The sequence below is a fragment of the Pseudarthrobacter sp. S6 genome (genome assembly GCF_050156575.1).
Taxonomy (GTDB): Bacteria; Actinomycetota; Actinomycetes; order Actinomycetales; family Micrococcaceae; genus Arthrobacter.
Map to the genome: position 1 here is coordinate 3188481 of NZ_CP189581.1, position 113576 is coordinate 3302056.

Genomic DNA, 113576 nt, shown 5'->3' on the forward strand with positions numbered 1-113576 from the left:
CCTGCTCTCGGACCCGGCCGCCCTCAGTACGTTCGAGGAAGGCAGGCTGTTCCCGCAACCGTTCCTCAAGGAACTCGGCATCCTGCCCAACGAATACCTCCACTACTACTATCAGCGGGACAGCGCCACCGCGGCCATGCGCGCCATGGCCCAGACCCGCGGCGAGTCCATCCACCATCAGCAGGCCGAGCTGTACCCGCGGCTGGCCTCAGCCGGCCCGGACGCCTACACCCTGTGGGACGCCGCCCGCCGCTCGCGGGAGGAAGGCTACCTCGCCGAGGCACGGACCCACGGCGAGCAGCGCGACGAGGACGACCTCGCCGGCGGCGGCTACGAACGCGTGGCCCTCGCCGTGATGCGCGCATTGGCGGGGGCCGGGGAGGCCCAGCTCATCCTCAACACCCCCAATACGCTTCCGTCCGATCCGGGCGGGGGTGCCGCCCCCGGAAGCACCACCACGGAACCGGCCATTCCGGGGCTGCCGGCGGACGCCGTCGTCGAGGTCCCCTGCACCGTAACGCCCGACGGCGCATTGCCGCTTCCACAGTCAGCCCCGGGAGCGGAGCAACTCACCCTGCTCCGGCGCGTCAAGGAGGTGGAACGGCTCACTGTCCGGGCAGCGACGCACGGAGACCGGACGGCCGCCGTCGACGCCTTAAGCCGGCATCCCCTGGTGGACTCCCCCGTGTTCGGGGCCAAGCTGCTGGCCGGCTACGAGCGCGCCTTCCCTGCGCTGCTGGAGCTTTGGCGCCGCTAGGGGTTGCTGTACATCACGTGCCGGAATGCCGTCCGGGGGCGGCTGGAGTAGTGTTTTACCGAGCGGGCAACAGCCTGAGGCCCGCCGCGCCAGCGCTGGGAAGGAGAAGCCATGACATTGATCCGCAGGGTCGCTTTACTCTCCCTCCACACCTCCCCGATGGAACAGCCCGGCTCCGGCGACGCCGGCGGGATGAACGTCTACATCCGGGAGCTGGCCTCCGCGCTCGCCGAGACCGGCGTGCAAGTGGAGATCTTCACGCGCTCCACCTCAGCCAAGCAGGCCGCCGTCGAACATCCCTTCCCCGGCGTGTGCGTCCACAACGTGCTGGCCGGCCCACCGCGGAAGATCCCCAAGGAAGAACTGCCGGCGCTGCTCCACAGCATGGTGGCCGAGATCGACCAGATCCGGCAGCGCCAGCCGCACGGCCGCTACGACGTCATCCATTCGCACTATTGGGTGTCCGGGATCGCCGGACTGGAGCTCTCGGAACTTTGGGGCGTGCCGCTCGTCCACACCATGCACACCATGGCCAAGGTCAAGAACCTCCTGCTGGAGTCCGGCGAACAGCCCGAGCCGCGGCGGCGTGAGGAGGGCGAGCACCGGATCGTCGACGGCGCCGCCCGCCTGATTGCCAACACCACGGCCGAAGCCGAAGAGCTGGTGTCCCACTACGGTGCAGATTACGACCGTATCGATGTGGCGCCGCCGGGCGTGGACCTCAGCACCTTCACACCCGCGTTCCGCCCGCGGTCCCGGGCCGAACACGGTGTTTCGCCGGAGACGTTCCACCTGGTCTTCGCCGGCCGGATCCAGCGGCTGAAGGGCCCGCAGATCCTGCTCAAGGCGGCTGCCCTGCTTCGCGCCCGGCGGCCCGGGATCGATCTGCGGCTCACCATCCTGGGTGCCCTCAGCGGCAACAAGGACTTCAACCTCCGGCACCTGATCTCGGAGTCCGGAATGGACGACGTCGTCACGCACCTTCCCCCTGTCAGCGCGTCTGACCTGGCGTCCTGGTTCCGGGCGGCTGACGTTGTGGTGATGCCTTCCTACAGCGAATCGTTCGGGCTGGTGGCCATCGAGGCGCAGGCCTGCGGGACCCCCGTGGTGGGCACCCGGGTGGGCGGACTGTCCCGCGCCATCTGCCATGGCCGGACCGGGCTGCTGGTGGACGGGCACCACGCCTCGGACTGGGCGGACGCGCTTGAAGCCATGTACGACGATCCGGACACCCGCGCCGACATGGGGCGGGCCGCGGCAATCCGCGCGGAGAACCTGGGGTGGAACCGCACTGCCGCGATCACGCTCGAGACTTACCACGCCGCCGTCGAACAGCAGCTGGCCAGCGGGCTGATCCCGGCGGTTCCGGCACCCTAAGCGGTGGTCAGCCGCCGTCTGCCTTTAGTACCCGGCCCCCAACAAAAGGACAAGGATGTCTGAACAAAATTCCCTCAGCGACCTCAAGATCGCACGGCAGGCACCGATGAGGCCCATCGAGGAGATTGCAGCTGCCGCGGGCATCAACGCCGCCGCTCTGGAACTTTACGGGCGGTACAAGGCGAAGGTTGATCCGGCGTTGTTGACTGCGCCGGCGCCCGCCGGAAAGGTGGTACTCGTCTCTGCGATGTCGCCGACGCCCGCCGGCGAGGGGAAATCCACCACCACGGTGGGGCTCGCCGATTCGCTGGCCCGGGCCGGGCACAAGGTGATGATCGCGCTGCGGGAACCCTCGCTGGGCCCGATCCTGGGAATGAAGGGCGGCGCCACTGGCGGCGGCTACTCCCAGGTGCTGCCGATGGACGAGATTAACCTGCACTTCACCGGTGATTTCCATGCCGTGACGTCTGCGAACAATGCCCTGATGGCGCTCGTGGACAACCACATCTACCAGGGCAACGAGCTGAACATCGACCCTCGGCGGATGACGTTCAAGCGGGTCCTGGACATGAATGACAGGTCGCTCCGCGAGGTCATCATTGGCCTGGGCGGTCCCACCCAAGGTGTGCCCCGGCAGGACGGCTTCGACATCACCGTGGCTTCGGAGATCATGGCGGTTTTCTGCCTGGCCACCAGCCTGGCCGACCTCCGCGAGCGCTTGGGCCGGATCACGTTCGGCTACACGTACTCCCGCGTTCCGGTCACCGTGGCGGACCTCGGCGTCCAGGGCGCCCTGACCCTGCTCCTGAAGGAAGCCATCAAGCCCAACCTGGTGCAGACCATTGCCGACACTCCCGCACTGGTGCACGGCGGGCCGTTCGCCAACATCGCGCACGGGTGCAACTCGCTGATTGCCACCCAGACGGCCCGGCGGCTCGCGGACATCGTGGTCACCGAGGCCGGCTTCGGCGCAGACCTGGGCGCGGAGAAGTACATGGACATCAAGGCGCGGATCGCTGACGTGGCGCCGTCCGCCGTCGTGGTTGTAGCCACTGTCCGAGCGCTCAAGATGCACGGCGGCGTGCCCAAAGACCGGCTGACGGAACCCGACCTTGAGGCGCTGCAGGCCGGCGTCGCGAATCTTCGGCGGCACGTGCACAACGTGGAGAAGTTCGGGGTGGCACCGGTGGTGGCCATCAACAGGTTCTCGTCCGACACGGAAGAGGAGCTGGACTGGCTCTTGGAGTGGTGCGCGGCGGAGGGGGTCCAGGCTGCGGTGGCGGATGTGTGGGGCCGGGGCGGCGGTGGCGACGGCGGCGACGAGCTGGCCGCGAAGGTCGCCGCCGCGGTTGCTGGGCCGAACAGCTTCCGGCATCTGTATCCCTTGGACCTGCCCGTGGAGGAGAAGATCCGGACCATTGCGCAGGAGATCTACGGCGCGGACGGGGTGGACTTCTCCCTCCCCGCCCTGAAGCGCCTGACGGACATAGAAAAGAACGGCTGGTCCGGGCTTCCCGTCTGCATGGCCAAGACCCAGTATTCCTTCACCGACGACGCCTCCCGGCTGGGGGCTCCCAAGGGCTTCACCGTGCACGTCCGGGACCTGATCCCCAAGACCGGCGCGGGTTTCATCGTGGCACTGACCGGTGCGGTCATGACGATGCCCGGCCTCCCCGCCGCACCCGCCGCCATGCGTATGGACGTGGACGACGCCGGCAACCCGGTAGGCCTCTCCTGACCCACGTTGCTCTATCACTTTGAGCTCTTATTCCGGGGCCAGAGTGACCAAAAGTGATAGAGCAACGGGAGCTGTGGATAACTTCTGCGGGAGAGATTGGCTTCGGGCGACAATGGTGCGCATGCGACCCTCCGCACCTCTGCCGTTCAGCCTTTCGTCCGCTCCGTTCACAATCCATGAGGCGCGGGCTGCCAGCCTGAGCAGCGGAAGACTTCGTTCCTCCGACCTCGCGTCCGCCGGACGGTTGCTGTATCTGCCCACGGGCTGGGACTTTGAAATCCGGGGCCTTGCCAGGGCACTCTCCGCTGCCACTCCGGGCGCCTGGATCTCGCACCCGACGGCCGCCGTCGTGCTTGGGCTCTGGCTTCCTACCTGGTTCCGCGACTGCCGGGAACTCCATCTGAGCAAGCCCAGGAACCTGCCACCGGTGCGGCGCGAAGGCGTGGTCGGCCATACCGTCCTTGCCTTTGATGGGGAGATCATGATGCTGGACGGGATGCGGATCTCCACGCCAGCCCGCACCTGGCTTGACCTTGCCAACCTCGTGCCGCTGGAGGACCTCGTGGCTGTGGGTGACCAACTGATCCGTCTGCCTCGGCCCGGCTTCGAAGATCGCGCGGAGCCTTGGTCAACCCTTCCGGAGCTGGAAGAAATGCTGAAGAGGCACCCGAAGCTCAAGGGCATCGTGAAAGCAAGGGCAGCTGTCGAGCTCATCCGTCCCGGTGCAGATTCCGCGCCTGAGACGTTCCTGCGCCTCGCATTAACTGCCGCGGGCCTGCCGGAGCCAGAACTGCAACTACGGATTGTGAAGGCCGACCCGTATTCGCCGGCGGCAGACCTGGGCTACCGCGCCCATCGGATCGCCATCCAGTACGACGGCGGCCATCACCTGACCCGCGAGCAGCAGTCGCGCGACAATCGCCGCGACGAAACGTTCAATGCCGCTGGCTGGAGGTACTTCAAATTCAACGCGGACGATCTGGCCCACGGCTTCCACCGCGCGGTCAATCAGGTCCGGCTTGCACTCAAGTCCCCTTAAACGCCTGTTGCCCTATCAGTTGCAGTCGCCAAACCATAGATTTGGGGACCACAACTGATAGAGCAACGAGAGGGTGGAGAGCGTTTAGCGCTCCAGGTCTCCGCGGATGAAGGCCTCGACCTTTTCACGGGCGAGGTCGTCGTTGAACTGCTCGGGCGGGGACTTCATGAAGTAGCTCGAGGCGGAGAGCAGCGGGCCGCCGATGCCGCGGTCCAGGCCGATCTTGGCGGCGCGGATGGCATCGATGATCACGCCGGCGGAGTTGGGTGAGTCCCAGACTTCCAGCTTGTATTCCAGCGACACGGGGGCATCACCGAAGTTGCGGCCTTCGAGGCGGACGAAGGCCCACTTGCGGTCATCGAGCCACTGGACGTAGTCAGACGGACCGATGTGGACGTTGCGCGGTGCAATTTCAGCTTCAACGTTGGACGTCACCGCCTGGGTCTTGGAGATCTTCTTGGACTCAAGGCGGTCGCGCTCCAGCATGTTCTTGAAGTCCATGTTGCCGCCGACGTTCAGCTGGTACGTGCGGTCCAGGGTGACGCCGCGGTCTTCGAAGAGCTTGGCCATCACGCGGTGCGTGATGGTTGCACCGATCTGGCTCTTGATGTCATCGCCAACGATCGGGACGCCGGCGGCGGTGAACTTGTCGGCCCATTCCTTGGTGCCGGCGATGAACACGGGGAGGGCGTTGACGAACGCCACGCCGGCGTCGATGGCAGCCTGCGCGTAGAAGTGTGCAGCATCCTCGGAACCAACCGGGAGGTAGCACACCATAACGTCTGCCTTGGATTCGCGGAGCGCGGCGACGATGTCAACGGGCTCTTCGGCGGACTGTTCGATGGTCTCGAGGTAGTACTTGCCGAGGCCGTCGAGGGTGTGGCCGCGCTGGACGGTCACACCTGTGGGGGGCACGTCGGCGATTTTGATGGTGTTGTTCTCGCTGGCCAGGATGGCGTCGGCGAGGTCCACGCCCACTTTCTTGCCGTCAACATCAAAAGCGGCAACAAACTGGACATCGTTGACGTGGTACTTGCCGAACTCTACGTGCATCAGACCCGGGATCGTGGCCTGGGGATCGGCGTCACGGTAATACTGCACGCCCTGGACGAGCGAGGCGGCGCAGTTACCTACACCAACGATGGCAACACGAATCGGATTTGCAGACACGGAACTCCTTTGAAGAAAACTTCAGCCGCCAGGACGGTCAGTACCGGAAAGGTACGACGGCGGCACGCTGGCAGTGCGCCATTCGGCGCCATTTCATCTTACCCAACCAAAAGGGGGCCGGGATTGTTCCCGGCCCCCTTCGGTCGAAGCGTTACGTGGTTACTTTTGCTTCCACAGGTTGATGTCCGACTCAACGGCGAACTCATCGATGGCATCAACCTCGTCGGCGGTGAAGTCCAGGTTGTTGATGGCGGACAGGGTGTCTTCCAACTGCCGGACGCTGGATGCGCCAACGAGCGCTGAGGTCACGGACGAGCCCTTGCCCTGCTCGCGCAGAATCCAGCCGATCGCCATCTGAGCCAGGGTTTGGCCCCGGCCCTCGGCGATCCGGTTGAGCCCGCGCACGCGGTCCAGGTTTTCTGGAGTGATCATGGCTTGGTCCAGGGACTTGTGCTGCGCTGCCCGGGAATCTGCGGGCACGCCGTTGAGGTAGCGGCCTGTGAGCATCCCCTGGGCCAGCGGCGAGAAGGCGATACAGCCGGCGCCCACCTGCTCCAGCGCGTCGTAGAGGTTGGGGCTGCCGTTCTCGGTCCAGCGGTTCAGCATGGAGTAGCTGGGCTGGTGGATCAGCAACGGCGTACCGAGTTCCTTCAGGATCCGGGCCGCTTCGAGGGTCTGGGCCGGAGTGTAGGAGGAGATGCCGGCGTACAGGGCCTTGCCCGAGCGGACTGCGTGGTCCAGGGCGCCCATGGTTTCTTCCATCGGCGTTTCCGGGTCCGGACGGTGGCTGTAGAAGATGTCCACGTAGTCCAGGCCCATGCGCTCCAGGGACTGGTCCAAGCTGGCCAGCAGGTACTTGCGGGAGCCAAAGTTGCCGTAGGGTCCCGGCCACATGTCGTAGCCGGCCTTGCTGGAGATGATGAGTTCGTCGCGGTACGGCTTGAAGTCGTCCTTGAAGTGGCGGCCGAAGTTGGTTTCGGCGGCGCCGTAGGGCGGACCGTAGTTGTTCGCGAGGTCGAAGTGGGTGACGCCCAGATCGAAGGCTCGGCGCAGGATAGCGCGCTGCGCTTCGAAGGGCTTGTCGTCGCCGAAGTTGTGCCAGAGGCCCAGGGAAATGGCTGGCAGTTTCAGTCCGCTGCGTCCGACGCGGCGGTAGGGCATGGTGTCGTAGCGGTTCTCCGCAGCGATGTAAGTCATAGTGACTATCCTGCCAGCCCCGTCTCACATAACAGCACAAAAGCGAACTATTAAGCCCGGGGCCACCATCAGCCGCCGCATCATCGCCCGGATGCCGTGAATCCGGAGTTCGAGCGTGGCAGGAAGCGTACTCTTCCGTGGGTCACCCATGACGGCCTCCATCGCCCGTACACCACCGAGCCGCCCATCACGGCTGGTCCGTACGCGCAAAGTACGCCCGGGTCACTCCAGTGCCTAGGTTAACTCGAGGCTACTTCTGCCCCAGCAGTAAGAACCGCCCCGCTGTGCGCCGCCAGCACGAACGAATCGCCGTGGAACAGGGTGTCCTCGTCCGTCGACAGCAGCACCGAGCCGCCCAAACCGTCCAGCCGCACCGGCGATGCCGAGAAGTTCAGCAGCACTTCCATCGACCCGCGCCGGAAGCGCAACCAGCCGGCGTCGTCGTCGAACGTCACGTCCGTTTCCTCGAACCCCAGCCCGGCTAGTTCGGGGTGAGCCCGCCGCAGCGCCGTCAGCGAACGGTAGAGGGACAGGAGCCGCGCGTGGTCACCCTCAGCGGCCTCCGCCCAGTTGAGTTTGGAGCGCCGGAACGTTTCGGGATCCTGTGGATCGGGGACGACGGCGGGATCCCACCCCATGCGTTCGAACTCGCGGATTCTGCCCTCCGCCGTCGCCTTGCCCAGCTCCGGTTCGGGGTGCGAGGTGAAGAACTGCCAAGGGGTAGAGGCCCCGAACTCCTCGCCCATAAACAGCATGGGCGTAAACGGCGCGGTCAGCGTCAGCACTGCGGCTACGGCCAGCGGGCCGTACGGGAGGGACTGGGACAGCCTGTCGCCGATGGCACGGTTGCCGATCTGGTCGTGGTTCTGGCTGCAGACCACCAGGGCCGCGGGGTGGACCAGTGAGGTGTCGATGGGCCGGCCGTGGTGGCGTCCGCGGAAGCTGGAGTAGCTGCCGTCGTGCAGGAAGCCATCCTTGAGGACCTTGGCCAGCACGCCGACGGAAGCGAAGTCGCCGTAATACCCTGCGGTCTCGCCGCTGACATTGACGTGCACCGCATGGTGGAAGTCGTCGCTCCATTGCCCGGCAAGACCGAAGCCGTTGGAATCGCGGGGATAGATCAGCCGCGGATTGTTCAGGTCCGATTCGGCGATGAGGGTCTTGGGAAGCCCTGTCTCCGTGGAGATGGCATCGCCCAGCGCGCCGAACTCCTCCAGGAGGTGCACGGCCCGCTCATCGCGGAGTGCGTGAACGGCATCCAGTCGCAGCCCGTCCACGTGATAGTCGCGCAGCCACAGGGCCGCGTTGTCCAGGATGTATTCACGGACGACGTCGGAGCCCGGGCCGTCGAGGTTGACCGAATCGCCCCACGTGTTGGCGTCCCCCTGTTTGAGGTAGGGGCCGAATTTGGGCAAGTAGTTGCCGCTGGGGCCCAGGTGGTTGTAGACCACGTCCTGGATGACGCCCAGTCCGGCGGCGTGGGCGGCGTCCACAAAGCGCTGGTAGGCCGCAGGCCCGCCGTAGCCTTCGTGGACCGCGAACCACTGGACACCGTCGTAACCCCAGTTGTGGGTGCCGTTGAATCCGTTGACCGGCAGCAGCTCCACAAAGTCGATGCCGAGGTCCGCGAGGTATCCGAGCTTATCCGCGGCGGCGTCCAATGTTCCTTCGGGGGTGAAGGTTCCCACGTGAAGTTCGTAGATGACCGAACCGCGCAGTTCCTTGCCCTGCCAGCCGGCGTCCTGCCAGGCGTAGGAGGCTGGATCGTAGGTGCGGGACAGGGCATGGACGCCGTCCGGGAGGCGGCGGGACCGGGGGTCCGGCAGTGGATGCGTCTCGCCGTCGAGCAGGTAGCCGTAGTCCACGTCTGAGTCCGCCGGCGCGTCCGGCGCGGACCACCAGCCATCTGCACCAGGGGCTCCCGCCACCTGCTTCATGGGGTACTGCTGCCCGTTGGCGAGCAGCGAAACGGCCGAGGCATCCGGGGCCCAGACATCGAACCGGCCGGAACCGTTGTGCGTCAGGCTCATGCGTTGCCTCCGTTCACGGGCGCCAGCAGCGCCACAGGGTAAGGCCGGAGAATGTCGGCCACCGGCACCGGGCCTGGGCCGTGCGTCCGTCCTGTAAGTGCGTCGCACATGGCCGTGGAAAGTTCGACGACGGTATCCCGCCAACCGCCGGCGCGTTCCAGTCCGCAGGGAAGCCGAGTTGCCAGAGTCAGGGCGCCAGGTGTGGCGCCTCTGCCGGTGCTGTCCTCCCCGCGGTCGAACGCCACCACGTGGTCAGCGGCCGGGCCGGAAGCAAGAACGGGCCGGTAGCCCTGGAACAGTTCGGGCCGGTCCCGGCGGAGCCGGAGCGCCCGGGAGGTCACCAGCAGTTTGGTTACTTCGTCCCGGAAGTCGGCCGGAAGCGTACCCGCGTCCAACGCAGCCAAGGCGGTTTCGCGCCGTTCGAAGTCGACGGCCCGACGGTTGTCCGGGTCGGCCAGGGAGCGGTCGTGGAATTCGGTGCCCTGGTAAACGTCCGGTACCCCGGGCATGGTCAGCTGGAGCAGCTTCAGGGACAACGAATTGGTTGCGGCAAAGGCAGCCGTCCGGGCGACGAAGTCCTCGATCACGGTGGTGACCCGGTCGTCGTCGAACGCAGCATTCACAGCTGCCGTGACCCGTGATTCGAAGTTCTCGTCTGGATCTGTCCACGTGGTGGAGTTGGCTGCCTCCCGGGCAGCTTTCTCGGCGTAGGCCTGCAGCCGTTCCCGCGACGCCGGCCACGCACCGATGACCGCCTGCCACAGCAGGGTCTCGAACGGACCGTCGGGCACCGGGGCGAGCCCGCGAAGAGCGTCCAGGGTTCCTGCCCACTCCTCCGGCAGCTCAGCGATCACGGAGATCCGTGCCCGCGTGTCCTCGCTGCGCTTGGTGTCGTGCGTGGTCAGCGTGGTCATGGACAGCGGCAGGGACTCTTGGCGCTCGGCCATCCGCCGGTGGAACTCTTCCGGGGCGAGCGAGAAGTGGGACGGGTCCGCTCCCACTTCCGTCAGCGTCCCCAGCCGGTTGTAGCGGTAGAAGGCCGTGTCCTCAACACCCTTGGCCATCACCATGCCGGACGTCTGCTGGAACCGCAGGCCCAGTTCAGTCTCGGGCTTCAGCAGGAGGGGAAGCAGAGCGTCCAGCGTGTCGGAAAGGTCAGGACGCTGGCGAGCAGCAGCCGCGCAGGCTTCGCGCAGCACATCCTCACCCGTGGGCAGGTAGGTGCGGTACACGGGGAAAGCCGCGATGACCTGGGCCAGGGCATCCGCCGAGGCCTCCGCGGACAGGTCAGCGGACAGGTCAGCAGACAGCCCGGCGTCAGCATGGACCAGGCGGGCCAGCCGCAGGATCTCGGACCGCAGCATGCCATCAGCCACGGCACGCTTGGTCCCCAGGATCATGCCCGCATAGTCGGCAGGCTCCCCGGAACGGAGCTGTGCATCCAACGCGTTCAGAGCAGCCTCGCCGGCCGGCGCCACCAGCAGCCGGTCCAGGTCGGCCAGGGCGTCATAGCCGGTGGTGCCCTCGCAGGCGAATTCCGTCGGGAGCTCCTCCCCCGGCTCCAGGATCTTCTCCACCAGGACGTACGCTCCGCCGCTGAGGTCCTTGAGCCACCGAAGATACCCGGCGGGATCCGCCAGGCCGTCCGGGTGGTCCACGCGCAGCCCGTCAACCAGGCCGGCATCGAACCACCGCTTCACCTCTGTGTGGGCCTGGTCGAAGACCCAGGGGTTCTCAACCCGGATACCCGCCAAGGTGTTGACCGCGAAGAACCGCCGGTAATTCAGCTCATTGTCCGCCCGGCGCCAGGAGACGAGTTCGTAATGCTGCCGCTCATGCACAGCCCGCGGAGAGTCGCCGTCGGAGAATGAACCTGCGGCCAACGGAAAGCGGTGGCCGTAATAGTGGAGCTCGCCATCGGCAACCTCCAGCACATCAAGGTCGTCATCGCTGCCCAGGACGGGGATCCGGATCCGGCCAGCACCAAAGTCCCAGTCGACGTCGAACGCTTCCGCGTACGGCGAGCCGCGCCCTTCCTGCAACAGCGACCACCACCACGGGTTCTGCGCCGGCGAGGCCACACCCACATGGTTGGGGACAATGTCCACAAGCACGCCCATGCCATGTTCCCGCGCGGCAGCAGAAAGCGCCAGCAGTCCTTCCGGGCCGCCCCGCTCCGGATCCACCGACGACGGATCCGTCACGTCATAGCCGTGATCGGATCCTTGTTCCGCCGTCAGGATCGGAGACAGGTAGACCCAATCCACACCCAGTGATTTCAGGTACGGAACCGTTTCGGCAGCATCGAAAAGCGTGAAGCTGCTCCGGATCTGGAGCCGGTAGGTGGACGCCGGAACCTTCACTTTGCGGTGTCCTTCCGGTCCCCGACTTTCGTGGTTCTACCCGGGTCGGCCACCACGGGCGCGCTCAGCGACTCGGTCTCGCTGGTGGACGTCTGGGTCAGCGCGGCCAACGATGCAGCTACGGAGTGGTCCGGCTCGACGTCAGGAACACTGTGGGCGCGGAGGACCACCAGGGACTTTGCGTCCACAGGCAGGGCTTCCCCGGCCTTGACCGGCTCGGTGTCCGCATTGTGGCCGGCGGTATCGATGATAATGTCCCAGGCCGGCGCATACTCATCGGCCGGAAGGGTGAAATTCACCATGTCATCGTGGGCGTTGAAGTACAGCAGGAAGTTCACGTCCGTTATTCGGCGGCCGCGGACATCCTTGCCCTGGATGCCGTCGCCGTTGAGGAACACTCCTACCGAGCGGCCGAAGCCGCTGTCCCAGTCCTCCGGCTTCATGGTGTTACCTTCCACGTCAAGCCATACGATGTCCGGCAAGCGCTCACCTTCGCCTCTGCGGACGGGGCGGCCGTCGAAGAACCTGCTTCGGCGGAACGTGGGGTGCTTGGCACGGAGCGCGTTGACTGCTGCCGTGAATTCGACCAGCGGCTGGTCGATGTTCTCCCAGTTGATCCAGGTCAGTTCGGAGTCCTGGCAATAGCCATTGTTGTTGCCCTGCTGGGTTCGGCCCATCTCGTCGCCGTGCAGCAGCATGGGAACGCCCTGGGACAGCAGCAGCGAAGCGATGAAGTTCCGCTGCTGGCGGGCGCGCAGACCGAGGACGGCGGGATCGTCGGTGGGACCCTCGGCCCCGCAGTTCCACGACCGGTTGTGGGACTCGCCGTCGTTGTTGTCCTCGCCGTTGGCGTCGTTGCGCTTTTCGTTGTAGGACACCAGGTCTGCCAGCGTGAAGCCGTCATGGGCGGTGACAAAGTTGATTGACGCTACGGGACGGCGGCCCGAATGCTCGTAGAGGTCGGCCGAACCGGTGATGCGCGAAGCGAACTCGCCCAGCGTGGCGGGTTCACCGCGCCAGAAGTCCCGGACCGTGTCTCGGTATTTGCCGTTCCATTCTGTCCACTGCGGCGGGAAGTTACCCACCTGGTAGCCGCCTGGACCCACATCCCAGGGCTCGGCGATGAGCTTGACCTGGGACACCACCGGGTCCTGCTGGATGAGTTCGAAGAACGTGGAGAGCTTGTCCACATCGTAGAACTCGCGCGCCAGGGTGGAGGCGAGGTCGAAACGGAAGCCATCCACGTGCATTTCGGTGACCCAGTACCGCAGCGAATCCATGAGCAGTTGCAGCGAGTGCGGCTGGCGTACGTTGAGCGAGTTGCCGGTGCCTGTGTAGTCCATGTAGTGCTTCTCGTCGCCCTCCATCAACCGGTAGTAGGAAGGGTTGTCGATGCCCTTGAAGGAGAGCGTGGGCCCCAGGTGGTTGCCTTCGGCGGTGTGGTTGTAGACCACATCCAGGATGACTTCGATGCCTGCCTTGTGGAGCGCGCGGACCATGGCCTTGAAGTCCTGGACCTGCTGGCCGGTGTCACCGGTGGAGCTGTAAGTGTTCTGGGGTGCGAAGAAGCCGATGGTGTTGTAGCCCCAGTAGTTGTTCAGGCCCTGGTCCTGCAGCGTCCCGTCGTTGACGAACTGGTGCACGGGCATGAGTTCGATGGCAGTGATGCCGAGCTTCTGCAGGTGTGAGATCACTGACGGGTGCGCGACGCCGGCGTAGGTGCCGCGTTGTTCCTCGGGAATCTCGGGGTGGAGCTGGGTGAGGCCCTTGACGTGGGCCTCGTAGATAACCGACTTGTGGTACGGGACCCGCAGGTTCTGGTCGCCATCCCAGTCGAAGAACGGGTTGATGACCACGCCCATCATCATGTGCGAAGCGGAGTCCTCGTTGTTGACCGAGTCAGGCTCGCCCAGGTTGTAGGAGAAGAGTGACGGATCCCAGTCCACCTGGCCGTGCACAGCCTTGGCGTAGGGGTCCAACAGCAGTTTGTTCGGGTTGAAGCGGCTGCCGGAATCCGGGTCGTAGGGACCGTACACGCGGTAACCGTACTTCTGGCCTGGCTGGACCTGAGGGACGTAGCAGTGCCATACATAGCCGTCCACTTCGTCGACCCTGTACCGCGATTCCACGCCGTCCTCATCAAAGAGGCACAGCTCCACCTTCTCGGCGTGTTCGCTGAACAGCGCGAAGTTCGTGCCGGTCCCGTCAAAAGTGGCGCCAAGCGGATAAGCCGATCCGGGCCAGATTTCCATGCGTGCTCCTCATCGTTGTTCGACAGCCGGTGTGTGGACACAAAACCGCCCCTGCCGGTACAAAACCTATGCCTACGGTAGCTGGTGGCTGTGACTATTACGTTTCCGGCCCACCGGTTTACTAAGCAGGCTGACTTTATGCCAAACGTCTGGTATTGCGTCCGCAATCCGGCCGGCCGTCAGCGGGCCGCCGCCGGAGGTGGCCGCGCCCGCGAGGCCGTGGAGGCTGGCACCGAGGGCGGCAATAGCCGCCCAGCGCTCGTCCGGATCGATGCCTGCGTCACGGAAGCGCCCGACGTCGGACCCCATCTGGGCGAGCAGCGCACCGATGATCCCGGCCAGGACGTCGCCGCTTCCGGCGGTGGCAAGCCACGGTGTGCCGTCCGCCTGGCTGTAGAAATCCTGGAAGGGCGACGCGACCAGCGTGGTGGCGCCCTTCAGCAGGACGGTGGCCTCGGTCAGCACGGCAGCATGCCGGGCAGCACCGAGGGTGGAGGACTCGACGGCGCTACGGTCGGGGGCAGGATCAAAGTCGGGGCTGTCCGGGGACGAGGCAAGCCGTTGCAGGAGGGACGCCAGTTCTCCGGCGTGCGGCGTGAGCACCACCTGCGGCGCCAGGACCGCGGGCAGGGCAGGCAGCGCCCCGGCGTCGGCGATCACGGGCAGGCCGGACTCTACGGCGTCGTGGGCGCGCTGGAGCTGGTCGGTGTCACCGGGGCCCATGCCTGAACCCACCAGCCACGCCTGGACGTGGGTGTCCGCAACGGAGCCCGCGCTGCAGACTACTTCCGGGCAGGACTGCCGGACCAGGTTGGCTACCTCGGGCGGACCCAGGTAGCGGACCATCGCCGCGCCGGCAGCCAGCGCGCCGCGGCAGGCGAGCACGGCGGCGCCCGGATAGTCGGCGGATCCGGCCACAACGCCCAGGACGCCGCGGGAGTACTTGTGCGAGCGCCTCCCGGGCTGCGGCAGGAGCCGGGCCAGGTCCGGCAGCTCAAACCTGCGCAGCGCCGGCCACGGCAGGTCTTCTTCGATGCCTATGGGCACCACACGGACGCGGCCGGCGTGATCGGCGCCAGGGTCCGCCAGCAGTCCCACCTTGGCTGCGCCGAATGTTACGGTCACATCCGCGGTGAGCACCGGCGCATGCGCTTCCCCGGTATCGGCATCCACGCCGCTGGGAACATCGCAGGCCACCACGATCCCCGGCTCCCCGGACGATAGCCGCAGTTCCGCAAGACCCCTGACCAGGTCAGCGGCCGCCCCGCGTAGACCCCCGTTGGCACCCGTTCCCAGAATTGCGTCAATCACGACGTCGGCACTCGCCACGTGTGCCGCAAGCTGGCCGGCATTGACCTCAGTGAGAAGGTGCACCCGCCCGCCGGCGCGCTCAAAAGCAGCCAGCGCCTCGGCGTGGGCGGTTCCGGCGGTGAGCACCGCCGTCGTACGCATTCCCCTGGCAGCCAGGAACGAGGCGGCGAAGAGGCCGTCTCCGCCATTGTTGCCCTTACCCGCCAGCACGGTCACGCTCGCGCCGTAAAGCCGCCGGCCACGTGACTTCAGCTCGTGGACCGCCGCGTTGTCGAGCCCGTGGGAGGCCCGTTGCATCAGAACAGCACCCATCCCTGCAGACAGGAACGGCTGTTCGGCCGCCCTGATTTGGGTTCCGGTATAGGCGCTGATCATGGCATCAGGTGCATTGTCGGGTTGAGCAGGAGGTGGCTCAGCCTTCGGCCAGTACCGTGGCGGTGGCGATCCCGCCGTCGTGGCTCATGGAGACGTGCCACCGCTTGACGCCCTTTGACTCGGCCACCGCAAGGACGGTGCCTTTAACCTGGATGGTGGGTCCATGCTGGTCCAGGCCGATCCAGCAGTCCTGCCAGTTCATGCCTGCAGGCGCGCCGAGCACCTTGGCCACGGCTTCCTTGGCAGCGAACCGCGCGGCCAGCGAGCGGGTGTTCAGTTCACGTTCAGCGGGCACGAACAGCCGGTCCCGGAGCCCGGGGGTGCGCTCAAGCTGGCGGCCGAACCGCTCGATGTCTACAACGTCTACGCCAATGCCAACAATCATGGCGCTATTCTACGGGGACGCTCCGCACCTGCAGTGAATCACTCGGCTATTACGACTAACTCATCAAGGAGGCTGCGTGCACGGCGTCATGATGTCAGTAGCGGACCTTGGCCGGTCGGTCTACGGCATCCGCCAACGCAGCGGCCTCTCCCAGCGCGAGCTTGCCAGCCGGCTCGGCGTCAGCCAGCGCTACCTCTCCGAACTGGAGACGGGCAAGCCCAAGGTGCTCAACGACCAGTTCTTCGCCGTCATGGTCCATCCCAAATGGCGTGAGTTTCATTGGGGCGGCATTGCTTACGGTTCGTTTGGTTCGTAAGGTTGATATATGACAACGACTACTTCGAATGAAGCCCGGATTCATTGGGCTGAGCTCATTGATGGTGTACGTTCCGAGCCAGTTCATATCACCCGCCGCGGGCGGGCTGTCGCGGTGGTGGTGGCCCCGGATTTTTATGAACGCGCCGTCGAGGCGTTGGAGGACGCCGAGGATGTTGCCGCCGCGCGGGCAGCCCGTGCGGATGGTGGGCCGACGATCACTCACGAGGAACTGCTGCGTGACCTTGGCATCGAGGTATGACGGGCCGGTTTGGCGTTCGATATACAGCGGTCGCGGCTAAGCAAATCCGGAAGCTTGACCGGAAGGCACAGATGCGGGTGCTCAAAGCGATTGAAATCCTCAGTGACACGCCGCGGCCACCCAAGGGAAAGCAGCTGGTTGGCGGGGATGGGGAATGGCGCATCCGCACCGGCGATTACCGGATTATCTATGAGATCCGGGATCAGGAACTTTTGATTCTGGTACTGCGTGTGGGACACCGCCGGGAAGTTTACCGGTCCACTTCCGGGCTCTAGCTGAGCCGGCGGTATTCATCGATCAGGGATGAAGGCACCGGCGAGACGCCGGGAAGTTCCTTGCCCCCGCCAAAATTCGGCTTGTGCCGGCGGAGCAGGGCCACGCCATCAAGTTCCCATCGGAATCCGGGGCTGGACAAGGCAGCATGGTACGCGGCGTCGACCGTGTCCGGGTATTTCGCTGCGAGGTCCTCCAGGACGTAACCGGGAACCGTCTTGTCCTCAACATAGCCACGCAGGAGTTCCGCAGCCGGGTCCTCCGCATCGACCGGCGGCGTCCGGTATGCGGCCTCGACCTGCCCGTAGCAGACGAGGAAGGACACACCCATCAGCGGATGATGGTAGAGCGCTACGTCGTCGGACTCTGCCAGCTCCGGCGGGAAGGAATCATCCGGTGCGATCTGTTCGGCGGCGGTCACCAGCGCGGAAGCCTTGGGATTTGCAGCGACGGACGCCTCGCTGCAGGCATTCAGGAAACTGCGGTACGCAGCGATGATGTCACCCCCGGTACCGCTCACGATATTCGCGCCAAAGAGGTCCAGGAATGTGGCGTGGTGCTCTCCGACGATCCTGCGTCCCTGCTCGACGTTCGCCGGATTATTGAATACCAAGGTGGGAAAGCGCTTGAGCAGCGACGCCGCCAGGGTCTGGACGCCGGGGAGGTCCCGCGGGCCAAACAGGCGCATGGTCCCGCTGATCGTCCAGAGATCCCCGATGGGCACCAGGCGCGTCATGACGTAGCCGCCTCGCTGGACGAAGCTGATTGCCTCCGCCCCGGCGGTGGCGTAGGAATCGTAATCCATCTGATCGATGAGGTTATGCAGGCTAAGCCGGGCACCTTTGCGGGCATCGACGCGGAAGACGCCGATAACATTACGCTCCCGCCAACCCTCGTAGACGAGTCGCTCGTCAGGCTCAATATTCTTATTGGTGCGCAGATAGCGGTCGAGTAGCGGCTCGCGTCCGCCCTGGTCCGGGTCATAGAGCAGCGACTCGACGGCCTCCGCCCACTGATTCTGTTCCCCACCCCCAAGACCGGAGAAGTCTGACATGGCCTGCGAAAGACGCCGGGCGAACCCCGGTGAGGATGCGTAGGCGACCAGGGCTTCCTTGAGGTTCCCCGCCCGGTCCAACAGTTCGTCGGTGTTCATCAGCCTGCGGTTACTCTACGGTGACGCTCTTGGCGAGGTTGCGGGGCTGGTCCACGTCGTAGCCCTTGGCCGAGGCGAGGGCCAGGGCGAAGATCTGCAGCGGGACCGTGCTGAGCAGCGGGGCCAGCAGAGTGTCTGTCTCCGGGATGAAGAAGACGTGCTCGGCGTAGGCCTTCACGGCCTCGTCGCCCTCTTCGGCGATCACAATGGTCTTGGCGCCGCGGGCGCGGACTTCCTGGATGTTCGAGACGACCTTGGCGTGCAGCGAGTCGCGGCCGCGCGGGGACGGGACCACCACAAACACAGGCTGGCCTTCCTCGATCAGCGCGATCGGGCCGTGCTTCAGCTCGCCGGCGGCGAACCCTTCGGCATGGATGTAGGCGAGCTCCTTGAGCTTCAGCGCGCCTTCCATGGCCACCGGGAAGCCGACGTGGCGGCCCAGGAACAGCACAGACTTCGCATCCTTCATGGACGCGCCGAGGTCCTTGATCTGCGCCTCGTTATCCAGGATCCGCTGGATCTTGGCCGGGATCTTGTTCAGGTCCGCCAGGATGTCCTTGATCTCGCCCTGGAACTTGTTCCCGCGCAGCTGCGCCAGGTACAGGCCCAGCAGGTACGCGGCGGTGATCTGCGCCAGGAACGCCTTGGTGGAGGCAACGGCGATTTCCGGGCCGGCGTGCGTGTAGAGCACGGCGTCGGATTCCCGCGGAATGGTGGAACCGTTGGTGTTACAAATCGACACCGTCTTGGCGCCCTGTTCCTTGGCGTAGCGGACGGCCATCAGGGTGTCCATGGTCTCACCGGACTGGGAGATCGAAACAATCAGGGTGTTCGCGTCCACAATAGGGTCCCGGTAACGGAACTCGTGGGAGAGCTCCACCTCGGTGGCGATCCGGCACCAGCGCTCAATCGCGTACTTAGCCACCTGCCCGGCGTACGCGGACGTCCCGCAAGCCAGCACAATGATCTTGTCCACGTTCTTGAGCAGTTCCGGGTCGATCCGCAGCTCATCAAGGGTCAGTCTGCCGCCAATGTCCGAACGGCCCAGCAGGGTTTTGGCCACGGCGTCGGGCTGGTCATGGATTTCCTTCTCCATAAAGGACGGGAACCCGCCCTTCTCCGCCGATTCCGGATCCCAGTCCACCCGGTATTCCTTGCCCTCGGCGGGGGCGCCGAAGAAGTCTGTGATCTCCACCGTGTCGGCGGTGATGGTGACAATCTGGTCCTGGCCCAGCTCCACGGCGCGGCGGGTGTAGTCAATGAACCCGGAAACATCCGAGCCCAGGAAGTTCTCGCCCTCGCCCAGGCCAACCACCAGCGGCGAGTTGCGCCGGGCAGCCACCACAACATCCGGCTGGTCAGCGTGCACAGCCAGGAGTGTGAATGCACCCTCGAGGCGCTGGCAGGCGAGCTGCATCGCAGTGGTCAGGCCGCCGTCGGACGCTCCACGACCGAGCTGGGTGCGGAAAATGTCGCCCAACAGCACGGCCGCGACTTCGGTGTCGGTCTCGGACTCGAACTTGTAGCCCTTGGTCACGAGCTCCAGCTTGAGCTCGGCGAAGTTTTCGATGATGCCATTGTGGATCAGTGCCAGCTTGCCGCCGTCGGACAGATGCGGGTGCGCGTTCTGGTCCGTGGGGCCGCCGTGCGTGGCCCAACGGGTGTGCCCGATGCCGGTGAACGTCTCCGGCAGCGGGTGTTCCTCCAGCTCGGCCAGAAGGTTGCTCAGCTTGCCGGACTTCTTCCGGGACTCGATGGCACCTTGCGAGACCACCGCCACCCCCGCAGAGTCATAACCCCGGTACTCCAGGCGGCGCAATCCCTCAAGGACTACATCCAACGCACTGTGACCGGCATTCACACGGCCAGCAGAATGGCCCACATATCCAACGATTCCACACATGGGCTCCAGCTTATCGGCAGCAGGGTTGAGGTTTAAACCGCGTGACAAGACTCACGCCCAAACCTGCTGATGTAATCCGCCATCCAAGGAACGGTGAAGGCGAGATAGCCACGGCGTGGGGCGTAGATGAGACCCGTGTGGATTAGTGTCTGCCTCGCTGCGGACACCGCAGTTTGAACCCTGCCCAGCCGTGTAGCGATGTCGCTGACCAGTGAAGGGGCGTCGTTGTCCTGGGCCATGGCAGCCATAAACTCCTGCTGGGCAGTGGTCGCCCTTTCCCAGCGTGAGTTGTAGAGTCCGGCGTCCACTTCGTCGCGGGCCCTGCCGATCCCTATGCGTGCATCATCTGCGTCGATTGTCCGGGAAGCGGCAACATCCCAGATCTGCTTGCCGCAGGCCTGGACGAAATATGGGTACCCGCCGGATGCTTTCAGGACAACAACCAAGGCATTTTCGCTCCAGGTCACGCGCTCCCGCTGCGATGGTGTTACGAGGGCGTCTTTGGGGTCCTCGTCGCTTAGGAGCCCCACAGTTCGGTAAAGATACATGCGCTCTTCGTAAGTGGAAGCTTTGGCAAGGACGGAAGGCAGTGACGGGAGGCGCGTGCCGAGGAACATGAGCGGCGCGGGACGGGGATCTTGGCCGAGCTGGTGCAAGGCGACGTTGAGCGCCTCCAGGTCCTTCTTTGGTGCTTCTTGCAGCTCATCGACAGCCAGCAGAACTCCCGTTCCGGCGGCACGAGCGGCGAGGCCCAGCGGCAATTATTTAGAAATTAAGATAATTATGGATTATTTGGTGTAAAGCAGCACCATCCGCGCGAGCAAAAATACCTGAGGCCAGCGCAACACGGTTGCGATCATCCTGACGGTAAGTCGTGACAACAGGGTGCTCCATTTCGCTCTGGGCCGCCCGCGGGGCAGAATCTCTAAAGTGACTTTGCAACGCAATGAAGCGAACGGTGAGGGTGTCTCCCCGTTCGTTGAGCTGGACCGCCAGACCTGGTCCCGGCTCGCCGCCCAGATGGAGCAGCCGCTTAACGAAGAGGACATTGTCCGTCTGCGTGGCCTCGGCGATCCTCTGGACATGAAGGAGATCCGCGAGGTCTACCTGCCCCTGTCGCGGCTCCTGCACCTTTATGTGGAGGCCGCGGGCCAGCTTCATTCGGCCACCACCACCTTCCTGGGTGAGCAGACCCAGCGCACTCCCTTCGTCATCGGCGTGGCCGGCTCGGTGGCCGTGGGCAAATCCACCATCGCCCGCGTGCTCCGGGAAATGCTGCGGCGCTGGCCCGGCACCCCCAACGTGGAGCTGATCACCACGGACGGCTTCCTGTATCCCCTGGCCGAGCTCAAACGGCGCCAGCTGCTGGAACGCAAGGGCTTCCCGGAGTCTTACGACCGCCGCGCGCTGCTGCGTTTTGTGAGCGAGATCAAAGGCGGCGCGGAGGAGGTCCGGGCACCCTGGTACTCCCACGTTACGTACGACATCGTGCCGGAGAAGGAAGTGGTGGTCCGCCGCCCGGACGTGCTGATTGTGGAGGGCCTGAACGTGTTGACCCCCGCCCGCCCGCGCCACGACGGCAAGCAGGGGCTGGCGCTGAGCGATTTCTTCGATTTCTCCATCTATGTGGATGCCAAGACCTCCTTCATCGAGGAGTGGTACGTGGAGCGGTTCCGGAAGCTCCAGAGCACCGCGTTCGCGCAGCCGGAGTCCTACTTCCACCGCTACGCAACGCTCTCCCCCACCGAGGCCGAGAGCACGGCCCGGGACATCTGGAAGCGCATCAACGAGCCCAACCTGGAGGAAAACGTCCTCCCCACCCGTGGACGCGCCCAGCTGGTGCTGACCAAGGACGCGGACCACTCCATCCGCCGCATGCTCCTGCGGAAGGTTTAACCCACATGTGCCACGACTGCATGGCAGGCGGCCTTTCGGGGGCCAGCCGCCGCTCCTTCGCCCGCTTCCTCGCCGCCGGAGCGGGGCTGACTGTCCTGGCAGCGTGCATGCCGGAGGCACCGGCCCGGGTGGCGCCGTCGTCCTCCGCTGCCCCGGCGGTGACCTCCCTGTCCCCCTCCCCGGTCGCGGGCCCTTCAGTGGAAAGCACGACGGCGGCAGCTGAGCCGCCGCCGCAGGCTCCCGTGCCGCCGTCGGCAGCGCTGCCCCGTCAGTTCTCGCTGACGGATCCGGCCAGCCCATGGCTGGTGGTGAACAAGCAGCGTCCTTTGGCACCAGCGGACTACGTTCCGGCAGATCTGGTCCAACCCAACATCCCGCTGGCCGTTTCGGGCGAGGCGGCCCTGCTGAACAGCACAACGGCAGCCGCCGCAGAAGCGATGTTCGCCGCGGCTGCGCAGGACGGCGTGAGCATGACGCTGGCGAGCGGTTACCGCTCATACGGAACGCAGGTGGCCACGTACAACGGCTATGTGGCGGCCCGCGGCCAGGCCGATGCCGACACCGCCAGCGCCCGTCCCGGCTACTCGGAGCACCAGACCGGCTGGTCGTTCGACATCGGCGACGGCGGCGGGGCGTGCAGCTTCCAGCCCTGCTTCGCGGACCAGCCCGCGGCCGTGTGGGCAAAGGCGAACGGCCACCGCTTCGGTTTTGTAGTGCGGTACCCGTGGACGTTCCACCCGGTCACCGGCTACTACTACGAGCCGTGGCACCTGCGGTATATCGGCGTGGAAGCGGCCACCGGCATGGCGACCCGGGGCATCAGCACCGTGGAGGAGTACTTCGGGGTGGATGCGGCGCCGGGGTATGCCTGAACACCGGGCTGATGTGTTGCAGGGGCGTCATCCTCTGTTAACGGCGATGCGCTAGCTTGGTACTCATGCTGACAGGATTCAAAAATTTCATTATGAAGGGCAACGTCGTTGACCTTGCCGTCGCAGTTGTGATGGGTGCTGCTTTCAGCTCCGTCGTGACCTCTATCGTCCAGGGCCTGCTGACGCCGCTGATCGGACGTCTGTTCAGTGCCAAGGGCGTTGAAGAGATGCAGTGGGAGGGATTCATGTATGGGTCCGTCATCTCCTCCACCATTTCTTTCGTGCTGGTGGCCGCCTCCATCTACTTCGTGGTGGTACTTCCCATGAACCACATGATCGAGCTCCGTAACCGCAAGCTGGGAATCAACAAGGACGTCAAGGAAGAGGCTGCGGAAGACCCGCAGATCGCCCTGCTTACCGAAATCCGGGATGCGCTGAAGTCCCGAACCCCCTAACTTCACGGCAACCAACTGTAGCCCGATTCCTGAAGGAGGCGGGCCCATTTGTTTGGTTTGATGCCCTCTTCATTGACACGCTGGCGTGCGGCACCGAATGATTGCACAATGGGGGAATCCAAAAGTTTACAGCAGACCAAAACCGGAATGCCATCGCAGCACCTTCCGGCATGGATTATCTGGACCGTTGCGGGCCTTGCCCTGGCAGCCCGCTTGGCGCTGTTCCCGTACGTCAGCGAAGACTCCACGATCTACTTGTTACCGTGGATGCAGGAGTTCAGGGACCACGGGGTCTCCGCCCTTGGTGCGGAATTCTCGAACTACAACTTTCCCTATTTGTTCTTAATGTTTCTCGGGAGCCTGCTGCCCATAGAACCGCTTTACGCAATCAAGATTGTTTCACTCGCCGGAGACTGCTTGCTTGCGCTCTCGGTCGGCGCAGTCGTTGCGCAACTCCGGCCGGCCCGGCTTCTACCGGAAGTGGCAACCGTGATCGCACTCTTCCTGCCTACTGTGCTGCTCAACGCCAGCATGTGGGGCCAATGCGATTCGATCTACACTTCATTCCTCCTGCTTTCGCTCAGAAGCCTTCTGCGGAATGATGGCCGTGCCGCGTGGCTGTGGTGGGCAGTAGGGTTGTCGTTCAAGTTGCAGGCAGTTTTCTTTTTTCCGGCATTGGTGCTCATTGCCTTGAGGAACCGCTTCAGCCTCGCGCTGCCTGCCATGGCTGCCGGGGTGTGGGCGCTGCTCAGCAGCCCGCCAATTCTGTTCGGGCGATCACTGGATAGCACGTTCAGTGTGTATTTGCATCAGACCCAGGAGGATCGTCTCGTTGCAGGCGCCGCGAACGTATATACGTGGTTCCCGACGGCTTCGGCGGCCGAGGGGAAGGTCCCGGCGCTCGTGGTCTGTGGCGCTGTGCTTCTGTTGACGGCCTACTCGTATTGGCAGGGCCCGGATACTTCTGAAACACGGGTACTTTTTGCCATCACCGTGTTGGCAGTCTGCCCGCTATTGCTTCCACAGATGCACGACCGCTACTTCTTCGCTGCTGAAGTAACGTCCTTGCTGCTGCTGGACCGCAAGAAGTTGTTCATCGTTCCGTGGCTTCTAGCGGCAACCGGTCTCTTTGTTTACTATCTCTATTTCTCTAGTAACCGCTACCTGTGGCCTCTGTTACTAGCTTCGATTGTCCAAATTTTCGCCGTTGGAACGCTTCTCCGCGCACTGTTGCGGCAAGGCAATGCAACATCGAAGAGGTTGTCAATCGTTTAATCTGTAACAAGCTCCAGCGCAAGCTCGGTGCGGACAACCTGGGCCAGGCGCGCGGCGATCTCTTGAGCCGTGGCTTCATCGCCTGCTTCCACCATGACCCGCACTACAGGCTCGGTGCCTGATGGGCGGAGCAGGACACGTCCGGTGTCACCCAGTTCGGTTTCAGCCAAGACCACGGCCTGCGCCAGGACGTCCGAGCTGCCCACGCCGTCACGGTCTACACCCTTGACGTTGACGAGTACCTGCGGGAGTTTGGTCATCACGGTGGCCAGCTCCTTGAGCGGCCGGCCCGTCAGTGCGATCTGTGCCGCCAACTGCAGACCGGTGAGGACGCCGTCGCCGGTGGTGGCGTAGTCGGCGAAGATCACGTGGCCGGACTGTTCGCCGCCGAGGTTGAAGCCGCCGTCGCGCATGCCTTCTAGGACGTAGCGGTCCCCCACGGCCGTTTCGCGGATGCTGATGCCGGCATCGCGGAGGGCAATCTTAAGTCCGAGGTTGCTCATGACGGTGGCCACCAGGACGTCGTCGGTCAGCTTGCCGGACGCCTTGAGGGCGACAGCCAAGATCGCCATGATCTGGTCGCCGTCCACTTCGGTGCCTTCATGGTCCACGGCGAGGCAGCGGTCAGCGTCGCCGTCATGGGCGATGCCCAGATCTGCGCCGTGCTTGACCACGGCGGCCTTTAAGGGGCCGAGGTGGGTGGAGCCCACGCCGTCGTTGATGTTGTGGCCGTCCGGCTCGGCACCGATCACGATGACGTCAGCGCCGGCGTCCTTGAAGACCTGGGGTGAGCAGCCACTGGCGGCGCCGTGGGCGCAGTCCAGTACTACCTTCAGGCCGTCGAGGCGGTGCGGGAGCGTCTGCAGGAGGTGGACGATGTAGCGGTCCTCGGCGTCGGAGAACCGCTGGATCCGGCCCACATCGCTGCCGACGGGCCGCACGGGCTCCTTGCTCATCTGTTCTTCGATGGCGTTCTCGACGTCGTCGGGGAGCTTCTGGCCGCCGCGGGCGAAGAACTTGATGCCGTTATCCGGCGCGGGATTGTGGGAGGCCGAGATCATGACGCCGAAATCGGCGTCAAGGTCTGCCACGAGGTAGGCCGCGGCCGGCGTCGGAAGCACACCGGCGTCGTAGACGTCAATACCGGAACTGGACAGCCCAGCCTCAACGGCGGCGGCGATGAACTCCCCGCTCGCGCGAGGGTCACGCGCCACCACGGCGCGGGGCCGTGAGCCGTTGGTATTGCGGTCATGACCCAGCACGACGGCGGCCGCCTGGGCAAGGCTCATAGCCAGCTCGGCAGTCAACAGGCCGTTAGCAAGGCCCCGGACACCATCTGTTCCAAATAATCTAGACATCGGGTCAAGTCTAGAGGATTGCGGCGCGGGCCCCCTGACCGTGACTGATCAGTACCGATTGCTCAAGGTGGGGTTATGCTCACTCCAGCAATCTGGACCCACGGCAGGGGGGACGTAGGGCATGGCGGCACTTCGCATTCAACTCAACAGCCTGACTGGACTTCGCTTCTTCGCAGCCATGGCTGTGGTGCTCTAACATCTCAGGATCTATTTCACGCCAATTGGCGATAGCCTGACCGTTTTCGGCTACGGTTTCACGGGGGTAAGCTTCTTCTTCGTCCTCTCCGGATTCGTCCTAACGTGGTCACACCGTCCTGATGTTCACCCCGGGCAGTTCTATCGGAATCGCGTGGCCCGCATCTGGCCCCTTCATGTGCTGACGATGGTCGTCTCGATCTGGGTTCCTGCCTTCAGCCTCATGGCATCCCCAAGCTGGACGGCAGCGCCATTCGTCCTGACCCTTACGCAAGCCTGGATTCCGGCAAGCCCTTTTCTATACTCCTTCAACGGAGTCTCGTGGTCTTTGTCCTGCGAGGCATTTTTCTATTTGCTCTTCCCGTTGCTTTTCAGGCGCATAGCGATTCACATTAGGGTCGCCAGGATCGCCGGAATAATCATAGTAGCCCTGGTGATTTCAGTTATCTGGCTGTCCGTGTACGCGTCAATTCCGACCGCGGATTATGTTCTGGGAAACATGCCGCTCTATCGACTTGGAGAGTTCGTCCTAGGCATGTGCCTCGCCACAGCGATGAAACGGGGCTGGCGCCCCCGGTTTCAGCTCCTGCACGCCGTTGGACTAACGGCTTTGGCTACAATGGGCTTGTTTGCCGCGTCACTGATTTTGAACGGCATGTCCGGACCCGTCCCGGTTGTCTTCGCCAACTTGGTCATGATTCCGGGATTCCTTGCGCTCATCGCGTCCTCTGCAAGCCGGGATTTGTCAGGCAGTGGCGGCATCATGGCTTCAAGGACATTAGTCCGGCTTGGCCAGTGGTCCTTTGGGCTCTACATCGTGCACGAATTGGTCATCAAGCTGGCCAAGCCTTTCCTGAATGATTTGCCGCCTGGCGACGCCTTCGCCGTTGCCGTCCTTGTCGTCGCGGTGTCGATCACCCTTTCCGGTCTATTGCATGAGTTCATTGAGAAACCAGCGGAATGGTGGCTGCGCTCTCGTGGCGGTTCTAAGAAGACACTCCCGGCGAGTCCCCTAGAAGTACACCACTCGAAGGACTAAGTAGCCGCGACATTCGCTGGTGGGGTCGACCCTCGCACTACTTGGTTTTTGCCGTTCAGTACTCGACTTTTGGCGGAACCCTCGCCACCCACATCTCTGGACCTCTACGATCCATTCATGACACCTAGCTATGGGGGCTTGGCGCTCGAAATTGTAGTACCGGTTTTCAATGAGGAAGCGGTACTCGAAAACAGCATCACGACGCTCTCCGAATATCTGACGCTCGAAATTCCTTCGACGTGGAAAATCACCATTGCGGACAATGCAAGCACTGACAGAACGCCCGTGATTGCCGCTCGGCTCAGCGAGCAGTTGCCCAACGTCGAATACCGCCGTCTGGAAGTAAAGGGACGCGGGTACGCTCTCCGGGATGCCTGGGGAGCTTCAGAGGCGAAAGTCCTCGCCTACCTGGATGTCGACCTTTCCACTGACCTGGCGGCATTGCCGCCGCTGGTGGCGCCGCTGCTGTCAGGTCATTCTGATATTTCCATCGGCACCCGGCTTGGACAGAGTTCGCGCGTCAGCCGCGGTCCCAAAAGGGAATTCATTTCCCGTTCCTACAATTTCCTGCTTCGCCGGACCATGCAGGTCCGTTTTTCAGATGCGCAATGCGGCTTCAAAGCAATACGGGCTGACGTGGCAAAACGCCTCCTTCCACATGTTGAGGACAACGGTTGGTTCTTTGATACCGAGCTGCTGATCATCGCCGAACGATCGGGGCTACGTATCCACGAAATTCCTGTGGACTGGGTTGATGACCCGGACAGCCGCGTTGACGTCAAGCAGACCGCTTACGACGATCTCCGCGGGATGGTCCGCGTAGCCGGTTCCTTGCTCAAGGGAACCATTCCGGTCCAGGCCATCTATGCCGAGCTTGGCCGGCGGCCAATCGTCCCACCGGGCCGGCCCAGTTTCTTCGGGCAAGTGGTCCGGTTTGGCTTGGTGGGAGCTGTCTCGACGCTCGCCTTCGCGCTGCTTTACCTGGTGCTCCAAGGTCCATTCAGCTCCCAAGAAGCAAACTTCCTGGCCCTGCTACTGACGGCTGTCGGCAACACGGCGGCCAACCGCCGGTTCACCTTCGGCATCAGCGGCCCTGGACGGCTGTTAACGCAGCAATTGCAAGGCCTCATCGTCTTCCTGCTGGCTTGGGGAATTACGTCCTCTTCGCTTCTGGTACTTCATTCGATCAATGTGGACTCGGCACCCTCGACAGAGTTACTTACGCTGACGGCCGCCAATGTTTTCGCTACACTGATACGGTTTGTGCTGCTCCGGATCTGGGTGTTCCGGGTGCGGCGCAGTGACGAGCGTTCCGCAATTTCTGTCGCCTCGGCGCTAGCACCGAGCGGCCGCATCCTATGAGCTCACTGGTCGACGTGCCCGGCGCTTCAGCGAAAGCACCCAGCGATCTCGACGGCGCCCTGCCTGCTGTGCCACCGCGCCAAGACCGCGGAAGTCATCTGATTTTGTTCTGGCGCAAGTTCTGGAGTGGCCCGTCACGGGACGAACGCTGGGAGCGGCCTTCCCTTCTAGCTCTCCTCGCAGCAACGGCGGTGCTGTACCTGTGGGCATTGGATGCAAACGGCTGGGCGAATCCCTACTATTCCGCAGCAGCCCAGGCCGGCGCCCAAGACTGGAAGGCCTTCTTCTTCGGCTCTTTAGAGTGGGGCAATCTCATTACTGTGGACAAGACTCCATTGAGCATCTGGGTCATGTCCATTTCTGTTCGGCTCTTTGGCCTGAGCAGCTGGAGCATATTGGTTCCACAGGCGTTGATGGGTGTAGTTACCAACTACCTGACATACCGCATCCTTCGGCGCGGTTTTGGTCCGCGCACTGCCCTTTTTGGGGCGGCCGCCTACGGCACCACTCCGGTGGTAGTACTGATGTCCCGCTTCAACAATCCAGAACCGCTCATGGGGCTGCTTATGGTGGCTTCAGTGCTGGTGACGCTGAAAGCAATGGAATCGGGCCGCCTCAGAACTTTTGCCTTCGCCGGCTTGCTCCTAGGACTGGGATTTATGGCCAAACAGGTGCAGGCGTTGCTGGTAGTCCCGGCCCTGTGCGTGGCCGTGCTGGCGTTCAGCCGAGGCCGCTTCACGCTACGGATCCGCCAGCTGATTGTGTCCGCGGGGGTGCTTGTGGCCACGGCCGGGGCATGGCTGGTGGCAGTGGATCTCACCCCCGTTTCGCAGCGACCGTACATAGGAGGCTCGGTAAACAACAGCGCCGTCGAGCTCACCATGGACTACAACGGGTTAGCTCGCTTCGCCGAAATTCCGATCAACGCTGAAGGTGAGCGAGCTTCAAGCACGCAAGACGATGCGGTCCAGCTCGTGGGCGGGCTTTCACGGCTCCTAAACGCAAACTTTGCGCAGGAAATCGCTTGGCTGTTGTTCACCGGAATCGCCTGCTGCTTAGTCGTCATGGCGTTGAATCGTGCGCTCAATTTGTCACCGCAGCAGCGCAATGTAGCGGCCGTCGCCACGCTTTGGTTTAGCACTGCCCTGCTTGTACTTTTCTTCATGGGTACTATGATCCACACCTACTACACCTTCTCCTTGGGTGCTCCCACTGCGCTAGTCGTAGCAGTCGGGTTGTCGAGTCTGTGGAGACTTCGACACCGAATAGTCCTCCGGGTCCTCGGTGCTGTCCTCGTGGGATCATCCGCGTACATGGCACTCAGAGTCATGGCCTACAGCGATCAATGGCCCGTTTGGGTGCGAATTGCAGTGGGCGCCGCAGGTATTATTTGCGCCATTTTGTGGCTCTTGCCTGCCAGCGGACGGCGCATCCGAATGGTTACGGTTGGAGTCCTTGCCTGCTCGTTGCTGACTGCCCCAATCGCCGCAGATCTCTTCACCTTGGGCACGCCGCAGACAGGAACTAACCCTATGTCTGGGCCGATTGGAAACGATCCAAACTCACTCTCCAGGCTAATGGCAGCTCTGAGGGCTGGAGAGGTCTCCTCGACTCAGCAAATAGCCATGGGTGCCCTGCCCCAACCCGCCGTAACAGAGCTTCTTAGGACGGATACCTCGGACCAACAGTGGGCGGCCGCCACCTATACGGCCCAAAATGCCGCGCTGTACCAACTGCAATCCGGGCGTCCAATCATCCCGCTTGGAGGTTGGCTAGGCACAGATCCAGCACCGACGCTTGCGCGGTTTAAGAACCTTGTGTCCGAGCACCGCATCGGTTACCTCATTTGGCAACAGGACCTGCTGGACGGTGGCGAGCTAAGCCCTGATACCCAAGGGATTACCGAGTGGGTCCGCAACAATTTCAGGGAGCAGGTGGTTGGCGGTGTCCACCTCTACGATCTCCGGCGCTAAACTCCTACCTCCAAGGACTGGGCACGGTTACCGCGCCAAGGGCAGGGCAACGCTGGGCCGGCTCTTGCGCGGCCACCCCAAGCACCCGCAGTGGGAGCGTCCGGCCCTACTGACGGTATTGGCCACCAATGCACTGCTCTACGGCTGGAACCTCGGCATCAACGGCTGGGCGAACTACTTCTACAGTGCTGCGGTTCAAGCCGGGACGATGGACGCCAAGGCGTTCTTCTACGGGTCTTCGGATTGGGGCAACTCGATCACGGTGGACAAGCCGCCCCTGAGTCTCTGGGTGATGGGCCTTTCAGTTCGAATCTTCGGCTTCAACCCGATCGCAATGTTGCTGCCGCAGGTGCTCATCGGCGTGGGGACCACACTGCTGATCTATCTGATCCTGAGACGGTGCGTCTCAGGCCTTGCCGCGCTCTTCGGTGCCACCGTATTCTTCACGACGCCAATCGTCACTCTAATGTCCCGCTACAACAATCCGGATCCTCTCATGCTGCTGCTGATGGTGGCGGCGGTCTGGTACACGCTGCGCAGCATTGAAACCGGCCGCGGGCGCTTCTTTGTTATCGCGGGGGCACTGCTCGGGTGGGCGTTCATGACTAAGCAATTGCAAGGACTGCTAAGCGTTCCTGCAATTGGCCTTGGGTACCTCCTGTTCAGCCCACAGCGTTGGGCCAGACGGCTTGGAAGTGCGGCCGCCGCTATGGGTGCATTGATCGCAACTGGCGGCCTGTGGATGACAATTGTGGACCTGATCCCCGAGGATCAGCGCCCGTATGTAGGCGGATCTTCTTCCAATAGCGTCTTGCAGCTTACTCTTGGCTACAACGGCATCGATCGAATAGCCGGCGGCGGGGAGGTCTCCGAGGCAATGCTGGCGCCAGCTCAGTTTCGCCTTGTAGACAACGATGCGGGAATCTTTAGGCTGCTGAATGCCAACTACAATCAAGAAGCGTCATGGCTCTTGTTCGCGGCGATTCTTGCCGTGCTTTTTCTCATCATCAGCTGGAAGATACATCGAGGAACTGCTGCGGCGCGCGCGTTGGTCGCGGTATCAGGTTTGTGGTTGCTGACCGCTTTTCTGCTGTTGAGCTTCATGGGCAATCAAATTCACACGTACTACACGGCCGCCCTGGGACCGCCGGTAGCACTCGTATTGGGCATCACCCTCGACTCCTTCGTATTCAATCGAAATTCGCTGCGCGCCCGTATCTGCGGCGCTGCCATCGGGTTAACCGGTTTGCTCACATCATGGCTAATTCTTGCAGGCGCCACAGGGTGGCCCGAGTGGCTGTCCACAGCCATCCTGGCTGCTGGCATCGTTGCGATCTCCGCATTGATCATCAAACCGCCGAGTGTCAAGGTTGAAGCAGTAGCAGCAGGGTTACTTGGCGTGTCCCTCTTATTCGGGCCAGCTGCCACCTCGATTCATAACGTCACCCTGAGCTTCAGCGGCTCCAATCCACTTTCTGGGATGATCTCAAGGAATCCAGCGGGTATAAGTCATCTATTGGACTCACTAAGGAACAACAATCCAATATGGGCCCACGATATAGCCTTCGGACGGGATCCCGATTCGGAGGTTGTTGACGTCTTGGCAGCTTCCAAGGGCTGTACTTGGGCCGCGGCCAGCTACGCCAGCCAGACGGCGGCGCGGCTGCAGCTGGAGTCGGGCCGCCCTGTTATGCCTCTGGGCGGCTTTGCCGGCACCGACCCCTCCCCCACTCTTGATGAATTCAAAGACAGAGTGGCCGCTGGGGAAATTTGTTATCTCGTTCAGCAGGAGGCATTCGTGGAAGTCCAAGAGCCGAATTCATCGTCCATGGCGATTTCCACTTGGGTTCAGAACAACTTTCAATCCGAAAAACTCCGAAATACCACGGTGTACCGCCTCACCAAAAGTAATCAGCACCAATAGAAAGAAGCCCGCCCCGCCAATGGCGGGACGGGCTTCTTTGTAAGCGGACTTAGCGCTTGGAGTACTGCTGAGCCTTACGGGCCTTCTTGAGACCTGCCTTCTTACGCTCAATGACGCGTGCGTCACGGCGCAGGTAACCGGCTTTCTTCAGCGTGGCGCGGTTGTTCTCGGTGTCGATCTCGTTCAGTGAACGGGCGATGCCGAGGCGCAGGGCACCGGCCTGGCCGGAGATGCCGCCACCGTGGATACGGGCCATGACGTCGTACGCGCCGTCAAGATCGAGGATCTTGAAGGGCTCGTTGACGTCCTGCTGGTGCAGCTTGTTCGGGAAGTAGTTGTCCAGCGTGCGGCCGTTGATGGTCCACTTGCCGGTGCCGGGGACGATGCGCACCCGGGCAACAGCTTCCTTACGACGGCCAACTGCAGCGCCGGCTACGGTCAGTGCCGGGCGTTCCTTCTTTGGCGCCTCTGCTTCCGCAGGCCCGCTTTCCGAGGTGTAGCTGGTCAGGTTTTCCTCAGCCACAACGGCCTCGGTGGTCTCTTCGTTCTGAGCCACGATTCTCCTTGTATAGATAAGTTGTTTGGTGGCCAGGACTACTGGGCGACCTGGGAAATTTCGAACGTCTTGGGCTGCTGGGCGGCGTGCGGGTGCTCTGCACCGCGGTACACCTTCAGTTTGCCCAACTGCTGTGCAGCGAGGGAGTTCTTGGGGAGCATACCCTTGATGGCCTTCTCAACGGCGCGGACCGGGTTGGATTCCAGGAGTTCCGCGTAGTTGACGGAGGTCAGGCCGCCCGGGTAGCCGGAGTGGCGGTATGCGCGCTTCTGTTCCAGCTTGGCGCCGGTCAGGGCTACCTTTTCAGCGTTGATGATGATGACGAAGTCGCCCATGTCCATGTGGGACGCAAAGGTGGCCTTGTGCTTGCCGCGCAGCAGGATTGCGGCCTGGCTCGCGAGACGACCAAGGACAACGTCTGTGGCGTCAATGACGTGCCACTGGCGGTTGATATCGCCGGGCTTCGGGGTGTACGTACGCACGGTTTTTGCCTCGTTCTTGTTCTGGCGTTCTTGTTTAGGTGTCACTCAAGCGTGTGCACCTACTATCTATGCGCTACCGGAACAGAGGTGAGGGCTCTATGTAACCAGTGATCCTGGGGTCCCGAATGTGCACGTTGAGTAGTTATCCTGCAACCGGATTCTCAAGCGGGCACGCATCATCGAGAAAGGACACGCACAACGACTACCAATATTAGCTTGAACCGGGCCCCAGGGTCAAAGTGAGGCAAAATGGGGTAGCCGGCCACTCATTTTTAGTCCGCCGGCCCGACGTAAGCAGGGGATGCAGTGACTTCTTGGGGCGACGCTGGCTCAGCCGGACCGCTGTTCGTGGCCGTCATCGGTCTCTTAGGACTCATTCTCTCACCGTTGTCCGAGCTGCTCATTGCCAGACTCCTCCCACGCGTCGGTTCGCTGCCTGGCCTGCGCGCAAGGATCACGACGGCGATGATCACTGGCGCCCTCTGCGCCGGGTTCGCATTCCGTTTCGGCGCTGACGCGGGATTGCCGGCATTCCTACTCCTCGCCGTTCTTGGCGTACAGCTGGCGAGAATTGACGTCTCGCTCCATTTGCTGCCGAACCCCTTAGTAATGGCCCTTTTAGTAGGGGGTCTTTTGTGCGTCACAGTAGGCACGTTTGGTGGGCAATCCTGGCCTAACCTCGTGCGCGCCCTCGCCGGCGCTGCAATTCTCTTCGTCACTTACCTGATTCTGGCGTTAATTTCGCCAGCGAGCCTCGGAATGGGCGACGTAAAGCTTGCCGCTCCCGTTGGCCTCTACTTGGGGTACTTAGGGTGGGGCCAACTCCTATACGGCGGGCTGCTGGGCTTCATCCTCAACGGAGTCATCACAGTTCTGGTGGTGCGCAGAAACCGGGCAGAACGCACCTCGGAAGGTCCTCATGGCCCTTCAATGCTGGCGTCAGCAGTAGGAATAGCTCTCTTCTTCGGATAGCCCGCGTCGGTTGGCCTGGGCCCAATTTGGGTGAGTTTCAACTTCCCGTCTAGGTAGCGATCCGCCCAAGTTCGGTTCCGAGGTGAGTACTCAGGATCTGCTTCCGAGTATGCCCGAAAAACAGCCCCCAAAAAGTCGAGTACCACTACGCATTGTTGCCATGAAAGGCCAGTGCCAATCTTTTCTTAGCGAAGTCCAGCCGCTAAGGAATTATGGGGGCAGCTGGAAATTCGTTGAAAGTATCCAAATCAATTTCATCGAATTAAGGAAACCTAAAATGACTTCTCTTATGGTCTCAATGCTCGCATTCGTTGCCGGCGTCAAGGATCGTCTCACTTCCGAAAAGGGCGCAACAGCCACTGAGTACTCGCTCCTGGTGGGCCTCATCGCGCTGGTCCTCGTGGTTGGTGTCGGCGCCTTCGGTGGAGCACTCAACACGTGGTTCAGCAAACTGGGCCTCACCGTCGCCGGCTGGTAGGTCAGACAAGAACTTAGGAGATTTCCACCATGAAATATCTGGTTCTTACCATCCTCAACCTCCAAACCTGGCTCCATGCAGATTTCAAGTCGCAGAAAGGCGCCACGGCCACGGAGTACTCGCTGCTCGTCGGGCTGATCGCGCTGGTCCTTGTGGTTGGTGTCGGCGCCTTCGGCGGCGCACTCAACACCTGGTTCAGCACCCTGGGTACTACCGTCGCTGGTTGGTAGCCCCATCGCAACCGGTGTGCCGCGCTGCACAGCGCGGCACACCGCACCTTTTCCAGCTGCAACTGTCCAGGGGGACCCTTTGAAACGCAGCCGCAGAACTTCAAAGAACGGCGAACGCGGGGCAGTCGCCGTCGAACTGGCACTTGTTGCACCGCTTCTTTTGGCACTCATCGCCGGAATCGTTGAGTTCTCTTACACCTACAACACTCAGATCTCGATGTCGCAGGCCGCCCGTGAGGCAGCCAGAGGTTATGCAGTGACCAAGGACTGGTCGAAGGCGACGGCCGCAGGGATCGCCGGTGCTCCCGGAAGTGGACTAGCGGCCTCCGATTTCACTCTAACGCCGACCACCTGCTCTGGAACCGACCTAACAGTGAAGGTCACGGTGAAGCACACGTTCCAGTCACCCACAGGGTTCGCCCTCAACGTCAAGGGAACCAACATTTCCTTCTCAAAGACCTTCGTCACCACCGGAGTAGGAGCCATGCGATGCGGCGGCTAATGAGCAGAATTCGGCGCAGTGGCGAAGAGGGTGTCACCGCCGTAATCGTGGTCCTCATGATGGTGGTATTGATTGGCGCCGGAGCGATCGCCGTGGATGTTGGCCAGATTTATGCCGAACGAGGTCAGCTGCAGAACGCTGCCGATGCCGGAGCTCTGGCAGTTGCCGATAGCTGCGCGAAGGCCCCCTCTTGCGATCCGTCGCTGGCGACGCCGCTGGCAAACGGCAACTCGTTGGATGGCGAAAGCACTGTTAGTTCTGTGGACACCACATCGGTGGCTGGTCAAGTGACCGTCACAACCACTACAAAGAACGCTGCTGATCACGGGCCTTGGCTCTCTAAGCTCTTTGCGAGCGCTCTCGGCAACGCCCCCGCAGTCAACGTCGGTGCCACTGCAACTGTCAAATTGAAATACCCCACCAAGGGCGTAACCGTCCTGCCGCTGACCTTCGCACCGTGCGAATTTCAGGATGACGGACTGCCTCACTTAATCCAGGTTCAGAGCGGAACCTTGAAGTGCACGGGATTGAATCCGTCTAACCAAGTCATCCCAGGCGGCTTTGGATGGCTGAACCCGGACAGCTCCACGGGGTGCGTTGTAACAGCAGAGGTGGGCCAGTGGAGCCTCACCAGCGCAGGCGGGGCAGTTCCGAACGGCTGTATCGACCTATTTGACCCCACGAAGAATCCTCCTCTCGCGGGTTCCACTATTGCGCTGCCCGTCTACAAGTACACATGTGCAGGTATGGCGGGATTTAGCTGCACAGGCAGCGGCGTCGAATATTTCATCGAAAAGTGGGCCGGCTTCAAAATCGAGGCCTGGAACCTGACCGGGCAAGCCAAATATGACCCGCTCAACAAAATAACCAGCGGCAAGGGCATCTACGGAACATTCGTGGGCTACGCAGCCGACCCTGCGCTCTTTACCAATGAATCATCCACACCCAACGGGACCGTAGTCGTCCTCGGCCTCATCAAGTAATGAATTTTCTAAGGGGAAAGTAATGAAAGCACGCCTACTGGGAGGCATCGCCGCACTGGTTGTAGCAATCATTGGCACCGTCCTTCTATTCACTTACGTCCAAGGCGCAGATCGTCGCGCACTGGCAAACACTGAAACCCAGGACGTACTCGTTCTCAAACAGGACGTCCCGGCAGGAACGCCGGCCAGTCAGCTCTCCCAATATGTCGTGTCGAAGGCCGTTCCCCGAACCGCCGTTGCAGCCGACGTGGTGGAGGATCTGGGATCGCTCGGTACTAAGGTCACCTCGGTTGCCCTTGTCACTGGCGAGCAGTTGCTCAGCAGCCGTCTGGTGGACTCAAATGCCTATCTGGGCCCGGCAAGAGTGGCAGTTCCAGCCGGCCTGCAGGAGGTCACCGTCAGGCTCGGCATCGACCGGGTGGTCGGCGGACACGTTCAGGCCGGAGACACTGTGGGCATCTTCATTTCCATGGCCGGCGCTGGAGCTACGGGCACTGACGGCACCGCGGGAAATGCAACTCAACTCGTCTTCCACAAGGTCTTGGTCACGGGCGTCCAATTCAGCTCAGGTGCAGCTGCCCAGACTCAAGCGGCCGCAACTCAGCCATCGGGCCAGGGAGCCCTTAATTCGAGCAGTTCCGACAAACCGGCAGCAAGTGACACCTACCTGATCACCTTCGCCAGGAACGCGGTCGACACAGAAAAAGTGGTGTTTGCCGCGGAATTCGGAAAGATCTATCTCTCCAAAGAACCAGCAGATGCTCCTGAAAACACAAGCGGAGCTGTCAACCAGACAAGAGTATTCCGATGAGCCGGTTTATACTCATCTCCCCCTCCGCGGACTACGAGCGGAAAGTCCGGGCGTCCATCGCTCCGCTACACGGCTCGCTGCAGTTCTACCAGGCGGCATACCTCCCGGACGCGCCAGAGGACATCCTTCGGCAGCAAACCGGCGAACCGCCGGAAGTACTGATTCTGGGACCTGGCCTGCCGCTCGATGAGGCACTGAAATTCGCTGCAATATTGGATCTTCAATATCCCGAAATCAGCATTGTCTTGACTGCCGAAGACGACGGCGAGACAGCCCTGGATGCCATGCGGTCGGGGATCAGGGACATCATCTCCCCCTCTGCTGACAGTGAGACTGTCCGGGCGCTGGTTGAGAGAGCCAGCCTTTCGGCAGCAGGGCGCAGGCGTGGACTGTCTCCAACCGCCGGCGAAGGTCCCAATTCCGACGGCGGCCGAATCATCGCGGTCATGTCCCCTAAGGGGGGTGTCGGTAAGACGACGATTGCGAGCAATCTGGCTATCGGATTGGGGCAGATCGCCCCGATGAGCGTCGTCATCGTGGACCTCGACCTGCAATTCGGTGACGTGGCAAGCGGTCTGATGATCGAACCGGAATTTACCATCAGCGACGCCGTCGTAGGCGCGGCCAGCCAGGACGCAATGGTATTGAAGACCTACCTGTCGCTGCACCCGGGCAGCATCTACGCGCTTTGCGCACCACGCAACCCCATTGACATGGACCGGATCGCCGGCGAACACATCAGCCATTTGCTACGCCAGCTGAGATCGGAATTTCAGTACGTAGTAGTCGATACGGCTCCTGGCCTCGGAGAGCACGTCCTGGCCACTCTTGAGCAAGCCACAGATGCCGTTTGGGTTTGCGGTATGGACATACCCAGCATTCGTGGCCTGCGCACAGGATTCCAGATCCTCTCTGAACTGGATTTACTCCCCGAAAACAGGCACATCGTCCTGAACATGGCCGATCGCAAGACAGGCCTCACCCTGCAGGACGTCGAAGCGACAATCGGCGCCCCGGTGGACGTAGTTCTTCCCAGGTCCCGCGCAGTTCCGTTCTCTACCAACAAAGGAGTACCGCTCCTACAGGACGGCAGCAGGGACGGGGCAGCAAAAGGCCTCCGGCAACTCGTCGAAAGATTCAAACCCAATTGGGACGCACGACCCCATAAGAAGCTGCACCGAAGGGCGGTAGTCCAGTGAGTCTCTCCAAACGATTTGCGAAGTTGCGGGACGAAGGCGATGATGCGCTGGCCGACAGCGCATTTGCTGGCAGCGCGCCCTCCGTGCCCGCGGTCGTCCCGTCAACATTGAGCTCGATCCAGCAGGCCCAGGCCGCAGAACAAGCGTCAATTCCGGTGAGCTTTCAGGTAACTGCCGGGAGCGCAAGCGAGGCCCTCTCAGGACTCAAGGAGCGCGCAAGCCAGGCGTTGTACGAGCGTTTGGGGTCCCGGATCACCGACTCGTCGATGGAAGAAACCGAGCTGCATCAGTTCGTGAAGGATGAACTGAAGGCTGTCGTTGACGAGGAGCAAGTGCCATTGTCGACGATTGAGCGCCAACGCCTCACCCGCGAAATCATCGACGACGTACTGGGGCACGGTCCCATCCAGAGATACCTCGATGACGCGTCAGTCACAGAAATCATGGTCAATCGCGCTGACCAAGTGTATGTGGAACGTCAAGGCCAACTGTTTCTCACTGACACGAAATTCGCCAGCGAAGACGCCCTCCGTCGGGTTATCGAACGCATCGTGACTCGGATCGGCCGGCGAATTGACGAGTCTTCGCCCTTGGTGGACGCCCGTTTGGCCGATGGTTCCCGTGTGAACGCCATCATCCCGCCACTCGCCGTCAACGGAGCCTCCCTGACAATCCGGAAATTCGGACGGGAAGCCCTTACTGTTCAGAAGCTCATCAGCTTTGGAAGCCTGTCGCCTGAAATGGCAGAACTTCTCCAGGCTTGTGTGCTCGCCAAAATGAACATCATCGTCTCTGGCGGTACCGGTACGGGCAAGACCACCATGTTGAACGTCCTGTCATCGTTCATTCCCGCTTCGGACCGCATCGTGACTATCGAGGACGCGGTGGAACTGCAACTTCAGCAGGATCATGTGGTCCGGTTGGAAAGCCGCCCGGCCAATATAGAAGGCAAGGGCGAGGTTTCCATCCGCGACCTTGTCCGAAACTCGCTTCGCATGCGGCCGGACCGGATCGTGGTCGGTGAGGTCCGCGGCGGTGAGTCCCTGGACATGCTCCAGGCGATGAACACCGGCCACGACGGCTCGATTTCGACCGTCCACGCCAACTCGCCTCGCGATGCCGTGGCCCGCTTGGAGACGCTGGTACTGATGGCCGGTATGGACCTGCCTCTCCGCGCCATCCGCGAGCAGATCGCATCCGCGGTAAACCTGATTGTGCACATCTCTAGGCTGCGTGACGGTTCCCGCCGCGTAACCCATATCACCGAGGTCCAAGGTATGGAAGGCGACATCGTAACCCTCCAGGATGCCTTCGTCTTCGACTACTCGGCTGGAATCGACGCCAACGGCCGCTTCTTAGGGAAGCCGATCCCAACGGGTGTCCGGCCGCGTTTCACCGACAGGTTCGCGGAGCTGGGAATCAAAATCTCGCCTGCCGTCTTCGGCGCCCAAGCAACCAGGGGCCGGTGATGGACGCATCAGACGTGCCGGCCAGCTTCTTTATCGCCGGAATTCTCTTGGTCTTCGCAGCGATCGCGCTGCTATTTGCTGTGGTCTTCAAACCCCAAAACGTCATACCCGTTTCCCGGCGTCGCCCAGACGTCGTGGTCACGGCGGCCACAGGGTTAACCCGGCTTACAGATTCAGCTGTGGCGGTCATCAATAAACGGCTCAAAGGCGGCAGCGGGTTCTTGGTGGACCGCGACAAACTGGAACGGGCCGGGCTCAAGACTCAACCCGCAGACTATCTGTTGATGATGGGCGCCGGCGCTTTCGTGGGAGCCATCCTGGGATACCTGCTAGGCGGCATCTTCTTCGCCATTGTCTTCTTGGTGGCAGTCCCGGCCGGCATGCTTGCCTACCTTTCGCTGCTCGCTTCGCGGCGACGCGCAAAGTTCGACGAACAGTTGCCTGACACGATCCAAATGCTCACGGGCAGCATGCGGGCTGGGCACAGCCTACTAAGGGCCATCGATGCATCCGCACGGGAAACTGACGCACCGATGTCCGAGGAGCTGACCAGGATCGTCAATGAAACCAGGATCGGGCGCGACTTGGGCGACTCGATGTTGGACGTATCTGACCGCACATCCAGCGAGGACTTCAGCTGGATTTCACAGGCTATCGAGATCCATAGGGAAGTCGGCGGAGACTTGGCTGAAGTGCTCGACCATGTAGGTGAAACGATCCGCGACCGTAATCAAATCCGCCGGCAGGTCAAGGCGCTCAGCGCCGAAGGCAAAATGTCAGCTGGGGTTCTTATGGCACTTCCAATTGTCCTCTTCTTCGCCCTCATCCTGATCAACGCCTCATACGCCAAGACCTTCACATCCACCGTTCCAGGCTTCATGATGCTGGGCGCCGCCGGCGTGATGTTGACGGCTGGCGGATTCTGGCTCAGCCGACTCATCAAGCCGAAGTACTAGGAGGGCGACATGTCATTCATCGCACTTGGCGCAATCCTCGCCATAGTCCTTCCCATCTCGTTCCTCGTGTGGCTCGCTTTCGGAACCGACCGGGTTGCCATCCGCAACATTCAGGCCAATCTCGGGAACCGGGCTCGGGAAACCGCGCAGCAGAGCTTTGCCGAACAATTCAGCGGTTTGACCCACCGGATCACGCCCGGCAGTTATGAAGCATGGCTCGATAAGCAACTCGCCGCCGTCGGACGTCCCAAAGAATGGCCTCTAAACCGGCTTCTGGCCATCAAGCCACTCCTTGGCCTTACCGGAGGAGTCTTGGGGCTGTTTTATCTGATGGCCGAACCGGCTCCGAGCCGTTTCGCCGTGCTGCTAGGTGCCATCGCCTTTGGCTACTTCGCACCTGATCTGCTGCTCCGGTCCAACGCTCAGAAACGACGGGACGCTATCCGGCAGGAGTTGCCTAACGCCCTGGATCAAATGCTCATTTCGGTGCAAGCAGGGCTGGGATTTGAGGCGGCTATGGCACGCGCCGCCCAGAACGGACGAGGCCCCCTGACCGACGAGTTCATCCGCACTCTGCAGGATATTCAAGTTGGACGGTCGCGCAAAGAGGCCTACCTGTCGATGTCCGACCGGGTGGACGTTCCGGATCTGCGAAGCTTCATCCGTTCCATTGTCCAGGCGGACGCCTATGGAATTGCCATCGCCAAGGTGCTGAAGTCGCAAGCTCTGGAAATGCGGTTGAAGCGCCGCCAACGAGCCGAAGAGCACGCCATGAAGATCCCGGTGAAGATACTTTTCCCGCTTATCTTCTTTATTTTCCCAACCCTGTTCATCATCCTGCTCGGTCCTGCAGTCATGAACATCATCGCGGCATTTTCCTAGGGGGAACCATGAAGCACATAACTGCGCTGGCATCCAGTTTCCGATCTCGGATTAACCGCATTCGCGGCGAAGAGCTCGGTGCAACTGCTACCGAGTACAGCATTCTTGCCGGGTTCATCGCCCTGGTCATCGTGGCCGAAGTAGGCGCCTTCGGAATAGCCCTCAACGGCGTGTTTACAGGCCTGGGCACCAGCCTCAAGACTGCTCTCGGAATCCCCTAGGCCGACCAAACGCCCCTCCCACCGCGTCCTCAGGCGCCCAAATACCGGACCCCCTCGGAACCCAGAACCGAGGGGGTCCGTTTGTGTGCCCAGGCATTCACCGTTTCCCAGCGTCAGTGCAGGCTTTGCGCAGGGAAAGCGCAGGAAACGAATAGCCGCGGAAGTCTTTGCGCAGGATGCTGCAAGTTCTCATCAACGTCGCATCAAGGGTTGCTAGTTTCGTGGTTGAGCTGGTGCAGGACCAGCCACCCGAACTCGCTCAGGAGTCCAAATGCTTTCTCTCCACACCAACCTCATGATCCGCCTTCGCAGCGACGAAAAGGGTGCCACCGCCGTCGAATACGGCATCATGGTCGCCCTCATCGCCGTCGTCATCATCGTCGCCGTCACTCTCCTCGGCACTACCCTTAGCGACACATTCAACAACATCCAGTGCAATGTTGCAGGCAAGGGTAACTGGGTTCCCGCAGCCGGGTCAACGGCGGGTGCCTGCGTCAAGCCTGCCTAACCTATCGACGCCAGCGCACCAACAAGCGCAAAAGTGGCGGCGGCATTCAAGCCGCCGCCACTCCGCTTTCTGCCCCAAACCGAGCTGACCGAGAGGCACACCATGTCCAGGGCATCCGAGCGTGGTGCCGTCGCGGTCGAGTTTGCGATCGTGGCACCCCTCTTGGTCATGCTGCTTCTGGGAATCATGGAATTCAGCCGGGCCTATAACGCCCAAGCCACACTCTCCGCCGCCGCCCGTGAAGGGGTTCGTGTCATGGCCATGTCCGGCAAGCAGACGTTGGCAATTAACGCAGCCAAGAACGCCGCGGTGTCTTTGAGTCCGGCGTTGAAGGACACAGACATTCATTTTGGAACACCGTGCCCTTCAACGGTTCCCTCTGGGACCAGTCCCCAGATGACCATCACCATTACCTACAGCCTGTCCACCATGACCGGAATAGCCGGCCCGTTCGCCATGACGGGCAAGGGAGCGATGCTATGCGGCGGCTGACAAGCACACGCAGAAAGAACGACGGCGAGCGCGGCGCCGTGAGTGTGATCGTCGCCCTGATGCTGGTCGCACTGCTTGGGTTCGGCGCCATGGCTGTAGACGTGGGCATGATGTACTCAGAACGGACTCAGCTCCGCAACGGAGCCGACGCAGCCGCACTGGCTATCGCCCAAAAGTGCGCCAAGAGCACCACCCATCCTGGCTGCCTAGACCCAGCATCGTTGGCAGCAGGTTTCGCCAACTCCAACGCCAACGACGGCCTCAGCAAGATCAAGTCAATTGCGCTGGACACACCGGGGGGCACTGTGGCCGTCACTGTCGGCTCCCAGGAGACGGGGCATACACCCAACCAATTGTCCCTGTTCTTCGCGCGCGTCTTTGGCGTCAACACCACCGAGGTCAACGCCCCTTCGACAGTGCGATGGGGCAGTCCGGTGAAGGGCACCACGGCGTTTCCCATCACCGTGTCGATCTGCCAGGTTCGCAACAACACAGACATTATGCAGCTTCTGCGCCTGCACGGGACCGGGGCCAATCCCGGCTGCTTCTACGGACCGTCAGGCGCCGCCGTCGAGGGCGGGTTCGGTGGCCTCAAGCAGGACCCTAATTCGTGTGGTGCCTTCATCGACATATCGAAAAGCACCGCAGGCGGCGACACGGGCAACAACCCCCCGCCCAACTGTGAGGCCACACTGAACTCTTGGGCGGCGGACATGAATGCAGGCAAGGACGTCATTGTCTTGCTGCCCATTTTCAATAAAGTGACCGGCACAGGAACAAATGCAGTCTTCGGACTTACCACCTTCGCTGCGTTCAAGGTGGCCGGCTGGAAGGTCGGCCCCACCGGACTTCCCTACACCTTTCGCAACAGATCGCCTGATGTCCCGGCTGCCCTTGAATGCAAAGAACCATGCCGCGGAATCATCGGCACATTCGTCAAATACGTTTCCCTGGCAAACGGCTACACCTTGGGGCCAGTGAACCCTGACGGCGCGACCGTTGTCGCGCTTAGCAGTTAGACCATGCAGCACCATGATTTTTGAAAAAACCAGGAGCAGTCAGTGAAATCACGTCTATTGGCAGGAGTGGTAGCGGTCCTGCTGGCCATCGTCGGGGCGGTGATCGTCGTGACCTACGCCCAGGGCGCGGACCAGCGGGCGGTGAGCGGTTTGGATCCCGTGGGTGTCCTCGTGGTCAGCAAGGCAGTTCCAGCGGGCTCATCCGTGGAGACTTTGAAGGCAGCCGTGGCTCTGGAGCAACTGCCGGGCACCGCCGTCGCAACAACCGCCCTGAACACCCTGGATGGCTCGGGCGGAAAGGTCACCTCGGCAGATCTGGTCCCTGGCGAGCAGCTGCTGGCTGAACGCCTTGTCTCCCCCGAGGAACTGAAATCCTCCGGGTCCGTGCCGGTACCGGCGGGCCTGCAGGAAATCTCCTTCCAGCTGGAGCCGCAGCGGGTTGTTGGCGGCCGGGTGACGCCAGGCGATCATGTTGGCATCTTCATCTCGATGCCCAGCGGCGGCATTGAAGCCAAGTCCGACAAAGAGACCGTCCAGCTCTCGATCCACAAAGCCCTTGTGACCGCCGTCCAGCGAGCGCCGGAAGGTGCGGCCGCAAAGCCGGCACCTACGGCAACCGACGCACCGGCCCCAGATCCCCGTGACGTGAACCTACCCACCGGACTGCTGATGGTCACCGTTGCGGTGGATGACATCAACGCGAACAAGATCGTCTTCGCTGCCGAGTACGCTTCCATTTGGCTCAGCAGGGAACCCCTTGATGCCACGGACAGCGGGCCGCGCATCATGCTGAAGTCGGACCTTTACAAATGAGCCGCTTCGTCCTCATCACACCCGACGTCGACTTCGACTCCCGTATCCGCCAGGCCGTGGACGGTGGCCTGCAGGGCGGTGTGCAGACCTTCTTCACCAGCCTGCTGCCCGCTGACCCGCACGAGCTCTTCGCCAGCCTGGATCAGGAGCAGCCCGAGGTCCTGATTCTGGGACCTGAAGTCCCTATTGACGAAGCACTCCGGTTCGCCACCGTCCTGAACGTCAGCTTCCCCGAGCTCAGCGTTATCGTGGTCGCCGAACCCGAGCCCGATTTCCTTCTGCACGCCATGCGGGCAGGCATCAAGGACATAGCCTCCCCCGATTCGGATGCTGCCCAGCTGCGTGTCCTCTTGGAGCGCGCCAGCCAGTCCTTCGCCAGCCGGCACCGCACACTCGCACCCCAGCAGGTGGCCGAGGGCAATAAGGGACTGGTGATCGGCGTCTTCTCGCCCAAGGGCGGCGTGGGCAAAACCACCATCGCCACCAACATCGCCATCGGGCTGGGAAAGATCGCCCCCATGAGCGTCGTCATCGTGGACCTCGACCTCCAGTTCGGTGACGTCGCTTCAGGGCTCTACCTGGACCCTGAGCACACTGTCACGGACGCGGTCTCCCCCGCCGCCAGCCAGGACTCCCTGGTCCTCAAGGCCTTCCTCACGGTGCATCCAGGCAGCATCTATGCCCTTTGCGCTCCCCCCACGCCCGTCGATGCGGACGAGATCACCTCCGACCAAATCACCCGGCTGATCGAACAGCTGTCAGAGCAGTTCCAGTATGTTGTGGTGGATACCGCGCCAGGGCTGCCCGAGATTGGGCTGGCGGCCATGGAAAAGTGCACCGATGTGGTCTGGGTAAGCGGCATGGACATCCCCAGCGTGCGGGGCCTGCGTTCAGGCCTTGAGGTCCTGCGCCAGCTGGACATCGTTCCCGAGACCCGTCACGTGGTGCTGAACATGGCTGACTCCAAGAATGGCCTTACCGTCCAGGACCTCGAATCGACTATCGGGGCGCCGATTGATGTGAGCATCCCGCGCTCCAGGGCGGTGGCCCTCTCCACAAACCGCGGAATCCCGGTACTCCAGGAGCCGGTGAAGGACCCTGCGATCAAAGGGCTCAACCAACTCGTGGAGCGCTTCAATCCTGCGTGGCGGGCAAAATCCCAGCGCAAACTGCACCGAAGGGTAGTTGTCTAATGAAACTTTCAGAGCGCATCACCGCCGCCCAGGCCAAGTCCCAGCCAACTGCCCAGCCTGCTTTTACGAAGGCTTCAGCTCCTACGCTCTATACCCCGCGACCGGAGGTTCAGCCCCAGCGCGTGCAGTGGTTGGAACAGACCCCGCAAAAACGGACGACGACGGCACCGCCTGCCGTCGTTGTCGCCCCTCCCCAGACACTTCCGGATGAGACGAGGCCGAAGCTCCAGAAACCAGTCGATGTTTTCGCAGCCCTTAAAGAACGGTCAGCGAAGGCCCTGTTTGAACACATGGGCGCCCGGTTCAACGACTCCGCCATCACGGAACATGAACTGAAGTCCTCTGCCCGCGAAGAGCTCACGAGGATCATCGACGCAGAGCAGGTCCCGCTCTCCGCTGAAGAGCGCACCCGGTTGGTCCAGGACGTGGCCGATGATGTTCTCGGCTTCGGCCCGCTTCAGCGGCTGCTGGACGATCCGGCGGTTACCGAAATTATGGTCAACCGCATGGACCAGATCTACGTGGAACGAAAAGGGCATCTGACCTTGGCGGATTCCAGGTTCAGTTCAGAGGAACACCTCCGGAAGGTGATTGAACGCATCGTCTCGAAGGTGGGACGCCGCATTGACGAGTCCTCTCCCCTGGTGGATGCCCGCCTTGAAGATGGTTCCCGTGTCAACGCGGTCATCCCTCCCTTGGCCGTTGGCGGCTCATCGCTGACCATCCGTAAGTTCAGCAAGGTGCCCCTCACCGTCCGTAACCTTATCGATTTCGGCACACTGACGCCGGAGATGGCAGAACTGCTGAATGCCTGCGTAAAAGCCAAGCTCAACATCATCGTGTCCGGCGGAACGGGCACCGGAAAAACCACGCTGCTGAACGTGCTGTCCTCCTTCCTGCCAGCAAATGAACGGATCGTGACCATCGAGGACGCGGTGGAACTCCAGATCCAGCAGGACCACGTGGTCCGGCTGGAAAGCCGCCCGCCCAACACCGAGGGCAAAGGTGAGGTAACCATCCGCGAGCTCCTCCGGAACTCCTTGCGTATGCGCCCCGACCGCATCGTGGTGGGCGAGGTACGTGGCGGTGAATCACTGGACATGCTGCAAGCCATGAACACCGGCCACGACGGCTCGCTTTCGACCGTGCACTCCAACTCGCCCCGCGACGCCGTCGCACGCTTGGAGACCCTTGTTCTCATGGCCGGCATGGACCTTCCGCTGCGGGCCATCCGTGAGCAGATCGCCTCCGCAGTGAACCTGATTGTCCAGATCTCGCGCCTACGGGACGGCTCACGCCGCATCACCCACGTGACCGAGGTCCAAGGGATGGAAGGGGACATCGTGACCCTACAAGACGCGTTTGTCTTCGATTACTCCGCCGGCGTTGACCAGCATGGGCGCTTCCTGGGCAAGCCCGTGGCAACAGGCATCCGGCCGCGCTTCATCGACCGTTTTGAGGACCTTGGAATCCACGTCTCGCCGTCCGTGTTCGCCACCCCAGCTGGCGCGGGTCCTGCTGGTTCGAACCCAGCTGGCAGCGGAAAGGCTTAGGACCGCATGTTGATCATCATTGGAGCGGCACTCCTTTTCCTCGCCCCCATCATGGTGGGCCTGGTGCTGGTGCTGCCGCGTACCCCCGAAATCGCGCTCGACAGGCGCCGGCCCTTTCAGGCGGATCCGCCGTCGAACCTTACCCGGCTAGCAGACGCCACGGTAGGGGCCTTGGACCGCTTCCTCGGAACCAGGAACGTCCGGCTCTATAACCGCGAGGCGTTGGAGAACGCCGGCGTCCGCTTCAGCCAAACCGAATACATGGTGTTGGTCATTGCTGGCGCAACGGTGGGAGCACTCGTGGGAATGGTGATCGGCCTACCCGTGATCTCCGTCCTGCTGGTTGTGTTGGCACCGTTCGTCGGGCACCTTGTGCTTGGTTTCCTTGCCGGGAAACGCCGGGCAAAGTTTGACGCCCAGCTTGGCGACACCTTGCAGCTGCTTTCCGGCGGGCTTCGCGCAGGACACAGCATACTGCGTGCCATCGATGCCGCCGCCACCGAGTCACAAAGCCCAACGTCAGAAGAGATGCGCCGCGTGGTCACCGAGACCAGCCTGGGCCGCGATCTGTTAGCCTCCTTGACGGACACGTCGGAACGCATGAGGAACGAAGACTTCGTCTGGATTGCCCAGGCCATCCAGATCAACCGCGAGGTGGGAGGAAACCTGGCTGAGGTGCTGGACCAGGTCAATGAAACAATCCGCGAGCGCAGCGAGATCAAGGGGCACATCAAGTCCCTCGCCGCAGAGGGCAAGTTCTCCGCCTACATCCTCATTGCCATGCCGTTCGGCATCGTGCTGATGCTGATGACCGTCAACCCCGGCTACATGAACTCCATGTTTACCCATCCGTTGGGCTGGGGCATGATCGGAGCGTCCGTGGTGCTCATGACGATCGGCAGCCTGTGGATGCGCAAAATCATCGATCTGAAGTTTTGAGGCGATGATGAGCCCGCTTGTGCTGTTTTCCTTGCTGCTGGTCTCCGTGCCGATCGGCTACCTGGCCTGGTCCATCCTCTCCGTCGACCGGAAAGCGCGGACTGCCACCGTAGCCATCCTTACACGAGGCCACCGAGCTCCTGAGACGGTCGAGAAGAAGGATGCCGGCATTGTGGCCGGGATCGGTTATCGCCTGACTCCCCCTGCCCATGTCCGCAAGCTCGACCGCCTACTGTCACTTGCCGGCAGGCCGGTATCGATGCCACTGGAAAAAGTCGTCGGCGCCAAGATCGCCCTCGGCGTAGCGGGCGCATCCCTCGGCCTCTACCTGAGCGCCGTCGGCACCACGCCCGTCATGAAGCTTGCCGGCCTGTTCCTCCTCTTCCTGGGCTACTTCATCCCGGACCTGCTGCTCTACAGCAAGGGCATGGAACGGCAGAAGGCCATGCAGCTGGAACTGGCCAACACCCTGGACCAGATGCTGATCTCTGTGGAGGCGGGTCTCGGCTTCGAAGGGGCAATGGCCCGCGCCGGCGAAAACGGCAAGGGGCCACTGGCCGATGAGCTGGTCCGCACCCTGCAGGACATGCAGGTGGGCCGCAGCCGCCGTGAGTCCTACCAGGCGCTCGCGGAGCGGACCAGCATCCCGGAGCTGCGGAGCTTCGTCCAGGCGGTGGTCCAGGCGGACACCTACGGCATCGCCATCAGCCGCGTGCTGCGGATCCAGGCCAAGGTCATGCGGGTAAAACGCCGCCAGCGTGCCGAGGAAAAGGCCATGAAACTGCCCGTGATGATCCTTTTCCCCTTGCTCTTCTTTATCTTTCCCGTGCTATTTATTGCCATTCTGGGTCCCGCGGTTATCAACACGGTTGTCACTTTCGCGGGGCAATGACTGCGCGATACATAAGGTCAAGGATGACTCAAGGTTTCCACAGGATCTACTGAAAATGGGCTCTCACATAACTACAGGAAGTAGCCTTGAAACATGGATAGTCCACGACTCACTTCCAACAGCGGGGGTGTCCCTGCCGAGCCGCAGGGGGGCGTCGCACCCGTCCGCTGGGTCGAACCGGACATCCTGGCGGAGCTGGAAGAAGAACTGGACGGCCCGGAACTTGCCCTTGGATTCGCCCGAGACTACGCGTCTTTGTGGGACCAACGCTTCAGCCGGCTTGCGGCAGCGGTCCACACCGAAGACGGCCCCGCTGCGTTGGACGCCGTCATCAGCCTGCGGATCGCCTCCGCCATGGTGGGCGGGATCCGGTTATCCGTCTTGGCCCAAGCCCTGGAGGAAGCCATCCGCCGCAGGGACTTCGTCCAAGGCCAGGCCTTGCTGGCAATCGTGGCCGAGCACGGCGTGCGTACAGTCTCCGAGCTCCAGGCAAGCTACATCCTCAAGAACGACTAGTGGTCAGCGCCCGGCCAGCCTTGCAGGTCGGTCCCGTTCGGTGCGAGCCGGTAGCCCACCCCCCGCACTGTCTGCAGCCAGCGCGGTGACTGCGGATCTTCCCGCAGCTTGCGGCGAAGGTTCCCCACGTGGACTTCCACAGCCCGCTCGTCAGCCTCACTGATATAGGCATCGGCCTCATAAAGGTCGCCCCGGACCGCCCGCACCAGATCCGACCGCGTGCATACTGCCCCCTCGCCGCGGAGCAAGGTGTGCAGGAGGTCGAATTCGCTGCGTGTGAGCCCGAGGTTGACCTCACCAATCACCACCGTGCGGGTCCGGTAGTTCAGAATGAGCCCGTTGTGTTGGATAACGCCCGCTTGCGTGAAGGTTGCCGGCGCGGCCGGAGGTTCAGGCCATGAAGCCGGCTGAGGTGTATTGGTGCCTTCATGGCGAGGCCTGCGCATCATCGCTGCAACCCTTGCTCGGAGCTCACGAGGCCGGAAGGGCTTGGCGATGTAGTCATCCGCGCCTGCGTTCAGGGCCGAGAGCAGATCGGGTTCCTCGGTGCGGCCGGTCAGCATGACAACATAGGCATCACTGAAATTCCGGATGCGCCGCAGGACTTCAAAGCCGTCAATGTCCGGCAGGCCGATGTCCAAGGTGACCACCTGGGCCTTCTTATGTCGTACCACCTCTACGCCTGCCCGCCCCTCGGCGGCAGTATGGACCTCAAATCCGGCCTGACGCAGAATCCCCTCCAGGAGGTTCCGCACATCGGCGTCGTCTTCAATGACTACTGCTACCCCAAGATCTTCCATGTCTATCCCTGTTGCCAGGTGGACGAGGCCCCAATTAGCCCAGCGCTAATCCTCTCATCCACTCCAACTCTCTATACGCTACAAGTATGAACGTCGGATGACACGCCTTCCTGCGTTTAGTTTTGGAAAGTCAATTACCATGACAACGCAGCACATTAGGATTCGGAGGGTTGATTACCTCAGCATTCAGACATTCGACTGCATCATTTCATTGGGGACGGAATGGGGGCCGTCAGGAAAGTTGGAGATTCCGCATGGCTCGACGTCCCTCGCCCCGGGGAGCTGCCCTCTATTTCAGGAAGCTCGGTCCCCGCACCCAGGTGGCCTTGTGTCAGCTTCCGCTATCCCTGATTGTTACAGTCCTGGGCGTGACGACACCCTTCGGCTGGCCCGCGCTGCTGGCCAGCCCCCTCTACCTGGCCGGGCTGGCATTGCACGCCGTCCTCTTCGTGGCATGTTTCCTGACTCCCTGGGAGCGACTGCGCCATAGTGCCTACCTAACCATTCCGGTGCTCAGGACTCCTGACACAGGAGGATGCCACGGAGTGACTTCCGCGTGATTCCGGTGTTTTTGTTACGTGCTCAGCTGTTAAGTCTGCCTTGGATGCGATAAAATCTAGACAAGAAAAGATGTCGTGATGAGAGGGGTGGGAAGATGGGTGCGATGACTGCTCAACTGCCCCTTCCGGCATCTATGGACGCCGGCGCTGTCCTGATAGGCGCCGCTGCGTCGCTGGTCGAAGACAAGGACGGCGGCCGGGTTTTCGTCCACGGTGAGCTCTCCTACGGGTGGGATGCCGGGGACTCAGTGTCCCGACGGTTCGCGGCGGCGAAACTGGCGGATATTAAAGCCGGTTCGGTCGCTGAGGTGGCTGCCGCGTTCGGGGTGGATCCGGGCACGTTATGGCGGTGGCGCCAAGACCTGAGCGCGGCCGGGGTGTTGGGCTTGGCCCCTGAAAAGTCCGGCCCGAAAGGGCCCAGCCGGCTGACGGAAGCTGTGATGTCCCAGATCCGTTCCCTGCGTGCGACGGGATTGTCCCTGCGCGCGGTTGGAACAGCTGTGGGCGTCTCCGAATTCAGCGTCCGCCGCACCCTGGCCATGGAAACCACTGCCCCGGAAGGGCCTCCTGCTGCGCAGCCGCCCCGGCCGGAAGCGAAGCCCCTCCAGGAGCCACTGCCGGTACTGCCGGCACCGGTGGACCGTTCCGGGGAGCGGGCTTGGGCCCGGTCCGGGTTGATCGGGTGCGCGGCACCGGTGTTCGTCCCGGCGGCAAGGGTGCCGTTGGCCGGGCTGTTCCTGGCACTGCCCGCCCTCGAGCGCACCGGCCTGCTGGAGTGCTCGAAAGAGACCTTCGGGGCTTTGCCGAACGGGTTCTACGGGTTGGAGACCATCCTCACCGGCGCCGTGTTCCAGGCGTTGGCCGGGGAACCACGCGCCGAGGGGATCACCCGGATCGACCCGGCAGCGCTGGGCAGGGTACTGGGCCTGGACCGGGCCCCGGAAGTGAAGACCCTCCGCCGGAAAACCGCCGCCCTCGCCACCAAGGGAAAAGCCGGGGACCTGCTCACCGCAATGGCTGCCAGACACCTCAACGGCAGTCACGGCGACAGCTCGGATCTGGCCGCTGTGCTCTACGTCGACGGGCACGTCCGCGCCTACCAAGGCACGAGGAAGATCGGGAAGGCCCACTCCACCAGGTTGAAGTTCCCGGTCCCGGCAACCGAGGAAACCTGGGTCGCGGACGCTGCCGGCGCCCCAGTGCTGGTGGTCATGGCCGAACCCGGGGCCGCGCTGACCGGGGAACTGCGCCGGCTCCTGCCCAGACCGCGCACCATCATCGGCGATGAGCGCCGGGTGCTGGTCGGGTTCGACCGCGGCGGCTGGTCCCCAGCCCTCTTCCAACACATGAGCTCAGCAGGTTTTGATGTGCTGACCTGGCGTAAAGGCCCCACCGAGGACATCGACGCCTCCTTGTTTACCGAGGTCAGCCACACCGACGCCCACGGACAGGTCCGGACCTGGGAAGCCGCCGACACCAAGGTGGAGGTCCCCATCGGCACCACCGGGGAGGTCTTTGCGATGCGCCAGATCAGCCGCCGGGTCAACACTCCCGGCGGCGGGATGCGGCAGATTCACATCCTCACCACCAACACCGCCATGCCCGCCGGGGAGATCATCTACCGGATGGCCGCGAGATGGCGGCAGGAAAACTATTTCCGCTACGCCAGAATCCGGTTCGCCCTGGACTCACACGACGCCTACACATCCAGCGATGACGATCCGGAACGCTCAGTACCAAACCCGGCCAAACGCAAGTCCTACCAGCAGGTCCTGGCCACGAAAACCCGGTATGAGAAGACCCTGGCCGATACCGATGCGGCGATGCTCGCGGCCCGGACACCACCGCCGGGCACGTCCACGGTCCTGATCACCAACACCATGCATAACAAGATCACCGCGGACCTGCTGACCGCCGAAACCGCTCTCGAGACCGCCCAGGCAGCCCACCGGGAGATCCCGGCCCGGGTACCCCTCGGGGAGATAGCCGCGGGACAACAGGTCCTGGAAACCGAAACGAAACTCCTCAGCCACGCGATCCGGATGGCCGCGTTCAACACCGCGACCGCCCTGGCCCGCGAGGTCCGGACCAACACCGGCTACGCCCGAGGCGAGGACGAAGCCCACGCCCTGATCAGGCAAGCCCTCACCGGCAGCGGGGACATCGATCCCCGCGTTGACGGCTACCTCACCATCCGCCTGGACCCGCTCCCCACCCGACGGGCAACCACCGCGATCGGGGAGCTCTGCACCCACCTCACCGCCACCGAAACCCGGTATCCCGGCACGGACCGGATCCTCCGATTCGAGATCAAAAACAAAGAAACGTCACCCAGCAATTAAAACGCTATGTCCGGAGTCCTGGAGCTGGACCTTCTCGCCGTAGGACTCCTACGCAACGGCGCCGCGCCGCTCCTGCCTGGACTGGCAATCCTGGTGGTTTTTCCGGTGATCTGGCTCGCTGCTTCCGGGATGCTGGTCCGGACCAGCCTTGTACTGAGCGCTGTGGGTCCGCTCCTGATCATGGTTCCATCAACAGCTCCGAAGTTGCCCAACCTCACGGCAACGGACCTTACTCCACTTGTCCTTTTCCCTCTGGTGATGCTTGCTGTTTCTCTCGCAATCCGCTTCGCCAGCGTCAATATGCGCGTCCAGCAGCGCGAGCTACAAGCCATGGGCCAGGATCTGCGGGAGCTGCTCGCCGCGAGCCGGGAACGCGAGAAGCTCCTGGTGACCATCCTGGATGCCACCGACGTCGGCATTATTGCCGTCGATTCGAACGGTAACCAACTGCTGGCAAACAATATGATGAGGCGTTGGCAGCAGACCGCTGCACCCGCCGGCGTCGAGCCTGCCGACCACAGCGAACAGCGGGTCTTCGCCCAGGACAAAGTGACTCCCCTGCCGCCGGACAAGCGTCCGCTCCGGCGTGCCATCGAGGGTGAATCATTTGCGGACTATCTCGTCTGGATCGGCGATGCCCCGCAGCCGCGCGCGGTGTCCACCGCCGCCAGGCCGTTAATGGACGACGCCGGCCGCCTCACCGGAGCGGTGGTCGTCTACAACGACGTCACGGGGCTGGTTGAAGCCATGGCCGCGAACGAGGAACTGGTCTCGAACGTCTCCCACGAATTCCGGTCGCCGCTGAATTCGATCCTCGGCAACATCGACCTGGTGCTCGAGGACAGCGACGGACTTCCCGACGTTACGGTCCAGCGGCTGGAAGTGGTCCAGCGCAACTCCGAACGGCTGCTTGCGCTGGTCTCGGACCTGACGCTCGAGGCCTCCGCCGCCCTGAACGTCCACCCGAAACGCACCGACATTTCCGGCCTGGTGGAGACCAGCATCGGCTCGGCGCAGGCGCAGGCGGAGCGAGCAGATGTGGCGCTGGTGGCCGATGTGCCCTCCCCGCTCTGGGCCTACGCCGACCCGCTCCGGATCGGCCAGGCACTGGACAATCTCGTGTCGAACGCCATCAAGTACTCCCCCGACGGCGGCACCGTGACCATCAGCGCGGCCGGCACCGAAGACTGGGTCAAGTTGGTTATTCAGGACACCGGGATGGGCATGGCACCGGAGGACGCGGCCAAGGTCTTCAGCCGGTTCTTCCGCGCCGAGTCTGCCCGGGACGCGGCCATTCCCGGAGCCGGGCTGGGCCTGGCCATCACCAAGACCATCCTCGAACGCCACGGCGGGGCCATCGCCTGCGCCAGTGCCCTGGGCGGCGGCAGCACGTTCACCATGACCCTGCCCGTTGAATCCGGTGGTTGAGCTCGGCCACGGTGATTGAGCCCGTCGATGGGTCGGAGCTCAACCACCGGAGCTCAATGCTTGCGCACAGCCCGCGTCAGCTCAGCCCGGGCCAGCATCTCGTCGTCGGACGGGTAGGCCACTTCTTCCAAGACCAGCGGGTGCGGTGCAGCCAGGACGGACTTGGCATCCCGCTTTTTGGCCAGCAGCCGCTCATGAAGCCAGCCCGGCTCCTCGATGCCCTCGCCCACGAACAGGGCTGAGCCAACCAGCGAGCGAACCATGTTGTGGCAGAAGGCGTCTGCCTGGACGGTGGCCACAATGACGCCGTCTTCACTGCGGTGGAACTCGAAGCGCTGCAGCTCACGGACGGTGGTGGCACCCTCCCGCGGCTTGCAGTAGGACAGGAAGTTCTGCAGCCCCAGCAACTGCATGGCACCCACGTTCAGCAGGTCTACGTCCAGCGGGCTTTGGTGCCAGAGCGTGAAGTACCGTTCGAGCGGATCCCACAGGGCAGGTCCGTCCGCGATGCGGTAGCTGTAGCGCCGCCAGAGTGCAGAGAACCTGGCATCGAACCCCACGGGCGCCAAGGACACCAGGTGGACCTCGATAGCCCCGCTCAGGTCTCCCAACCCCCTGCTGAGGGCGCCACGAATCCGCCGAAGGAACGCGACGGCGGGATCCAGTTCGTGCCCGCGCGGCAGTTTCAGCCACTCGGCCTCGGTCAGGTCCAGGTGGACCACCTGGCCGCGGGCGTGCACACCGGCGTCGGTACGTCCCGCCACGGTGACCCGGATGGGCCGGCGGATCAACAACGCCAGGGCCTCTTCCAGGATGCCCTGGACTGTCCGCAATCCCGGCTGCACTGCCCACCCGTTGAAGGGGCCGCCGTCGTACGATAAATCAAACCGGACACGCAAAAACCCGCCGCCCCCTAAAACGGGGGCAGCGGGTTTTTGGTCGTTCATAGACATAAGTCTACTGGAGCGTCAGAGCCTGATTACTCAGCTTCGACGGCCTGTGCAGCGTCGCCACCGGCAGGCACGAAACCTGCGGCTGCGGCGGACTCAGCAGAGTCGAACCAGACTTCAGCAACCGTGGCGTCGTACCAGCGTGAGCCGGGAACGTGGTACTTCATGGAGTCCTCGTTGCCCTTGACCTCGAAGCCCTCAGGGGCAACGTTGTCAGCCGTAGCAGGCTTGGAGCCTGCGTACTTGGCTTCAGCAGCTTCGGTCTCGGCAGCTTCGGTTTCGACAGGCTCAGCAACCGGAGCAGCCTTAGCGGCGGCCTGGGTAGCCACGGCCACAACGGCCTGCTTGGCGGAAACCGGCTCGAGAACCAGTTCGATGACAGCCATGGGAGCGTTGTCGCCCTTACGGTTGCCGATCTTGGTGATGCGGGTGTAGCCGCCGTTGCGGTTCTCCACTGCCTGTGCAATATCGGTGAACAGCTCGTGGACGATGCCCTTGTTGCTGATCAGGCCGAGTACACGGCGGCGGGAAGCCAGGTCGCCACGCTTGGCGAAAGTCACCAGACGCTCGGCGTAGGGCTTCAGTCGCTTGGCCTTGGTCACCGTGGTGGTGATCCGCTTGTGCTCGAACAGTGCGGCGGACAGGTTCGCGAGCATAAGACGCTCGTGAGCCGCTCCGCCTCCGAGGCGCGGACCCTTAGCGGGGGTAGGCATAATAGTTTCTCCTCATATGGAAGCCAGTTGTCTGCGCACACCGTGGTGCATCCAGCCAGCCGGCCAAGATCTGTTTGTTAGAGTTCGTCGTCGCCGAAGGCGGCGTCGTCCTCTTCAATTGCTGCGGCGCGTGCTGCGAGGTCAAAACCGGGAGGCGAGTCCTTGAGGGACAGGCCCAGTTCAACCAGCTTTGCCTTGACCTCGTCAATGGACTTCGCACCGAAGTTACGGATGTCCATGAGGTCAGCCTCGGAGCGTGCAACGAGTTCACCCACGGTGTGGATGCCCTCACGCTTGAGGCAGTTGTAGGAACGGACGGTGAGGTCCAGATCCTCGATCGGCAGTGCCATGTCTGCTGCCAGGGCAGCATCCGTCGGCGACGGGCCAATCTCGATACCTTCAGCTGCGGTGTTCAGCTCGCGGGCCAGACCGAAGAGTTCCACCAGGGTGGTACCTGCGGAAGCAACAGCATCGCGCGGGGCGATGGCCTGCTTGGTCTCGACGTCGACAATGAGCTTGTCGAAGTCGGTGCGCTGCTCAACACGGGTTGCTTCCACGCGGAAAGTAACCTTCAGGACCGGCGAGTAGATCGAGTCGACCGGGATACGGCCGATCTCGGAGTCGCCGGACTTGTTCTGAGCTGCCGAAACGTAGCCGCGGCCGCGCTCGATGGTCAGTTCGAGTTCGAACTTGCCCTTCGAGTTCAGCGTGGCAATGTGCAGATCCGGGTTGTGGAATTCGACGCCGGCCGGCGGAGCGATGTCCGCGGCGGTGACGACTCCGGGGCCCTGCTTGCGCAGGTAAGCCACAACCGGCTCGTCGTGCTCGGAGGAAACCGAGAGGCTCTTGATGTTCAGGATGATCTCAGTGACATCTTCCTTGACACCCGGAACCGTGGTGAACTCGTGCAGCACGCCATCGATCCGGATGCTGGTTACAGCGGCACCGGGGATGGAGGAGAGCAGGGTACGGCGGAGGGAGTTTCCTAGGGTGTAGCCGAAGCCCGGTTCCAGCGGTTCAATGATGAAACGCGAGCGGTTATCGGAGACGACCTCTTCGGAGAGGGTGGGGCGCTGTGCAATGAGCACTTAGGTTTCCTTTCGGCGAGCATCCGCTATATGACGCAACACAGGTGGTGGAAATTTGGTCTGAAGACTTAACGCGGCTGGGCTTGCCCGGACCATTGACGGTCCGGGCAAGCTCAAGCTGCTGGAAAAGCCTTAGACGCGGCGGCGCTTCGGCGGACGGCAGCCGTTGTGCGCTGCGGGGGTGACGTCCTGGATGGAGCCAACCTCCAGGCCAGCGGCCTGCAGCGAGCGGATTGCGGTCTCGCGGCCTGAACCCGGTCCCTTGACGAAAACGTCAACCTTGCGCATGCCGTGCTCCTGCGCACGCTTGGCAGCAGCTTCGGCAGCCATCTGGGCTGCGAACGGGGTGGACTTGCGTGAGCCCTTGAAGCCAACCTCACCTGAGGAAGCCCAAGAGATAACAGCGCCGTTCGGGTCCGTGATGGACACGATGGTGTTGTTAAAAGTGCTCTTGATGTGCGCCTGGCCCAGCGCGATATTCTTTTTGTCCTTCTTACGCGGCTTGCGAACCGCGCCACGAGTCTTCGGGGGCATTTTTTCTCCTACAGAAAGTTATTGGGGGAAAGATCCGCTATTCCCTCATTTGCCGGGTTACCTAAAATCGCGCCAGCGATTTTAGGGGGCAAATGGGACTTAACGAGCCTTCTTCTTGCCTGCAACGGTGCGCTTCGGACCCTTACGGGTACGTGCGTTCGTCTTCGTACGCTGTCCGCGCACTGGCAGGCCCTTACGGTGGCGAATACCTTCGTAGCTGCCGATTTCAACCTTGCGGCGGATATCAGCTGCTACTTCGCGGCGAAGGTCACCCTCAACCTTGTAGTTGCCTTCAATGTAGTCACGAAGTTCTACCAACTGGGTATCGGTGAGGTCCTTAACGCGGACGTCAGCGCTGATGCCAGTGGCAGCCAGGGTTTCGTGTGCACGGGTCTTGCCCACGCCGTAGATGTAAGTAAGCGCAATTTCCAACCGCTTTTCGCGGGGAATGTCTACGCCAGCGAGACGAGCCATAGTGGCAGTGCTCCTTGAATAAACCGGAGGTCGTAGGCAGTACACCCGCACGTTCTGTGCGGCCCCAGCCTCCGACCGGGGGTTAGCTGTCCGGGCTCATACGTCCCAGTTCAGCTTGTGCTGCCTTTTATTTACTTGCGTGGGTTAGCAACCCAGGATTTCCCTCGGGAGGGAAATTAGCCCTGGCGCTGCTTGTGGCGCGGGTTCTCGCAGATCACCATGACCCGGCCATTACGGCGGATCACTTTGCACTTTTCGCAGATCTGCTTGACGCTCGGCTTGACCTTCATGGCGTTCCTTTGCGTGTGGCAGTTGGTCAACTGGTGCAACCTTCAGCTCACGCTGAGGCCGCCCAGAATTTACTTGTAGCGGTAGACGATACGACCCCGAGTGAGGTCATAAGGGCTCAGTTCCACCACTACCCGGTCCTCTGGGAGAATCCTGATGTAGTGCTGGCGCATCTTGCCTGAGATGTGCGCGAGTACGATGTGCTTGTTGGTCAGCTCAACGCGAAACATCGCGTTAGGCAGCGCCTCAGTCACAACGCCTTCGATCTCAATGACCCCGTCCTTCTTGGCCATACCCTCCGCTAACTGTTGTTGCCGCAGCCCTGCCGGATTGCACCGGACATGACCACGAACGTTTTTGTTGGATCGGTGACCGCCTCCGGCCCCAAACAGGGCACAGCTGGGCAGACAACCAACAAACAACGTTACTACATCTGTACTCAGTTACCAAAAAATGCCGAGTTACACAATCCCGTCCAGGATCGCCAAGCGTACGACGTCGGCTGCCGCGCTCTGCAGGGAAATGAGACTCACCTGCCGGGCAGTTTCAGTGCTGCGGTCCAGCGCCACCTCGCCAGTGGCGAGGCAGAACACAGTATCCCCGTCGGCCAGCGTGTGCGAAGGGTTCAGCGCCCGAGCCAAGCCCGCATGCGCGGCGGAAGCAGTCCGCTTGCATTCGGCGGGGTCCAAGACAGCATTAGTCGCAACAACCACCAATGTCGTATTCAACGCTGTCGGCGCGTCTAAGGTGGGCCCACGCGAGCCGGGTTCCCTGGCCGAGCTTGCGAGGTTAGGGGGCTCGTGGGGAGGAACGACCGAGCGCGCGGAGGGTTGCGGCTCCTGCCGCCCGTCCGACACCGGAAAGCCAAGGGCGTTGACCACGGCCAGCGCCCCCACAACCACGCCGTTCTCGAGCGTGACCGATGCGGTACCCACTCCGCCCTTGAACTGTCCCCGGCCAATAAGAGCTCCGGTGCCGGCGCCCACACTGCCGCGTCCGACGTCGTGCCCGTCCTTTTCGGCAGCGGCCGCAACAGTTGCTGCGTAGCCCATGTCCGGCGTCGGGCGCGCAGAGAAGTCGCCGCCCCTGCCCAAGTCGAAGATGGCGGCGGCGGGGACGATCGGCACCACTCCCCCGGGGACGGCGAAGCCCCGGCCGTTCTCTTCGCACCAGCTCTGCGCACCGTGGGCGGAGACGAGCCCGTAGGCACTGCCGCCGGTGAGGACCACAGCGTCCACGGTGGACACCAGCGTGGTGGGGTCCAGCGCGTCAGTCTCATGCGTACCCGGGCCCCCGCCGCGGACGTCCACGGAACCGACTGTCCCCGGCGGCGGCAGAACCACGCTTACGCCCGTCAGCCAGCCGTCGCCGGTCTTCTGCTGGTGTCCTACCCGAATCCCCGGAACGTCAGTTATGGCTCCCATGGGCTCCATTGTGCTCCATCGCAGAACGGCGCTCCGGCGCCTCAAACAAACATTGTGCAATACTGCTGGAAACACGGCGTTAATGGGCGATGAAGCCTCCAACAACAATCCTCTGGCGAGGGCTTATGCGGGATTCTGCTCACCGTCCGTGTGGTGAAGTATGGCTAGATCCCCTGCCCGCAAGGCCCGCCTAGTGCGGGCCCCGATCCGTTGGAGACCCTCATGACTCGTCAACTCGCCTCCACACTTTCCACAGAGCCGCCGGGCCCTCCTGGCCCGCCAATGCGGCGACGCCCGAGGCACTGGTCCGGTCGGGCCCGGCGGGACTTCTTCGTGTTCCTGGCGCTGGCACTCCCAAACCTCGTACTCATTGCCGTGTTTACCTACCGCCCGCTCATCAGCAATATCTACTACTCGACCCTTGACTGGACCCTGGGTTCGGCATCGGCAACGGTGGTGGGACTGGACAACTACGTCACCTTCTTCAGCAGCAACGACGCTACCAAAGTGCTCGGCACCACGGCAGTGTTCACCCTGGTGACAGTGGGCGGTTCCATGATCCTAGGCCTGCTCATAGCTCTGGCGCTGAACTTCAAGGTCCGCGGCACAACGTTCGCTAGGTCGGCTGTTTTCGCCCCGTACGTGTTGTCCGGCGTGGGGGTGGGCCTGGTCTGGCTGTTCATTTTCGATCCCGGCTACGGTGTGCTGGCCTGGATCCTCCGCGGTCTGGGACAGCAGAGCCCGCAGTGGATCAATGACCCGCAGCTTTCCCTGGTGATGGTCATCCTCGTCTACATCTGGAAAAACCTCGGATACTGCGCCGTGGTGTACCTTGCCGGCCTGCAGTCACTGCCCCAGGACGTTATGGAAGCCGCCTCGCTCGATGGGGCGAACGGATTCAGGCGCTTCGTCAGTATGTCGATCCCGCTGCTGTCACCCACCACCTTTTTCCTGCTCATCACCAGCATGCTGAGCTCCCTTCAGGCCTTCGACCTGATCCGGATAATGACGCCGCTCGGGACTGGCACCAGCACCCTGATCTACGAGGCCTACCTGCAGGCATTCGGGGCCTTCAACAGGGCCGGATACTCCGCCTCGATTTCCGTGGTCCTGTTTGCCATCCTGCTGGTTGTCACCCTGCTCCAACTCCGCTTCGTGGAACGAAAGGTGCACTACTCATGAGTTCCCTGTCGCCGGTCAACCCCGACCCGAGCGCTCCCCCGCTGGTCCATCCTGAAGCATTCGTGCCCCGGGAGCGTCCGTTCTCGGCCCGGAACCTGCTCCAGACAATTCTCGGCGGGTACATTCCGCTCGTTGTTGCCACGATGGTGGTTTTCCTGCCCCTGCTGTGGATGATCCTGAGTTCCCTCAAACAGCCTGGTGAAATCATCACCACGGACCTGCAGATTCTTCCGAACAGCGTCAACGTGGAGAACTACAACATCGCCATGACCACCGTGCCGTTCGCCCAGTTCTTCATCAACAGCACGATCGTGACCGTGGTTGGCGCCACCGTCAAGGTGTTACTGGCCATCCTGACCGCTTATGCGCTGGTGTTTGTCCGCTTCCCGTTCAAAAACGCCATCTTCATACTGATTCTTGTGGCCCTGATGGTGCCGCCGCAGGTATCCATCCTGCCCAACTACATTCTGATTGCCGGCATGGGCGGCAAAAATACTCTCTGGGGCATCATCCTCCCAGGACTGGGAACCGCATTCGGAACGTTCCTCCTTCGGCAACACTTCCTGACCCTGCCAGCGTCGATCCTGGAATCCGCCGAGATTGACGGCGCAGGTCACTGGCGCCGCCTGTGGCAGATCGTGGTCCCTGTCTCAGTTCCTTCCATTGCCACAGTGGCGCTGGTGACGGTTGTCAGTGAATGGAACGAATACATCTGGCCGCTCATCATCACGGACCGTCCGGAAACCATGACCCTGCCGGTCGGCCTGACGCTGCTGCAGAACTCCGAAAGCAACGCCTCCGGCTGGGGCATCCTCATGGCCGGCGCTGTGCTGGTCATCGTACCCATCCTGGTGATCTTTGCAGCACTGCAGCGCTACATCGTTGCCGGCCTCACCCAAGGCAGCGTTACCGGCTGACCCGCGTCCGCCGTCGTTCTTCCACCAGAAGCAGCAATTCCCTTTAAGGCAACAACCGAAAGGAACCATCATGACCACGAATCTTGACCGACGGCACTTCCTGGGCCTGGCCGGCGTCACCGCCAGTGCGGCCGCGCTTTCCGCCTGCGGGGGCCCTGACACGGGCGGCACCCCGGCAGCAAGTAAAGCGGCGGACATTGATTTCAGCGGCGTCAAGCCGGCCGCGAAGATCGATTTCTGGTCCAACCACCCGGGCAAGTCCCAGGACGTCGAGAAATCCATCATCGAAAAATTCCACGCGAAGTACCCGGACATCAAAGTAAACCTGGTCACGGCCGGTGCGAACTACGAGGAAATCGCGCAGAAGTTCCAGACCTCGCAGGCCGCCAAATCGGGGCTGCCCGCTGTTGTGGTCCTGTCCGATGTCTGGTGGTTCCGCTACTTCACGAACGGCAGCATCATTCCGGTCGACGGGCTGATCAAGGAGCTGGACATCAAAGTCGACGATTTCCGACAATCCCTCGTTGACGATTACAAGTACGACGGCAGGCAGTGGGCGCTCCCCTACGGGCGCTCTACGCCGCTGTTCTACTACAACAAGGACCACTTTGCGGCCGCAGGCCTGCCGGACCGGGCGCCCGCAACGTGGCAGGAATTTGGCGAGTGGGCCCCGAAGTTGAAAGCGGCCTCGGGTGCACAGTATGCCTACATCTACCCCGCCCTGGCCGGCTACGCAGGCTGGACCCTGCAGAACAACCTTTGGGGCTGGGGCGGCGGCTGGTCAACGGACTGGGAGATCACCTGTGATTCGACCGAATCGGTGGAAGCATTGCAGTGGGCCCAGGACTCCATCTATAAGCACGCCTGGGCGGGGGTCTCGTCCAAGGAAGCCGCCGACGATTTCTCGGCCGGTCTGACCTCCTCCACCATCTCCTCGACTGGTTCCCTGCTCGGGGTGCTGAAGTCTGCCACCTTCAACGTTGGCGTAGGTTTCCTTCCCGGCGGCCCCAAAGCGAAAACCGGAGTTTGCCCCACAGGCGGCGCCGGCCTGGGCATCCCGAGCGGTATCAGCAAGGAGGAACAGCTCGCCGCGGGAACGTTCCTGAAGTTCATGACCGAGCCTGAAAACACGGCAGCATTCTCCGCCGCTACCGGATACATGCCGACCCGCACCTCCGCCGACATGACAGCAGTGCTGGCCAGAACTCCCCAGATCAAGACCGCCATGGACCAACTTGCCGTAACCAAGGTGCAGGACCGCGCCCGCGTGTTCCTCCCAGGCGCCGACCAGGAGATGGCCAAGGCTGCCGCCAAGATCCTTACCCAGGAAGGCGACGTAAAGGCCACCATGACCGAGCTGAAGGCCACACTCGAGGGAATCTACAACAAGGACGTTAAGCCGAAGCTCAAGGCCTGACGATGCACTAAGTGCCCTGCGATACGCAAAATCCCTGCCGCTACCGGTATTCAGGTAGCGGCAGGGATTTTGCGCGTCGACGGCAAAGCTGCGTCGAAGGACCTACGGGATCGGAACAGGCACGACGCCGAGCGGCACCAGGTGCTCCGCTCCGCCGTCGGGGGCTGAGAGTACCCAGATCCCCTTTTCATGGACCGCAACCGAGTGCTCCCATTGGCACGAGCGCTTGCCGTCGGTGGTCACCACGGTCCAGTCGTCCTCCAGCACGGCGGTGTCAATGCTGCCGCGGACCAGCATGGGCTCGATGGCGAGGCACAGTCCGGGCTTGATCTTGGGACCGCGGTGGCTGGTGCGGTAGTTCAGGACATCAGGGGCCATGTGCATTTCGGAGCCGATGCCGTGGCCCACATAGTCCTCCAGGATGCCCAGCGGCTTGCCCGGCACGGACGCGACGTAGTCGTCGATGGCTGCGCCGATGTCGCCCACGTGGCTGCCCGTGGCCAGCGCGGCGATGCCGCGCCACATCGCGGCCTGGGTGACATCGGAAAGCCGCTGGTCCTCGGGGTCAACATTGCCCACAATGACGGTCCGTGCAGAGTCGGAGTGCCAGCCGTCAACAATCGCGCCGCCGTCGATCGAGATGATGTCGCCGTCGTTGAGGACCTTGCCGCCGGGGATGCCGTGGACCACTTCCTCGTTCACGGAGGTGCAGATGGTGGCGGGGAAGCCGTGGTATCCAAGGAAGTTCGACTTGGCTCCAGCCTTGTTCACCACCGCGGCGAAAACATCGTCCAGCTGCTTGGTGGTGACGCCGGGAGCGGCGGCCGCCACAGCGGCGTCGAGCGCGCGGCTCAGCACCAGCCCGGCGTCGTGCATGAGGCGCATCTGGGCGTTGGTCTTGTATTCGATACGGGGCTGGCCGAAGGCCATGGTGTGTCCTCTCAATAGCTGAGGCTCCTCCCGGATGCCGGGAGGAGCCTCGAAAAGCTGGTGTGCCAGGCTTAGGCGGCCTGGGCTGCCTTGATAGCCTGCATCACGCGGTCGGTGACCTCGTCGATGCCGCCGATCCCGTCAACCTGGGTCAAGATGCCGCGCTCGGCATACTTGGCCACAACGGCTTCGGTCTGCTCGTGGTACAGGTCCAAGCGGTGGCGGATGACGGCTTCGTTGTCGTCGCTCCGGCCGGTTTCCTTGGCACGGCCCAGCAGGCGAGCGACGAGTTCCTCGTCATCGGCTGTGAGTTGCAGGACGACGTCGAGCTTTTCTTCGCTGTTCGCGAGGATACCGTCCAGGTAGTCCACCTGCGCCGTGGTGCGCGGGTAGCCGTCCAGGAGGAAGCCGTTTTCCACGTCCGGCTCGCTGAGGCGGTCGCGCACCATCTTGTTGGTGACGCTGTCCGGAACGAAATCCCCGGCGTCCATGTACTTCTTGGCTTCGATGCCAAGAGGAGTCTCGCCCTTCACATTGGCGCGGAAGATATCACCGGTGGAAATCGCCACGACGCCGAGGCGCTCGGAAATGCGTTCCGCTTGCGTTCCTTTTCCGGAACCGGGGGGTCCAATAATCAACATTTTCGTCATCGCAAAAGCCCTTCGTAGTGACGTTGCTGTAGCTGTGCATCTATTTGCTTGACGGTTTCAAGGCCAACGCCCACCATGATCAGGATCGAGGTGCCACCGAACGGGAAGTTCTGGTTCGCGTTGATCAGTACCAATGCCACCAGCGGAATCAGCGCCACGAAGCCCAAGTACATGGCGCCGGGCAGCGTGATCCGGGAGAGCACGTACTGCAGGTAATCCGCGGTCGGTTTTCCGGCACGGATACCCGGGATGAAACCGCCGTACTTCTTCATGTTGTCGGAGACCTCTTCAGGGTTGAAGGTGATCGCGACGTAGAAGTAGGTGAAGAACACGATCATGGCGAAGTACAGCGCCATATAGATCGGGTGGTCGCCTCGGGTCAGGTTGTTGTTGATCCACTCAACCCACGGCGCGAGAGCTTCGCCCGCTTTGGGCCGATTGAACTGTGAGATCAGTCCCGGCAGGTAGAGCATGGACGATGCGAAGATCACGGGGATCACGCCTGCCATGTTCACCTTGATGGGGATGTAGGTGCTGGTGCCGCCGACGGTCCGGCGTCCGATCATCCGCTTGGCGTACTGCACCGGGATTCGGCGCTGGGACTGCTCCACGAACACCACCAGGGCAACCGTCACAAGGCCGATGATCAGGACCAGGAAGAAGGTTCCCGGACCCTGCGAGCTCCAGATGGCACCGAGCGAGGTGGGGAACTGCGCCGAGATCGAGGTGAAGATGAGCAGCGACATGCCGTTACCCACACCCTTTTCGGTAACGAGTTCGCCCATCCACATGATGAGCCCGGTACCGGCGGTCAGCGTGATGATCAGCAGGATGGTGGTGATGATGCTGTTGTCAGGAATGATCGGCAGGGCACAGCCAGGGAGCAGCTGGCCCGAACGTGCCAGCGATACCAGCGTCGTGGCGTTCAGCAGGCCCAGGGCAATGGTGAGGTACCGCGTGTACTGGGTGAGTTTGGACTGCCCGGAGGCGCCCTCCTCGTACAGCTCCTGGAACCGGGGAATGACCACCCGAAGTAACTGCACAATGATGCTGGCCGTGATGTACGGCATGATGCCCAGCGCGAAGATGGACACCTGAAGCAAGGCACCGCCGCTGAACAGGTTGACGAGCTGATAAAGCCCGCCAGCGCTCTGACCGTTCTGCAAGCATTGCTGGACATTCTGGTAGTTCACACCAGGCGAGGGGATGAAGGCACCCAAGCGGAAGATTGTGATGATTGCCAGCGTGAACAACAACTTGCGTCGCAGGTCAGGCGTGCGAAAGGCCCGGCCAAATGCGCTAAGCAAGCGTCCTCCTGTGTTGTTTATAAGCGTGGTGTGATGGGGGACAATAATCCCAACAACCGAGTCTAACGGGTGGATCGGCCATGCGAACAATCCGCGAACCCGCGATTGCGGCGAACGGGCGGAAATAGTCGGCCGGCGGATGTGAAAAAACTCCCGGCGTGCAGGGCCCTGAGGGCCTTGCACACCGGGAGTTCACAACGGGCGTTCGCCCACCGTCTACTAGAGCGCGGTGGTGCTTCCGCCTGCTGCTGCAATCTTTTCCGCGGCGCTGGCCGAGAATGCGTGGACGGTGACGTCAACCTTGACGGTGATGTCGCCGGTGCCAAGCACCTTGACGGGCTGGTTCTTGCGAACGGCACCCTTTTCGACCAGGTTCTCCACGGTGACTGCGCCACCTTCCGGGAACAGCTCGTTGAGCTTGTCCAGGTTTACAACCTGGAACTCAACCCGGAACGGGTTCTTGAAGCCGCGCAGCTTCGGCAGGCGCATGTGCAGCGGCAACTGGCCGCCGGCAAAGCCAGCCTTGATCTGGTAGCGGGCCTTCGTACCCTTGGTACCGCGACCAGCGGTCTTACCCTTGGAACCTTCACCACGACCAACTCGGGTCTTGGCGGTCTTGGCACCCGGGGCGGGACGCAGGTGGTGAACCTTCAGCGTGTTCTGCTTCTCAGCAGTCTCCGCGGCGATCTTTTTCTCTACCATTTACTTCGCCTCCTCTACCTTTACCAGGTGCGGAACCGTGTTGAGCATTCCAACCGTCACGGCGTCGGCGGTGCGGACAACGGTGTGTCCGATCCGCTTCAGGCCGAGGGACCGAAGGGTGTCGCGCTGGTTCTGCTTGCCGCCAATGGCGGACTTGATCTGAGTGATCTCCAACTGAAGGTCGGAGGGAATCAGGTTCTTAGCCATGGCTTAGACACCCGCCTTCTGGTTCAGGATTGCCTTCACCATTGCCGGCGGAGCAACCTCGTCCAGCGGCAGGCCGCGGCGTGCTGCCACTGCTGCCGGCTCTTCGAGCTGCTTCAGCGCAGCAACAGTCGCGTGAACGATGTTGATGGCGTTGGAGGAACCCAGCGACTTGGAGAGGATGTCGTGGATGCCCACGCACTCCAAGATGGCGCGGACCGGACCACCGGCAATAACACCGGTACCGGCGGAAGCCGGACGCAGCATTACGACGCCGGCAGCGGCCTCACCCTGAACGCGGTGCGGGATGGTGTTCCCAATGCGGGGAACGCGGAAGAAGGACTTCTTGGCTTCTTCTACGCCCTTCGCGATTGCGGCGGGAACTTCCTTAGCCTTGCCGTAGCCCACGCCGACCATGCCGTTACCGTCACCAACGACGACCAGAGCGGTGAAGCTGAAGCGACGACCACCCTTGACCACCTTGGAAACGCGGTTGATGGTGACAACGCGTTCAATGAACTGGCTCTTCTCGGCTTCGCGGCCGCCGTCGCGGCCACCACGGCCACCACGGCCGCCGTCGCGACCGCCCTGAGCACGGTCGCCACGCTCGCCGCCACGACGAGCGCCACCACGGCGGTCATCGGCAGCAGCTGCGGGCGCAGTGGTCTCAGTGGCCGGAGCAGCTACGGCTTCAGTAGCCTTCTGATCTGCAGACACAGTGTCCTTTTCCTTGTTTGCTTCCGTCACAGTGACAGCCCACCTTCACGTGCACCGTCAGCGACGGCGGCGATCCGGCCGTGGTACTTGTTACCACCGCGGTCGAAGACAACAGCTTCGATACCGGCAGCCTTGGCACGAGCGGCAACGAGCTCGCCAACGCGCTTGGCCTTGGCGGTCTTGTCGCCTTCGAATGCACGAAGGTCGGCTTCCAGTGTGGAGGCGCTTGCTACGGTCAGGCCCTTGGTGTCATCGACAACCTGGACGAATACGTGGCGTGCGGAGCGGTTGACGACCAGACGAGGACGTACAGCCGTGCCGGAGATGCGCTTGCGGATACGAAGCTGGCGGCGGCTGCGCGAAGCAGACTTGCTCTTGTTCGTTCGCTTCTTGTTAATTGAGATGGCCATGGTTACTTACCAGCCTTTCCGACCTTGCGGCGGATGACTTCGCCTGCGTAGCGGATGCCCTTGCCCTTGTAGGGGTCCGGCTTCCGCAGCTTGCGAATGTTGGCAGCAACCTCGCCGACCTGCTGCTTGTTGATACCTGAAACAGAGAGCTTGGTCGGGGTCTCAACTGCAAAGGTGATGCCGTCCGGTGCGGTGACATTTACCGGGTGGCTGTAGCCGAGAGCGAACTCAAGGTCAGATCCCTTGGCCTGTACGCGGTAACCAGTACCAACGATTTCAAGCTTCTTCTCGTAGCCCTTGGTAACGCCCTCGATCATGTTGGAGATCAGGGTGCGGGTCAGGCCGTGGAGTGAACGGGAGGCGCGCTCGTCGTTCGGGCGGGCGACAGTCAGGGTCTCTGCTTCCAGGGAAACCTCGATCGGGCTGGCCACAGTGTGGTTCAGCTCGCCTTTGGCACCCTTGACGCTGACGACAGAGCCGTCAACCTTGACCTCAACGCCGGCAGGAACGGTGATGGGGAGACGTCCAATACGTGACATTATTCTCTTCCTTTCCCGTTACCAGACGTAGGCGAGGACTTCGCCGCCCACGCCCTTCTTGCCGGCTTGCTTATCAGTCAAGAGGCCGGAAGAGGTGGACAGGATTGCGACACCCAGGCCACCGAGCACGTGCGGGAGGTTGGTGGACTTTGCGTAAACACGCAGGCCCGGCTTGGAAATACGGCGAACGCCAGCGATTGAACGCTCGCGGTTCGGTCCGAACTTAAGGTCCAGGGTCAGCTTCTTGCCAACCTCTGCGTCTTCTTCTTTCCAGGAGGCGATGTAACCTTCAGCCTTCAGGATGTCCGCAACGCGTGCCTTGAGCTTGCTGTACGGCATGGACACGGAATCGTGGTACGCCGAGTTTGCATTGCGCAGACGCGTAAGCATGTCTGCGACCGGATCAGTCATTGTCATTTGGGCTCTTGCCCTTCCTCATAACGGTTTCCTCGCTGCCGCATTAAGCTTCAGCGAAGGACCTGTTACGTAGTTAGATTAGTCTTCGGCCTTGAACGGGAAACCGAGTGCCTTAAGCAGCGCGCGGCCTTCGTCGTTGGTCTTGGCGGTGGTTACAACCGTGATGTCCATGCCCCGTACGCGGTCGATGGAATCCTGGTCGATTTCGTGGAACATAACCTGCTCGGTCAGACCGAAGGTGTAGTTGCCGTTGCCGTCGAACTGCTTGCCACTGAGGCCGCGGAAGTCGCGGATACGGGGCAGAGCCAGCGTGACCAGACGATCCAGGAATTCCCACATGCGGTCTCCACGCAGAGTTGCGTGTGCGCCGATGGGCATGCCTTCGCGCAGCTTAAACTGAGCGATCGACTTGCGGGCCTTGGTTACCTGCGGCTTCTGGCCGGTGATCAGGGTCAGATCGCGGACAGCGCCGTCGATCAGCTTGGAGTCCTTAGCAGCATCTCCAACACCCATGTTCACAACGACCTTCACCAGGCGGGGAACCTGGTTCACGTTGCTGTACTTGAATTCCTCAACGAGCGTGCTCTTGATGGAATCGGCGTACTTGGTCTTCAGACGAGGAACGATCTTCGCTGCCGGAGTCTCGAGAGTCTCAGTCATTAGATGTCCTTCCCGGAGCTCTTGGCCACGCGGACACGCACTTCGCGCTTCACGCCATCGCGCTCAACGGTCTCGGTGCGGAAACCGACGCGGGTGGGCTTCTTGGTGGACGGGTCAACCAGAGCCACGTTGGAGATGTGGATCGAAGCTTCTACGACCTCGATGCCACCGGTCTTGGTGCCGCGCTGCGACTGACCGGCCTTGGTGTGCTTGGTTACGCGGTTAATGCCCTCAACCAACAAGCGGTTGGTCTCGGGGAATACGCGCAGAACCTTGCCCTGCTTACCCTTGTCGCCGCCGCGCTCAGCCTTGGCGCCAGTGATGACCTGAACGAGGTCACCCTTTTTGATCTTAGCCATGGACTAGAGCACCTCCGGAGCCAGAGAAACGATCTTCATGAACTTCTTGTCACGAAGTTCACGACCAACCGGTCCGAAGATACGGGTACCGCGGGGGTCACCGTCAGCCTTCAGGATCACAGCTGCGTTCTCGTCAAACTTGATGTAGGAACCATCCGCACGGCGGCGTTCCTTCTTGGTACGGACGATGACTGCCTTAACAACATCGCCCTTCTTTACGTTGCCGCCCGGAATTGCATCCTTGACGGTAGCGACGATGACGTCGCCAATGCCTGCGTAGCGACGGCCAGATCCACCGAGAACGCGAATGGTAAGGATTTCCTTAGCACCCGTGTTGTCGGCGACCTTGAGTCGCGACTCCTGCTGAATCACTATTTACTCCTTGCGTCGCGCCGGTTCTCAGACCGAAAATCTTCCTACGGAATGAGCCTTGCGGAACGGTTGATCGGGGTGTCTCTTGACCTGCCTGGATTTTGCCAGACCAGGCCTAAACTCCCGTGCCAAAAACATTTGCTTCCCAGGCGGATCCGGACAGGTCCGAGGCGCTAGGGGGCACTATGCCGTGGCACGATTGTTTACGAGGTTGATGACGGCGCACAGAGGGCGCCATACAAACTCAATATCCTAGCACAGTTGGGGCCATCTCCCATATCACACGGCGGCATCCAGAGCACAACTATCGGACACCGGTAAGCCCAGCCAGCCCACCCGCCGCAAAACGCAGGAAACCCCCGCTCCCAAGAGGGAACGGGGGTTTCCGGTGCAGTACCTGCAGGCAGGCTGCGGGTGTTACTTAGCCTTTTCGAGGATCTCGACCAGACGCCACCGCTTAGTAGCGGACAGCGGGCGGGTCTCGGCGAGGAGAACGAGGTCGCCGATGCCGGCGCTGTTCTCTTCGTCGTGAGCCTTGATTTTCGTGTTGCGCCGGATGACTTTGCCGTACAAAGCGTGCTTTACGCGGTCTTCTACCTGGACAACGATGGTCTTTTCCATCTTGTCCGAGACTACGTAGCCACGCTTCGTCTTACGGTCACCGCGTTCGCCAGCCGTAGCTGCTGCGGAAACAGTTTCCGTCACGTTCTCGTCCTTTTCACTCACTTGGCATCCTCCTCGGCCTCAACCGTTTCAGCCGTTTCGGCCTTCTTGGCTGCAGCCTTTTTGGACTTCTTCTCTTCCTTGGCTTCCACAACCGGTGCGGCAACCTCGGCACGAATGCCCAGCTCGCGCTCACGGAGAACGGTGTAGATGCGTGCGATGTCCTTCTTTACCGCGCGCAGACGACCGTGGTTCTCCAGCTGACCGGTGGCGGACTGGAAACGCAGGTTGAACAGCTCTTCCTTAGCCTTACGGAGCTCTTCAACGAGGCGCTCGTTGTCGAACGTGTCCAGCTGTGCGGATGCAAGTTCCTTGGATCCTACTGACATTTCTATTCACCACCTTCGCGACGCAAAATGCGTGCCTTCAACGGGAGCTTGTGGATTGCCAGGCGCAGGGCCTCGCGAGCTACCGATTCCTCGACACCGGAGATCTCAAAGAGAACCCGGCCCGGCTTGACGTTTGAGACCCACCATTCCGGCGAACCCTTACCGGAACCCATGCGGGTTTCGGCAGGCTTCTTGGTGATCGGACGGTCAGGATAGATGTTGATCCAGACCTTGCCGCCACGCTTGATGTGGCGGGTCATCGCGATACGGGCAGACTCGATCTGACGGTTGGTGACGTATGCCGGGCTCAGAGCCTGGATACCCCACTCACCGAAGGAGACCTTGGTGCCGCCCGTAGCAGCGCCGGAACGACCCGGGTGGTGCTGCTTACGGTGCTTGACTCGACGTGGGATAAGCATTTAAGCCTGTCCTCCTTCTACTGCAGCAGGTGCAGCCTCAACTGCCGGAGCCTCGGCAGCCGGAGCTGCCTCCGCTGCCGGACGGTCGGTACGACGACGGCGGTCACCACGGTCAGCGCCGCCGGCGCCACCCGGGCGGCCCGGACGGTCGCTGGGGCCGCGGCCACGGGACGGAGCAGCAGCTGCCTGCTGAGCCAATTCCTTGGCGGTGACGTCACCCTTGTAGATCCAGACCTTCACGCCGATGCGGCCGAAGGTGGTCTTGGCCTCGTAGAAGCCGTAGTCGATGTTCGCACGGAGGGTGTGCAGGGGCACACGGCCTTCGCGGTAGAACTCCGAGCGGGACATTTCTGCGCCACCCAGTCGACCGGAGCAAGCGATACGGATGCCCTTGGCACCTGCACGCTGGGCGGACTGCATTGCCTTCTTCATCGCACGGCGGAAAGCCACGCGGGAAGTCAGCTGTTCAGCAACGCCCTGGGCAACAAGCTGTGCTTCCATCTCGGGGTTCTTGACCTCGAGGATGTTCAGCTGGACCTGCTTGCCCGTCAGCTTCTCAAGCTCGCCGCGGATGCGGTCTGCTTCAGCGCCGCGGCGGCCGATAACGATACCGGGACGTGCCGTGTGGATATCCACGCGGACACGGTCACGGGTGCGCTCGATCTCAACCTTGGCGATACCGGCGCGCTCCATGCCAACTGACATGAGCTGGCGGATACGGATGTCTTCGCGAACGAAGTCCTTGTACCGCTGTCCGGGCTTGGTGCTGTCAGCGAACCAGTGCGATACGTGATCGGTGGTGATGCCGAGTCGGAACCCGTGCGGGTTAACTTTCTGTCCCACTTAGCGAGCCTCCTCTTTCTCAGGTGTAGCCACTACCACAGTGATGTGGCTGGTGCGCTTCTTGATCTGAAATGCACGACCCTGAGCACGCGGCTGGAACCGCTTCATGGTCGGGCCTTCATCAACGAACATTTCGCTGATGATGAGGTCGCTTTCGTCAAACGAAACACCGTCGCGGTCCGCGAGGGACCGGGCGTTTGCGATTGCCGACTGTACTACCTTGAATACCGGCTCCGAAGCTGCCTGGGGGGCAAACTTCAGAATTGCCAGAGCCTCATTCGCTTGCTTACCACGAACAAGGTTGACGACGCGCCGGGCCTTCATAGGCGTTACGCGGATGTGACGCGCAATTGCCTTGGCTTCCATTGCTTTCCTTCTCTCGTCTTTGACGTAAGTGCAGGCGCCTAGCGGCGCTTGCCCTTACGGTCGTCCTTGACATGGCCGCGGAATGTCCGCGTGGGAGCGAATTCGCCGAGCTTGTGCCCGACCATCGACTCGGTGACAAACACCGGAATGTGCTTGCGTCCGTCGTGTACGGCGATCGTGTGCCCGAGCATGTCGGGGATGATCATCGAACGGCGGGACCAGGTCTTGATGACGTTCTTGGTGCCCTTATCGTTTTCCCTGGCTACCTTTACAAAGAGGTGCTGGTCAACGAAAGGACCTTTTTTCAGGCTGCGTGGCATGTGTCCAGGCTCCTATCGCTTGTTCTTGCCAGTACGACGGCGACGAACAATAAGCTTGTCGCTCTCTTTGTTGGGACGCCGGGTGCGGCCTTCCCGCTTACCGTTCGGGTTGACGGGGTGACGTCCACCGGACGTCTTACCCTCGCCACCACCGTGCGGGTGGTCAACCGGGTTCATCGCGACACCACGGACGGTCGGGCGAACGCCCTTCCACCGCATGCGGCCGGCCTTACCCCAGTTGATGTTCGACTGCTCGGCGTTGCCGACCTCGCCGACGGTTGCGCGGCAGCGCACGTCAACGTTGCGGATTTCGCCGGAAGGCAGACGCAGCTGGGCGAAGCGGCCTTCCTTGGCAACAAGCTGGATCGATGCGCCGGCGGAGCGGCCCATCTTGGCGCCGCCACCCGGACGCAGTTCAACTGCGTGGATTACGGTACCAACCGGGATGTTGAGCAGCGGCAGGTTGTTACCGGGCTTGATGTCAGCACCGGAACCTGCCTCAACAACATCACCCTGGGAAAGCTTGTTCGGGGCGATGATGTAACGCTTGGTGCCATCAATGTAGTGCAGGAGGGCGATGCGAGCCGTGCGGTTCGGATCGTACTCAATTTCGGCAACGCGGGCGTTGACGCCGTCTTTGTCGTGGCGACGGAAGTCGATCAGACGGTACTGGCGCTTGTGGCCACCACCCTTGTGACGGGTCGTGATCTTACCGGAGTTGTTACGGCCGCCCTTTTTGGGCAGCGGACGTACCAACGACTTTTCCGGCGTCGACCGCGTGATTTCGGTGAAGTCCGCTACGCTCGAGCCACGACGGCCCGGGGTAGTCGGCTTGTACTTACGGATTCCCATAGTTTATTTCCTCGTTAAAGTGGTCTCCGCTACGAGAGCGGACCGCCGAAGATGTCGATGGTGCCTTCTTTGAGGCTCACAATTGCACGCTTGGTGTTCTTGCGGGTACCCCATCCGAATTTGGTTCGCTTGCGCTTACCGGCACGGTTGATGGTGTTGATCGATTCGACCTTGACGGAGAAAATCTTCTCCACGGCCAGCTTGATCTCGGTCTTATTCGAGCGGGGGTCCACCAGGAAGGTGTACTTGCCCTCATCGATCAGGCCGTAGCTTTTTTCCGATACGACGGGTGCAAGCACGACGTCGCGCGGGTCTTTGATGGTGGCTGCACTCACTTGGCATCCTCCTCGTTCTTTGCTACTGCCCGGTCAGCAACGAATGCTTCGTAGGCAGCCTTGGTGAAGACAACGTCGTCAGAGACGAGTACGTCGTAGGTGTTCAGCTGGTCTGCGTACAGAACGTGAACACCGGCGAGGTTGCGCACGGAAAGTGCTGCAACATCGTTGGCGCGCTCGATGACAACCAGCAGGTTCTTGCGCTCAGAAACTTCGCGCAGCGTTGCCAGTGCGTTCTTGACGGACGGCTTGGTGCCCTCCACCAGTTCGGCAACAACGTGGATGCGTCCGTTGCGTGCCCGGTCAGAGAGTGCGCCGCGCAGTGCAGCAGCAATCATCTTCTTGGGGGTCCGCTGGCTGTAGTCACGCGGTGTGGGACCGTGGACTACGCCACCACCGGTCATGTGAGGAGCACGGATTGAACCCTGACGGGCGCGGCCGGTGCCCTTCTGCTTGAACGGCTTGCGACCAGCACCGGAAACTTCGGCGCGGGTCTTGGTCTTGTGGGTACCCTGGCGAGCAGCAGCGAGCTGGGCTACGACGACCTGGTGCAGCAGCGGCACGTTGGTCTGAACGTCGAAGATCTCTGCAGGCAGGTCAACCTTGACAGTGCTAGTCATTGAACTAGGCTCCCTTCACGGCGGTGCGTACGAGGACGACCTGGCCGCGGGCGCCGGGGACGGCACCCTTGATGAGGAGCAGCGACTTCTCGACGTCAACTGCGTGAACCGTGAGGTTCAGCGTGGTGTGACGAACGGCGCCCATGCGGCCGGCCATTTTCATGCCCTTGAAGACGCGGCTCGGGGTGGATGCGCCACCGATTGAACCGGGCTTACGGTGGTTCTTGTGAGCACCGTGTGAGGCGGGAGCGCCGTGGAAGCCGTGACGCTTCATAACACCGGCGAAGCCCTTACCCTTGGTGGTGCCAATAACGTCGATCTTCTGGCCGGCTTCGAAGAGCTCAACAGAAAGCTCCTGGCCCAGCTCGTAAGTGTCAGCATCTGCAGTGCGCAGTTCGACGACGTGGCGGCGAGGCGTGACGCCTGCCTTTTCAAAGTGACCAGCCAGCGGCTTGGTGACCTTGCGGGGATCGATCTGGCCGTAGCCGATCTGAACAGCTACGTAGCCATCAGTGGCTGCGTTGCGCAGCTGGGTGATGACGTTCGAATCTGCCTGGACCACAGTGACGGGGATGAGCTTGTTGTTCTCGTCCCAGACCTGGGTCATGCCGAGCTTCGTGCCCAGCAGGCCCTTTACGTTACGGGTTGCGGTCATAGTCTCTCAGCACCTCCCTACAGCTTGATTTCGATGTTCACGTCGGCCGGCAGGTCGAGACGCATAAGCGAATCAACAGCCTTCGGCGTGGGATCGATGATGTCGATAAGACGCTTGTGCGTGCGCATTTCAAAGTGCTCGCGGCTGTCCTTGTACTTGTGCGGAGAGCGGATAACACAGTAAATGTTCTTCTCCGTCGGCAGCGGCACGGGGCCAACTACCGTTGCGCCTGCGCGCGTGACCGTCTCAACGATCTTCCGTGCTGAAACGTCAATGACCTCGTGGTCATATGACTTCAGCCGGATGCGGATTTTTTGTCCCGCCATGTCGCCTGACTCTCTTTCAGTTAGTGCTGCTCCCGGTGAGGGCTGCTCTGTTCACTTTCTTGTTGCATGTGGCTGCCGAAGCATTTGAAGTCTGAACTACCACCCGCCGCACAAGCTGAATCCGGATGAATCCGGGTTCCTCAACCTGCCGACGTAACCGACCCCCGCGGTCGGGCGTGTCGTGCTTAGCACGCATACAAATCCGCAGTTCCATGGGGAGTGGGTTATGTTTGGGCTTCCACTTGGACCCTGACACCCGGCATTATCCGGATCGGGACACGAAGAAGCGCTTGAACAACTCATCTAGTATGCCGGATATTATGCCCAGAAGCGAATCTGCAGGCTGGCGCCTCCCCGGACAACAGATGGGCCAGCACACCGCTCATTCGGGCCCTGCACCGCCTGCGGTCATTGCCTTCGGCAACATCCGAATGGATGATGGGGGAATGACCGTCGCAAATGACGTTTCCGTCCAGGACCTGGCCGGCCGTCTACCCAGCTCATTCACCCTGGGAGTTGCCGCGGCCGCCTTCCAAATCGAAGGCTCCCTCTCTGCTGACGGGCGTGGTCCCTCCGGCTGGGACGCCTTCGCGGAGAAGCCCGGCGCCATCATCGATGGACATTCCCCCGCCGTGGCCTGCGACCACTACAACCGCTCGCCCGAAGATGTGGCTCTGATGCGGGATCTCGGCGTAGATTCCTACCGCTTTTCCATCTCGTGGCCGCGGATCCAGCCGGACGGCCGCGGCGCGTTCAACGAACAGGGTCTGGACTTCTACGACCGCCTGATCGACCAACTGCTTGAGGCCGGCATCTCCCCCATGGCCACCCTCTACCACTGGGATACGCCCCTGCCCCTGGAGCACCGTGGCGGCTGGATGAACAGGGCAACCGCCGAACGCTTCGCTGAGTATGCCGGGGAGGCCGGCCGGCGTTTTGGTGATCGCGTGGACCAATGGGTCACCCTCAACGAACCCGCCTCTGTAGTGCTCAACGGCTATGCTCTGGGCGTTCATGCCCCCGGACAGGACCTGCTCTTTGACGCCTTTCCTGCCGTCCACAACCAACTGCTTGCCCATGGCATGGCTGTCCAGGCGTTGCGTGCAGCAGGGGTCCGCGGCGGAATCGGCGTGACCAACCTCCACTCCCCCGTCCGGCCAGCCACGCGGAAAATCACGGACAAGTACATCGCGCTGGTGTTCGACCTGATGCTCAACCGGATATATGCCGATCCGGTCCTCCTGGGCCGCTACCCCCGCCCGCCGCTCATCGCCAAGCCCTGGTTCCGGTCCTTCGGCAGAATCCCCGACGCCGACCTCCGCACTATCCACCAGCCCCTGGACTTCTACGGCGTGAACTATTACTACCCCACGAAGGTGGCAGCCGGACGGGGGCCGGCCGAAAGTCCCACGGGTCCCGCCGAGGCCATGGTGCGGGTGCCGTTCCACCAGGAGCCGTTTCCCGAATACGGCACTACTGGTTTCGGCTGGCCGGTAGCACCGGAGCATCTGGGTATCCTGCTGCGCGAACTCAAGGACCGCTATAGAGGGGACCTGCCCCCGCTGTACATCACCGAAAGTGGCGCCAGCTTCCCGGAGCCTGACCATGTGAACGGCCCCATCCAGGACCAGCAGCGGATCAATTACATCGCGGGACACCTGCGGCACGCGCTGGAAGCGACGGCACCGGGCGGAATCGCCCACGACGTGGACCTCCGCGGCTATTACGTCTGGACCCTGATGGACAACTTCGAATGGGCTGCGGGGTACTCACAGCGCTTCGGCCTGGTGCACGTGGATTTCGACACCCTGGAGCGAACTCCCAAGGAATCGTTCTACTGGTACCGGGCACTCAGCCACGCCCGGAGATCCCTGGCCGGCGAAGGCCCTCCGGCGTGAAGCCCGCTTGGCTGAACTGCGGCTAACACCAGGCTGACCCCCGGCGACCCCGGACGAACGCCACGCTGACGCGGCCCGGCCCTGCTACTTGTCCTTGTTCGCCCGGTTGATGCGTTTGGCGCGGTCAATCTCGGTGCGGAAATGCTTCTTCGCCCAGAAAACTCCGGCAACCACGGCTACTGCGATGATCAGAAATATCAGCCATCCCATGATGTACTCCTCTCGCTATCAGCAACAGTATCAGGGCCAGCGTGACGGTAACTGTCGTCGCGGGACAGCGGGTTGGACTCAGGACCAGGAGTCATCTCCGGCCCCTCGGCCGGCGTTCGACCACTCCGACGCCAAGTCTGCGCCGATGGAACTTGGCCCTGGCGTGGCGCCCTGACCTGGCTGGCCTGACGGCTGGAGCTTGGCCACGGCGTCAAGCCACCCCTGAAGGTGACCGGCAGGGTAGGCCGCTTCATAAGATTCGTCCCTCACCGCGTTCCCTCCAAAGGGCAGGCCTGCCTGCACAGTTAATCCATTGATTGGATTAACTGTGACAAAAGAACAGCCCCGCTGCACTAGCAGCGGGGCTGTTGCAAACTTTGCGTCAAGCCGTCAGACGGCCATCGGCTCCGTGATCAACAAGTAAATTACTTGATGATCTTGGTAACGCGTCCTGAACCAACGGTGCGGCCGCCTTCGCGGATAGCGAAGCCGAGGCCCTCTTCCATGGCGATGGGCTGGATGAGCGCAACGGTCATCTCAGTGTTGTCGCCAGGCATAACCATTTCCGTGCCTTCCGGCAGGGTGATAACGCCGGTTACGTCCGTGGTGCGGAAGTAGAACTGCGGGCGGTAGTTCGAGTAGAACGGGTTGTGGCGTCCGCCTTCATCCTTGGAGAGGATGTAGACGTTGGCCTCGAAGTCGGTGTGCGGGGTAATGGAACCCGGCTTGACGACAACCTGGCCACGCTCTACGTCATCACGCTTCAGACCGCGGAGCAGGAGGCCACAGTTCTCGCCGGCCCATGCTTCGTCGAGCTGCTTGTGGAACATCTCGATACCGGTAACCGTGGTCTTCTGGACCGGGCGGATGCCGACGATCTCGACCTCAGAGTTGATGGCGAGGGTTCCACGCTCGGCGCGGCCCGTTACAACGGTGCCACGGCCGGTGATCGTGAAGACATCTTCGATCGGCATCAGGAACGGCTTGTCACGGTCGCGTACGGGGTCCGGAACGGACTCGTCAACGGCTGCCATGAGGTCCTCGACGGACTTGACCCAGATGGGGTCGCCCTCGAGAGCCTTCAGACCGGAAACGCGAACAACCGGAGCTTCATCGCCATCGAAGCCCTGAGCCGAAAGCAGCTCACGAACTTCCATTTCAACGAGGTCCAGCAGTTCTTCGTCGTCAACCATGTCGGACTTGTTCAGCGCAACCAGCAGGTAGGGAACGCCAACCTGGCGGGCAAGCAGAACGTGCTCGCGGGTCTGAGCCATCGGGCCGTCAGTGGCGGCAACCACGAGGATTGCACCGTCCATCTGTGCAGCACCGGTGATCATGTTCTTGATGTAGTCAGCGTGACCCGGAGCGTCTACGTGTGCGTAGTGGCGCTTCTCGGTCTGGTACTCAACGTGGGAAATGTTGATCGTGATGCCACGCTGGCGCTCTTCCGGAGCAGAGTCAATCGACGCGAAGTCGCGCTGCTCGTTGAGAGTCGGGTACTTGTCGTACAGCACCTTGGAAATGGCGGCAGTCAGCGTCGTCTTACCGTGGTCAACGTGACCAATGGTGCCGATGTTGACGTGCGGCTTAGTCCGCTCGAACTTTGCCTTTGCCACAGGTTCCTCCTAGAACGTTTTCAAATGACTTACCCTTCAACCGCGCTTATCGCGGCAGAAACTCAGGCAAGTCTACTTGGGGGGCTTTGGATTGGTGAAATTGCAGATTCAGGAACTAATACTAGTCCCTCGAGCCTGTTCGTGCAGATGGCCGGGGCCCGGCTTGACCGGACCCGGCCACCTGCACCAGGTGAGCTTCCGTGAACCGGAAACGCACCCGAGTTTTTTGCTGCGAAAGTCCGAAGACTACTCGCCGCGGTTCTTCTGGATGATCTCGTCGGCAAATGCCTTCGGGACCTCGGCGTAGCTGTGGAAAGTCATGGAGTACACAGCGCGGCCCTGGGTCTTCGAACGCAGGTCACCGATGTAGCCGAACATGCCGGACAGCGGGACGTGCGCACGGATGACCTTGACACCCTGTGCATCTTCCATGGACTGCATCTGGCCACGGCGGGAGTTGAGGTCACCGATTACTTCACCCATGTATTCCTCAGGGGTGCGGACCTCTACATCCATCAGCGGTTCGAGCAGGATGGGGTTCGCCTTGCGTGCGGCCTCCTTGAAAGCCATACGCCCGGCGATCTTGAACGCCATTTCCGAAGAGTCAACATCGTGGTACGCGCCGTCAATCAGCGTCGCCTTGATGCCAACAACCGGGTAACCGGCCAGGACGCCGTCGTTCAGTGCATCCTGGATACCGGCGTCAACCGACGGGATGTATTCGCGCGGAATACGGCCACCAGTGACCTTGTTCTCGAACTCGTACAGCTCGCCCTCGGAAGTGTCCAGCGGCCCAATGGCAATCTGGATCTTTGCGAACTGACCCGAACCACCGGTCTGCTTCTTGTGCGTGTAGTCGTGACGCGCAACAACATTCTTGATGGTTTCGCGGTAAGCGACCTGCGGCTTGCCAACGTTGGCCTCCACCTTGAATTCGCGGCGCATGCGGTCCACCAGGATATCCAGGTGGAGTTCGCCCATGCCGGCGATGATGGTCTGACCGGTGTCCTCGTTGAGGGAGACCTGGAAGGTCGGGTCCTCAGCGGAGAGCTTCTGGATGGCCAGTGAGAGCTTCTCCTGGTCACCCTTGGTGTTCGGTTCGATCGCAACCGAGATCACGGGCTCCGGGAAGCTCATGGACTCGAGGACGATCTGGTTGCCGGAGTCACACAGGGTGTCGCCCGTGGTGGTGTCCTTCAGCCCGATCGCTGCGTAGATGTGGCCCGCGGTAGCGCCCTCAACGGGCATTTCCTTGTTGGCGTGCATCTGGAACAGCTTGCCGATGCGCTCCTTCTTGCCCTTGGTGGAGTTGACCACCTGAGCACCCGCTTCGACGTGACCGGAGTACACGCGGATGAAGGTGAGCTGGCCGAAGAACGGGTGCGCAGCAATCTTGAACGCCAGAGCCGAGAACGGCTCCTCGGAGGAAGGCGCGCGCGTGAGTTCCTTCTCTTCGTCGCGAGGATCGTGACCGATCATCGGCGGGACGTCGAGCGGGTTCGGCAGGTAGTCAACCACGGCGTCAAGCATCGGCTGAACGCCACGGTTCTTGAACGCGGAGCCACAGAAGACCGGGTAGAGCTCAGAGTTGATCGTCATCTTGCGGATGCCGGCCTTGAGCTCCTCGACGGTGAGTTCTTCACCCTCGAGGTACTTCTCCATGAGCTCTTCGGTAGCGTCAGCCACCGTCTCAACGAGGGCAGCCCGGTATTCCTTGGCCTTCTCCAGCAGATCCGCGGGGATCTCCTGAACCTCGTACTTGGCACCCATGGTGACGTCACCCTTGGAGTCGCCCGGCCAGACCAGCGCGCGCATTTCCAGGATGTCGACAACGCCGGTGAAGTCGTTCTCGGCACCGATCGGCAGCTGCATAACGAGCGGCTTGGCACCGAGGCGGCTGATGATGGTATCTACCGTGTAGTAGAAATCAGCACCGAGCTTGTCCATCTTGTTGACGAAGCAGATACGCGGAACGTTGTACTTGTCAGCCTGGCGCCAAACGGTCTCAGACTGCGGCTCGACACCTTCTTTACCATCAAACACGGCAACGGCGCCGTCGAGGACGCGCAGTGAGCGCTCAACCTCGACGGTGAAGTCAACGTGGCCAGGGGTGTCAATGATGTTGATCTGGTTGTTGTCCCAGAAGCAGGTCACGGCGGCAGACGTGATGGTGATGCCGCGTTCCTTTTCCTGTTCCATCCAGTCAGTCGTCGAAGCGCCGTCGTGCGTTTCGCCGATCTTATGGTTCACACCTGTGTAGAACAGAATGCGCTCGGTGGTGGTGGTCTTGCCGGCATCGATGTGAGCCATGATGCCGATGTTGCGGACCTTACTAAGGTCTGTAAGCACGTCCTGTGCCACGGTGTCTCCCTTTCGGATGGACTACGCGTTCGCCGCCGGCTCAGTCGAGCCGGCGGCGTCCGGGAAGTATTACCAGCGGTAGTGTGCGAAGGCCTTGTTGGACTCGGCCATCTTGTGGGTGTCTTCGCGACGCTTCACAGCGGCACCGAGACCGTTGGAGGCATCCAGGATTTCGTTCTGGAGGCGCTCGGTCATGGTCTTTTCACGGCGGGCCTTGGAGTAGCCAACCAGCCAACGCAGGGCGAGGGCGGTGGAGCGGCCCGGCTTGACCTCAACCGGAACCTGGTAGGTGGCGCCACCAACGCGGCGTGAGCGGACCTCAAGGGACGGCTTGACGTTCTCCATGGCCTTCTTGAGGGCTGCTACGGGGTCACCGCCGGACTTGGCGCGGGCGCCTTCGAGAGCACCGTAAACAATGCGCTCTGCGGTGGACTTCTTACCGTCAACCAGCACCTTGTTGATCAGCTGGGTAACCAGCGGGGAGCCGTAAACGGGATCTAGTACGAGCGGCCGCTTGGGGGCCGGACCCTTGCGAGGCATATTACTTCTTCTCCATCTTTGCGCCGTAGCGGCTGCGTGCCTGCTTACGGTTCTTCACACCCTGAGTATCGAGGGCGCCACGGACGATCTTGTAACGGACACCGGGGAGGTCCTTCACGCGACCGCCGCGAACGAGCACAATGGAGTGCTCCTGCAGGTTGTGGCCTACACCGGGGATGTAAGCGGTAACTTCAACGCCACCGTTGAGGCGCACACGTGCAACCTTACGAAGGGCCGAGTTCGGCTTCTTGGGGGTGGTGGTGTAAACGCGGGTGCAAACACCGCGGCGCATCGGGCTGCCGTTAAGCGCGGGAGCCTTGGTCTTTTTGACCTTAGGCGTGCGGCCCTTGCGGACCAGCTGGTTAATCGTAGGCACTCTCGTGTTCTCCGTTGGTTTGATCTCTACCTTCACGCTCAAGCGCCAGCCCGAGCACAATGGTTTTGGCGTTGTTCCTTGCAGCTGCGGCTCTGGAAGCTTGCGTAGGCGTGCAAAAGCGTGGCATTCGTTGCGCACCTTACCCGCAACCCGGAAACAAGCTCCACCCAGCATCATGAGAACAAAACCAAAATGATGCTGCGGCGGCCTTCATCCACTGCCACACAGAACAATTACACAAAGTTTAGCACGGCTGGACCCGGGACCTTAAACGGGTGTAGACGAAAGGCCCCGCCTCCACGGAGCGGAAGCGGGGCCTTTCAACGCAATCGACTAACGGAAATCGTTGCCGAGATCGTAGTCATCCAGCGGGATGGCGTGGAACTCAGGAGCTCCGTCGCCGCCCAGGGAGTCATACGAGAAGTCACTGAACGCGCTGGGGCCGGTGAACAGGTTGGCCTTTGCTTCTTCAGTGGGCTCCACGGTGACCTCGGTGTAGCGCGGGAGACCCGTGCCGGCCGGGATCAGCTTACCGATGATGACGTTCTCCTTGAGGCCGAGCAGCGGGTCGCTCTTGCCTTCCATGGCCGCCTGCGTCAGAACGCGGGTGGTCTCCTGGAAGGAAGCGGCCGACAGCCAGGACTCGGTGGCCAGGGACGCCTTGGTGATGCCCATGAGCTCAGGACGTCCGGAAGCCGGAGTCTTACCCTCGGACACAACGCGGCGGTTGGCCTCCTCGAAGCGGCTGCGCTCGGCGAGCTCGCCGGGGAGCAGATCCGATTCGCCGGACTCGATGACCGTGACGCGGCGCAGCATCTGGCGGACGATAACCTCGACGTGCTTGTCGTGGATACCGATGCCCTGGCTGCGGTACACGCCCTGGACCTCGTCCACCAGGAACTTCTGCGCGGCACGGGGACCCATGATGCGCAGAACCTGCTTGGGATCCACCGGACCGTTGATGAGCTTCTGGCCTACGGTGACGTGCTCGCCATCCTCGATGAGGAGGCGTGAACGGCGCAGTACCGGGTAGGCGATCTCTTCAGAGCCGTCATCCGGGGTGATGACCAGGCGCATCTGACGCTCGGACTCTTCGATGGCGATGCGGCCGGCTGCTTCAGCAATCGGCGCGACACCCTTCGGAGTACGGGCTTCGAAGAGCTCCTGGATACGGGGCAGACCCTGGGTGATGTCGTCGCCACCGCTGGCGGAAACAGCACCACCGGTGTGGAACGTACGCATGGTCAGCTGGGTACCGGGCTCGCCGATGGACTGTGCGGCGATGATGCCGACAGCCTCGCCGATGTCCACGGTCTTGCCGGTGGCCAGTGAACGGCCGTAGCACAGGGCGCAGGTGCCGACGCTGGACTCACAGGTGAGTACGGAGCGGACCTTGACCTCGGTGATGCCTGCTGCGAACAGTTCAGCGATCACGACGTCGCCGCAGTCGGTGCCGCCGGCCGCAAGGACATTGCCCTTGGAGTCCACAACATCAACAGCGAGCGTGCGGGCGTAGGCACTGTTCTCAACGTTCTCGTCCAGGACCAGCTCGCCGTTGGCGTCCGGCACGGCGATTGCCGTTACCAGGCCGCGCTCAGTGCCGCAGTCCTCTTCGCGAACGATAACGTCCTGCGACACGTCCACCAGACGACGGGTCAGGTAACCCGAGTTGGCGGTACGCAGCGCGGTGTCAGCCAGACCCTTACGGGCACCGTGCGTGGCGATGAAGTATTCCAGCACCGACAGGCCCTCACGGTACGAGGACTTGATGGGACGCGGGATGATTTCACCCTTAGGGTTGGCCACCAGGCCACGGATACCCGCGATCTGACGGACCTGCATCCAGTTACCACGTGCACCGGAGGACACCATGCGGTTGATGGTGTTCATCGGCGACAGGTTGTCACGCATTACCTGTGCGATCTCGTTGGTTGCCTTGTTCCAGATCTCGATCAGTTCCTGGCGACGCTCGTCGTCGTCGATCAGGCCCTTGTCGTACTGTCCCTGGATCTTGGCAGCCATGGTTTCGTAGCCGGCGAGGATCCGCGGCTTGTCCTTGGGTACTTCGATGTCCGAGATGGCGACGGTAACGCCCGAGCGGGTGGCCCAGTAGAAACCGGCGTCCTTCAGGTTGTCCAGCGTTGCCGCCGTGACCACCTTCGGGTAGCGCTCGGCGAGATCGTTGACGATCGTGGACAGTTCGCCCTTGTCCGCAACGTTCTCAACCCACGGGTAATCGGCCGGCAGCGTCTGGTTGAAGATGACCTGTCCCAGGGAGGTCTGGACGATCACCGGCTGGCCGGCTTCCCAGCCTTCCGGAGCTTCCCAGCCCGCGTACGGAACAAAGCCTTCGAGACGGATCCTGACCTGCGAGTTCAAGTGCAGCTCGCGGAGGTCGTAGGCCATGATGGCTTCGGAAACCGAGGAGAAGACGCGGCCTTCGCCAGCTGAACCGACACGCTTGGTGGTCAGGTGGTAGAGACCGATGATCATATCCTGCGAAGGCAGGGTGACCGGGCGGCCATCGGACGGCTTCAGGATGTTGTTCGAGGACAGCATCAGGATGCGTGCCTCGGCCTGGGCCTCGGGGCTCAGCGGCAGGTGGACTGCCATCTGGTCGCCGTCGAAGTCAGCGTTGAAGGCGCCACAAACCAGCGGGTGGAGCTGGATTGCCTTGCCTTCAACAAGCTGCGGTTCGAACGCCTGGATGCCAAGGCGGTGCAGGGTGGGTGCACGGTTGAGCAGCACCGGGTGTTCGGTGATGATCTCTTCCAGCACGTCCCAGACCTGCGGACGGTAACGCTCGACCATGCGCTTGGCCGACTTGATGTTCTGTGCGTGGTTGAGGTCAACCAGGCGCTTCATCACGAACGGCTTGAAGAGCTCCAGTGCCATCTGCTTGGGCAGACCACACTGGTGCAGCTTCAGCTGCGGGCCGACGACGATGACCGAACGGCCGGAGTAGTCAACGCGCTTGCCGAGGAGGTTCTGTCGGAAGCGACCCTGCTTGCCCTTGAGCATGTCGCTCAGGGACTTCAGCGGACGGTTGCCAGGACCGGTGACCGGACGGCCGCGACGGCCGTTGTCGAAGAGGCTGTCAACAGCTTCCTGAAGCATGCGCTTCTCGTTGTTGACGATGATCTCCGGGGCACCGAGATCAAGCAGGCGCTTGAGGCGGTTGTTGCGGTTGATCACACGACGGTAGAGGTCGTTGAGGTCAGAGGTCGCGAAGCGGCCACCGTCCAGCTGGACCATCGGGCGCAGTTCCGGCGGGATCACCGGGACGGCGTCCAGCACCATGCCGAGCGGGCTGTTGTTGGTGGTCAGGAACGCGTTGACCACCTTCAGGCGCTTCAGGGCGCGGGTCTTGCGCTGGCCCTTGCCGTTGGCAATGATGTCGCGCAGCAGGTCAGACTCGGCCTGCATGTCGAAGTTCTCAAGGCGCTTCTTGATCGCTTCGGCACCCATGGAGCCTTCGAAGTACATGCCGTAGCGGTCGCGCAGCTCGCGGTAGAGGCCTTCGTCGCCTTCGAGGTCTGCGACCTTTAGGTTCTTGAAACGGTCCCAGACCTGCTCGAGGCGTTCGATCTCGGCATCGGCACGCTTACGCACGTTAGCCATCTGACGGTCTGCCGAGTCGCGGGCCTTCTTTTTGTCGGCAGCCTTGGCACCTTCACCTTCGAGGCGCGCGATCTCGTTTTCGAGGTCACGGGCGATCGTGGCGATGTCGGAGTCGCGGTTGTCGATCAGCTGCTTCTTCTCGATGTCGTGCTCAACCTGCAGGTTGGGCAGTTCCTCGTGGCGGCTGTCGGCGTCGACGCTGGTGATCATGTAGGCAGCGAAGTAGATGACCTTTTCGAGGTCCTTCGGTGCCAGGTCAAGGAGGTAGCCCAGACGGGACGGAACACCCTTGAAGTACCAGATGTGCGTGACCGGAGCGGCCAGCTCGATGTGGCCCATGCGCTCACGGCGGACCTTCGCACGGGTGACTTCAACGCCACACCGCTCGCAAATGATGCCCTTGAAGCGCACACGCTTGTACTTACCGCAGTAGCATTCCCAGTCACGGGAAGGGCCGAAGATCTTCTCGCAGAAGAGGCCGTCCTTCTCGGGCTTGAGTGTGCGGTAGTTGATGGTTTCCGGCTTCTTAACCTCGCCGTAAGACCAGCCACGGATGTCATCCGCGGTGGCGAGGCCGATCTGCATGAGGCCGAAGGAGGATTCGCTGGACATATGGTCCCTGTTCTCTCTTGTTCTCTAAATTCTGAAGTCTTGGTTACGGGAAGAGGGAGGGGCCCGACGGCGGCGATCACCGCCGTCGGACGCCCTGCTAAACCTCTTCTACGGAACTGGGCTCTGCACGAGACAGATCGATGCCCAGTTCTTCCGCAGCCGTGAAGACTGCGTCATCAGAGTCACGCATTTCAATTGTGGTTCCGTCCGTGGAGAGTACTTCCACGTTCAGGCACAGTGACTGCATTTCCTTGATCAAGACCTTGAAGGACTCAGGAACGCCCGGCTCGGGGATGTTCTCGCCCTTGACGATTGCTTCGTAGACCTTGACACGACCGTGAATATCATCCGACTTGATGGTGAGGAGTTCCTGGAGTGTGTACGCGGCGCCATAAGCTTCCAGCGCCCACACTTCCATCTCACCGAAGCGCTGGCCACCGAACTGTGCCTTACCACCCAGCGGCTGCTGCGTGATCATGGAGTACGGGCCAGTGGAACGGGCGTGGATCTTGTCGTCCACCAGGTGGTGGAGCTTCAGGATGTACATGTAGCCGACCGAGATCGGATCCGGGAACGGCTCGCCGGAGCGGCCGTCGAAGAGGCGGGTCTTGCCTGAGGAGTTGATCAGGCGGTCGCCGTCGCGGGTGACGTTGGTGGAGTCCAGCAGACCCGTGATTTCCTCTTCACGGGCGCCATCGAACACCGGCGTTGCAACAGTGGTCGAGCCACTCTCGCGCGGCAGGTTCGGCAGCTGCTTCATCCACTCGGGCTCGCCTTCGATCTTCCAACCGGTCTTGGCAACCCAGCCGAGGTGCGTTTCCAGCACCTGGCCGACGTTCATACGGCCCGGAACACCCAGCGGGTTCAGGACGATATCAACGGGGGTACCGTCGGCAAGGAAGGGCATGTCCTCGATCGGGAGGATCTTGGAGATAACACCCTTGTTGCCGTGACGGCCGGCGAGCTTGTCGCCGTCGGTGATCTTGCGCTTGGCGGCCACGTAGACGCGCACCAGCTGGTTCACGCCCGGGGGCAGTTCGTCGTCGTTGTCGCGGTCGAAGACGCGGACGCCGATGACGGTGCCGGACTCGCCGTGCGGAACCTTCAGGGAGGTGTCGCGCACTTCGCGGGACTTCTCACCGAAGATGGCACGCAGCAGGCGCTCTTCCGGGGTCAGCTCGGTTTCACCCTTCGGGGTGACCTTTCCGACCAGGATGTCGCCGGCTTCAACTTCGGCACCGATGTGGATGATGCCGCGCTCGTCCAGGCCTGCCAGGACTTCCTCGGACACGTTGGGGATGTCACGGGTGATTTCCTCGGCACCAAGCTTGGTGTCGCGGGCATCGATCTCGTGCTCCTCGATGTGGATGGAGGAAAGTACGTCCTCGGCAACAATGCGCTGCGAGAGGATGATGGCGTCCTCGAAGTTGTGGCCTTCCCATGACATGAATGCCACGAGCAGGTTCTTACCGAGGGCGAGTTCGCCCTGGTCCGTTGCCGGACCGTCGGCGATGATGCCGCCGACCTCGAGTCGCTGGCCTTCGTTCACCAGGACACGGTTGTTGTAGCAGTTGCCCTGGTTGGAGCGTGCGAACTTGTTGATGCGGTAGTTGGTTTCCGTACCGTCGTCGTTGAGCATGATGACGAGCTCAGCGGAGACCTCGGTAACCACACCGGCCTTCTTCGCGATGGTGACATCACCGGCGTCGACGGCGGCGGCGCGCTCCATGCCGGTGCCCACGAACGGGGCCTCGGAACGGACCAGCGGCACGGCCTGGCGCTGCATGTTGGCACCCATGAGTGCGCGGTTAGCATCGTCATGCTCGAGGAACGGGATCAGTGCCGTAGCCACGGACACCATCTGGCGCGGGGAAACGTCCATGAACTCGACCTCGCCGGCGGGAACGAGCACAGGCTCGCCTCCACCACCACGGGCGCGGACCAGGACGGTCTCTTCGGCGAACTTCTTGTTCTCATCCAGCGGAGCGTTGGCCTGAGCGATCAGAACCTCTGCCTCGTCGTCGGCCGTGAGGTACTGGACCTCATCGGAGACAACGCCTTCAGCGACGAGACGGTAAGGAGTCTCGATGAAGCCGAACGGGTTGATGCGGCCGTAGGATGCCAGCGAACCGATCAGACCAATGTTCGGGCCTTCAGGGGTTTCGATGGGGCACATACGTCCGTAGTGGGACGGGTGAACGTCTCGAACTTCCATGCCTGCGCGGTCACGGGACAGACCACCCGGGCCAAGCGCGGACAGACGGCGCTTGTGGGTCAGACCCGAGAGCGGGTTGTTCTGGTCCATGAACTGCGACAGCTGGGACGTTCCGAAGAACTCCTTGATGGCTGCAACAACAGGGCGGATGTTGATCAGTGTCTGCGGCGTGATTGCCTCGACGTCCTGGGTGGTCATCCGCTCGCGGACAACGCGCTCCATACGGGACAGGCCGGTGCGGACCTGGTTCTCGATGAGCTCGCCGACGGCGCGGATACGACGGTTGCCGAAGTGATCGATGTCATCGATATCAACGCGCAGCTCGTGGTCCTGGCCATCACGCTTGCCCGTGAGGGTCTTCTCGCCAGCGTGCAGGGCAACCAGGAACTTGATCATGGCCACGATGTCTTCAACGTGCAGGACCGAAGCTTCCTTGTCGCCAAGGGAGCGGTCGATGCCAAGCTTGCGGTTGATCTTGTAACGGCCAACCTTGGCCAGATCGTAGCGCTTGGAGTTGAAGTACAGGTTGTCCAGGAGGGACTGGGCAGCCTCGACTGTGGGCGGCTCGCCCGGTCGCAGCTTCCGGTAGATGTCCAGCAATGCGTCTTCGCGGGTCTCGGTGGCGTCCTTCTCCAGCGTTGCGCGCATGGAGTCGTACTGGCCGAACTCTTCGAGGATCTGGCCTTCGGTCCAGCCCAGGGCCTTCAGCAGAACAGTGACGGACTGCTTGCGCTTACGGTCGAGGCGAACGCCGACCTGGTCGCGCTTGTCGATCTCGAGTTCAAACCATGCACCGCGGGACGGGATGATTTTGGCAGTGAAGATGTCCTTATCACTGGTCTTGTCGGCGGTGCGCTCAAAGTAGGCGCCCGGTGAACGGACCAGCTGGGAGACGACCACACGCTCGGTGCCGTTGACGACGAAGGTGCCCTTCTCCGTCATGAGGGGGAAGTCGCCCATGAACACGGTCTGCTGCTTGATTTCGCCCGTGTTGTTGTTCATGAACTCGGCCTTGACGTACAGCGGTGCCGAATACGTTGCGTCCCGGTCCTTGCACTCGGCCATGGTGTACTTCGGGTCAGCGAACTCCGGATCGGAGAAGCTCAGGGACATGGTGCCCTGGAAGTCCTCGATCGGGGAGATCTCTTCAAAGATGTCCGACAGTCCAGACGAGGTGGCGACACTTAGATCGTTTTCTTCGACGGCCTTCGCTACGCGGGCCTGCCAGCGTTCGTTTCCGACTAGCCAGTCGAAGCTGTCCGTCTGCAGGGCAAGGAGATTCGGAACGTCCAGCGGTTCGTGAATCTTTGCGAATGAGAGCCGGCGCGTGGCACCATCAGTGCTGTTTGATTCGATAGCGGTGGCAGTGTTATTTACATTAGAGGTGCTCGAGGCGACCAAGAGGGATCCTTCCACAGACCTTCAGGCGTTTTCAGATCTCCCCCGCTGTGCACCCTGCGGAATGACTCCGCAGTGCTACCATCCGGTTCCGCTATATGACCCGGGCCGGGGCTTTCCATACAATGACGTTGTTGACGGCACGTTGATGGTCAGCTGCCAGGCAAAGCCCACCGCTATATGAAGGCTGAAGGTAAACAGGGAAGACGCAAATATCTACGATACGGCAAAACCAATTACGTGTCTACCCCACAACCGGACTTATTGCAAGCACTGATTTTTCGTACCGGAAGAGGCCTCAGAGGCGCAGCGTCCGGACTGAAAGAGCGCGACGGCGACGCGGTGGAGGGCGCGGAAGTGGACGCACTGGGGGCTGCTGTTGATGAAGAGCTGTCCGGCGCAGGAGTGGCAACGCTCCAGGCGGTGAGCCCGGCGAGGCGGCGGATGGGCAGTTCCCCCCCTATTGGCCGTGCCGGCACGGCTGGAATCTCCGGTACCCATTCGGCGTTTGGATTAATGGGTGACATGTCTCACGGTAGCCTTGGAAGTACATCGATTCAGAGCGGAAGAGATCACAATGGGCAACTCCAACGACAATACTGACGTTGTTATCCTGGCTGGTGCGCGCACGCCGCAGGGCCGGCTCAACGGGCAACTGGCGAGCTTCACCGCCGTCGAACTCGGAGCGCACGCGATCAGGTCCGCGGTCGCCGCGAGCGGCGTGCAGGCCGGCCAGGTGGATGCCGTCATCATGGGCCAGGTACTGCAGGCCGGTGCCGGTCAAAACCCCGCACGCCAGAGCGCCATTGGCGCAGGGATTGGCTGGAACGTTCCTACTCTCACCATCAACAAGGTGTGCCTGTCCGGGCTGACCGCGGTGATCGACGCCGCAAGGATGATCCGCAGCGGCGACGCCTCGGTGGTGGTGGCCGGTGGCCAGGAATCCATGTCCCGTGCGCCCCACCTCCTGCCGGGTTCGCGCCAGGGCTGGACCTACGGCGCCATCCAGGCGCTGGATGTCGCGGCGCACGACGGACTCACGGATGCCTTCGATGGTCAGTCCATGGGGCTGTCCACCGAAACCAAGAACCTGACACTGGGCATCGACCGGACCCCGCAGGACAACGTGGCCGCCCAATCGCACCAGCGCGCGGCGCTGGCGGCGAAGAACGGCGTCTTCGACGACGAGATCGCACCCATCAGCGTCAAGCAGCGCAAGGGAGACCCCATCGTTGTGGACACCGACGAAGGCGTTCGCCCGAACACATCCCTCGAGTCCCTGGCCGGACTGCGGGCAGCCTTCGCCAGCGACGGAACCATCACGGCAGGCAACTCCTCTCCCCTGTCCGACGGCGCCGCCGCCCTTGTGCTGGCATCGCGCCGGTTCGCGGAGGAGAACGGCCTGGAATACCTGGCTGTGGTGGGGAAACCCGGCCAGGTTGCCGGTCCGGACAACTCCCTGCATTCGCAGCCGTCCCACGCCATCAAGAACGCTCTGCAGCGGGCAGAATGGGGCACCACCGACCTGGACTTCATCGAAATTAACGAAGCGTTCGGTTCGGTCGCAGTGCAGTCGCTGAAGGACCTGGACTACCCGCTGGAGAAGTGCAACATCCATGGCGGCGCCATTGCGCTGGGCCACCCGATCGGGGCGTCCGGTGCGCGGTTGGCGCTGCACGCGGCCCTCGAACTTAAACGGCGTGGCAGCGGTAAGGCTGCGGTCTCCCTGTGCGGCGGCGGCGGTCAGGGTGAAGCCCTGCTGCTGTACCGCGACTGATGGCGGGCAGGGACTGATGGTGGGGCAGGCCGGCGACCCAAGTGCCGCCGTCGGACGTCAGCGCTTCCTTGCTGACGCCGCCGCGCGCGGCCTGGCCGTGCAGATTGTGGAGCGCCTCGCTGCGCGGAACCTCGAGGAGGCTGCCGGGATCCTGGGCATCACGCCTGCGGAAATCGTGAAGTCCCTGGTGGTCAAACACAAGGACGGAACGTTCCTGTTCGCGCTGATTCCGGGTGACCGGCAAATCTCGTGGCCAAAACTGCGGACCCTGGTGGGCGTCAACAAACTCCCATTACCGTCCGCGGACGTAGCGCTCGACGCGACCGGCTACGAACGCGGGACCATCACCCCGCTCGGCAGCACCACCGCCTGGCCGGTGTACGCGGACGCCACCATTGCCGGCCGCCGCATCTCCATGGGCGCCGGCGAACACGGCTACAGTGCGTTTGTGGACGCCGACGCCCTTACCGCTGCCCTGCGCGCCGTTGTCGCCGATATCTCCGAACCGAATTAGCAACGCGGGGTCACTTACGGCCTATCAATGGGCACTTCATGGGCCATATGTGACCCCGCGTTTGGGTTAATCGTTGGGTTAAACGCAGGAAACCCCGCCCACCGAAGTGGACGGGGTTTCCGTGAAGAGGCGTGAGTTACTTGAGGGTAACGGTTGCGCCGGCAGCCTGGAGCTGCTCCACTGCCTTCTCGGCAGCTTCCTTCGTGACGCCTTCGAGAACAGCCTTCGGAGCACTGTCAACAACGTCCTTAGCTTCCTTCAGACCCAGGGAAGTGATTGCGCGAACTTCCTTGATCACTGCGATCTTCTTTTCGCCAGCAGATTCGAGGATAACGTCGAATTCAGTCTGCTCTTCAGCTTCTTCAGCTGCGCCGCCACCGGCGGGGCCAGCAACAGCAACTGCAGCTGCAGTAACTTCGAAGGTCTCTTCGAAGAGCTTGACGAACTCGGAGAGCTCGATGATGGTCAGTTCCTTGAAAGCTTCAATGAGCTCTTCGTTGGTGAGCTTCGCCATGGTGTGGCGTCCTTCCTATAGGTGGTGCTTGGCGGCCTGGGCCATTGCCTTCACACCGGAGTCTGGTGGGTGAAGAGAAACTAGTTCTCTTCGGCAGCGGGTGCTTCGGCGGGAGCCTCTGCACCTGCTTCGGGGGCTTCGTCTGCGGCCGGAACTTCTTCCGCGGCGGGAGCCTCGGCTGCTGCCGGTGAACCGTTCGCTTCTTCGAGCTTGAGGCGCAGTGCATCAATGGTGCGTGCAGCGGCGGCAGCAGGAGCCTTGAGGATGCCTGCAACCTTTGCGAGCTGCAGCTCGCGGGACTCGAGTGCTGCCAGGGCAGCGACTTCGCTCGCGTTCAGTGCCTTGCCCTCGAAGTAACCGGTCTTGATGACCAGCTGCTTGTTGGCCTTGGCAAAATCCGTCAGGCTCTTGGCAGCGGCAACTGCGTCACCCTTGATGAACGCGATTGCAGTGGGGCCGGAGAGCTGGTCGTTGAATGCTTCGACACCAGCTTCCTTGGCTGCAATTGCGGTCAGGGTGTTCTTGACGACCGAGAACTTGGTGTCCTGGCCGAGAGAAACACGCAGCTGCTTGAGCTGTGCAACGGTGAGCCCACGGTATTCGGTCAGGACAGCGGCGTTCGATTCCTTGAAATCGTTAGTGATCTCAGCTACTGCTGAAACCTTTGTAGGCGTTGCCATAACCCTCCTTCCGGGGATAGTGCCGGTATGCGACGGTCCCCGCTCAGATGAGCTAAAACTAAAAAACGCCCCGCGCAGATGCACGGGGCTTGGCTCGACACGGCTTTCACTGTGGAGCGTTGCTTCGTTCACCTGCGCCGGCCGCCCTATGTTCAGGGTCCTTCGTCCAGAAATACATTTGGCCTCCCGCACACAACTGCAGAGTTGAGCTGCGTTCAGGAGAATGGATTTCCAACAACCGACGGTCTTTGGTAGTTCAAGCTTACGGGACGGGCCGCCGGACCACCAAATCGGCCTCAGCTCTTACTGGTCCCCAGGTGTGGGAGCTCTTTTTGCCAGATGCCGGTCACGCCGGCCGTGGTGAAGCCCAGCTGCTGGTTGACCGTCAACAGGTACCTGTTCTCCGGCGCGTTCCAGGTGTAGATCACCCGGGCGTCCGGGAACTGCTCGGTGAGCCGCCCCATGTTGGCCACCTTGATCGAGAGCCCCAGCTTGTTCCCGCGGTGCTCCTGCAGGACCAGGGTGTCGTCCTGGAACACCACATCGGGCCGGTGGGCCAGGACGCTGATAGTGGTCAGGCCCACCAGTGCCCCGGTGGCCAGATGCTCAACGGCGGTCACCACGGTCCGCCTCCCCTGCGCGATGGTGACCTCTTCCGCCCCGCGGAGGATGCCGCCGTCGAACACCATGTCCTGGTCTACGGGGGTCTCAAGGGCAGGATCGACGTCGGCGCCCGCCTGGTTCTCGAGCACGGCTACGGCTTCCAGCCACTCATCCGGGCAGCGGTCAGTCCAGTGATGGAGCCGGAACCGCCCGCTGTTGGCTTCATCAGCCTCGGCCTGGAGATCGGCCACGAGTTTGGTGTCCAGGGGCAGTGCACAGGCGCTGAACTGTTCGATGTGCTGCAGCGTGTAGCCCGTCCGGCGCGCGAATTCGACTTCCCGGCTTTCCAGCGGCACAAAGCCCTGGCCTGAACCCGGCACCAGCTGGGCAGCCTCGAACTCGTGCAGGGACGCGCCGGGATGGTTGGTGTCAACGAGGATCAAGGTACGGCCCTCGCTGCGCGCCAGGTGTTCGGCCGCGAGGAGCAGCTTGCGGCCCACCCCCTGGCGTTGGAATTCCGGCAGGATGTCCAGCGTGAACTCCGCCATGTCCAGGTTGTCCGTCAGCGGCAGGGCAATGTCCACCGTGCCGATGATCTGATCCCCGGCCTTGGCCACCAAGATAATCTGGCGCTCATAGGGATCGGCCAGCTCAAGGAGCTTCTCCAGCGGCGTGTAAGCGAGGTCATCAGTGCCCCAGGTCTGCATCCGGACTTTGCGGCCCACCTCGATGGCAGCCAAAAAATCCGTTGCGTCAGGCGCGTCCAAGGTATCCGGGATCCACAGCTGCTCGATCCTTACGTCTTCTGCCATCAGGTGCGTCATCCCAGCCGTTTCTGCCACTCGCCCTCATAACCAGCAGGTGTGAATCCAAGCAAACTATTTATCGCCAGCATATGCCGGTTTTCCACAGCGTTCCATGTCAGCACCGATCGCGCCGCGGGCCACCGATGCTGGGCCGCCCGCAGGTTCGCTGTCTTGATCAGCAATCCCAGCCTCTGGCCGCGGTGATCGGACGTGACCAGCGTGTCCTGCTGGGCAATGCTCGTAGGAATGCCCGGCCGCCAGTTCGCGACCGTGTAGGCCACCAGCTTGCCGGTAGGCCTGTGCAGCGCCGCCGCGACCTGGCTCTGCACGCCGCCGCGGCTGCTCGACTGCTCCTCCTGCCGGACCCTGGCTGGGTCCCAGTCCTCAGCTTCCCAGTCCAGGCCGGCGATAGGGACGTCCGTGCTCATCCGGTTCTTGAGGACTGCGTATTCAACCACGAGTTCGTCAGGACACCGATCAGACCAGCCCACCAGGGTGTATCCGGTTGCCCGTGAAGATGCCTCCAGCTCCAGTGCATCGAGTTTGTTCGCCGGGACTGGCAGCGTGAGCCGGCTGGCCCTCTCCACCTGTTCGAGTTCGTAACCCGCACGGGCTGCAAAGACGACGGCAGGATCATCTGCGGGCAGCCCACCTGCTCCTGATTTGGCGGGAATCAGCCGGGTGTCCTTATCCACCGTCCCGGAGGGCAGCTCACAGTAGCCATCAAAAGAGGTGCGGCCTTTGTCCGCGGCAACAGCCTCGGCATGTTCCAGCAGCTTCCGGCCCCAGCCCTGCCGCCGAAAGGCTGCCGCCACGTCCACCAGGATCCCTGCCGTGGACGTGTTTTCGCGTAGGGGCAGGGTTACGGAGCAGGTGCCCACGGTTTGCTGGCCCAGCCGTGCGATGAAGAGCCGGCGATCCTCGTACGGATTACCGCGCCAGTATTCCAGGCTCTCCATGGCTGTGGGGCAGCGGTCCAGGTCGCCCCATTTCTCCAGTTCGTGTTTCTCGCGCAAGGCGTGGCACTCGTGGAAGTCCATCACGCCGGCGGTGCCGCCGGCACTGTGGTCCGTCCCGGCGTCGAGCGCTGCAGGAATGGCGACTGCGGTGATCTTCAGCTGCTGGCCGGTCATGCCCCCAGCCTAACCATCCGGACGGTTCAGCGGGGTAAACCAAAGGACCGCCCGGCGCAGTGCCGGACGGTCCTAGGGTGTGCCGGAATGAACCGGCGGAAGTGCTGCTGAGGACTAGACCTCGGTCAGGACCTTCGTGACGTTGGGGTCGACGGAGATGCCGGGACCGAACGTGGTGGCCACGGTGGCCTTCTGGATGTAGCGGCCCTTGGAAGCGGACGGCTTCAAACGAAGCACCTCTTCCAGTGCTGCTGCGTAGTTCTCGGCCAGCTTGAGGGCGTCGAAGGAGACCTTGCCGATGATGAAGTGCAGGTTCGAGTGCTTGTCGACGCGGAAGTCGATCTTGCCACCCTTGATGTCGTTGACAGCCTTGGCGACATCTGCGGTCACGGTGCCGGTCTTCGGGTTCGGCATCAGGTTACGGGGACCCAGGACCTTACCAAGACGGCCAACCTTGCCCATGAGGTCAGGGGTGGCAACGGCTGCATCGAAGTCGGTCCAGCCGGCTGCGATCTTTTCGATCAGGTCATCGGAACCCACGAAGTCGGCGCCGGCAGCGATTGCTGCCTCAGCCTTGTCGCCCGTTGCGAAAACCAGTACGCGGGAGACCTTACCCGTGCCGTGGGGCAGGATAACGGTGCCGCGGACCATCTGGTCAGCCTTGCGAGGGTCAACGCCCAGGCGGAAGGCAACCTCAACGGTGGCGTCGAACTTGGACGGGTTGGTGTCCTTGGCGAGCGTTACTGCCTCGAACGGCGCGTAGAAGTTCTCCGCGTCGATCTTGGCGGCTGCTGCCTCATATGCTTTGCTGCGCTTTGCCATGCTGCTTATTTCTCCTTGTGCAGTTGTGGTCTGCGGACCGCGCTGGGCCCTGCCACAGCCGAGGATCCTGAATGGATCCTGCGGCATTACGGTTTGTGCCGGTTGTCCGGCAGTGGTGCCGGTTTCCCGACGGTGAAGGCTATTAGCCTTCTACAGTGATACCCATGGAGCGGGCGGTACCGGCGATGATCTTCGCTGCGCCCTCGAGGCTGGTGGCGTTGAGATCTTCCATCTTGGTGGTGGCGATCTCGTTGACCTGGGCCTGAGTCAGCTTGGCAACCTTGACGGTGTGCGGGGTGGGTGAACCCTTGGCAACGCCTGCAGCCTTCTTGATGAGCTCTGCAGCCGGCGGGGTCTTGGTGATGAACGTAAAGGAACGGTCTTCGTAGACCGTGATTTCCACGGGGATAACGTTTCCGCGCTGGGCTTCTGTGGCAGCGTTGTACGCCTTGCAGAATTCCATGATGTTGACACCGTGCTGGCCAAGCGCAGGACCGATCGGCGGGGCCGGGTTAGCGGCGCCTGCCTGGATCTGCAGCTTGATGAGGCCGGTGACCTTCTTCTTGGGAGCCAATGTAAGGTCCTTCTCTCAATATCTTCCTGGGACACAGGAGCGTGCCTCAGGTTTTTGGCCGCCATGGCGAGGCGACCGGCCGTTCCGGGGCTGCTAAGCGGGCAGTCCGGAACGAATTCTGTGCGGGTAACTAGATCTTGCTGACCTGGTTGAATGCCAGCGTGACTGGGGTTTCGCGTTCGAAGATCGATACGAGCACCACGAGGGTCTGGGATTCCACCTTGATCTCGGAGATCGTGGCGGGGAGGGTCTCGAACGGACCTTCCTTGACGATGACCGATTCGCCGACCTCGAAGTCGATGTCGACCTGGGCGGCAGCGTGCTTGACGGGCTTGCCCTTTTCGGCCTGCTCTTCTTCGAAGACCGGCGCGAGCATGGAGAAGACTTCGTCGAGTCGCAGCGGCACCGGGTTGTGGGCGTTGCCCACGAAGCCGGTAACGCCGGGGGTGTGGCGGACGGCGCCCCAGGAGGCATCCGTCAGATCCATGCGGACCAGGACGTAGCCGGGGATCCGGACGCGGTTGATGACCTTGCGCTGCGCGTTCTTGATCTCAACGACCTCTTCCATGGGCACCTGGATTTCGAAGATGTAATCTTCCATGTCCAGGGTCTGGATGCGGGTCTCAAGGTTGGCCTTGACGCGGTTTTCGTAGCCGGCGTAGGAGTGGATGACGTACCAGTCACCCTCCTGGCGGCGCAGCTTGGCTTTGAATTCGTCGGCGGGGTCAACTTCGGCCTTGGCGGCCGCGGCTGCCAGGGCGTCTGCATCAGCGTCGTCGCCCTCTGAGTCGCCCTCAGCGAGTTCGCCTTCTACGGCGTCACCCTCTGAATCGGCATCCTCTGAATCGTCGGCGGAATCGGCGTCGGCGGATTCGGGCGCAGCGGACTCAACCTCGGACTCTTCACCGGCTTCAACCGTGGCGGCCGCCGTGTTGTCCGTGGACTCTTCCAGCTCAGTCTCGGTTACCTCGAGCTCCTGCTCAGACACTTGGTCTCCTGCTTCCTCATTGCCTAACATGCCTATTTAAATGGCTCAATTCCGCACACCGCGTGGGTTCTTCCGGTTTACCCGGACAAGGCCACGCGGCCTGCGGACGATATGCCTTAGCGGTCCCCGGGAGCTATCCCGCCGAAGACCCAGCTGACCACGGTTCCAAAACCGATGTCCAGCAGGCTGACGATCACCATCATGATGGCCACGAACACCAGCACCACGAGCGTGTAGTTGATCAGTTCCTTGCGGGTTGGTGCAACAACCTTCTTCAGTTCGCCGATGACCTGGCGAATGAAGAGTGCAATTCGAGCGAAGAAGTTTGCCTTGGCGTCCTTCTTAGCTGGGCGGCCCTTGGAGCTGCTGGCAGCTGTTTCGGTCACCTGGTCCTCGCTCATCTTCGCAATGTTGGATTACCCGGTCCTGATCAGAACCATGGTTGCTGCGCTTGCTCCGGCTTTCCGCCGGAACAGCTTGCGCAGGGCAGACAGGACTCGAACCTGCAACCTGCGGTTTTGGAGACCGCTGCGCTACCAATTGCGCCACTACCCTATGGATCGAAAACAGCAGCCTGACAAAACTTCCACAGTTTGCACTGGGGCGCACGTCATCATCCGTGTTTTCAACACCGGAGAACCAGTCTACGCAACAACTTCGTCTACGTCGAACCAGCCTCATTCCGGACCGCCCAATCCGCCCTGGTGGGTGACTTGACCTGCTGTCACATCCACGCCGGCAGCCCGAACGATCCGCTGAACAGCATAGAGTAGATCACGTCGAATTCCACCATTCAGCCTCCGGGCTGCAAGCGAAGAACGGACCCTGCCATGTCTGCCGCCCGCGTTTCCAAACGCATTTCCGCTATTGCCGAATCTGCAACCCTGGCCGTTGATGCCAAGGCCAAGGCGCTGAAGGCAGCGGGCCGGCCGGTTATTGGCTTCGGGGCAGGGGAACCGGACTTCCCCACCCCGGACTACATCGTCAAGGCGTCCATCGAGGCCGCCAGCCAGCCCAAGTACCACCGCTACACCCCTGCCGCCGGGCTGCCGGAACTCAAAAAGGCCATCGCCGAGAAGACGCTCCGCGACTCCGGCTACGCCGTGGATCCGTCCCAGGTCCTGGTGACGAACGGCGGCAAGCAGGCCGTGTACAACACCTTCGCCACGCTGGTGGATCCGGGCGACGAAGTGATTGTCCCCACACCGTTCTGGACCACGTACCCGGAGGCCATCAGGCTCGCCGGCGGTGTTCCCGTTGAGGTGTTCGCCGGACCTGAGCAGGACTACCTGGTCACCGTTGAGCAGCTTGAGGCCGCTGTGACGGACAAGAGCAAGATCCTGCTGTTCGTCTCGCCGTCCAACCCCACAGGATCCGTCTACAGCCCCGAGCAGGTGGCTGAGATCGGCAAGTGGGCCGCCGCCAAGGGGCTCTGGGTGGTCACCGACGAGATCTACGAGCACCTGACGTACGACGGCGTCCCGTTCACCTCGATCGCCACGGCAGCTCCGGAACTCGGCGACAAAGTGGTCATCCTCAATGGCGTGGCCAAGACCTATGCGATGACCGGCTGGCGTGTGGGCTGGATGATCGGCCCGGCCGACGTCATCAAGGCGGCCACCAACCTGCAGTCGCACGCCACGTCCAACGTTTCGAACATCATGCAGATTGCAGCCCTCGCCGCCGTCTCCGGACCGCTGACCGCCGTGGACGAGATGAAGGTGGCGTTTGACCGCCGCCGCAAGGCGATCGTGGCCGGCCTGAATGCGATTGACGGTGTTGAGTGCCCGACGCCGAAGGGTGCGTTCTACGTCTACGCGGACGTCCGTGCGCTGCTGGGGAAGGAATTCCCGACGGCGGCGGGCACCGCAACGCCGTCCACCTCCGCCGAGCTCGCTGCTTTGATCCTGGATGAAGTTGAGGTGGCTGTGGTGCCCGGTGAGGCGTTCGGCCCCTCCGGCTACCTGCGGCTCTCCTACGCTTTGGGCGACGAGGACCTGGCCACCGGCGTCGCCCGGCTCCAGGACTTCCTGGGCAAAGCCAAGTAGGCCTCCCCGAACAGCAGATGCGCTATCACTTTTGGTCCTTATGCACGGCTTATAACGACCAAAAGTGATAGCGCATCTTTGGGGCTAGAGCAGGCGGCGTTCGGCGGCCCACTTGGTGAGCTCGTGCCGGCTGGAAAGCTGGAGTTTGCGCAACACGGCTGACACATGGGTTTCCACGGTCTTGATGCTGATGAACAGCTCCTTGGCCACCTCCTTGTAGCTGTAGCCGCGGGCGATCAGGCGCATCACTTCGAGCTCACGGGCCGAAAGCCTGTCCAGCTCGTCGTCGGCAATGTCCGCCGGAGCGGTGCCGAAGGCGTCCAGCACGAAGCCGGCCAGCCGGGGCGAGAACACGGCGTCGCCGCCGGCCACGCGGAACACGGCGTCGGTGATTTCGGCCCCGGAGATTGTCTTGGTGACGTACCCCCGGGCGCCAGCGCGGATGACCGACACCACGTCCTCGGCGGCGTCGGAGACGCTCAGGGCCAGGAACTTGGTAGTGCCAAGGAGCGCCACGGAACCCGCGATCACATCCCGGCCACCACCGCCCAGGCCGCCAGGCAGGTGCACATCCAGGAGCACCACCTCCGGACGCTCCTGCGCGATTACAGCGATGGCCTGCTCAACAGTGGCCGCTTCCCCAACAACGAGGATGCTCTGATCGAGGTCGGCTTTGAGCCCCGAACGGAAGATGGCGTGGTCGTCCACGATCACCACCCGGACCGGCTGTGCGGGGCGGATGGTCCCGGTCCCCTGTACGTTGTTCATGATTTCCCTTCCGCGTTGTCCGTTTGGAGCGCCGGCATGCCCAGCCGCACCTCCGTACCGTCCGGCGTGCTGGTTATAGACGCAGATCCACCGTGCCGTTTCATGCGTCCAATGATCGATTCACGGACGCCGAGCCTGTCTTCGGGTACATCCTGCAGGTCGAAGCCAAGACCCCTGTCCTTGATGAAGATTTCCGTGCGTCCATCGGAAACTTCCACGTAGACAGAGACGGTCCCGCCGCCGTGACGGGACGCATTGAGCATCGCCTCACGGCTGGCCTGGAGCATCGCCTCGTGGGATTCGGTCATGGCGGTGTCCCCGACGCTGACCACCTCCACGGCGTTGCCGAGGGAGTCTTCCACCTCGGCCGCCGCCGCCTTGATGCGGGCCGAAAGCTGGCCTGCCTCCTTACCGGGGTCCTGGAACAGCCAGCTCCTGAGTTCACGTTCCTGGGCCCGGGCGAGCCGGAGGACGTCGTGTTCGTTTCCCGCCCGCCGCTGGATCAGGGCGAGGGTCTGGAGGACGGAGTCGTGCAGGTGGGCAGCAATCTCGGCCCGCTCCGTTTCGCGGATCCGGCCCGCACGCTCTGTTTCCAGGTCCCGCCAGAATTTGAGGGCCCACGGAAGGAGCACCAGAACCACGCCGCCAAGCACCGCCACCGATGCGAGCAGGGCCAGCCAGGTTTGTTCCCAGGATCCGGAACCGGAGACCATTAGCAGCACGCCGGCAACCACCAGCGCCAATCCGGCGGCTAGGCGCGCCCAGCCGCCTGCCTGGTCGGCCTTGGTTTTGTCCACGAGCCCGGCACGGCGGGTTTCGTCGAGCTGCATCCAGGCGATGGCTGCACCGCCCAGCACGGCGGCGGCGGGGATGAGGGTCCCCAGGGGCACGTCCACACCGAGCAGCCGGGCAATCATGATGCCCGCCACCAGGAGGAGCCCTGCGCCCAGCAGCATTTCCTTGCCGTACCGCGTGCGGCGGACCCGGAACCACGGCGGCCGCACGGCGGCCGGGTAACCGGCGGGGTAGCCGGCACGGGGCCCGCGGCCGGAGACACCCCTGGGAGCGAAACCGGGGGCGACAGCACCGGCGTCGGGATTTCCCCACCATGGACCGGCAACGGGCAGACCGGGCGAGGTCGGCACTGGCGGAGGCCCGGCGCTGAATGCCGGGTCAAGGCTGACCGCCGGCGCAATGGGCGACGCCGGACGCCTGGCGTTGCGGCGGGCGCTTTCGTCGGCGGTGGGGACCATGATCCAGAGCCACGCATAGAAGGCGAACCCGGCGCCGCCGGCGAGGGTTGCGAATGCCATGCCGATCCGCACGCTTTTCACCGGCCAGCCCAGATGCGCCGCGAGGCCGGCGCAGACGCCCGCGATGACGCGGTCGCTGCTGCGGACAAGCGGTGGGCGGGTGAGGGCGGGGATCATGTGTCAATCCAAGCACGGATCAGGGTTCCCCGGACCCGATTCCGGCCTGAACCGGGGGTAACTCAGGGGCGAGTCAGGGTGTTCCCCAGTAGAGCGCCGCCGCGCCGGACGGCAGGATCGAAGTATGAACTCCCAGACCCCTACCCCCGCTGATGGCCAGCCCACGGAACCGCCGTACGCCGGACCATATTCAGGCCCGTATTCGAGCCCGTCTGCGGGCCAGTACGCCGGCCCGCAGACCGGCGCCAAAGCACCGGGCCAGCCGAATGACTTCTTCACCTGGGTCCGGAGCCACGGCATCCAGCGGGGCCGTGACCGGTGGATCGGCGGCGTCTCCAGCGGCATCGCACACCGGACGGGCATCGATCCGCTGATTGTGCGCGGCATCTTCATTGTTCTCACCCTCTTCGCCGGAATCGGCGGCCTGCTCTACGGACTGGCCTGGGCATTCCTTCCCGAACCCGACGGGCGTATCCACGTCCAGGAAGCCGGTGCCGGCCGCTGGTCCAGCGGTATGACAGGCTCGCTGATCACCACCGTGGTGGGGCTCACCGGGCTCGGCGGCGGATTCTGGGGCTGGAGCCGCAACGGCTTCGGCGGATTCCTCTGGACCGTCTTCTGGGTGGGCGGCGCCATCTACTTGATCTACTACCTGACCCAGCGCAGCAAGGCCCGGAACGGAGCACTTATGAACACCACACCGCAGCCGGCCGGCGGAAACTCCGGTTACTCGGCTGCTTATCCCACAAACCCCTACGCCTCGCCGTTTGCTGCGACGGATTCCACCTCCACCCGCACGGCCGGCCCGTCCGGGAGCGGATCTTACCTGCCGGTCCCGCCGTCGAGCGTCAACCCGCCACACGGCGGCGGTGGCTCCTACGGCGGGGGCGGTAGCGACGGAGGTGCCTACGGCGGCTACCAGCCACCGCAGGGTCCGGCCCGGGCACCCAAGGTCCGTCCCTCCGGCCCCGGCGCCCCAGCCGTAGCCATTACAGCCGGAACAGCGCTTGTGGTGGGCGGCGGGCTCAAGGCCCTTAACGCCGGTAACGTGATCAACCTCGGCGACGCCACCAACGCGATCGTCTGGGCCAGCGGCGCAGCGGTCCTGGGCCTGGGCATCCTCATTGCGGGGTTGCGCGGCAGGACGTCAGGAATCCTCGGCTTCTTCGCCGTTGTGGCCCTGGTGATCGGCGGAATCTTCAACGTCGCGGGCAACGGCGACAGGGTCCGCTTCACCCAGGTCGACTGGGCACCCGTCAGCATCGAACAGGCACGGAACGGTTTCGACATCACCGCAGGCCGCGGGACTATTGACCTCACGGAGCTGAACGTCACCGCCCCGCTGGCCTCCGACGTCGTAGTTTCCCTGGACATCACCGCCAGCAACGTCAAGGTGGTCATTCCGGACAACGTCCCCGTGGACATCAGGGCGGACATGACCATGGGCAACCTCACCGAAGGCAACGGCCACCGGAGCGGCATCTCCACCCGCGAGAGCAGCTACAACACCGACAAGCCCGGCGCCAAGCTGATCGTGGAGATCGACGGCACCTTCAGCAACGTCACCATCCAGGAAGGGAACTGACATGAGCAACGTCAATCCGTCACCGGACCCATACACTCCGGAAAGCACGACGGCGGCCGGTCACCCAGGAGCCGACGCAACTCCGCCAGCCACCCGCGTAGGAACCGTCGTCTGGGGCCTGATCGTTATGGCGCTGGCCGCCCTGATCGTCATCGCCCAGTTGGGTGTGGTGACCCTGAACGGCACCTATGTCCTGATCGGCCTGATGATCGGCGCCGGCGCCGCGCTGGTGATCGGCGGTCTCCTCTCGGCCCGGAAACGTGACAACGAACGCACAACAGGGAAGTCTTGAACCATGGACAAATTCTTCAGCATCGTCAGGGGCTTCGGCCTGAAACGTGGACCCCAACGCTGGATAGGCGGCGTGTGCGGCGGCATCGCAGCCAAGCTCAACGTGGATGTGGCCTTCGTGCGGATCGCTTTCCTGGTCTTCTGCCTCCTCCCCGGCCCCGCCGTAGTACTGTACATCGCGGCCTGGCTGGTCCTTCCCGACCAGCGGAACTCCATCCCGCTGCAGAACTTCCTGGACCGCCGGTCCATCAGCTGACACCACAGGACTGCCACGCTGGAAGCATGAACACTTTCCTCAGCCCGGGGCAGCGGCGAGCCCCCGATGCCATCACCGTCCGCGGCCTCAACAAAAACGTACGGCCTGCCCAAGGGCGAAACCCGCACGGCCGTGGACCAGCTAGATCTGACCATCTGTGCCGGCGAAACCTACGCCCTCCTGGGCCCCCACGGCGCCGGCAAGTCCACCACCATCGAGATCCTGGAAGGCCACCGGAAACCGGACAGCGGCGAGATCATGGTTCTGGGGACGCGCTCCTGGAAGGCGGCACCGTCTTTCCGTGCCAGGATCGGCATTGTGCACCAGGAGGCCACAGATTCCGGGGAACTCAGGGTTTCCGAGGCGCTGCGGTGGCTGGCTTCCTGTTTCCCCACTCCCCGGCCGGTGGATGAGGTCATTGAGGCCGTGGGACTTAACGGCAAGGGCGGCGTCCGCATTTCAACCCTTTCGGGCGGCACAAAGCGCGTCCACCCTGGCGGTCCTGCCGGTACTCCTCCTGTCCTTCACGTCGGGCGTGTACTTTCGGTTCTCCCAGCTTCCGGACTGGCTGCAGTCCATGACCAATTTCTTCCCTTTGCGCTGGACGGCGAGCGCCTTCAGGCCTGTCTTCCTGCCGGCCTGCTTTGAAACCGTTGAGCCCGGGAGCACGTACAACCTGCCGCTGACGTTCCTGGTCCTGGGCATTTGGGTGGCCGCAGGCGCAGGGCTGGCCCGGTTGGCGTTCAAGTGGCCACCGCAGAAGTAGAGAGTCCCGTGCCGCACGGATCCGGTGGCGGTGGCGGTGGCGAAGCGACGGTCAAAACCCACCTGCTGCGGGTCTTCAACAAACTGGATGTGGACGCCAGGACCCGTGCCGTGGTCCTTGCCATGGAACGCGGCGTTTTGTAACCGGTTTGTGTCGTAACGCACACCGCCGACTACAATCTAGGTGAGCTCAGCGTGGCGCTCTGCCTGTATACCTTCACACCAGGATTTGAGCCGAGACATGAAAATTGGAATTCTTACCAGCGGTGGCGACTGCCCCGGACTGAACGCTGTCATCCGCGGAGCCGTCCTCAAGGGCATCGCCATCCATGGCCACGAATTCGTGGGTTTCCTGGACGGCTGGCGGGGCGTCGTCGAAGGCGACGTCATCGATATTCCCCGCACTTTGGTCCGGGGCATCGCGAAGCAGGGTGGCACCATCCTGGGCACCTCCCGCACCAACCCATTTGAGAACGGCGGCGGCCCGGAGGTCATCAAGGCTCACATGGACCGCCTCGGCATCGACGCCATCATCGCGATCGGCGGAGAAGGGACCCTGGCTGCTGCGAAGCGCCTCACGGATGCCGGCCTCAAGATTGTGGGCGTCCCCAAGACCGTGGACAACGACCTCGACGCCACGGATTACACGTTCGGTTTCGATACGGCCGTGCAGATCGCCACCGAAGCCATTGACCGGCTCCGGACTACGGGCGAGTCCCACCACCGTTGCATGATCGCCGAGGTGATGGGCCGTCACGTGGGCTGGATCGCGCTGCACGCCGGCATGGCGGCAGGCGCGCACGCCATCCTGATCCCCGAGCAGAAGGTCAGCATCGAGCAGATCACCGAGTGGGTCCAGGAAGCCCACGACCGTGGCCGCGCACCGTTGATTGTGGTGGCCGAGGGCTTTGTGCCGGACCACATGGAATCCCCGCACTCCGAGCGAGGCCTGGACACGTTTGGCCGGCCACGGCTGGGCGGGATCGCGGACCAGCTCGCCCCGGAGATTGAAGCCCGCACCGGCATCGAGACCCGCGCCACCATCCTGGGGCACATCCAGCGCGGCGGCGTGCCGTCCGCGTTCGACCGTGTGCTCGCCACCCGTCTGGGCATGGCCGCGATCGACTCCGTCGTGGAGGGCTACTGGGGCACTATGGTGGCGCTTAAGGGCACCGACATCGAGCACGTGAGCTTCGACAAGGCCCTGGGCCAGCTGAAGACTGTGCCACAGAAGCGCTACGACGAGGCTGCAGTCCTCTTCGGCTAAGCCGTCGCCGCTGTGCTGGGTAGGCTGGGGATATGACTCTTGACTCCGGTTCTGCCGCCATCATCCAACTCGCTTGGGCCCGGCATCTGGGGCTCGACGACGGCGCATTCGCTGCGTCGCTGAGTTCAGGCGAGCGGATGGTCAGAGCCGACGACGCTGCAGAGACGGTGGAGTTCGTCAGGCTCTTCGGCAGCTCGGCACTTGTGGGACCGCAATGGGTCATTGATGCCGCCGCCGGAATTCCGGACGAGGAGATGGCACAACATGTGACACTGCTGACCCTGACACGATCGCACGGGGGCCACGGACTGGGCTCTGCGGCGTTGTTCTTCGCCGACGACCTGCCTCTGCGCCAGCCCTCCGAAGAACTCACCGTGTCCCACGGAAATGCGGAAGCGATCGAGCTCGAAGGCCTGTGCCCGCCGGACGACGTCAACGAAGTGCACCTGTCAGACCTTGAGAACCGGTACACAATCCTCCACGAAGTGGACGGGCTGCGCCTTCCGGTGGCGTGCGGCGCCTACGGGGAATGGGAAGGCCTTCTCGCGCAGATGGGAGTCCTGGTGGACCCCGGGTGGCGGCGCCGCGGGCTGGGAACCGCGGCCGCATCCATCGCTGCCCACGAGGCCCTCGCGGCGGGCCTCACCGTCCAGTGGCGCGCCGAGGTCAGCAACACCGGCGCCGTGGCCCTGGCACGTCAGCTGGGCCTGTCCGCCGGCGGCATCCAGACCAGCGTGCACCTGCGCTGAACTGCACATCAGCCGGCCGCGGGGACTTCCGCCTCAGCACCATCCCCAGGCTGGGGAACGGGCTCGGGCTTCGCGAAAAACGCTACTGTCAGAGCGCCGACGAGAAGTACTGCCGCCGGCAACAGGACGGACTGGCCCATCGCCATCGCGAACGGTGCGTGCAGCGCCTGCGGCAGGGCCGCGCCAAAGCCTTCAGTGGACGCCGCCTGTCCGGGCGGCAGGGGCGGGAATTCGGCCACAATACGGGCCTGAATCAGTGCGGCCATGGCGGCTGCCCCCAGCACTGAACCGATCTGCCGGCTGGTATTGAAAACACCCGAGCCGGCACCGGCCTGGCGCGGCGCCAGATTTCGTGTGGTGGCATTGGCGATCGGCCCGAAGATGCAGCCCATGCCCAGGCCTTGTACCGCACTCGGCAGGAGGAACATCCAGACAGGGGTATCGGGCGTCATAAGCACCGACGTCCAGGAGATGGCCAAGGTGAAAAGCAGCATCCCGGCGACTGCAAACCAGCGCGGATTGACGCGGTCAATCAGCTTGCCCACTATGGGCGACAACGCACCGGTGAGGACGGCCATCGGAATCAGCAACAGGGCAGACTGCGTGGGAGTCAGACCCAATGCGACCTGGTAAAAAATCATGGAAGCCAAAGGGTAGGCCGTGATGGAAAATCCCACCACGGCTATTCCAGCGTTTCCCAGCGCGAAGTTCCGGTCCTGGAACAGGCCCAGCGGCAGCAAGGGTTCGCCGCCTCTCCGTTCAAGCCACCACTGCCAGCCGATGAAAATGGCCATCACACCTACGCCTGCGATGATCAGGCCCCACACGGTGAACGGGCCGCCATCAATGGTCCCCCACTTGTACGTCTGGCCTTCCTGTATCCCGAACACGATCAGGAACATGGCCACGGCGCTCAGGAGCACCCCCACTACGTCGAAGGAGTGGCTGTGCGTTTTCAGTTCCGGGACGTTGCGCATCACCAACAGGAACGCCACGATGCCGATGGGAATGTTGATGAAGAAAATCCACTCCCAGCCAAGGGAGTCAACCAGGACGCCGCCGAGGATGGGCCCCACCAGGATGGCCATGCCCGCCGTGGCACCCCACAGCCCCATGGCCGCGCCACGGCGGTCCGGCGGGAAGATGCGGGTAATCACCGCCATGGTCTGGGGCGTCATCAGGGCACCGCCCACTCCTTGCACGCTCCGGGCCAGGATGAGGATCGCGATGTCGCCGGACAGCCCACACCACAGGGACGCGAGTGTAAATACCGCCAGACCCGCAATGTAGACCTTTTTCGGTCCGAAACGGTCCCCCAGACGCCCGGCAATCAACAGGAGCACGGCATAGGACAGCAGGTATGCGCTGGTAACCCAGACGACGGCCGTGATATCGGCGTCGAGCGCCTTCCCGATACTGGGGTTGGCCACGAACACGATGGTGGTGTCTATCAGGATCATAAAGAACCCGACCACCAGCGACCACAAAGCCAACCAAGGCCTGGCTACAGTTTCCATGGCGTTCCTTCGATTACGTTGGCGGCCGGTCGTGACACACTGCGGAAACGCTACTCCAGCAGATCTAGGATGTCCGTGCGGGCGAACATCTGCGCAGCGGCCCGGGCGGAGGGGCTGCCGGCGTCGGGATCTGCACCGGCGTCCAGCAACACCCGGGACACGTCCGCGTACCCCTTGAATGCTGCACCGGCCAGGGGCGTCTGGCCGCGGTCGTTGGCCGTGTTAGCCTCACCGCCGTGCTCAAGGATCAGCTGCACCGTCTCCGCGTGGCCGTGGTAGGCTGCCAGCATCAGCAGGGAATCGCCGGCCGCGTTGGTCATTGTGGCCGGGGCGCCGGCGTCCAAATAGCCGCGCAGGAGTCCGGCGTCCCCCTCCCGGGCAGCCTGGAAGAGCCGGTGCGCCAACGCCACGGCCTCGTCGTCCGGCGTCGAGGCATCGGCGCTGGCATCGCCGGGTGAAGCGTCGTCGGGTGCGGTGTTCTCGGTCATCAGCGGGTCCCCCTCAGGAATCCAGTCTGGCGCCCCACTACCTGGCCGGCGTCGGGAGCAACAATTACTTCCTGGGCAGCGATGTAAGGCTCTTCGCCGTCCAGCACGGTCAGTATTTCATCCGGTGCGACGGACCGTTTGATGACGGCCAACGCCACCGGGCCCATTTCGTAGTGCTGGGCAACGGAGGTCACTGTCCCGACCTTCCGCTCGCCGAGCATCACCGAGCTGCCGGGAGCTGGCATGGTGTGCTGCGACCCGTCCAGCTGCAGGAACACCAGGCGCCGCGGCGGATGGCCCAGGTTGTGCACGCGGGCGACGGTCTCCTGGCCCTTGTAGCAGCCCTTGGAGAGGTGCACGGCGGTCCGGAGCAGGTCCAGTTCGTGCGGAATGGTTTTGTCGTCGGTTTCCGCGCCCAGCCTGGGGCGCCACGCCGCAATGCGGAGGGCTTCGGCCGCCATAGCACCGGCGAGTGGGCGGTCCGCCAATGTTTCCTCGAGTTCGGCGGCCGGCACAAGGTACTCGATCCAGGGCCGCTCCAGCCCCGGGTGTCCTTCTTCCGGGACCACGGCGTAGGAGTAGCCGCCGGCGCCGACGTGCGGCCACGGATCCCGCCACGCCAGCAGTCCGGACCATTCCTCCACGGTTTTGGTGGACCCGAGCACGGCCCAGTCGGCGGAGACGTCGGTGATCTCGACTCGCAGCATGAACTTCATTTTGTTCAGCCACTCAGCCAGCGGCGCAGCCTCGGCGGCCTCAACAATCAGCCAGGTGGTCCCGCCGTCGTCCATTACGCGGGCGTCAAACTCGATCCGGCCCTGGACACTCAGCAACAGCAGCTCGCTTGACTCTCCCGGTTGCAGGCCGGTGACCTGCTGGGACGAGAGGGTGTTCAGCCACGTCAGCCGGTCCGGACCGCTGACGGTCACCACGCCGCGGTGGGAGAGGTCGACGACGGCGGTACCGGCTGCGAGGGCGCGCTGCTCACGCAGCGGCTCACCGTAGTGGGATGCGACGCCGGCGTCTGCGCCGGTAGCCTCGACGGCGCCGGGGCGCGACAGTAGGGGGCTGGGGGTAGTCATACTGGGGGCAACGTCCTTAGGTGGGTAGGTATTCCGGTCTCGGGCAGCGGGTCTCGCTGGGCTCGAGACCCGCTGGTCGCCCGCCCGGGGGCGGCGTCAGCGGTATTCGGGGTTCTCGAAGTCGAAGCGGGTTCCGGCTTTCCATTCTTCAGGGAGATTGCCGTACGCGGGAATCCCACCAGCGTCCTTGAGCATCCGGGCGAAATGCATCAGGTTCCAGGTCATAAAGGTGGTGTTGCGGTTGGTGAAGTCGGATTCGGGGCCACCGGAGCCTTCGTCCAGGTAGCTCGGGCCCGGACCCACCGGGCCGATCCAGCCGGCGTCCGCCTGCGGGGGTATGGTGAAGCCGACATGCTGCAGGCTGTACAGCACGTTCATGGAACAGTGCTTGATGCCATCCTCGTTGCCGGTGATCAGGCAGCCGCCCACCTTGGGGTAGAACGCCCACTGGCCCTTGCTGTTGAGCTGCCCGGAGTGGGCGTACAGCCGTTCGATGAGCATCTTTGTCTGTGAGGAGTTATCGCCGAGCCAGATGGGACCGGCAACCACTACAATGTCGGCTTCTTCAACAGCCGGGTACAGTTCCGGCCACTCATCGGACGGCCAGCCGTGCTCGGTCATGTCGGGGTAGACACCGCTGGCGATGTCGTGATCGACAGTCCTGATCACGCGGGTGCTGACGCCCTGCTTCTCCATGATGAGGCGGCTGACGTTGATCAGGCCCTCGGTGTTGCTGGTCTCCGGCGACCGTTTAAGGGTCCCATTAAAGAACACAGCCTTCAGGTCGCTGTAATCGGTGGAGTTCTTCGGTGTAGCCATGATGCTCCCTTGATTCACTCGCCGGTGTTGCCCAGGATGCCAAGTCTACTGAGAATCGGTGACGCGGCTGGGTGTCAGGAAACCTTTTTCAGGAAAGCCGAGGCGTGCGCCTCGAGACCTTTGCCCGGCTGTGATGTTCCGCCGGGGGCCACGTCCCAGCGCCAGA

The 113576-nt window shown here is 62.5% G+C and carries 119 protein-coding genes and 1 tRNA gene (2 of these 120 cut by a window edge); 52 read left to right on the forward strand and 68 right to left on the reverse strand.

The features are described 5' to 3' along the window. From ACQCS0_RS15165 to ACQCS0_RS15180, 4 genes are all read left to right on the forward strand, one after another. A protein-coding gene (locus tag ACQCS0_RS15165) for a 6-phospho-beta-glucosidase (RefSeq protein WP_354153364.1) crosses the window boundary here: on the forward strand, positions 1-757 show its 3' portion. Its footprint begins 686 nt before the window's first position; the window shows 757 of its 1443 coding nt (coding positions 687-1443); its start codon lies off the left edge, out of view; it ends in the stop codon at positions 755-757. 111 nt (positions 758-868) lie between these two features. Continuing rightward, complete coding sequence (mshA, locus tag ACQCS0_RS15170) at positions 869-2134, forward strand: D-inositol-3-phosphate glycosyltransferase (protein ID WP_354153363.1); 1266 nt, start codon at positions 869-871, stop codon at positions 2132-2134. 55 nt (positions 2135-2189) lie between these two features. Beyond that, positions 2190-3872: a formate--tetrahydrofolate ligase gene (locus ACQCS0_RS15175; protein ID WP_354153362.1), complete on the forward strand. Its 1683-nt coding sequence runs from the start codon at positions 2190-2192 to the stop codon at positions 3870-3872. Positions 3873-3993: 121 nt separating this feature from the next. Beyond that, a complete protein-coding gene (locus ACQCS0_RS15180) occupies positions 3994-4911 on the forward strand; it encodes a DUF559 domain-containing protein (RefSeq protein ID WP_354153361.1) in 918 nt (305 codons plus the stop codon). 84 nt (positions 4912-4995) lie between these two features. On the opposite strand, the gene ACQCS0_RS15185 is transcribed toward ACQCS0_RS15180, so the two are convergent. The 7 genes from ACQCS0_RS15185 to ACQCS0_RS15215 form a co-directional block, all read right to left on the reverse strand. Next, positions 4996-6081 carry an inositol-3-phosphate synthase gene (locus ACQCS0_RS15185; RefSeq protein ID WP_354153360.1) on the reverse strand — a complete coding sequence of 362 codons (1086 nt, stop codon included), beginning with the start codon at positions 6079-6081 and terminating at the stop codon, positions 4996-4998. Between the two features lie 159 nt (positions 6082-6240). Then, the gene (mgrA, locus tag ACQCS0_RS15190) at positions 6241-7278 is read right to left on the reverse strand and encodes an L-glyceraldehyde 3-phosphate reductase (RefSeq protein ID WP_354224589.1); all 1038 of its coding nucleotides are present in this window, start codon (positions 7276-7278) and stop codon (positions 6241-6243) included. Between the two features lie 239 nt (positions 7279-7517). Then, entirely contained in the window at positions 7518-9308 is a 1791-nt protein-coding gene (gene treZ / locus ACQCS0_RS15195) for a malto-oligosyltrehalose trehalohydrolase (RefSeq protein WP_426939808.1), read from the reverse strand. Beyond that, complete coding sequence (treY, locus tag ACQCS0_RS15200) at positions 9305-11671, reverse strand: malto-oligosyltrehalose synthase (protein ID WP_426939809.1); 2367 nt, start codon at positions 11669-11671, stop codon at positions 9305-9307. The genes treZ and treY overlap by 4 nt, the downstream gene beginning before the upstream one ends. Further along, on the reverse strand, positions 11668-13923 hold the full coding sequence (gene glgX / locus ACQCS0_RS15205; protein ID WP_426939810.1) for a glycogen debranching protein GlgX: 2256 nt from the start codon (positions 13921-13923) through the stop codon (positions 11668-11670). Before glgX ends, treY begins: the two co-directional genes overlap by 4 nt. Positions 13924-13995: 72 nt before the next feature. Then, positions 13996-15609 carry an NAD(P)H-hydrate epimerase gene (locus tag ACQCS0_RS15210; RefSeq protein ID WP_426939811.1) on the reverse strand — a complete coding sequence of 538 codons (1614 nt, stop codon included), beginning with the start codon at positions 15607-15609 and terminating at the stop codon, positions 13996-13998. Positions 15610-15646: 37 nt separating this feature from the next. Then, the gene (locus tag ACQCS0_RS15215) at positions 15647-15994 is read right to left on the reverse strand and encodes a holo-ACP synthase (RefSeq protein ID WP_056344245.1); all 348 of its coding nucleotides are present in this window, start codon (positions 15992-15994) and stop codon (positions 15647-15649) included. A gap of 76 nt (positions 15995-16070) precedes the next feature. On the opposite strand from ACQCS0_RS15215, the gene ACQCS0_RS15220 reads away from it, so the two are divergent. The 3 genes from ACQCS0_RS15220 to ACQCS0_RS15230 are packed head-to-tail and all read left to right on the forward strand — an operon-like array spanning position 16071 to position 16846. Further along, entirely contained in the window at positions 16071-16310 is a 240-nt protein-coding gene (locus ACQCS0_RS15220; RefSeq protein ID WP_354164219.1) for a helix-turn-helix transcriptional regulator, read from the forward strand. Between the two features lie 9 nt (positions 16311-16319). Next, the gene (locus ACQCS0_RS15225) at positions 16320-16571 is read left to right on the forward strand and encodes a type II toxin-antitoxin system Phd/YefM family antitoxin (RefSeq protein WP_354157893.1); all 252 of its coding nucleotides are present in this window, start codon (positions 16320-16322) and stop codon (positions 16569-16571) included. Continuing rightward, complete coding sequence (locus ACQCS0_RS15230; RefSeq protein ID WP_354157894.1) at positions 16568-16846, forward strand: type II toxin-antitoxin system RelE/ParE family toxin; 279 nt, start codon at positions 16568-16570, stop codon at positions 16844-16846. The genes ACQCS0_RS15225 and ACQCS0_RS15230 overlap by 4 nt, the downstream gene beginning before the upstream one ends. Here the strand turns inward: ACQCS0_RS15230 and ACQCS0_RS15235 are convergent. From ACQCS0_RS15235 to ACQCS0_RS15245, 3 genes are read right to left on the reverse strand one after another with little or no spacing between them, the layout of a single operon-like run. Beyond that, positions 16843-17997, reverse strand: coding sequence for a hypothetical protein (locus tag ACQCS0_RS15235; protein WP_426939812.1), 1155 nt, complete (start codon positions 17995-17997; stop codon positions 16843-16845). The genes ACQCS0_RS15230 and ACQCS0_RS15235 overlap by 4 nt on opposite strands. A gap of 10 nt (positions 17998-18007) precedes the next feature. Continuing rightward, complete coding sequence (glmS, locus tag ACQCS0_RS15240; protein ID WP_426939813.1) at positions 18008-19900, reverse strand: glutamine--fructose-6-phosphate transaminase (isomerizing); 1893 nt, start codon at positions 19898-19900, stop codon at positions 18008-18010. Positions 19901-19932: 32 nt separating this feature from the next. Further along, positions 19933-20661: an ATP-binding protein gene (locus ACQCS0_RS15245; protein WP_426939814.1), complete on the reverse strand. Its 729-nt coding sequence runs from the start codon at positions 20659-20661 to the stop codon at positions 19933-19935. Between the two features lie 169 nt (positions 20662-20830). Here ACQCS0_RS15245 and coaA point away from each other — a divergent pair, with 169 nt between their 5' ends. The 4 genes from coaA to ACQCS0_RS15265 all read left to right on the forward strand — a co-directional run bounded on the left by coaA (position 20831) and on the right by ACQCS0_RS15265 (position 24398). Beyond that, complete coding sequence (gene coaA, locus ACQCS0_RS15250; protein ID WP_426939815.1) at positions 20831-21796, forward strand: type I pantothenate kinase; 966 nt, start codon at positions 20831-20833, stop codon at positions 21794-21796. Between the two features lie 5 nt (positions 21797-21801). Next, positions 21802-22668, forward strand: a complete 867-nt coding sequence (locus ACQCS0_RS15255) for a M15 family metallopeptidase (RefSeq protein ID WP_426939816.1) — start codon at positions 21802-21804, stop codon at positions 22666-22668. Positions 22669-22733: 65 nt separating this feature from the next. Then, complete coding sequence (gene mscL, locus ACQCS0_RS15260; RefSeq protein WP_426939817.1) at positions 22734-23123, forward strand: large conductance mechanosensitive channel protein MscL; 390 nt, start codon at positions 22734-22736, stop codon at positions 23121-23123. A 108-nt stretch (positions 23124-23231) separates the two neighbouring features. After that, the gene (locus ACQCS0_RS15265) at positions 23232-24398 is read left to right on the forward strand and encodes a hypothetical protein (RefSeq protein ID WP_426939818.1); all 1167 of its coding nucleotides are present in this window, start codon (positions 23232-23234) and stop codon (positions 24396-24398) included. On the opposite strand, the gene glmM is transcribed toward ACQCS0_RS15265, so the two are convergent. After that, positions 24395-25756, reverse strand: a complete 1362-nt coding sequence (gene glmM, locus ACQCS0_RS15270) for a phosphoglucosamine mutase (RefSeq protein WP_426939819.1) — start codon at positions 25754-25756, stop codon at positions 24395-24397. The two genes, ACQCS0_RS15265 and glmM, sit on opposite strands and share 4 nt — an antisense overlap. A 232-nt stretch (positions 25757-25988) precedes the next feature. Between glmM and ACQCS0_RS15275 the strand changes: the two genes are divergently transcribed. The 4 genes from ACQCS0_RS15275 to ACQCS0_RS15290 all read left to right on the forward strand — a co-directional run bounded on the left by ACQCS0_RS15275 (position 25989) and on the right by ACQCS0_RS15290 (position 32249). Further along, positions 25989-26990: an acyltransferase family protein gene (locus ACQCS0_RS15275; protein ID WP_426940229.1), complete on the forward strand. Its 1002-nt coding sequence runs from the start codon at positions 25989-25991 to the stop codon at positions 26988-26990. A gap of 117 nt (positions 26991-27107) precedes the next feature. Next, positions 27108-28352, forward strand: coding sequence for a glycosyltransferase (locus ACQCS0_RS15280; protein ID WP_426939820.1), 1245 nt, complete (start codon positions 27108-27110; stop codon positions 28350-28352). Then, complete coding sequence (locus ACQCS0_RS15285; protein WP_426939821.1) at positions 28349-30325, forward strand: glycosyltransferase family 39 protein; 1977 nt, start codon at positions 28349-28351, stop codon at positions 30323-30325. The genes ACQCS0_RS15280 and ACQCS0_RS15285 overlap by 4 nt, the downstream gene beginning before the upstream one ends. A gap of 118 nt (positions 30326-30443) precedes the next feature. Then, positions 30444-32249: an ArnT family glycosyltransferase gene (locus ACQCS0_RS15290; RefSeq protein ID WP_426939822.1), complete on the forward strand. Its 1806-nt coding sequence runs from the start codon at positions 30444-30446 to the stop codon at positions 32247-32249. A gap of 49 nt (positions 32250-32298) precedes the next feature. Here the strand turns inward: ACQCS0_RS15290 and rpsI are convergent, their stop codons facing one another. Continuing rightward, positions 32299-32805 carry a 30S ribosomal protein S9 gene (gene rpsI, locus ACQCS0_RS15295; RefSeq protein WP_426939823.1) on the reverse strand — a complete coding sequence of 169 codons (507 nt, stop codon included), beginning with the start codon at positions 32803-32805 and terminating at the stop codon, positions 32299-32301. Between the two features lie 38 nt (positions 32806-32843). Continuing rightward, the gene (gene rplM, locus ACQCS0_RS15300) at positions 32844-33287 is read right to left on the reverse strand and encodes a 50S ribosomal protein L13 (protein ID WP_426940230.1); all 444 of its coding nucleotides are present in this window, start codon (positions 33285-33287) and stop codon (positions 32844-32846) included. Between the two features lie 465 nt (positions 33288-33752). On the opposite strand from rplM, the gene ACQCS0_RS15305 reads away from it, so the two are divergent. The 20 genes from ACQCS0_RS15305 to ACQCS0_RS15400 all read left to right on the forward strand — a co-directional run bounded on the left by ACQCS0_RS15305 (position 33753) and on the right by ACQCS0_RS15400 (position 49915). Next, entirely contained in the window at positions 33753-34259 is a 507-nt protein-coding gene (locus tag ACQCS0_RS15305; protein WP_426939824.1) for a prepilin peptidase, read from the forward strand. Between the two features lie 277 nt (positions 34260-34536). Further along, complete coding sequence (locus tag ACQCS0_RS15310; protein ID WP_426939825.1) at positions 34537-34737, forward strand: Flp family type IVb pilin; 201 nt, start codon at positions 34537-34539, stop codon at positions 34735-34737. A 29-nt stretch (positions 34738-34766) separates the two neighbouring features. Then, on the forward strand, positions 34767-34967 hold the full coding sequence (locus ACQCS0_RS15315; RefSeq protein WP_426939826.1) for a Flp family type IVb pilin: 201 nt from the start codon (positions 34767-34769) through the stop codon (positions 34965-34967). Between the two features lie 79 nt (positions 34968-35046). Further along, positions 35047-35469, forward strand: coding sequence for a TadE/TadG family type IV pilus assembly protein (locus ACQCS0_RS15320; RefSeq protein WP_426939827.1), 423 nt, complete (start codon positions 35047-35049; stop codon positions 35467-35469). Then, the gene (locus tag ACQCS0_RS15325; protein WP_426940231.1) at positions 35469-36452 is read left to right on the forward strand and encodes a pilus assembly protein TadG-related protein; all 984 of its coding nucleotides are present in this window, start codon (positions 35469-35471) and stop codon (positions 36450-36452) included. Before ACQCS0_RS15320 ends, ACQCS0_RS15325 begins: the two co-directional genes overlap by 1 nt. Positions 36453-36474: 22 nt before the next feature. Continuing rightward, positions 36475-37263 carry a Flp pilus assembly protein CpaB gene (gene cpaB, locus ACQCS0_RS15330; protein WP_426939828.1) on the forward strand — a complete coding sequence of 263 codons (789 nt, stop codon included), beginning with the start codon at positions 36475-36477 and terminating at the stop codon, positions 37261-37263. Then, a complete protein-coding gene (locus ACQCS0_RS15335; protein WP_426939829.1) occupies positions 37260-38462 on the forward strand; it encodes an AAA family ATPase in 1203 nt (400 codons plus the stop codon). The genes cpaB (ACQCS0_RS15330) and ACQCS0_RS15335 overlap by 4 nt, the downstream gene beginning before the upstream one ends. 149 nt (positions 38463-38611) lie before the next feature. Then, positions 38612-39931, forward strand: a complete 1320-nt coding sequence (locus tag ACQCS0_RS15340) for a CpaF family protein (protein ID WP_426940232.1) — start codon at positions 38612-38614, stop codon at positions 39929-39931. Next, positions 39931-40887: a type II secretion system F family protein gene (locus ACQCS0_RS15345; RefSeq protein ID WP_426939830.1), complete on the forward strand. Its 957-nt coding sequence runs from the start codon at positions 39931-39933 to the stop codon at positions 40885-40887. Before ACQCS0_RS15340 ends, ACQCS0_RS15345 begins: the two co-directional genes overlap by 1 nt. Positions 40888-40896: 9 nt before the next feature. After that, positions 40897-41769, forward strand: a complete 873-nt coding sequence (locus ACQCS0_RS15350; protein ID WP_426939831.1) for a type II secretion system F family protein — start codon at positions 40897-40899, stop codon at positions 41767-41769. An 8-nt stretch (positions 41770-41777) separates the two neighbouring features. Next, the gene (locus ACQCS0_RS15355; RefSeq protein WP_426939832.1) at positions 41778-41990 is read left to right on the forward strand and encodes a Flp family type IVb pilin; all 213 of its coding nucleotides are present in this window, start codon (positions 41778-41780) and stop codon (positions 41988-41990) included. A gap of 271 nt (positions 41991-42261) precedes the next feature. Next, a complete protein-coding gene (locus ACQCS0_RS15360) occupies positions 42262-42498 on the forward strand; it encodes a Flp family type IVb pilin (RefSeq protein ID WP_426939833.1) in 237 nt (78 codons plus the stop codon). A gap of 102 nt (positions 42499-42600) precedes the next feature. After that, entirely contained in the window at positions 42601-42990 is a 390-nt protein-coding gene (locus ACQCS0_RS15365) for a TadE/TadG family type IV pilus assembly protein (RefSeq protein ID WP_426939834.1), read from the forward strand. After that, positions 42978-44009 carry a pilus assembly protein TadG-related protein gene (locus ACQCS0_RS15370; RefSeq protein ID WP_426939835.1) on the forward strand — a complete coding sequence of 344 codons (1032 nt, stop codon included), beginning with the start codon at positions 42978-42980 and terminating at the stop codon, positions 44007-44009. The genes ACQCS0_RS15365 and ACQCS0_RS15370 overlap by 13 nt, the downstream gene beginning before the upstream one ends. Positions 44010-44051: 42 nt before the next feature. Further along, a complete protein-coding gene (gene cpaB, locus ACQCS0_RS15375; protein WP_426939836.1) occupies positions 44052-44822 on the forward strand; it encodes a Flp pilus assembly protein CpaB in 771 nt (256 codons plus the stop codon). Beyond that, on the forward strand, positions 44819-46015 hold the full coding sequence (locus ACQCS0_RS15380) for an AAA family ATPase (RefSeq protein WP_426939837.1): 1197 nt from the start codon (positions 44819-44821) through the stop codon (positions 46013-46015). Before cpaB (ACQCS0_RS15375) ends, ACQCS0_RS15380 begins: the two co-directional genes overlap by 4 nt. After that, complete coding sequence (locus ACQCS0_RS15385) at positions 46015-47568, forward strand: CpaF family protein (protein ID WP_354164297.1); 1554 nt, start codon at positions 46015-46017, stop codon at positions 47566-47568. Before ACQCS0_RS15380 ends, ACQCS0_RS15385 begins: the two co-directional genes overlap by 1 nt. A gap of 6 nt (positions 47569-47574) precedes the next feature. Further along, entirely contained in the window at positions 47575-48507 is a 933-nt protein-coding gene (locus ACQCS0_RS15390) for a type II secretion system F family protein (protein ID WP_354157920.1), read from the forward strand. A gap of 7 nt (positions 48508-48514) precedes the next feature. Beyond that, on the forward strand, positions 48515-49399 hold the full coding sequence (locus ACQCS0_RS15395) for a type II secretion system F family protein (RefSeq protein ID WP_354224739.1): 885 nt from the start codon (positions 48515-48517) through the stop codon (positions 49397-49399). Positions 49400-49492: 93 nt separating this feature from the next. Beyond that, a complete protein-coding gene (locus ACQCS0_RS15400) occupies positions 49493-49915 on the forward strand; it encodes an Hpt domain-containing protein (RefSeq protein WP_354157922.1) in 423 nt (140 codons plus the stop codon). Here the strand turns inward: ACQCS0_RS15400 and ACQCS0_RS15405 are convergent. Further along, the gene (locus ACQCS0_RS15405) at positions 49912-50715 is read right to left on the reverse strand and encodes a response regulator transcription factor (protein ID WP_354157923.1); all 804 of its coding nucleotides are present in this window, start codon (positions 50713-50715) and stop codon (positions 49912-49914) included. The two genes, ACQCS0_RS15400 and ACQCS0_RS15405, sit on opposite strands and share 4 nt — an antisense overlap. A gap of 368 nt (positions 50716-51083) precedes the next feature. Here ACQCS0_RS15405 and ACQCS0_RS15410 point away from each other — a divergent pair, with 368 nt between their 5' ends. From ACQCS0_RS15410 to ACQCS0_RS15420, 3 genes are all read left to right on the forward strand, one after another. Next, positions 51084-51275, forward strand: a complete 192-nt coding sequence (locus tag ACQCS0_RS15410) for a hypothetical protein (RefSeq protein ID WP_354224731.1) — start codon at positions 51084-51086, stop codon at positions 51273-51275. Positions 51276-51379: 104 nt separating this feature from the next. Next, positions 51380-53617 carry a putative transposase gene (locus ACQCS0_RS15415; RefSeq protein ID WP_354224733.1) on the forward strand — a complete coding sequence of 746 codons (2238 nt, stop codon included), beginning with the start codon at positions 51380-51382 and terminating at the stop codon, positions 53615-53617. A 6-nt stretch (positions 53618-53623) separates the two neighbouring features. Continuing rightward, complete coding sequence (locus ACQCS0_RS15420) at positions 53624-55045, forward strand: sensor histidine kinase (protein ID WP_426939838.1); 1422 nt, start codon at positions 53624-53626, stop codon at positions 55043-55045. A 53-nt stretch (positions 55046-55098) separates the two neighbouring features. On the opposite strand, the gene ACQCS0_RS15425 is transcribed toward ACQCS0_RS15420, so the two are convergent. The 8 genes from ACQCS0_RS15425 to ACQCS0_RS15460 form a co-directional block, all read right to left on the reverse strand. Beyond that, complete coding sequence (locus ACQCS0_RS15425; protein WP_354153323.1) at positions 55099-55992, reverse strand: tRNA pseudouridine synthase A; 894 nt, start codon at positions 55990-55992, stop codon at positions 55099-55101. Between the two features lie 32 nt (positions 55993-56024). After that, on the reverse strand, positions 56025-56708 hold the full coding sequence (gene rplQ, locus ACQCS0_RS15430) for a 50S ribosomal protein L17 (RefSeq protein WP_426939839.1): 684 nt from the start codon (positions 56706-56708) through the stop codon (positions 56025-56027). A 77-nt stretch (positions 56709-56785) separates the two neighbouring features. Next, the gene (locus ACQCS0_RS15435; protein ID WP_056344331.1) at positions 56786-57796 is read right to left on the reverse strand and encodes a DNA-directed RNA polymerase subunit alpha; all 1011 of its coding nucleotides are present in this window, start codon (positions 57794-57796) and stop codon (positions 56786-56788) included. Between the two features lie 132 nt (positions 57797-57928). Then, entirely contained in the window at positions 57929-58330 is a 402-nt protein-coding gene (gene rpsK / locus ACQCS0_RS15440; protein ID WP_018769149.1) for a 30S ribosomal protein S11, read from the reverse strand. 99 nt (positions 58331-58429) lie between these two features. Beyond that, positions 58430-58804, reverse strand: a complete 375-nt coding sequence (rpsM, locus tag ACQCS0_RS15445; protein WP_066293239.1) for a 30S ribosomal protein S13 — start codon at positions 58802-58804, stop codon at positions 58430-58432. Between the two features lie 176 nt (positions 58805-58980). Beyond that, a complete protein-coding gene (gene rpmJ, locus ACQCS0_RS15450) occupies positions 58981-59094 on the reverse strand; it encodes a 50S ribosomal protein L36 (protein WP_009358722.1) in 114 nt (37 codons plus the stop codon). 69 nt (positions 59095-59163) lie between these two features. After that, the gene (gene infA / locus ACQCS0_RS15455; protein ID WP_009358723.1) at positions 59164-59385 is read right to left on the reverse strand and encodes a translation initiation factor IF-1; all 222 of its coding nucleotides are present in this window, start codon (positions 59383-59385) and stop codon (positions 59164-59166) included. A gap of 168 nt (positions 59386-59553) precedes the next feature. Next, entirely contained in the window at positions 59554-60516 is a 963-nt protein-coding gene (locus ACQCS0_RS15460; protein WP_354153322.1) for a P1 family peptidase, read from the reverse strand. Between the two features lie 222 nt (positions 60517-60738). On the opposite strand from ACQCS0_RS15460, the gene ACQCS0_RS15465 reads away from it, so the two are divergent. The 3 genes from ACQCS0_RS15465 (at position 60739) to ACQCS0_RS15475 (ending at position 64032) form a co-directional block, all read left to right on the forward strand. Then, positions 60739-61698 carry a carbohydrate ABC transporter permease gene (locus ACQCS0_RS15465; RefSeq protein ID WP_426939840.1) on the forward strand — a complete coding sequence of 320 codons (960 nt, stop codon included), beginning with the start codon at positions 60739-60741 and terminating at the stop codon, positions 61696-61698. Next, entirely contained in the window at positions 61695-62615 is a 921-nt protein-coding gene (locus ACQCS0_RS15470) for a carbohydrate ABC transporter permease (RefSeq protein ID WP_354153320.1), read from the forward strand. The genes ACQCS0_RS15465 and ACQCS0_RS15470 overlap by 4 nt, the downstream gene beginning before the upstream one ends. A 70-nt stretch (positions 62616-62685) precedes the next feature. Then, positions 62686-64032, forward strand: coding sequence for an ABC transporter substrate-binding protein (locus ACQCS0_RS15475; RefSeq protein WP_354153319.1), 1347 nt, complete (start codon positions 62686-62688; stop codon positions 64030-64032). Between the two features lie 102 nt (positions 64033-64134). Here ACQCS0_RS15475 and map read toward each other — a convergent pair whose 3' ends face one another. The 23 genes from map to rpsJ all read right to left on the reverse strand — a co-directional run bounded on the left by map (position 64135) and on the right by rpsJ (position 77087). Further along, the gene (gene map / locus ACQCS0_RS15480) at positions 64135-64962 is read right to left on the reverse strand and encodes a type I methionyl aminopeptidase (RefSeq protein ID WP_426938709.1); all 828 of its coding nucleotides are present in this window, start codon (positions 64960-64962) and stop codon (positions 64135-64137) included. A 71-nt stretch (positions 64963-65033) separates the two neighbouring features. Further along, on the reverse strand, positions 65034-65603 hold the full coding sequence (locus ACQCS0_RS15485; protein ID WP_185263815.1) for an adenylate kinase: 570 nt from the start codon (positions 65601-65603) through the stop codon (positions 65034-65036). A 5-nt stretch (positions 65604-65608) separates the two neighbouring features. Further along, positions 65609-66919, reverse strand: a complete 1311-nt coding sequence (secY, locus tag ACQCS0_RS15490; protein WP_354153317.1) for a preprotein translocase subunit SecY — start codon at positions 66917-66919, stop codon at positions 65609-65611. A gap of 219 nt (positions 66920-67138) precedes the next feature. Continuing rightward, positions 67139-67621 carry a 50S ribosomal protein L15 gene (gene rplO / locus ACQCS0_RS15495; protein ID WP_354153316.1) on the reverse strand — a complete coding sequence of 161 codons (483 nt, stop codon included), beginning with the start codon at positions 67619-67621 and terminating at the stop codon, positions 67139-67141. Then, positions 67622-67828, reverse strand: coding sequence for a 50S ribosomal protein L30 (gene rpmD / locus ACQCS0_RS15500; RefSeq protein WP_056344352.1), 207 nt, complete (start codon positions 67826-67828; stop codon positions 67622-67624). Between the two features lie 3 nt (positions 67829-67831). Next, positions 67832-68572, reverse strand: a complete 741-nt coding sequence (rpsE, locus tag ACQCS0_RS15505; protein WP_056344356.1) for a 30S ribosomal protein S5 — start codon at positions 68570-68572, stop codon at positions 67832-67834. Then, complete coding sequence (gene rplR / locus ACQCS0_RS15510; protein WP_056344358.1) at positions 68569-68952, reverse strand: 50S ribosomal protein L18; 384 nt, start codon at positions 68950-68952, stop codon at positions 68569-68571. Before rplR ends, rpsE begins: the two co-directional genes overlap by 4 nt. A 2-nt stretch (positions 68953-68954) precedes the next feature. After that, the gene (gene rplF / locus ACQCS0_RS15515) at positions 68955-69491 is read right to left on the reverse strand and encodes a 50S ribosomal protein L6 (protein ID WP_056344361.1); all 537 of its coding nucleotides are present in this window, start codon (positions 69489-69491) and stop codon (positions 68955-68957) included. An 18-nt stretch (positions 69492-69509) separates the two neighbouring features. Next, on the reverse strand, positions 69510-69908 hold the full coding sequence (gene rpsH / locus ACQCS0_RS15520) for a 30S ribosomal protein S8 (RefSeq protein ID WP_056344363.1): 399 nt from the start codon (positions 69906-69908) through the stop codon (positions 69510-69512). 78 nt (positions 69909-69986) lie between these two features. Next, positions 69987-70568, reverse strand: coding sequence for a 50S ribosomal protein L5 (gene rplE / locus ACQCS0_RS15525; RefSeq protein ID WP_185261220.1), 582 nt, complete (start codon positions 70566-70568; stop codon positions 69987-69989). Next, complete coding sequence (gene rplX, locus ACQCS0_RS15530) at positions 70568-70927, reverse strand: 50S ribosomal protein L24 (protein ID WP_185261221.1); 360 nt, start codon at positions 70925-70927, stop codon at positions 70568-70570. The genes rplE and rplX overlap by 1 nt, the downstream gene beginning before the upstream one ends. A 3-nt stretch (positions 70928-70930) precedes the next feature. Beyond that, positions 70931-71299 carry a 50S ribosomal protein L14 gene (gene rplN / locus ACQCS0_RS15535; protein ID WP_024366126.1) on the reverse strand — a complete coding sequence of 123 codons (369 nt, stop codon included), beginning with the start codon at positions 71297-71299 and terminating at the stop codon, positions 70931-70933. A gap of 417 nt (positions 71300-71716) precedes the next feature. Next, entirely contained in the window at positions 71717-72025 is a 309-nt protein-coding gene (gene rpsQ / locus ACQCS0_RS15540) for a 30S ribosomal protein S17 (protein WP_056344371.1), read from the reverse strand. Next, the gene (rpmC, locus tag ACQCS0_RS15545; protein ID WP_282329479.1) at positions 72022-72351 is read right to left on the reverse strand and encodes a 50S ribosomal protein L29; all 330 of its coding nucleotides are present in this window, start codon (positions 72349-72351) and stop codon (positions 72022-72024) included. The genes rpsQ and rpmC overlap by 4 nt, the downstream gene beginning before the upstream one ends. Before the next feature lie 2 nt (positions 72352-72353). Beyond that, a complete protein-coding gene (rplP, locus tag ACQCS0_RS15550; RefSeq protein ID WP_056344375.1) occupies positions 72354-72770 on the reverse strand; it encodes a 50S ribosomal protein L16 in 417 nt (138 codons plus the stop codon). Beyond that, positions 72771-73613, reverse strand: a complete 843-nt coding sequence (gene rpsC, locus ACQCS0_RS15555) for a 30S ribosomal protein S3 (RefSeq protein WP_056344378.1) — start codon at positions 73611-73613, stop codon at positions 72771-72773. Continuing rightward, entirely contained in the window at positions 73614-73979 is a 366-nt protein-coding gene (gene rplV / locus ACQCS0_RS15560; protein WP_056344381.1) for a 50S ribosomal protein L22, read from the reverse strand. 38 nt (positions 73980-74017) lie between these two features. After that, entirely contained in the window at positions 74018-74299 is a 282-nt protein-coding gene (rpsS, locus tag ACQCS0_RS15565) for a 30S ribosomal protein S19 (RefSeq protein ID WP_011775591.1), read from the reverse strand. A gap of 12 nt (positions 74300-74311) precedes the next feature. Continuing rightward, positions 74312-75151: a 50S ribosomal protein L2 gene (gene rplB / locus ACQCS0_RS15570; protein WP_185261225.1), complete on the reverse strand. Its 840-nt coding sequence runs from the start codon at positions 75149-75151 to the stop codon at positions 74312-74314. Positions 75152-75180: 29 nt separating this feature from the next. Beyond that, positions 75181-75486: a 50S ribosomal protein L23 gene (gene rplW, locus ACQCS0_RS15575; protein WP_018773664.1), complete on the reverse strand. Its 306-nt coding sequence runs from the start codon at positions 75484-75486 to the stop codon at positions 75181-75183. After that, positions 75483-76106: a 50S ribosomal protein L4 gene (gene rplD / locus ACQCS0_RS15580; protein ID WP_185261226.1), complete on the reverse strand. Its 624-nt coding sequence runs from the start codon at positions 76104-76106 to the stop codon at positions 75483-75485. The genes rplW and rplD overlap by 4 nt, the downstream gene beginning before the upstream one ends. Positions 76107-76110: 4 nt before the next feature. Further along, a complete protein-coding gene (gene rplC / locus ACQCS0_RS15585) occupies positions 76111-76761 on the reverse strand; it encodes a 50S ribosomal protein L3 (protein ID WP_160673120.1) in 651 nt (216 codons plus the stop codon). A 17-nt stretch (positions 76762-76778) separates the two neighbouring features. Continuing rightward, positions 76779-77087 (reverse strand): 30S ribosomal protein S10, encoded by a 309-nt coding sequence (rpsJ, locus tag ACQCS0_RS15590; protein WP_038464699.1) that lies wholly within the window; start codon positions 77085-77087, stop codon positions 76779-76781. Positions 77088-77533: 446 nt separating this feature from the next. Between rpsJ and ACQCS0_RS15595 the strand changes: the two genes are divergently transcribed. Then, the gene (locus ACQCS0_RS15595) at positions 77534-78985 is read left to right on the forward strand and encodes a GH1 family beta-glucosidase (protein ID WP_354153313.1); all 1452 of its coding nucleotides are present in this window, start codon (positions 77534-77536) and stop codon (positions 78983-78985) included. Positions 78986-79069: 84 nt separating this feature from the next. On the opposite strand, the gene ACQCS0_RS15600 is transcribed toward ACQCS0_RS15595, so the two are convergent. The 7 genes from ACQCS0_RS15600 to rpoB form a co-directional block, all read right to left on the reverse strand. Further along, a complete protein-coding gene (locus ACQCS0_RS15600) occupies positions 79070-79195 on the reverse strand; it encodes a hypothetical protein (protein WP_255527485.1) in 126 nt (41 codons plus the stop codon). Between the two features lie 425 nt (positions 79196-79620). Beyond that, on the reverse strand, positions 79621-80811 hold the full coding sequence (tuf, locus tag ACQCS0_RS15605) for an elongation factor Tu (protein WP_056344396.1): 1191 nt from the start codon (positions 80809-80811) through the stop codon (positions 79621-79623). Positions 80812-81057: 246 nt separating this feature from the next. Then, positions 81058-83172, reverse strand: a complete 2115-nt coding sequence (gene fusA, locus ACQCS0_RS15610) for an elongation factor G (protein ID WP_354153312.1) — start codon at positions 83170-83172, stop codon at positions 81058-81060. A 69-nt stretch (positions 83173-83241) separates the two neighbouring features. Then, entirely contained in the window at positions 83242-83712 is a 471-nt protein-coding gene (rpsG, locus tag ACQCS0_RS15615; protein WP_011692813.1) for a 30S ribosomal protein S7, read from the reverse strand. Between the two features lies 1 nt (position 83713). Continuing rightward, entirely contained in the window at positions 83714-84088 is a 375-nt protein-coding gene (gene rpsL, locus ACQCS0_RS15620) for a 30S ribosomal protein S12 (protein WP_011692814.1), read from the reverse strand. 333 nt (positions 84089-84421) lie between these two features. Then, on the reverse strand, positions 84422-88321 hold the full coding sequence (locus tag ACQCS0_RS15625; RefSeq protein WP_354222843.1) for a DNA-directed RNA polymerase subunit beta': 3900 nt from the start codon (positions 88319-88321) through the stop codon (positions 84422-84424). 97 nt (positions 88322-88418) lie between these two features. Beyond that, entirely contained in the window at positions 88419-91937 is a 3519-nt protein-coding gene (rpoB, locus tag ACQCS0_RS15630) for a DNA-directed RNA polymerase subunit beta (RefSeq protein WP_185261231.1), read from the reverse strand. 574 nt (positions 91938-92511) lie between these two features. Here rpoB and ACQCS0_RS15635 point away from each other — a divergent pair. Together ACQCS0_RS15635 and ACQCS0_RS15640 are read left to right on the forward strand one after the other, a co-directional pair. Further along, complete coding sequence (locus ACQCS0_RS15635) at positions 92512-93711, forward strand: acetyl-CoA C-acetyltransferase (protein ID WP_354153310.1); 1200 nt, start codon at positions 92512-92514, stop codon at positions 93709-93711. A 16-nt stretch (positions 93712-93727) separates the two neighbouring features. After that, entirely contained in the window at positions 93728-94225 is a 498-nt protein-coding gene (locus ACQCS0_RS15640; RefSeq protein ID WP_426939841.1) for an aminoacyl-tRNA deacylase, read from the forward strand. Positions 94226-94361: 136 nt separating this feature from the next. On the opposite strand, the gene rplL is transcribed toward ACQCS0_RS15640, so the two are convergent. The 9 genes from rplL to ACQCS0_RS15685 form a co-directional block, all read right to left on the reverse strand. After that, the gene (gene rplL, locus ACQCS0_RS15645; protein ID WP_056344416.1) at positions 94362-94739 is read right to left on the reverse strand and encodes a 50S ribosomal protein L7/L12; all 378 of its coding nucleotides are present in this window, start codon (positions 94737-94739) and stop codon (positions 94362-94364) included. Positions 94740-94819: 80 nt separating this feature from the next. After that, complete coding sequence (gene rplJ, locus ACQCS0_RS15650; RefSeq protein WP_354153308.1) at positions 94820-95419, reverse strand: 50S ribosomal protein L10; 600 nt, start codon at positions 95417-95419, stop codon at positions 94820-94822. Between the two features lie 296 nt (positions 95420-95715). Continuing rightward, positions 95716-96834 carry a GNAT family N-acetyltransferase gene (locus tag ACQCS0_RS15655; RefSeq protein ID WP_426939842.1) on the reverse strand — a complete coding sequence of 373 codons (1119 nt, stop codon included), beginning with the start codon at positions 96832-96834 and terminating at the stop codon, positions 95716-95718. Positions 96835-96842: 8 nt separating this feature from the next. After that, a complete protein-coding gene (locus tag ACQCS0_RS15660) occupies positions 96843-97961 on the reverse strand; it encodes a GNAT family N-acetyltransferase (RefSeq protein ID WP_354153307.1) in 1119 nt (372 codons plus the stop codon). A 114-nt stretch (positions 97962-98075) separates the two neighbouring features. Continuing rightward, positions 98076-98783, reverse strand: a complete 708-nt coding sequence (gene rplA / locus ACQCS0_RS15665) for a 50S ribosomal protein L1 (protein ID WP_354153306.1) — start codon at positions 98781-98783, stop codon at positions 98076-98078. A gap of 142 nt (positions 98784-98925) precedes the next feature. After that, positions 98926-99357, reverse strand: a complete 432-nt coding sequence (gene rplK, locus ACQCS0_RS15670) for a 50S ribosomal protein L11 (protein WP_024365990.1) — start codon at positions 99355-99357, stop codon at positions 98926-98928. 130 nt (positions 99358-99487) lie between these two features. Then, positions 99488-100345: a transcription termination/antitermination protein NusG gene (gene nusG / locus ACQCS0_RS15675; protein WP_354153305.1), complete on the reverse strand. Its 858-nt coding sequence runs from the start codon at positions 100343-100345 to the stop codon at positions 99488-99490. 116 nt (positions 100346-100461) lie between these two features. Next, on the reverse strand, positions 100462-100746 hold the full coding sequence (gene secE, locus ACQCS0_RS15680) for a preprotein translocase subunit SecE (protein WP_104061916.1): 285 nt from the start codon (positions 100744-100746) through the stop codon (positions 100462-100464). Between the two features lie 81 nt (positions 100747-100827). Next, a tRNA-Trp gene (locus tag ACQCS0_RS15685) sits at positions 100828-100900 on the reverse strand. A gap of 275 nt (positions 100901-101175) precedes the next feature. On the opposite strand from ACQCS0_RS15685, the gene ACQCS0_RS15690 reads away from it, so the two are divergent. Then, on the forward strand, positions 101176-102393 hold the full coding sequence (locus ACQCS0_RS15690) for a pyridoxal phosphate-dependent aminotransferase (protein WP_354153304.1): 1218 nt from the start codon (positions 101176-101178) through the stop codon (positions 102391-102393). A gap of 84 nt (positions 102394-102477) precedes the next feature. Here the strand turns inward: ACQCS0_RS15690 and ACQCS0_RS15695 are convergent, their stop codons facing one another. After that, positions 102478-103161 (reverse strand): response regulator transcription factor, encoded by a 684-nt coding sequence (locus ACQCS0_RS15695; protein WP_354153303.1) that lies wholly within the window; start codon positions 103159-103161, stop codon positions 102478-102480. Continuing rightward, positions 103158-104591, reverse strand: a complete 1434-nt coding sequence (locus tag ACQCS0_RS15700) for a PspC domain-containing protein (RefSeq protein WP_354153302.1) — start codon at positions 104589-104591, stop codon at positions 103158-103160. Before ACQCS0_RS15700 ends, ACQCS0_RS15695 begins: the two co-directional genes overlap by 4 nt. A 124-nt stretch (positions 104592-104715) precedes the next feature. Here ACQCS0_RS15700 and ACQCS0_RS15705 point away from each other — a divergent pair, with 124 nt between their 5' ends. The 7 genes from ACQCS0_RS15705 (at position 104716) to ACQCS0_RS15735 (ending at position 109504) form a co-directional block, all read left to right on the forward strand. After that, complete coding sequence (locus tag ACQCS0_RS15705; protein ID WP_354153301.1) at positions 104716-106176, forward strand: PspC domain-containing protein; 1461 nt, start codon at positions 104716-104718, stop codon at positions 106174-106176. Between the two features lies 1 nt (position 106177). Then, positions 106178-106468, forward strand: a complete 291-nt coding sequence (locus ACQCS0_RS15710; RefSeq protein WP_354153300.1) for a hypothetical protein — start codon at positions 106178-106180, stop codon at positions 106466-106468. A gap of 3 nt (positions 106469-106471) precedes the next feature. Continuing rightward, positions 106472-106723 (forward strand): PspC domain-containing protein, encoded by a 252-nt coding sequence (locus ACQCS0_RS15715; protein ID WP_354153299.1) that lies wholly within the window; start codon positions 106472-106474, stop codon positions 106721-106723. 66 nt (positions 106724-106789) lie between these two features. Beyond that, positions 106790-107371 (forward strand): ATP-binding cassette domain-containing protein, encoded by a 582-nt coding sequence (locus ACQCS0_RS15720; RefSeq protein WP_354153298.1) that lies wholly within the window; start codon positions 106790-106792, stop codon positions 107369-107371. A 99-nt stretch (positions 107372-107470) separates the two neighbouring features. After that, positions 107471-107632: a hypothetical protein gene (locus ACQCS0_RS15725; protein ID WP_426939843.1), complete on the forward strand. Its 162-nt coding sequence runs from the start codon at positions 107471-107473 to the stop codon at positions 107630-107632. 97 nt (positions 107633-107729) lie between these two features. Beyond that, entirely contained in the window at positions 107730-108755 is a 1026-nt protein-coding gene (locus tag ACQCS0_RS15730) for an ATP-dependent 6-phosphofructokinase (protein WP_354153297.1), read from the forward strand. A 32-nt stretch (positions 108756-108787) separates the two neighbouring features. Continuing rightward, entirely contained in the window at positions 108788-109504 is a 717-nt protein-coding gene (locus ACQCS0_RS15735; protein ID WP_354153296.1) for a GNAT family N-acetyltransferase, read from the forward strand. An 8-nt stretch (positions 109505-109512) separates the two neighbouring features. Here the strand turns inward: ACQCS0_RS15735 and ACQCS0_RS15740 are convergent, their stop codons facing one another. The 5 genes from ACQCS0_RS15740 to ACQCS0_RS15760 all read right to left on the reverse strand — a co-directional run. Further along, positions 109513-111021, reverse strand: a complete 1509-nt coding sequence (locus ACQCS0_RS15740) for a DHA2 family efflux MFS transporter permease subunit (protein WP_354153295.1) — start codon at positions 111019-111021, stop codon at positions 109513-109515. Between the two features lie 50 nt (positions 111022-111071). Then, positions 111072-111509, reverse strand: coding sequence for an ankyrin repeat domain-containing protein (locus ACQCS0_RS15745; protein WP_354153294.1), 438 nt, complete (start codon positions 111507-111509; stop codon positions 111072-111074). Beyond that, positions 111509-112591, reverse strand: a complete 1083-nt coding sequence (locus ACQCS0_RS15750; protein WP_354153293.1) for a folate-binding protein — start codon at positions 112589-112591, stop codon at positions 111509-111511. Before ACQCS0_RS15750 ends, ACQCS0_RS15745 begins: the two co-directional genes overlap by 1 nt. A 96-nt stretch (positions 112592-112687) precedes the next feature. Continuing rightward, positions 112688-113410 (reverse strand): flavodoxin family protein, encoded by a 723-nt coding sequence (locus ACQCS0_RS15755; RefSeq protein WP_354153292.1) that lies wholly within the window; start codon positions 113408-113410, stop codon positions 112688-112690. A gap of 74 nt (positions 113411-113484) precedes the next feature. Continuing rightward, a protein-coding gene (locus ACQCS0_RS15760; protein WP_354153291.1) for an FABP family protein crosses the window boundary here: on the reverse strand, positions 113485-113576 show its 3' end. 523 nt of this gene lie beyond the right edge of the window; the window shows 92 of its 615 coding nt (coding positions 524-615); its start codon lies beyond the right edge, outside the window; its stop codon occupies positions 113485-113487.

Coding starts and splice junctions, on each gene's coding strand:
- mshA (WP_354153363.1), top strand. CDS start 869: ATGACATTGATCCGCAGGGTCGCTTTACTCTCCCTCCACACCTCCCCG.
- ACQCS0_RS15175 (WP_354153362.1), top strand. CDS start 2,190: ATGTCTGAACAAAATTCCCTCAGCGACCTCAAGATCGCACGGCAGGCA.
- ACQCS0_RS15180 (WP_354153361.1), top strand. CDS start 3,994: ATGCGACCCTCCGCACCTCTGCCGTTCAGCCTTTCGTCCGCTCCGTTC.
- mgrA (WP_354224589.1), bottom strand. CDS start 7,278: ATGACTTACATCGCTGCGGAGAACCGCTACGACACCATGCCCTACCGC.
- treZ (WP_426939808.1), bottom strand. CDS start 9,308: ATGAGCCTGACGCACAACGGTTCCGGCCGGTTCGATGTCTGGGCCCCG.
- glgX (WP_426939810.1), bottom strand. CDS start 13,923: ATGGAAATCTGGCCCGGATCGGCTTATCCGCTTGGCGCCACTTTTGAC.
- ACQCS0_RS15210 (WP_426939811.1), bottom strand. CDS start 15,609: ATGATCAGCGCCTATACCGGAACCCAAATCAGGGCGGCCGAACAGCCG.
- ACQCS0_RS15215 (WP_056344245.1), bottom strand. CDS start 15,994: ATGATTGTTGGCATTGGCGTAGACGTTGTAGACATCGAGCGGTTCGGC.
- ACQCS0_RS15225 (WP_354157893.1), top strand. CDS start 16,320: ATGACAACGACTACTTCGAATGAAGCCCGGATTCATTGGGCTGAGCTC.
- ACQCS0_RS15230 (WP_354157894.1), top strand. CDS start 16,568: ATGACGGGCCGGTTTGGCGTTCGATATACAGCGGTCGCGGCTAAGCAA.
- ACQCS0_RS15235 (WP_426939812.1), bottom strand. CDS start 17,997: ATGAACACCGACGAACTGTTGGACCGGGCGGGGAACCTCAAGGAAGCC.
- glmS (WP_426939813.1), bottom strand. CDS start 19,900: ATGTGTGGAATCGTTGGATATGTGGGCCATTCTGCTGGCCGTGTGAAT.
- ACQCS0_RS15255 (WP_426939816.1), top strand. CDS start 21,802: ATGTGCCACGACTGCATGGCAGGCGGCCTTTCGGGGGCCAGCCGCCGC.
- mscL (WP_426939817.1), top strand. CDS start 22,734: ATGCTGACAGGATTCAAAAATTTCATTATGAAGGGCAACGTCGTTGAC.
- ACQCS0_RS15265 (WP_426939818.1), top strand. CDS start 23,232: ATGGGGGAATCCAAAAGTTTACAGCAGACCAAAACCGGAATGCCATCG.
- glmM (WP_426939819.1), bottom strand. CDS start 25,756: ATGTCTAGATTATTTGGAACAGATGGTGTCCGGGGCCTTGCTAACGGC.
- ACQCS0_RS15280 (WP_426939820.1), top strand. CDS start 27,108: ATGACACCTAGCTATGGGGGCTTGGCGCTCGAAATTGTAGTACCGGTT.
- ACQCS0_RS15285 (WP_426939821.1), top strand. CDS start 28,349: ATGAGCTCACTGGTCGACGTGCCCGGCGCTTCAGCGAAAGCACCCAGC.
- ACQCS0_RS15305 (WP_426939824.1), top strand. CDS start 33,753: ATGATCACTGGCGCCCTCTGCGCCGGGTTCGCATTCCGTTTCGGCGCT.
- ACQCS0_RS15310 (WP_426939825.1), top strand. CDS start 34,537: ATGACTTCTCTTATGGTCTCAATGCTCGCATTCGTTGCCGGCGTCAAG.
- ACQCS0_RS15315 (WP_426939826.1), top strand. CDS start 34,767: ATGAAATATCTGGTTCTTACCATCCTCAACCTCCAAACCTGGCTCCAT.
- ACQCS0_RS15325 (WP_426940231.1), top strand. CDS start 35,469: ATGAGCAGAATTCGGCGCAGTGGCGAAGAGGGTGTCACCGCCGTAATC.
- cpaB (WP_426939828.1), top strand. CDS start 36,475: ATGAAAGCACGCCTACTGGGAGGCATCGCCGCACTGGTTGTAGCAATC.
- ACQCS0_RS15335 (WP_426939829.1), top strand. CDS start 37,260: ATGAGCCGGTTTATACTCATCTCCCCCTCCGCGGACTACGAGCGGAAA.
- ACQCS0_RS15345 (WP_426939830.1), top strand. CDS start 39,931: ATGGACGCATCAGACGTGCCGGCCAGCTTCTTTATCGCCGGAATTCTC.
- ACQCS0_RS15350 (WP_426939831.1), top strand. CDS start 40,897: ATGTCATTCATCGCACTTGGCGCAATCCTCGCCATAGTCCTTCCCATC.
- ACQCS0_RS15355 (WP_426939832.1), top strand. CDS start 41,778: ATGAAGCACATAACTGCGCTGGCATCCAGTTTCCGATCTCGGATTAAC.
- ACQCS0_RS15360 (WP_426939833.1), top strand. CDS start 42,262: ATGCTTTCTCTCCACACCAACCTCATGATCCGCCTTCGCAGCGACGAA.
- ACQCS0_RS15365 (WP_426939834.1), top strand. CDS start 42,601: ATGTCCAGGGCATCCGAGCGTGGTGCCGTCGCGGTCGAGTTTGCGATC.
- ACQCS0_RS15370 (WP_426939835.1), top strand. CDS start 42,978: ATGCGGCGGCTGACAAGCACACGCAGAAAGAACGACGGCGAGCGCGGC.
- ACQCS0_RS15380 (WP_426939837.1), top strand. CDS start 44,819: ATGAGCCGCTTCGTCCTCATCACACCCGACGTCGACTTCGACTCCCGT.
- ACQCS0_RS15385 (WP_354164297.1), top strand. CDS start 46,015: ATGAAACTTTCAGAGCGCATCACCGCCGCCCAGGCCAAGTCCCAGCCA.
- ACQCS0_RS15390 (WP_354157920.1), top strand. CDS start 47,575: ATGTTGATCATCATTGGAGCGGCACTCCTTTTCCTCGCCCCCATCATG.
- ACQCS0_RS15395 (WP_354224739.1), top strand. CDS start 48,515: ATGAGCCCGCTTGTGCTGTTTTCCTTGCTGCTGGTCTCCGTGCCGATC.
- ACQCS0_RS15400 (WP_354157922.1), top strand. CDS start 49,493: ATGGATAGTCCACGACTCACTTCCAACAGCGGGGGTGTCCCTGCCGAG.
- ACQCS0_RS15405 (WP_354157923.1), bottom strand. CDS start 50,715: ATGGAAGATCTTGGGGTAGCAGTAGTCATTGAAGACGACGCCGATGTG.
- ACQCS0_RS15415 (WP_354224733.1), top strand. CDS start 51,380: ATGACTGCTCAACTGCCCCTTCCGGCATCTATGGACGCCGGCGCTGTC.
- ACQCS0_RS15420 (WP_426939838.1), top strand. CDS start 53,624: ATGTCCGGAGTCCTGGAGCTGGACCTTCTCGCCGTAGGACTCCTACGC.
- ACQCS0_RS15425 (WP_354153323.1), bottom strand. CDS start 55,992: ATGAACGACCAAAAACCCGCTGCCCCCGTTTTAGGGGGCGGCGGGTTT.
- rplQ (WP_426939839.1), bottom strand. CDS start 56,708: ATGCCTACCCCCGCTAAGGGTCCGCGCCTCGGAGGCGGAGCGGCTCAC.
- rpsK (WP_018769149.1), bottom strand. CDS start 58,330: ATGCCCCCGAAGACTCGTGGCGCGGTTCGCAAGCCGCGTAAGAAGGAC.
- rpsM (WP_066293239.1), bottom strand. CDS start 58,804: ATGGCTCGTCTCGCTGGCGTAGACATTCCCCGCGAAAAGCGGTTGGAA.
- rpmJ (WP_009358722.1), bottom strand. CDS start 59,094: ATGAAGGTCAAGCCGAGCGTCAAGCAGATCTGCGAAAAGTGCAAAGTG.
- infA (WP_009358723.1), bottom strand. CDS start 59,385: ATGGCCAAGAAGGACGGGGTCATTGAGATCGAAGGCGTTGTGACTGAG.
- ACQCS0_RS15460 (WP_354153322.1), bottom strand. CDS start 60,516: ATGGGAGCCATAACTGACGTTCCGGGGATTCGGGTAGGACACCAGCAG.
- ACQCS0_RS15465 (WP_426939840.1), top strand. CDS start 60,739: ATGACTCGTCAACTCGCCTCCACACTTTCCACAGAGCCGCCGGGCCCT.
- ACQCS0_RS15470 (WP_354153320.1), top strand. CDS start 61,695: ATGAGTTCCCTGTCGCCGGTCAACCCCGACCCGAGCGCTCCCCCGCTG.
- ACQCS0_RS15475 (WP_354153319.1), top strand. CDS start 62,686: ATGACCACGAATCTTGACCGACGGCACTTCCTGGGCCTGGCCGGCGTC.
- map (WP_426938709.1), bottom strand. CDS start 64,962: ATGGCCTTCGGCCAGCCCCGTATCGAATACAAGACCAACGCCCAGATG.
- ACQCS0_RS15485 (WP_185263815.1), bottom strand. CDS start 65,603: ATGTTGATTATTGGACCCCCCGGTTCCGGAAAAGGAACGCAAGCGGAA.
- rplO (WP_354153316.1), bottom strand. CDS start 67,621: ATGGTAGAGAAAAAGATCGCCGCGGAGACTGCTGAGAAGCAGAACACG.
- rpmD (WP_056344352.1), bottom strand. CDS start 67,828: ATGGCTAAGAACCTGATTCCCTCCGACCTTCAGTTGGAGATCACTCAG.
- rplR (WP_056344358.1), bottom strand. CDS start 68,952: ATGGCCATCTCAATTAACAAGAAGCGAACGAACAAGAGCAAGTCTGCT.
- rplF (WP_056344361.1), bottom strand. CDS start 69,491: ATGTCACGTATTGGACGTCTCCCCATCACCGTTCCTGCCGGCGTTGAG.
- rpsH (WP_056344363.1), bottom strand. CDS start 69,908: ATGACAATGACTGATCCGGTCGCAGACATGCTTACGCGTCTGCGCAAT.
- rplE (WP_185261220.1), bottom strand. CDS start 70,568: ATGACTGAGACTCTCGAGACTCCGGCAGCGAAGATCGTTCCTCGTCTG.
- rplX (WP_185261221.1), bottom strand. CDS start 70,927: ATGGCTAAGATCAAAAAGGGTGACCTCGTTCAGGTCATCACTGGCGCC.
- rpmC (WP_282329479.1), bottom strand. CDS start 72,351: ATGTCAGTAGGATCCAAGGAACTTGCATCCGCACAGCTGGACACGTTC.
- rplP (WP_056344375.1), bottom strand. CDS start 72,770: ATGCTTATCCCACGTCGAGTCAAGCACCGTAAGCAGCACCACCCGGGT.
- rplV (WP_056344381.1), bottom strand. CDS start 73,979: ATGGAAGCCAAGGCAATTGCGCGTCACATCCGCGTAACGCCTATGAAG.
- rpsS (WP_011775591.1), bottom strand. CDS start 74,299: ATGCCACGCAGCCTGAAAAAAGGTCCTTTCGTTGACCAGCACCTCTTT.
- rplB (WP_185261225.1), bottom strand. CDS start 75,151: ATGGGAATCCGTAAGTACAAGCCGACTACCCCGGGCCGTCGTGGCTCG.
- rplD (WP_185261226.1), bottom strand. CDS start 76,106: ATGACTAGCACTGTCAAGGTTGACCTGCCTGCAGAGATCTTCGACGTT.
- rplC (WP_160673120.1), bottom strand. CDS start 76,761: ATGACCGCAACCCGTAACGTAAAGGGCCTGCTGGGCACGAAGCTCGGC.
- rpsJ (WP_038464699.1), bottom strand. CDS start 77,087: ATGGCGGGACAAAAAATCCGCATCCGGCTGAAGTCATATGACCACGAG.
- ACQCS0_RS15595 (WP_354153313.1), top strand. CDS start 77,534: ATGACCGTCGCAAATGACGTTTCCGTCCAGGACCTGGCCGGCCGTCTA.
- ACQCS0_RS15600 (WP_255527485.1), bottom strand. CDS start 79,195: ATGGGATGGCTGATATTTCTGATCATCGCAGTAGCCGTGGTTGCCGGA.
- rpsG (WP_011692813.1), bottom strand. CDS start 83,712: ATGCCTCGCAAGGGTCCGGCCCCCAAGCGGCCGCTCGTACTAGATCCC.
- ACQCS0_RS15625 (WP_354222843.1), bottom strand. CDS start 88,321: ATGTCCAGCGAATCCTCCTTCGGCCTCATGCAGATCGGCCTCGCCACC.
- ACQCS0_RS15635 (WP_354153310.1), top strand. CDS start 92,512: ATGGGCAACTCCAACGACAATACTGACGTTGTTATCCTGGCTGGTGCG.
- ACQCS0_RS15640 (WP_426939841.1), top strand. CDS start 93,728: ATGGTGGGGCAGGCCGGCGACCCAAGTGCCGCCGTCGGACGTCAGCGC.
- rplL (WP_056344416.1), bottom strand. CDS start 94,739: ATGGCGAAGCTCACCAACGAAGAGCTCATTGAAGCTTTCAAGGAACTG.
- rplJ (WP_354153308.1), bottom strand. CDS start 95,419: ATGGCAACGCCTACAAAGGTTTCAGCAGTAGCTGAGATCACTAACGAT.
- ACQCS0_RS15655 (WP_426939842.1), bottom strand. CDS start 96,834: ATGGCAGAAGACGTAAGGATCGAGCAGCTGTGGATCCCGGATACCTTG.
- ACQCS0_RS15660 (WP_354153307.1), bottom strand. CDS start 97,961: ATGACCGGCCAGCAGCTGAAGATCACCGCAGTCGCCATTCCTGCAGCG.
- rplA (WP_354153306.1), bottom strand. CDS start 98,783: ATGGCAAAGCGCAGCAAAGCATATGAGGCAGCAGCCGCCAAGATCGAC.
- secE (WP_104061916.1), bottom strand. CDS start 100,746: ATGAGCGAGGACCAGGTGACCGAAACAGCTGCCAGCAGCTCCAAGGGC.
- ACQCS0_RS15690 (WP_354153304.1), top strand. CDS start 101,176: ATGTCTGCCGCCCGCGTTTCCAAACGCATTTCCGCTATTGCCGAATCT.
- ACQCS0_RS15695 (WP_354153303.1), bottom strand. CDS start 103,161: ATGAACAACGTACAGGGGACCGGGACCATCCGCCCCGCACAGCCGGTC.
- ACQCS0_RS15700 (WP_354153302.1), bottom strand. CDS start 104,591: ATGATCCCCGCCCTCACCCGCCCACCGCTTGTCCGCAGCAGCGACCGC.
- ACQCS0_RS15705 (WP_354153301.1), top strand. CDS start 104,716: ATGAACTCCCAGACCCCTACCCCCGCTGATGGCCAGCCCACGGAACCG.
- ACQCS0_RS15710 (WP_354153300.1), top strand. CDS start 106,178: ATGAGCAACGTCAATCCGTCACCGGACCCATACACTCCGGAAAGCACG.
- ACQCS0_RS15715 (WP_354153299.1), top strand. CDS start 106,472: ATGGACAAATTCTTCAGCATCGTCAGGGGCTTCGGCCTGAAACGTGGA.
- ACQCS0_RS15720 (WP_354153298.1), top strand. CDS start 106,790: ATGCCATCACCGTCCGCGGCCTCAACAAAAACGTACGGCCTGCCCAAG.
- ACQCS0_RS15730 (WP_354153297.1), top strand. CDS start 107,730: ATGAAAATTGGAATTCTTACCAGCGGTGGCGACTGCCCCGGACTGAAC.
- ACQCS0_RS15735 (WP_354153296.1), top strand. CDS start 108,788: ATGACTCTTGACTCCGGTTCTGCCGCCATCATCCAACTCGCTTGGGCC.
- ACQCS0_RS15740 (WP_354153295.1), bottom strand. CDS start 111,021: ATGGAAACTGTAGCCAGGCCTTGGTTGGCTTTGTGGTCGCTGGTGGTC.
- ACQCS0_RS15745 (WP_354153294.1), bottom strand. CDS start 111,509: ATGACCGAGAACACCGCACCCGACGACGCTTCACCCGGCGATGCCAGC.
- ACQCS0_RS15750 (WP_354153293.1), bottom strand. CDS start 112,591: ATGACTACCCCCAGCCCCCTACTGTCGCGCCCCGGCGCCGTCGAGGCT.
- ACQCS0_RS15755 (WP_354153292.1), bottom strand. CDS start 113,410: ATGGCTACACCGAAGAACTCCACCGATTACAGCGACCTGAAGGCTGTG.